The 101,278-nt window shown below is 50.1% G+C and carries 83 protein-coding genes and 4 pseudogenes; 49 read left to right on the top strand and 38 right to left on the bottom strand.

Translation table 11 applies throughout. The features are described 5' to 3' along the window. Positions 1-70: 70 nt before the first annotated feature. Positions 71-334 (bottom strand): 30S ribosomal protein S20, encoded by a 264-nt coding sequence (gene rpsT / locus ABUL11_RS00490; RefSeq protein ID WP_350281905.1) that lies wholly within the window; start codon positions 332-334, stop codon positions 71-73. Between the two features lie 285 nt (positions 335-619). On the opposite strand from rpsT, the gene acs reads away from it, so the two are divergent. Next, entirely contained in the window at positions 620-2,587 is a 1,968-nt protein-coding gene (acs, locus tag ABUL11_RS00495) for an acetate--CoA ligase (protein ID WP_350281906.1), read from the top strand. 17 nt (positions 2,588-2,604) lie between these two features. After that, positions 2,605-3,579, top strand: a complete 975-nt coding sequence (locus ABUL11_RS00500) for an MBL fold metallo-hydrolase (protein ID WP_350281907.1) — start codon at positions 2,605-2,607, stop codon at positions 3,577-3,579. A 56-nt stretch (positions 3,580-3,635) separates the two neighbouring features. Here ABUL11_RS00500 and ABUL11_RS00505 read toward each other — a convergent pair whose 3' ends face one another. From ABUL11_RS00505 to lysS, 3 genes are all read right to left on the bottom strand, one after another. Then, positions 3,636-4,889 (bottom strand): amidohydrolase family protein, encoded by a 1,254-nt coding sequence (locus ABUL11_RS00505; protein WP_350281908.1) that lies wholly within the window; start codon positions 4,887-4,889, stop codon positions 3,636-3,638. Between the two features lie 45 nt (positions 4,890-4,934). After that, positions 4,935-5,594 (bottom strand): hypothetical protein, encoded by a 660-nt coding sequence (locus ABUL11_RS00510; protein ID WP_350281909.1) that lies wholly within the window; start codon positions 5,592-5,594, stop codon positions 4,935-4,937. Positions 5,595-5,701: 107 nt separating this feature from the next. Beyond that, the gene (gene lysS / locus ABUL11_RS00515) at positions 5,702-7,210 is read right to left on the bottom strand and encodes a lysine--tRNA ligase (protein ID WP_350281910.1); all 1,509 of its coding nucleotides are present in this window, start codon (positions 7,208-7,210) and stop codon (positions 5,702-5,704) included. Between the two features lie 280 nt (positions 7,211-7,490). On the opposite strand from lysS, the gene ABUL11_RS00520 reads away from it, so the two are divergent. After that, positions 7,491-9,179: a glutamine--tRNA ligase/YqeY domain fusion protein gene (locus ABUL11_RS00520; protein WP_350281911.1), complete on the top strand. Its 1,689-nt coding sequence runs from the start codon at positions 7,491-7,493 to the stop codon at positions 9,177-9,179. 144 nt (positions 9,180-9,323) lie between these two features. Continuing rightward, entirely contained in the window at positions 9,324-9,848 is a 525-nt protein-coding gene (locus ABUL11_RS00525; protein WP_350281912.1) for an NlpC/P60 family protein, read from the top strand. Positions 9,849-9,877: 29 nt separating this feature from the next. On the opposite strand, the gene ABUL11_RS00530 is transcribed toward ABUL11_RS00525, so the two are convergent. The 3 genes from ABUL11_RS00530 to ABUL11_RS00540 all read right to left on the bottom strand — a co-directional run bounded on the left by ABUL11_RS00530 (position 9,878) and on the right by ABUL11_RS00540 (position 13,552). Continuing rightward, complete coding sequence (locus tag ABUL11_RS00530; RefSeq protein ID WP_350281913.1) at positions 9,878-10,705, bottom strand: pyruvate, water dikinase regulatory protein; 828 nt, start codon at positions 10,703-10,705, stop codon at positions 9,878-9,880. Further along, on the bottom strand, positions 10,705-13,077 hold the full coding sequence (ppsA, locus tag ABUL11_RS00535; RefSeq protein WP_350281914.1) for a phosphoenolpyruvate synthase: 2,373 nt from the start codon (positions 13,075-13,077) through the stop codon (positions 10,705-10,707). The genes ABUL11_RS00530 and ppsA overlap by 1 nt, the downstream gene beginning before the upstream one ends. Positions 13,078-13,168: 91 nt before the next feature. Further along, complete coding sequence (locus ABUL11_RS00540; RefSeq protein ID WP_350281915.1) at positions 13,169-13,552, bottom strand: Mth938-like domain-containing protein; 384 nt, start codon at positions 13,550-13,552, stop codon at positions 13,169-13,171. A 136-nt stretch (positions 13,553-13,688) separates the two neighbouring features. Here ABUL11_RS00540 and ABUL11_RS00545 point away from each other — a divergent pair, with 136 nt between their 5' ends. From ABUL11_RS00545 to odhB, 8 genes are all read left to right on the top strand, one after another. Then, a complete protein-coding gene (locus ABUL11_RS00545) occupies positions 13,689-14,915 on the top strand; it encodes a pyridoxal phosphate-dependent aminotransferase (RefSeq protein ID WP_350281990.1) in 1,227 nt (408 codons plus the stop codon). Positions 14,916-15,021: 106 nt separating this feature from the next. Next, positions 15,022-16,338: a homoserine dehydrogenase gene (locus ABUL11_RS00550; RefSeq protein WP_350281916.1), complete on the top strand. Its 1,317-nt coding sequence runs from the start codon at positions 15,022-15,024 to the stop codon at positions 16,336-16,338. Positions 16,339-16,460: 122 nt separating this feature from the next. Continuing rightward, complete coding sequence (thrC, locus tag ABUL11_RS00555; RefSeq protein WP_350281991.1) at positions 16,461-17,894, top strand: threonine synthase; 1,434 nt, start codon at positions 16,461-16,463, stop codon at positions 17,892-17,894. A gap of 123 nt (positions 17,895-18,017) precedes the next feature. Beyond that, entirely contained in the window at positions 18,018-18,713 is a 696-nt protein-coding gene (locus ABUL11_RS00560) for a succinate dehydrogenase iron-sulfur subunit (RefSeq protein WP_350281917.1), read from the top strand. Then, entirely contained in the window at positions 18,710-18,943 is a 234-nt protein-coding gene (locus ABUL11_RS00565) for an FAD assembly factor SdhE (protein WP_350281918.1), read from the top strand. The genes ABUL11_RS00560 and ABUL11_RS00565 overlap by 4 nt, the downstream gene beginning before the upstream one ends. A 57-nt stretch (positions 18,944-19,000) precedes the next feature. Further along, positions 19,001-20,284 (top strand): citrate synthase, encoded by a 1,284-nt coding sequence (gltA, locus tag ABUL11_RS00570; RefSeq protein WP_350281919.1) that lies wholly within the window; start codon positions 19,001-19,003, stop codon positions 20,282-20,284. 160 nt (positions 20,285-20,444) lie between these two features. Then, a complete protein-coding gene (locus tag ABUL11_RS00575) occupies positions 20,445-23,303 on the top strand; it encodes a 2-oxoglutarate dehydrogenase E1 component (RefSeq protein WP_350281920.1) in 2,859 nt (952 codons plus the stop codon). 21 nt (positions 23,304-23,324) lie between these two features. Next, the gene (gene odhB, locus ABUL11_RS00580) at positions 23,325-24,596 is read left to right on the top strand and encodes a 2-oxoglutarate dehydrogenase complex dihydrolipoyllysine-residue succinyltransferase (protein ID WP_350281921.1); all 1,272 of its coding nucleotides are present in this window, start codon (positions 23,325-23,327) and stop codon (positions 24,594-24,596) included. 190 nt (positions 24,597-24,786) lie between these two features. Here the strand turns inward: odhB and ABUL11_RS00585 are convergent, their stop codons facing one another. From ABUL11_RS00585 to ABUL11_RS00625, 9 genes are all read right to left on the bottom strand, one after another. Next, entirely contained in the window at positions 24,787-25,560 is a 774-nt protein-coding gene (locus ABUL11_RS00585) for a hypothetical protein (RefSeq protein ID WP_350281922.1), read from the bottom strand. Between the two features lie 607 nt (positions 25,561-26,167). Then, positions 26,168-26,419 carry a BolA family protein gene (locus tag ABUL11_RS00590; protein WP_350281923.1) on the bottom strand — a complete coding sequence of 84 codons (252 nt, stop codon included), beginning with the start codon at positions 26,417-26,419 and terminating at the stop codon, positions 26,168-26,170. 43 nt (positions 26,420-26,462) lie between these two features. After that, a complete protein-coding gene (locus ABUL11_RS00595; protein WP_350281924.1) occupies positions 26,463-27,218 on the bottom strand; it encodes an ABC transporter permease in 756 nt (251 codons plus the stop codon). Next, positions 27,215-28,129, bottom strand: a complete 915-nt coding sequence (locus tag ABUL11_RS00600; protein ID WP_350281925.1) for an ABC transporter ATP-binding protein — start codon at positions 28,127-28,129, stop codon at positions 27,215-27,217. Before ABUL11_RS00600 ends, ABUL11_RS00595 begins: the two co-directional genes overlap by 4 nt. Before the next feature lie 64 nt (positions 28,130-28,193). After that, the gene (locus tag ABUL11_RS00605) at positions 28,194-28,538 is read right to left on the bottom strand and encodes an STAS domain-containing protein (RefSeq protein WP_350281926.1); all 345 of its coding nucleotides are present in this window, start codon (positions 28,536-28,538) and stop codon (positions 28,194-28,196) included. Next, complete coding sequence (locus tag ABUL11_RS00610) at positions 28,516-29,133, bottom strand: MlaC/ttg2D family ABC transporter substrate-binding protein (protein WP_350281927.1); 618 nt, start codon at positions 29,131-29,133, stop codon at positions 28,516-28,518. Before ABUL11_RS00610 ends, ABUL11_RS00605 begins: the two co-directional genes overlap by 23 nt. 15 nt (positions 29,134-29,148) lie before the next feature. Next, entirely contained in the window at positions 29,149-29,628 is a 480-nt protein-coding gene (gene mlaD / locus ABUL11_RS00615; protein WP_350281928.1) for an outer membrane lipid asymmetry maintenance protein MlaD, read from the bottom strand. Beyond that, positions 29,628-30,425: a lipid asymmetry maintenance ABC transporter permease subunit MlaE gene (gene mlaE / locus ABUL11_RS00620; RefSeq protein ID WP_502890010.1), complete on the bottom strand. Its 798-nt coding sequence runs from the start codon at positions 30,423-30,425 to the stop codon at positions 29,628-29,630. Before mlaE ends, mlaD begins: the two co-directional genes overlap by 1 nt. A gap of 37 nt (positions 30,426-30,462) precedes the next feature. Beyond that, a complete protein-coding gene (locus tag ABUL11_RS00625; protein WP_350281930.1) occupies positions 30,463-31,275 on the bottom strand; it encodes an ABC transporter ATP-binding protein in 813 nt (270 codons plus the stop codon). A 126-nt stretch (positions 31,276-31,401) separates the two neighbouring features. Here ABUL11_RS00625 and ABUL11_RS00630 point away from each other — a divergent pair, with 126 nt between their 5' ends. Then, on the top strand, positions 31,402-32,277 hold the full coding sequence (locus ABUL11_RS00630) for a thermonuclease family protein (RefSeq protein WP_350281931.1): 876 nt from the start codon (positions 31,402-31,404) through the stop codon (positions 32,275-32,277). A gap of 95 nt (positions 32,278-32,372) precedes the next feature. On the opposite strand, the gene ABUL11_RS00635 is transcribed toward ABUL11_RS00630, so the two are convergent. Next, positions 32,373-33,059, bottom strand: coding sequence for a TIGR04211 family SH3 domain-containing protein (locus tag ABUL11_RS00635; protein ID WP_350281932.1), 687 nt, complete (start codon positions 33,057-33,059; stop codon positions 32,373-32,375). Between the two features lie 397 nt (positions 33,060-33,456). Between ABUL11_RS00635 and cutA the strand changes: the two genes are divergently transcribed. From cutA to ABUL11_RS00650, 3 genes are all read left to right on the top strand, one after another. Beyond that, positions 33,457-33,795 (top strand): divalent-cation tolerance protein CutA, encoded by a 339-nt coding sequence (gene cutA / locus ABUL11_RS00640; protein ID WP_350281933.1) that lies wholly within the window; start codon positions 33,457-33,459, stop codon positions 33,793-33,795. A gap of 12 nt (positions 33,796-33,807) precedes the next feature. After that, positions 33,808-35,748, top strand: a complete 1,941-nt coding sequence (gene dsbD / locus ABUL11_RS00645; protein WP_350281934.1) for a protein-disulfide reductase DsbD — start codon at positions 33,808-33,810, stop codon at positions 35,746-35,748. A gap of 106 nt (positions 35,749-35,854) precedes the next feature. Next, positions 35,855-36,400: a TlpA family protein disulfide reductase gene (locus tag ABUL11_RS00650; RefSeq protein WP_350281935.1), complete on the top strand. Its 546-nt coding sequence runs from the start codon at positions 35,855-35,857 to the stop codon at positions 36,398-36,400. A 766-nt stretch (positions 36,401-37,166) separates the two neighbouring features. Here the strand turns inward: ABUL11_RS00650 and ABUL11_RS00655 are convergent. The 3 genes from ABUL11_RS00655 to ovoA form a co-directional block, all read right to left on the bottom strand. Then, entirely contained in the window at positions 37,167-38,372 is a 1,206-nt protein-coding gene (locus ABUL11_RS00655) for a hypothetical protein (protein ID WP_350281936.1), read from the bottom strand. Positions 38,373-38,639: 267 nt separating this feature from the next. Beyond that, on the bottom strand, positions 38,640-39,821 hold the full coding sequence (locus ABUL11_RS00660; RefSeq protein ID WP_350281937.1) for a PatB family C-S lyase: 1,182 nt from the start codon (positions 39,819-39,821) through the stop codon (positions 38,640-38,642). After that, entirely contained in the window at positions 39,818-41,935 is a 2,118-nt protein-coding gene (gene ovoA, locus ABUL11_RS00665; RefSeq protein WP_350281938.1) for a 5-histidylcysteine sulfoxide synthase, read from the bottom strand. The genes ABUL11_RS00660 and ovoA overlap by 4 nt, the downstream gene beginning before the upstream one ends. Before the next feature lie 205 nt (positions 41,936-42,140). Between ovoA and clpB the strand changes: the two genes are divergently transcribed. The 3 genes from clpB to bamC all read left to right on the top strand — a co-directional run bounded on the left by clpB (position 42,141) and on the right by bamC (position 46,862). Further along, positions 42,141-44,732 carry an ATP-dependent chaperone ClpB gene (gene clpB / locus ABUL11_RS00670; RefSeq protein ID WP_350281939.1) on the top strand — a complete coding sequence of 864 codons (2,592 nt, stop codon included), beginning with the start codon at positions 42,141-42,143 and terminating at the stop codon, positions 44,730-44,732. Between the two features lie 87 nt (positions 44,733-44,819). Then, a complete protein-coding gene (gene dapA, locus ABUL11_RS00675; protein WP_350281940.1) occupies positions 44,820-45,698 on the top strand; it encodes a 4-hydroxy-tetrahydrodipicolinate synthase in 879 nt (292 codons plus the stop codon). A gap of 9 nt (positions 45,699-45,707) precedes the next feature. Next, positions 45,708-46,862, top strand: coding sequence for an NlpB/DapX family lipoprotein (bamC, locus tag ABUL11_RS00680; protein ID WP_350281941.1), 1,155 nt, complete (start codon positions 45,708-45,710; stop codon positions 46,860-46,862). Between the two features lie 188 nt (positions 46,863-47,050). Here bamC and ABUL11_RS00685 read toward each other — a convergent pair whose 3' ends face one another. The 5 genes from ABUL11_RS00685 to ABUL11_RS00705 all read right to left on the bottom strand — a co-directional run bounded on the left by ABUL11_RS00685 (position 47,051) and on the right by ABUL11_RS00705 (position 52,840). Continuing rightward, positions 47,051-47,278 (bottom strand): hypothetical protein, encoded by a 228-nt coding sequence (locus ABUL11_RS00685; protein ID WP_350281942.1) that lies wholly within the window; start codon positions 47,276-47,278, stop codon positions 47,051-47,053. A gap of 179 nt (positions 47,279-47,457) precedes the next feature. Next, positions 47,458-48,987, bottom strand: coding sequence for a murein biosynthesis integral membrane protein MurJ (gene murJ / locus ABUL11_RS00690; protein WP_350281943.1), 1,530 nt, complete (start codon positions 48,985-48,987; stop codon positions 47,458-47,460). A 276-nt stretch (positions 48,988-49,263) separates the two neighbouring features. After that, entirely contained in the window at positions 49,264-49,836 is a 573-nt protein-coding gene (flhC, locus tag ABUL11_RS00695) for a flagellar transcriptional regulator FlhC (RefSeq protein WP_350281944.1), read from the bottom strand. A 25-nt stretch (positions 49,837-49,861) separates the two neighbouring features. Then, positions 49,862-50,179 carry a flagellar transcriptional regulator FlhD gene (flhD, locus tag ABUL11_RS00700; RefSeq protein ID WP_350281945.1) on the bottom strand — a complete coding sequence of 106 codons (318 nt, stop codon included), beginning with the start codon at positions 50,177-50,179 and terminating at the stop codon, positions 49,862-49,864. Between the two features lie 261 nt (positions 50,180-50,440). Then, a complete protein-coding gene (locus ABUL11_RS00705) occupies positions 50,441-52,840 on the bottom strand; it encodes a DNA internalization-related competence protein ComEC/Rec2 (protein WP_350281946.1) in 2,400 nt (799 codons plus the stop codon). A gap of 265 nt (positions 52,841-53,105) precedes the next feature. On the opposite strand from ABUL11_RS00705, the gene dndC reads away from it, so the two are divergent. The 5 genes and pseudogenes from dndC (at position 53,106) to ABUL11_RS00730 (ending at position 59,045) form a co-directional block, all read left to right on the top strand. Beyond that, positions 53,106-54,401, top strand: a complete 1,296-nt coding sequence (gene dndC, locus ABUL11_RS00710) for a DNA phosphorothioation system sulfurtransferase DndC (protein ID WP_350281947.1) — start codon at positions 53,106-53,108, stop codon at positions 54,399-54,401. Further along, positions 54,394-56,457, top strand: a complete 2,064-nt coding sequence (locus ABUL11_RS00715; protein WP_350281948.1) for an AAA family ATPase — start codon at positions 54,394-54,396, stop codon at positions 56,455-56,457. Before dndC ends, ABUL11_RS00715 begins: the two co-directional genes overlap by 8 nt. Positions 56,458-56,468: 11 nt before the next feature. After that, a complete protein-coding gene (locus ABUL11_RS00720; protein WP_350281949.1) occupies positions 56,469-57,959 on the top strand; it encodes an ATP-binding protein in 1,491 nt (496 codons plus the stop codon). A gap of 114 nt (positions 57,960-58,073) precedes the next feature. Beyond that, positions 58,074-58,571, top strand: a pseudogene (locus ABUL11_RS00725) (transposase); the annotation flags it as partial. A 126-nt stretch (positions 58,572-58,697) separates the two neighbouring features. After that, a complete protein-coding gene (locus ABUL11_RS00730; protein ID WP_350281950.1) occupies positions 58,698-59,045 on the top strand; it encodes an MliC family protein in 348 nt (115 codons plus the stop codon). A gap of 37 nt (positions 59,046-59,082) precedes the next feature. Here ABUL11_RS00730 and ABUL11_RS00735 read toward each other — a convergent pair whose 3' ends face one another. From ABUL11_RS00735 to ABUL11_RS00770, 8 genes are all read right to left on the bottom strand, one after another. Next, positions 59,083-60,285 carry an acetyl-CoA C-acyltransferase gene (locus ABUL11_RS00735; RefSeq protein ID WP_350281951.1) on the bottom strand — a complete coding sequence of 401 codons (1,203 nt, stop codon included), beginning with the start codon at positions 60,283-60,285 and terminating at the stop codon, positions 59,083-59,085. 69 nt (positions 60,286-60,354) lie between these two features. After that, entirely contained in the window at positions 60,355-62,865 is a 2,511-nt protein-coding gene (locus ABUL11_RS00740) for a 3-hydroxyacyl-CoA dehydrogenase/enoyl-CoA hydratase family protein (RefSeq protein WP_350281952.1), read from the bottom strand. A 330-nt stretch (positions 62,866-63,195) separates the two neighbouring features. Next, on the bottom strand, positions 63,196-63,693 hold the full coding sequence (locus ABUL11_RS00745; protein ID WP_350281953.1) for a TlpA family protein disulfide reductase: 498 nt from the start codon (positions 63,691-63,693) through the stop codon (positions 63,196-63,198). Next, positions 63,690-64,928 (bottom strand): sialidase family protein, encoded by a 1,239-nt coding sequence (locus ABUL11_RS00750; protein WP_350281954.1) that lies wholly within the window; start codon positions 64,926-64,928, stop codon positions 63,690-63,692. Before ABUL11_RS00750 ends, ABUL11_RS00745 begins: the two co-directional genes overlap by 4 nt. A gap of 77 nt (positions 64,929-65,005) precedes the next feature. Beyond that, positions 65,006-67,117 (bottom strand): TonB-dependent receptor family protein, encoded by a 2,112-nt coding sequence (locus ABUL11_RS00755; RefSeq protein WP_350281955.1) that lies wholly within the window; start codon positions 67,115-67,117, stop codon positions 65,006-65,008. 195 nt (positions 67,118-67,312) lie between these two features. Beyond that, positions 67,313-68,623, bottom strand: coding sequence for a M18 family aminopeptidase (locus tag ABUL11_RS00760; protein ID WP_350281956.1), 1,311 nt, complete (start codon positions 68,621-68,623; stop codon positions 67,313-67,315). Between the two features lie 189 nt (positions 68,624-68,812). Beyond that, a complete protein-coding gene (locus ABUL11_RS00765; RefSeq protein WP_350281957.1) occupies positions 68,813-71,320 on the bottom strand; it encodes a TonB-dependent receptor in 2,508 nt (835 codons plus the stop codon). A gap of 122 nt (positions 71,321-71,442) precedes the next feature. Next, on the bottom strand, positions 71,443-72,684 hold the full coding sequence (locus ABUL11_RS00770) for a sialidase family protein (RefSeq protein WP_350281958.1): 1,242 nt from the start codon (positions 72,682-72,684) through the stop codon (positions 71,443-71,445). A gap of 220 nt (positions 72,685-72,904) precedes the next feature. Here ABUL11_RS00770 and ABUL11_RS00775 point away from each other — a divergent pair, with 220 nt between their 5' ends. From ABUL11_RS00775 to ABUL11_RS00805, 7 genes are all read left to right on the top strand, one after another. Next, the gene (locus tag ABUL11_RS00775; protein WP_350281959.1) at positions 72,905-74,224 is read left to right on the top strand and encodes a DUF2325 domain-containing protein; all 1,320 of its coding nucleotides are present in this window, start codon (positions 72,905-72,907) and stop codon (positions 74,222-74,224) included. Positions 74,225-74,301: 77 nt separating this feature from the next. Next, positions 74,302-76,017 carry a sirohydrochlorin chelatase gene (locus ABUL11_RS00780; RefSeq protein ID WP_350281960.1) on the top strand — a complete coding sequence of 572 codons (1,716 nt, stop codon included), beginning with the start codon at positions 74,302-74,304 and terminating at the stop codon, positions 76,015-76,017. A 109-nt stretch (positions 76,018-76,126) separates the two neighbouring features. Further along, complete coding sequence (locus ABUL11_RS00785) at positions 76,127-78,220, top strand: TonB-dependent hemoglobin/transferrin/lactoferrin family receptor (protein ID WP_350281961.1); 2,094 nt, start codon at positions 76,127-76,129, stop codon at positions 78,218-78,220. 118 nt (positions 78,221-78,338) lie between these two features. Further along, the gene (hemP, locus tag ABUL11_RS00790) at positions 78,339-78,536 is read left to right on the top strand and encodes a hemin uptake protein HemP (RefSeq protein ID WP_350281962.1); all 198 of its coding nucleotides are present in this window, start codon (positions 78,339-78,341) and stop codon (positions 78,534-78,536) included. 153 nt (positions 78,537-78,689) lie between these two features. Next, positions 78,690-79,433, top strand: a complete 744-nt coding sequence (locus tag ABUL11_RS00795; RefSeq protein WP_350281963.1) for a DUF2325 domain-containing protein — start codon at positions 78,690-78,692, stop codon at positions 79,431-79,433. Positions 79,434-79,650: 217 nt separating this feature from the next. Next, entirely contained in the window at positions 79,651-79,878 is a 228-nt protein-coding gene (locus tag ABUL11_RS00800; RefSeq protein ID WP_350281964.1) for a multicopper oxidase domain-containing protein, read from the top strand. After that, positions 79,820-80,143 carry a cupredoxin domain-containing protein gene (locus ABUL11_RS00805; RefSeq protein ID WP_350281965.1) on the top strand — a complete coding sequence of 108 codons (324 nt, stop codon included), beginning with the start codon at positions 79,820-79,822 and terminating at the stop codon, positions 80,141-80,143. Before ABUL11_RS00800 ends, ABUL11_RS00805 begins: the two co-directional genes overlap by 59 nt. Here the strand turns inward: ABUL11_RS00805 and ABUL11_RS00810 are convergent. Continuing rightward, positions 80,090-81,007, bottom strand: a complete 918-nt coding sequence (locus ABUL11_RS00810) for a LysR family transcriptional regulator (RefSeq protein WP_350281966.1) — start codon at positions 81,005-81,007, stop codon at positions 80,090-80,092. The genes ABUL11_RS00805 and ABUL11_RS00810 overlap by 54 nt on opposite strands. 130 nt (positions 81,008-81,137) lie before the next feature. Here ABUL11_RS00810 and ABUL11_RS00815 point away from each other — a divergent pair, with 130 nt between their 5' ends. The 11 genes and pseudogenes from ABUL11_RS00815 (at position 81,138) to ABUL11_RS00855 (ending at position 90,269) form a co-directional block, all read left to right on the top strand. Next, the gene (locus ABUL11_RS00815) at positions 81,138-82,004 is read left to right on the top strand and encodes a pirin family protein (RefSeq protein WP_350281967.1); all 867 of its coding nucleotides are present in this window, start codon (positions 81,138-81,140) and stop codon (positions 82,002-82,004) included. 29 nt (positions 82,005-82,033) lie between these two features. Then, positions 82,034-82,186 carry a hypothetical protein gene (locus ABUL11_RS00820; RefSeq protein ID WP_350281968.1) on the top strand — a complete coding sequence of 51 codons (153 nt, stop codon included), beginning with the start codon at positions 82,034-82,036 and terminating at the stop codon, positions 82,184-82,186. After that, the gene (locus ABUL11_RS00825; RefSeq protein WP_350281969.1) at positions 82,158-82,412 is read left to right on the top strand and encodes a DoxX family protein; all 255 of its coding nucleotides are present in this window, start codon (positions 82,158-82,160) and stop codon (positions 82,410-82,412) included. The genes ABUL11_RS00820 and ABUL11_RS00825 overlap by 29 nt, the downstream gene beginning before the upstream one ends. A gap of 344 nt (positions 82,413-82,756) precedes the next feature. Further along, positions 82,757-85,090 carry an acyl-CoA dehydrogenase gene (locus tag ABUL11_RS00830; RefSeq protein ID WP_350281970.1) on the top strand — a complete coding sequence of 778 codons (2,334 nt, stop codon included), beginning with the start codon at positions 82,757-82,759 and terminating at the stop codon, positions 85,088-85,090. Beyond that, a complete protein-coding gene (locus ABUL11_RS00835; RefSeq protein ID WP_350281971.1) occupies positions 85,087-86,925 on the top strand; it encodes an AMP-dependent synthetase/ligase in 1,839 nt (612 codons plus the stop codon). Before ABUL11_RS00830 ends, ABUL11_RS00835 begins: the two co-directional genes overlap by 4 nt. A 447-nt stretch (positions 86,926-87,372) precedes the next feature. Continuing rightward, a pseudogene (locus tag ABUL11_RS11275) lies at positions 87,373-87,486 on the top strand (avidin-fold protein); the annotation flags it as partial. Continuing rightward, positions 87,452-87,670, top strand: a complete 219-nt coding sequence (locus tag ABUL11_RS11280; protein WP_502890012.1) for an avidin-fold protein — start codon at positions 87,452-87,454, stop codon at positions 87,668-87,670. The pseudogene ABUL11_RS11275 and the gene ABUL11_RS11280, both read left to right, overlap by 35 nt. An 82-nt stretch (positions 87,671-87,752) precedes the next feature. Then, positions 87,753-88,157 carry a VOC family protein gene (locus ABUL11_RS00840; RefSeq protein WP_350281972.1) on the top strand — a complete coding sequence of 135 codons (405 nt, stop codon included), beginning with the start codon at positions 87,753-87,755 and terminating at the stop codon, positions 88,155-88,157. A gap of 105 nt (positions 88,158-88,262) precedes the next feature. Continuing rightward, positions 88,263-88,844: a peroxiredoxin gene (locus tag ABUL11_RS00845; protein WP_350281973.1), complete on the top strand. Its 582-nt coding sequence runs from the start codon at positions 88,263-88,265 to the stop codon at positions 88,842-88,844. 397 nt (positions 88,845-89,241) lie between these two features. After that, positions 89,242-89,631: a hypothetical protein gene (locus ABUL11_RS00850; RefSeq protein WP_350281974.1), complete on the top strand. Its 390-nt coding sequence runs from the start codon at positions 89,242-89,244 to the stop codon at positions 89,629-89,631. Positions 89,632-89,810: 179 nt separating this feature from the next. Next, entirely contained in the window at positions 89,811-90,269 is a 459-nt protein-coding gene (locus tag ABUL11_RS00855) for a DNA-deoxyinosine glycosylase (protein WP_350281992.1), read from the top strand. 233 nt (positions 90,270-90,502) lie between these two features. On the opposite strand, the pseudogene ABUL11_RS00860 reads toward ABUL11_RS00855, so the two are convergent. Beyond that, positions 90,503-91,378, bottom strand: a pseudogene (locus tag ABUL11_RS00860) (transposase). A 190-nt stretch (positions 91,379-91,568) separates the two neighbouring features. Here ABUL11_RS00860 and ABUL11_RS00870 point away from each other — a divergent pair. From ABUL11_RS00870 to ABUL11_RS00890, 5 genes are all read left to right on the top strand, one after another. Then, the gene (locus ABUL11_RS00870) at positions 91,569-91,820 is read left to right on the top strand and encodes a type II toxin-antitoxin system Phd/YefM family antitoxin (RefSeq protein ID WP_350281977.1); all 252 of its coding nucleotides are present in this window, start codon (positions 91,569-91,571) and stop codon (positions 91,818-91,820) included. Next, positions 91,810-92,100, top strand: a complete 291-nt coding sequence (locus tag ABUL11_RS00875; protein ID WP_350281978.1) for a type II toxin-antitoxin system RelE family toxin — start codon at positions 91,810-91,812, stop codon at positions 92,098-92,100. The genes ABUL11_RS00870 and ABUL11_RS00875 overlap by 11 nt, the downstream gene beginning before the upstream one ends. Positions 92,101-92,180: 80 nt before the next feature. Continuing rightward, the gene (locus tag ABUL11_RS00880; RefSeq protein ID WP_350281979.1) at positions 92,181-92,870 is read left to right on the top strand and encodes a Dph6-related ATP pyrophosphatase; all 690 of its coding nucleotides are present in this window, start codon (positions 92,181-92,183) and stop codon (positions 92,868-92,870) included. Between the two features lie 292 nt (positions 92,871-93,162). Continuing rightward, a complete protein-coding gene (locus ABUL11_RS00885; protein WP_350281980.1) occupies positions 93,163-94,476 on the top strand; it encodes a hypothetical protein in 1,314 nt (437 codons plus the stop codon). Position 94,477: 1 nt separating this feature from the next. Next, entirely contained in the window at positions 94,478-95,650 is a 1,173-nt protein-coding gene (locus tag ABUL11_RS00890) for a phospholipase D-like domain-containing protein (protein WP_350281981.1), read from the top strand. 92 nt (positions 95,651-95,742) lie between these two features. Here ABUL11_RS00890 and ABUL11_RS00895 read toward each other — a convergent pair whose 3' ends face one another. From ABUL11_RS00895 to ABUL11_RS00905, 3 genes are read right to left on the bottom strand one after another with little or no spacing between them, the layout of a single operon-like run. After that, entirely contained in the window at positions 95,743-96,579 is an 837-nt protein-coding gene (locus ABUL11_RS00895; RefSeq protein ID WP_350281982.1) for an SDR family oxidoreductase, read from the bottom strand. Continuing rightward, complete coding sequence (locus ABUL11_RS00900; protein WP_350281983.1) at positions 96,576-97,577, bottom strand: Gfo/Idh/MocA family protein; 1,002 nt, start codon at positions 97,575-97,577, stop codon at positions 96,576-96,578. Before ABUL11_RS00900 ends, ABUL11_RS00895 begins: the two co-directional genes overlap by 4 nt. Beyond that, positions 97,574-98,290, bottom strand: coding sequence for an acylneuraminate cytidylyltransferase family protein (locus ABUL11_RS00905; protein ID WP_350281984.1), 717 nt, complete (start codon positions 98,288-98,290; stop codon positions 97,574-97,576). The genes ABUL11_RS00900 and ABUL11_RS00905 overlap by 4 nt, the downstream gene beginning before the upstream one ends. Positions 98,291-98,674: 384 nt before the next feature. Here ABUL11_RS00905 and ABUL11_RS00910 point away from each other — a divergent pair, with 384 nt between their 5' ends. Continuing rightward, entirely contained in the window at positions 98,675-100,924 is a 2,250-nt protein-coding gene (locus ABUL11_RS00910) for an N-acetylneuraminate synthase family protein (RefSeq protein WP_350281985.1), read from the top strand. Positions 100,925-101,064: 140 nt separating this feature from the next. Beyond that, positions 101,065-101,278: pseudogene (locus ABUL11_RS00915) on the top strand (surface carbohydrate biosynthesis protein); the annotation flags it as partial.

A 101,278-nucleotide genomic window follows, 5' to 3' on the forward strand; every position in this document is an offset into this window, starting at 1 on the left:
ACAGAGCAATATTCCCCTCAGCCACTCCCCTAGTCTCATCTCTCTCCTCCGTAATATATGCGGGTCAGAATCAACCCATTGCCTTAACTGCACCGGAAAGACGGCTTTTATGCCTCGATGCCTTATTTTTGTGAATTATCCCTTTGCTTGCGATTGAATCGATGACACTCACTGTTTTTCTGAACACAGTTTCTGCCACATTCTTATCACCTGCCGCTATTGCCTTTCTGACACTTTTAATCGCAGTACGCAGCTTGGACCGCAACCCAAAGTTCCGCTCACGCTGCTTGGCGGTTTGTCTCACCCGCTTTTTAGCTTGTGCCGTATTTGCCATATTTCTCTAGTTCTCCGTTAAATTTAATATACTGCCCATTAATATTTCGAACCGCGCGATTTTACTTTCATTTCGTGCTTAATGCAAAAATCGATAATACGGCCTTGCCGGTGTCCTTTTCCATTAATCCCCTTTATCAGGAAGATTACACATGTTGAATCAAGTGCAGATCACTTTGATTCTGTACAGTTAACCTTCAAATCAGTGTTTGCATCGCTGGCTTCTTTTGCTGAATGATACAATTGCGAATCAACTAAAGCACTAATTCAGCCGAACGGGAGCAGCATGGCCACGATCGAATCAATTTTGCATGAAAACCGGGTATTTCCCCCTGCCAGTGAATTTATCAGGAACGCCAATCTATCCGGAAGGGAAGCCTATGAAACTCTGCGTCAGGAAGCCGAGCATGACTATACCGGCTTTTGGGCAAAACTCGCAAAACAGTACATTACCTGGCACAAACCTTTCACACGAGCTCTCAATGACGCCAATCCGCCCTTTTACAAATGGTTCGACGATGGCGAACTGAATATTTCGTGGAATTGTCTGGATCGACACCTGGCAACCCAAGCTGACAAAACTGCCATTATTTTTGAATCTGACGAAGGAGAGGTGAATCACTGCAGCTATCGTGAGTTACACCGCCAGGTCTGTCGTTTTGCCAACGGACTGAAATCACTTGGAATCCGTCAAGGTGACCGTATCGTCATCTATATGCCCATGCGGATTGAAGCTGTGGTTGCGATGCAGGCATGTGCACGCATTGGCGCCATCCATTCGGTAGTATTCGGCGGTTTTTCGGCAAAGAGCGTATGCGAGCGCATCATTGATGCCGGTGCATCTGCCGTAATCACCGCAGATGAACAGACCCGCGGAGGCAGGCACCATCCACTGAAAGCAACCGTAGACGAAGCTCTGGCGATGGGTAACACAGCCACGGTCCACAGTGTCATCGTTTTCCGGCACACGGGTACGGGGATTACCTGGCGGCCGGAACAGGACCACTGGTGGCATGAGCTTGTTGCCGGACAATCAGATGAATGCGAGCCGGCATGGATCAATGCCGAACACCCTCTGTTTACACTGTATACCTCAGGTTCGACCGGAAAACCAAAAGGCGTGCAACATTCCTCAGCTGGCTATCTGCTCGGGGCGGTAACCAGCATGCAGTGGATATTTGACTATCATGCAGACGATGTATTCTGGTGTACTGCAGATGTAGGCTGGGTTACCGGGCACAGCTATGTCGCCTATGGCCCGCTTGCCATCGGCGCAACTCAGGTGATTTTTGAAGGAACCCCGACTCATCCGCATGCCGGGAGGTTCTGGGAAATCATTCAGAAACACAGGATCACGACTTTTTATACTGCCCCCACTGCCATCCGCTCACTGATCAAACTGGGATCCGATCTGCCCGCAAAATATGATCTTTCTTCATTGCGCCTGCTTGGATCAGTAGGTGAGCCGATCAACCCGGAAGCATGGATGTGGTATTACACGGTCGTCGGCCAGTCACGCTGCCCGGTGGTCGATACCTGGTGGCAGACCGAAACTGGTTGTCACATGATCGCTCCTGCTCCCGGTGCCATATCGACCAAACCCGGCTCCTGCACTCTCCCGCTACCCGGCATCGATGCTGCAGTGGTAGATGAAACCGGCCACCCGGTAGAACAGGGGAAAGGCGGATTTCTGGTGATCAAGCGCCCCTTCCCTTCGATGTTACGTACCTTATGGAATGACCCTGAACGATTCAGAAAAACTTACTTTCCAACGGATATTGCCGGTGGTCGTTACTATCTTGCTGGCGATTCGGCTCATCGGGACCAGGATGGCTATTTCTGGATCATGGGACGGGTTGATGACGTTCTGAATGTCTCCGGCCATCGTCTGGGTACCATGGAAATCGAATCCGTACTGGTGGCACATCCTCTGGTTGCCGAAGCAGCTGTTGTAGGGAAACCGCACGAAATCAAGGGAGAAGTGGTCGTAGCGTTTGTCACACTGAGAGAAAAACTGCCTGATGACCAGCGAGCTGCTGAAATTGCTGCAACTTTACGTGAATGGGTCACCAGCGAGATCGGTGCAATTGCTCGCCCCGAAGAAATCCGATTTGGTGAAAATCTGCCCAAAACACGTTCCGGCAAAATTATGCGACGCCTCCTGCGCGCCCTGGCAAGAGGTGAAACCATTACCCAGGATGTCTCAACACTGGAAAATCCGGTAATCCTAGAACAACTCAGCCAAGCGGTATAACCGGAATCTGCCAACTTATGGAACAACTCCCTGCCATCATCGACCATCCGAACGGGATCAGCGTCATCGATGCCCGCTATCATCGTCCCGGACGTGCAGCCATTCACCTGATCACGGAAGGAGATAAAGCTGCTCTGGTAGATACCGGTACCCGTTTCTCCGTTCCGGGCACCTTGGCGGCACTGGCACACAAACAGATCACCCCCGAACAAATCGATTATATTTTTCTCACCCATATCCACCTCGATCATGCTGGCGGTGCCAGCGAATTCATGCGACAGTTGCCGAATGCCAAGCTGGTGGTACATCCGCGTGGCGCATCACACATGGCCAACCCTGTCAAGCTGATCGCCGGTGTCATGGCCGTATATGGTGAATCCGAATTCCGGCGCGTCTATGGCGAGATTCATCCAATTACAGCTGAACGTATCATCGAGGCACCTGATAATACGCTTGTCGAACTGAACGGCCGACCGCTGCATCTGCTGGATACGCCGGGACATGCACGACATCACTACTGCATACACGATGCACGCAGCAAATCCATCTTCACTGGCGATACCTTCGGTGTCTCCTATCGTGAATTCGATGTGGACGGGCTGGAATTCGTTTTTCCGACAACATCCCCCGTGCAGTTCGACCCTGAAGCTGCTCATGCTTCCATCGACCGGCTCATGGCATCGCACCCCGAGCAGGCATTTCTCACACATTATGGTCGCATTCGCAATCTTTCGCACCATGCATCGCAGATGCATGTGCTCATCGATACTTTCGTCGACATCGCACAGCAGACTATAGAAATTCAGGACCGGCAGCCCATCATCATAAAAGCACTGCAGGATCTGCTCCTGGAGCGACTGGCTGCCCATCGGTGTACTCTCACCCGGGATGCCGCCCTCTCGCTACTGCAGACCGACATCAAGCTCAATGCACAGGGGCTTGAAATCTGGCTGGAACAGACCCTCAAGCAATCAAGGCAGGCAGCAAGCTAAACACACACTCCCCCGCAGACTATCATCCGTTGCTGCCTGCATCATCAGGAGGCATGTTACGGTAATGAGCCAAAATGGTTGACGACGATATGTCCACCGGAAATTACGAGATCAGGATGCTCCAACCGTTTCAACTGTTGCTCAAGGTTACCCCGAATTGCGATCAGATCAGCCGGAGCACCAGGTTGTATCGTTCCCAGCAGGGGGATGCCCAGATACTGACCGGCTTTTGCCGTGGCTGCCCGCAATGCATCCGGCAGCTTCATTTTTGCCAGATGCATCAGATACATCAACTCTTGTGCATCGATCCCCCAGGGAATATCGGGGTGAGCAATTTCCGCTCCATACAGCAATTCACCATCGAGTTCTGCCCAGATCGCCGTATTGTGCGCAATCCCACTACATTTTGAGAGCGTATCGAGCGTGCTGATGATCGTGACATTCTGTGCCTTGGCCTGTTTCAACAACGACTCAGAAATCGGTTCACAAGGCATGTGCGCCCATTCATCGACTCCGGCATTCAACGCTACCTGTACACCCGATGACTCCGCCACATGAGCCGATACCTTACGCTGATGCCGGTAAGCTTCATCGACAATAGCCCTGACAATGGACTCTGACAACATGGGCCATGCCGACTGGTCATGCGAAGCGGTATGTGCAGCATCAGGGTATGCGTGATCATGATGTGAAGACCAGGGCGCACCTGCTTCCCTGCCAGGTTCAAATGCAATCTTGATGACCACTGCACCCTCACCAATCAGATGACGTACGGCTTCCCGTGCTTCTGCTTCGCTGGCAACAGGAATCGCCAAATCCTTGGCACCCATGGTAACGATCGGGTACCCGTGCGGCGCAGTGATAATCTGTCCCGAAGTAAGCACACGCAAACTGCCATCTCCCCCATAAGGTTGGTGCACAGGACCACCCACATCCCGCAATGTGGTCACCCCATGCCTCAACACGATATCTGCCGGTACCTTCTGGAAAGCCAAATGAGCATGCAATTCGATAAACCCTGGCAGCAAGGTTGCATCACCCAGATCGATATCGGTCGATGCATTACCTGTTTCAAACGAGTTACGTGGTGCAATTTTTACAATTTTTCCGTTTTTCACCAGCACCGACAAACCGCTGTGCATTTCATTCCCATCAAAAACCTGCGCAGCATGCAGTAATAGAGACGAAGAGCCGGTTTCCTGTGCATACACCTGCACAGAAAAAAATATCGCCATCGCCACGGCAACATGGAAACAGTGAACATGCTGCATGCAATCAGAAAAAATATCAGTAAAATTTTGTATCTTCATGCAAAAATGCCGCTGGTCAATTTGGAGATGGAAATGAAGATGGCGTTACCGTTGCATCGCCTCTGGATTTTGCATCACGCAATCAGCTTTCTCCAGAAGACCGGAGTGACCAAGCTTGACAGACTCTCCTGTCTGGAATTGCGGGGGGATTCGCTGCGTAATGACATAATAATTGCCGTCATCCGCCAATAAGCTGATTTTAAAATAAATCGGCTCCACGATATTCTTGTGAGTTGGAAAATATCCGCTGCTTCCGGCCACCGCTACATCAGCATAAAATAATTTCTCTCCATGCTGACCATATGGTATGGCTGCCATCCCCGAAATGAACGTACCTGCACTACCAGAATCGCCATGATATAGCTGCCTCACGAATTCGATATGATCAACAATTCCGCAACGGCCTGGTGCAAGCGACCGCGGCGGAGTAAAAGCTGCGGCCGCATCTGTGCTTCTGGTACGACGATAGGAAGGTTTCTTCAATCCGCTGTTATCCTGCCCGGCTTCCGTAGAAGAAAGTACGGCTGCCGGCCTAGATTTTCTCCGATCCCTGATTTCCTGATACCCGGTGGATGTATCCGCGTCGATTGCCTCTGCAACCTGCCGGGCATCCGAAACCGGAATATGTCCGGCTATACCTGTTCCAGTGAGTAATAGAAAAAGCATTGCCTTTTTACAAAAAATACGTGCCATGTACTCGGACATACTGACTCCAGAATGATCAGAGATGTAATGCAGCAGTATATCGGCGTCGATTCCCGCTATCTGAAGCTCCCTTGGAAATTAGTGCAAAGCGGCTTTTCAACAGCTGATCAATCTTCCTTGCGCAACTGCGGGAACAGAATCACATCACGAATACTTGGGGAATCGGTCAGCAACATCACCAGCCGATCGATTCCGATTCCTTCTCCTGCGGTTGGCGGCAGCCCATATTCCAATGCCTGAATATAATCAGCATCATAATGCATGGCTTCCAGATCACCGGCCTCTTTTGCCCTGGCCTGCTCGAGGAAGCGACTGGCCTGATCTTCAGGATCGTTCAATTCGGAAAATCCGTTCGCAATTTCCCGCCCGGCAATATAAAGTTCAAAACGATCGGTAATTTCCGGGTTGACATCATTACGACGTGCCAGCGGAGAAACCTCAGCCGGGTAATCAACAATAAATACGGGTTCAAACAGCAAATGTTCGGTCGTTTCATCGAAAAGAGCCAGTTGCAGCCCGCCGATTCCACTATCAGGATTGAAGGCAACTCCCTTTGTCTGCAAGGTTTTAGTTAGAAAGGTCCGATCACTGATTTGCGCTTCGGAATATTCAGGATGATGTTTCAGGATCGCCTGCGCGATGGTCAGCCGGCCAAAAGGTTGTGCCAGATCCATTTCGCGCTGTTGATAAACGATGCGGGTCGTTCCCGATACCTTCAGCGCGACTTCACGCAGCATGGATTCCGTCAGATCCATCAGGTAATTGTGGTCCTGATAAGCTTCATAAAACTCCAGCATAGTAAATTCAGGATTATGGCGGGTAGATATGCCCTCATTCCTGAAATTACGGTTGATTTCGAAAACCTTTTCCATGCCGCCCACCACCAGCCGCTTCAGATAAAGTTCCGGAGCAATGCGCAGATACAGCGCCATATCCAGGGCATTATGATGAGTCACAAAAGGGCGCGCAGTGGCACCGCCGGGAATGGAATGCATCATCGGCGTTTCAACTTCGAGATAATCCAGATCAACGAGGAACGCACGAATCGCCTGAATGATCTTCGAACGAATCGCAAACACCCTGCGTGTATCTTCATTCGTAATCAGATCGAGATACCGGCGCCGGTATTTCTGTTCCTGATCGGCCAGCCCATGGAATTTTTCCGGTAAGGGCCGCAACGATTTGGTCAGAAGACGAAGCTGTGTCACTCGCAGCGACAATTCATCCGTTCTGGTTTTAAACAAAATCCCTTCCGCCCCGAGAATATCCCCCAGATCATAATGCCTGAATGCTTCATGAACAGTTTCGCCGGTATGATCATTAGAAATATAGAGCTGTATCCGCCCGCTCATATCCTGAATCGTTGCAAAGCTCGCCTTCCCCATCACACGTTTGAACAACATGCGCCCGGCAACTTTTACCTTTATCTGACTGCTCTCCAGCTCCTCTCTGGAGCAGCCATCATATTTTTCATGCAGAATACGAGCCAGGCTATCCCGACGATAATCGTTCGGGAACACATTGCTGGCCTGGCGCAGTGCAGTCAGTTTCAAACGGCGTTCTGCAATAAGGCTGTTTTCATCCTGGGAAATACCGGATATCTCTTCCTGGGTCATATCTATTCCACGTTTTCCGTAATTTTTATTGGTATAAAATTTTTTGTTATTGTATTGGGCAGCATGGCTACCTTTGAGTCGCTGCTGCCTGCCCTATCAACGTGTATTATATAGTCACTTTGACCAACCCATTCTAACGGTCCAACGAAAAACCATCTGAGGGAAGGTCTGTGGCGTATGTAACAGGGCCCTCTGCCCAAGTGCACGTTCCAGCTTCATGTACAGCCGATCATTCCATCGTATCGATCAGCATCCCATTGAAATAAAACGAAAAATACTTGTGAATACACCTTCATCTCCAGCTCATTTCATTCGCAACATCATTGAGGAAGACAACCGTACCGGTAAATGGAATGGACAAGTGGAAACACGTTTTCCACCCGAACCGAACGGTTATCTGCATATCGGTCATGCAAAGAGTATTTGTCTGAATTTTGGACTTGCCCTTGAATATGGCGGCGTCTGCCATTTGCGATTCGATGATACAAACCCTGAAAAAGAAGCTCAGGAATATGTCGATGCCATTATCGAATCAATCCGCTGGCTGGGTTTTGACTGGAAGAAACATCTTTACTACGCTTCTGATTACTTTGATCAGTTATACGAATTTGCAGAATATCTGATCATACAAGGCAAAGCATACGTGGACAGCCTGCCGGCTGACGAAATCCGCAGATTGCGCGGAACCCTGACTGAAGCAGGTACCAACAGTCCTTATCGTGATCGCTCCGCAGAAGAAAATCTCGGTTTGTTCCGGCGCATGCGTGCAGGAGAATTTCCGGATGGAGCGCATGTGTTACGTGCAAAAATCGATATGACCTCACCCAATATCAATCTGCGCGATCCGGTCATCTATCGTATCCGCCACATCCACCACCAGCGCACTGGTAATAAATGGTGCATCTACCCAATGTACGATTACACCCATTGCATTTCCGATGCACTGGAGCGTATTACCCACTCGCTCTGCACGCTGGAGTTCGAAGATCATCGACCGCTATACGACTGGGTACTGAATCAGCTGGCAGAAAAAATTCCCTGCCATCCGCAGCAAATAGAATTTGCACGGCTGAATCTGACCTACAACGTGATGAGCAAACGCAAGCTGATCGAACTGGTAGAAAACAAGCTGGTAGATGGCTGGGACGATCCGCGTATGAATACACTGGCTGGTTTGCGTCGCCGCGGTTATACACCGGAATCGATCCGCCTGTTCGCGGAACGCATTGGCATCAGCAAGGCGGATTCCTGGATCGATATGACTATCCTCGAAGATTGCCTGCGTGAAGATCTCAATGAGCGCGCCCTGCGCCGCATTGCAGTGCTCGACCCGGTATCGCTGATCATCGATAATTTCCCGGATGGCCATGAAGAAACCTGCTACGCACCTAATCATCCGCAAAAACCCGAGCTTGGCACACGCGAACTGCGCCTGACGAAACAGCTTTATATCGAGCGCGAAGATTTCATGGAGGTACCGGAAAAAGGCTTTTTTCGCCTGGCACCCGGTGGAGAAGTACGATTACGCTATGCATTCATCGTAAAATGTACCCGTATCATCAAGGATGATCAGGGAGAAATTCTGGAAATCCACTGTGTTTATGACCCGGACACCAAAAGTGGCACTGCCGGAGCTGAAACTCGCAAGGTACGCGGTAATATTCACTGGTTGTCAGCCGCGTATGCCAGAGCCATTGAAATCAGATTGTATGACCGCCTGTTCATCGACTCGCACCCCGATACAGAAGGCAAGGATTTCAAAATTTCGCTGAATCCGAATTCCAAACAAGTCATTACCGGGTATGTCGAACCCTCGTTATGCGAAGCACAGCCGGAACAGCGATTCCAGTTCGAGCGCCACGGCTATTTCGTGGCAGATCTGGCAGATACCGGACCGGGGAAACCGATATTCAACCGTACTGCATCTCTGCGCAATACCTGGGAAAAAATCACAAAGAAATCAATTTAAAACGAATAGATCAGCAGCAGCATAAAGCACATCAGCATATTACGGATATTTTTATATATCTCCTGAAAATGGTTTTACTTATCCCACGGCCTGATTATTTTCTTGTTATACTCGATTTCTGTTTTAACAACACGAATTGAAAATATGTCCTTAAAACACATTGTCATTCTGTTGCTCGGTACTGGCATGGTGGTGGGATGCAGTTCTCTCCCGAAAGATTCAAATCAGGAAAAGATTTCACGTCATTGGCATAAACCCGCGTTTGTTACTCCCGATAAAACAACGGAAAACAATCCGTATTCGTACTTCGTGCGAGATCGTCTGTACAGCCAATATGAGGAGTGGCGTGGTGTTCGCTATCGATTGGGCGGGTCGGATCACTCGGGGATAGATTGTTCGGCATTTGTCAAAATTATCTACGAACAAGAGTTCGGCCTATCATTACCCAGAACTGCACTTTCGCAGGCAAACCTTGGTAGTGAAATCAACCAGAACAAACTGATGCCGGGTGATCTGGTATTTTTCAAAACAGGCAGATATTCACAACACGTGGGAATTTATCTCGACAGCAGACAATTCCTTCACGTCTCGACCCGTAAAGGCGTGACCATATCTCAACTGGATAATATCTACTGGAAATCCAAGTACTGGAAAGCCGTCAGGATCTGAGACCAGGTAGCAGTTAGAACGGCCCTCAATCAGGTTCCGTGCTGACGGCGTTCCAAATGAGCCTTGTTGATAATCGATGCACTGATTTCTTCTATGGACACATCGGTTGTGTTGATAGAAGGAATATCGAGCTGTTTATATAGTTCGTTCTGCCACTGCAGTTCGCGCTGGCATTCTGCAAACGAAGCGTAATGACTACCAGGATAACGCTCTTCACGTATGGACTGGAGTCGTGACGTGTTCAGAGTCAATCCAAACAGTTTTTTACGGAAAGGCTGCAATAATGATGGAAGTTGTATCGCCCCCATGTCTTCCGGTGTAAACGGATAATTGGCGGCGAGTACCCCGTACTGCAAAGCAAGATATACACAAACCGGGGTTTTACCCGTGCGTGAGACACCCACCACTATCACATCAGCATCGGCAAGCATTTTGGCATTGGCGCCGTCATCACTGTTGAGCGAATACTGAATCGCGGCGATACGCCGGAAATAGGAAGCGTCCTGTCTGAGAACATGAGAGCGTCCGGGTATACGGGCAGGGGACTGTTGCAATACTGCTTCCAGCGTACCCAGACAAGTCTCGAAAAAGTCGAAAAGCACACAATCTGCCCGCCGGATGGAAGCAAGCATGACCGGGTCGAGTAATGTACTGAATACCAGTGTAGGCCGCCCTTCCTGTTCTGCAACGGCATTGATCTGTTCAATGACCGCCTGTGCCTTGGTAGCACTATCCAGAAAAGAAGCATAATGCTTCTTCCACTCTATTCCATCGAATTGGGTCAGCAGGCTGTGGCCAAGGGTTTCAGCAGTAATACCCGTACGATCGGACAAGAAAAAAACACTCCGTTGCAGCATTACCGCCTCTCATCAGCGAGATACAGCCAGGTACTCACCACCGTATCCTGGTTGAGTGACAGGCTGCTGATACCCTGTTCAATCAGCCATCGGGCAAAATCCGGATAATCGGAAGGCGCCTGGCCACAAATACCGATATATTTTCCTTGCCGGTGACAGGCATCGATCGCCATCTTCAACAGCCGCTTAACAGCTGGATTGCGTTCATCGAACAAATGAGCAACCAGCCCCGAATCACGATCCAGCCCGAGCGTCAGTTGAGTCATATCATTCGATCCGATCGAAAACCCGTCGAAGTATTCAAGGAATTCCTCAGCCAGTACAGCATTGGAAGGAATCTCACACATCATGATCAGGCGCAGCCCGTTACTTCCGCGCTTCAACCCGTTAGCTGTCAGCAATTCTGTAATTTGCTGTGCTTCTTCCAGTGTGCGACAAAAGGGAACCATCACTTCGACATTGGTAAACCCCATATCATCACGTACCTTGTGCAAAGCTCGGCATTCCAGCTCAAAACAGGCACGGAAAGAATCGGCAAGATAACGCGAAGCACCCCGAAACCCGATCATCGGGTTTTCTTCCTGTGGCTCGAAACGATCTCCGGCAATCAGATTGGCATATTCATTGGATTTGAAATCAGACAAACGCACGATCACGGGGTGCGGATGAAAAGCCGCCGCCAGCGTGGCAACCCCTTCCCCCAGTTTCTCAACATAAAAAGACACTGGATCGGGGTAACCAGCCATTTGCTTCCTGATCGATGTTTGCAGATCGTCGGGCAATGTGTCGAATTCCAGCAATGCTCTGGGGTGAATACCGATGGCGTTATTAATGATGAATTCCAGGCGCGCCAGCCCTACCCCTTGATTGGGCAGACGCGAAAACGCAAATGCCTGGGCCGGATTTCCGATATTCAGCATCATCTTGACCGGCAACTCGGGCAGTGCGCCGATCTCTGAGCTCATACGCTGGAAAGAAAGCAATCCTTCATAAACGAAACCGGTATCCCCTTCGGCGCAGGATACGGTCACCGCATGGCCATTACTGATTTTCGCGGTTGCCTGCTCACACCCGACCACCGCAGGGATGCCCAGCTCCCGCGCAATGATCGCTGCATGACAGGTACGCCCACCACGATTGGTCACGATCGCTGCAGCACGTTTCATGATCGGTTCCCAGTCGGGGTCCGTCATATCCGTTACCAGAACATCCCCTGGCTGAACTTCCGACATTTGCCTGGCATCGAGAATAACTCGTGCCCTGCCCTGTCCAATTTTCTGGCCGATGGCGCGCCCTTGTATCAGCACCTGTCCGCGTTCATCCAGGCGAAACTGCTCGATCGATTGTTCAGCACGGCTTTTCACTGTTTCAGGACGAGCCTGGACAATATAAATCTGCCCATCGATTCCATCGAGCGCCCACTCGATATCCATCGGACGGTTATAGTGCTGTTCGATGATCACTGCTTGTCGCGCCAGTGATTCAATTTGTTCGTCCGACAGGCTGAAACGCTGGCTTCGATCAGGTGATACCGGCCGGATCTCGGTCGCCTGCCCCTGCTCATCGCTGTAAACCATCTCGATGGCCTTGGCTCCCGGGCGGCGTGAAAGGATCGCCGGCAACCCCGCTTCAAGATTGGGTTTGTAAACGATGAACTCATCCGGATTGACCGTCCCCTGCACAACGGTTTCACCCAGACCATAAGCGGAAGTAACGAACACCACTTCCCGGAAACCGGATTCGGTATCGAGCGTAAACATTACACCACTGGTTCCCCGGTCGCTGCGTACCATCCTTTGCACACCTGCAGACAAAAATACCTGATCATGCTGGAATCCATGATGAACCCGGTAAGCAATGGCCCGATCGTTATAAAGGGAGGCAAATACTTCTCTGATGGCATCGATCAGGTTTTCGAGTCCATATACATTCAGCAATGTCTCCTGCTGACCAGCGAAGGATGCATCTGCCAGATCCTCGGCTGTTGCCGATGAACGCACGGCTAAGGACACCTCTTCCCCCATATCGGAAACCAGCTTTTGATAAGCTCCGGTCACTGCTTTCAGCAAATTATCCGGCAATGGAGCAGCAAGCAGCCAGGAACGGATCGATTTACCCGTATCAGCCAACGCCGTCACATCATCCACTTCCAGATCCGATAATTTCTGACTGATACGATCACCCAGACCATCGATTTCGAGAAATTCCCGATAAGCATGCGTCGTCGTGGCAAATCCCCCAGGTACCTTCACACCGGCCCGGGCAAGATTGCCGATCATCTCCCCCAGCGAGGCATTTTTACCGCCCACGCTCGCGATATCATGCATACCCACCTGATCCAGCCACAAAATATAGTCAGGATGATCCGTCATAACTTACTCTCCATTGGAAAACAGGGTCGACACCATATAACTCGCATCTTTCCCGGTTATTGCCAAAGCCAAAATATACGGATACCGGGTACTACTCACCTGCGGATCGAACCAGTATCGCAGCCGCCACATGCCTGCCTTCCGACGACAGGATATTGTAGGTCCTGCAAGTAGCCTGCGTATCCATCACCTCAAACCCGATACCACGAGAAAGTATGGTTCTCATCAGCGAGGTATCGGGGAATTGCAACGATATCCCCGTCCCGAGCAGAATGATCTCAGGTTGCATGGCCAGCAATGCATCAAAATGTTCCATACCTAACCGGCTGATACTGTTCGCCTGCCAGTGCTCGATGATTCGGTTCGGCAGTACGATCATATTATCTGTGTATCGCACCTGATTGACGGCGACATAACCCTCTCCATAGCCGGAAAACACATTCAAACCGGAAGAATCCGAAAGATGCAGCTTCATGGAAACTCCTCATTACAAAATAGTCAGTTTTGATCTCAATCGGGTAATCCGGGCAGTTTGGCCGACCATTTTCACCCGAACGAAGACTAGCGTAACATGGTATGCTTTTTTTCGTATCGAACATCTCGTGACTCCCATGCAACCCATCAAGAAATCCAGCAAACTCGATAATGTCTGCTACGACATACGCGGCCCGGTTCTCGATCGCGCCAGACAAATGGAGGATGAAGGCCAGCGCGTTATCAAGCTCAACATTGGCAATCCTGCTTCCTTCGGATTCGAGGCGCCGGACGAGATTCTGCAGGATGTCATCCGCAATCTTTCTGCGGCATCGGGTTATTGCGATTCCAAAGGGTTGTTTGCTGCCCGCAAAGCCATCATGCATTACACGCAGGAAAAAAATATCGCCAACGTGCAGATGGATGACATTTATATCGGAAATGGTGTATCGGAACTGATCATGCTGGCCACGCAAGCGCTGCTGGAGAATGGCGATGAAATACTGGTTCCCTCGCCGGATTACCCACTGTGGACGGCAGCTATCTCACTTGCCGGCGGGGTTGCACGTCATTACACATGTGACGAACAATCCAGCTGGTTGCCCGATCCGGAAAACATAAAAGCCCGGATCAGCAGTAAAACCCGGGCCATCGTAATCATCAATCCAAACAACCCGACCGGTGCGCTGTACCCGGATGATCTGTTGCGCGAGATCATTGAAATTGCCCGACGTAACAATCTGATCATTTTTGCTGATGAGATCTACGACAAAATCCTTTACGACTCTGCCAGCCACATCTCGGCCGCCTCACTGGCCGATGATATTTTATTCGTTACATTCAATGGTCTGTCCAAGAATTACCGTGCAGCTGGCTTTCGCTCCGGCTGGGCCGTCGTTTCCGGCAACAAAGCTCATGCACGGGATTACATTACCGGGCTCAACATGTTGGCATCGATGCGCCTGTGCGCCAATGTCCCAGCACAATTCGGCATCCAGACTGCATTAGGCGGCTATCAGAGCATACATGACCTCACCATGCCTACCGGCCGGCTGAAACGGCAGCGTGACCTGGCCTGGAAACTACTGACCGACATCCCCGGCGTGACCTGCTTCAAGCCTCAGAGTGCACTGTACCTGTTCCCAAGGCTCGATCCCGTCTACTATCCAATTAAAGATGATGAACAGTTTGCCCTGGATCTGCTGCTGGAAGAGAAAGTGCTGGTGGTACAGGGAACCGGGTTCAACTGGTCGCAACCCGATCATTTTCGGATCGTGTTTCTACCCAACAGTGATGATCTGACAGAAGCAATCGGCCGGATCGCGAAGTTTCTCGACCGTTATCGCACCCGCCACGACAGTTGATCCCGTCCGCGCAAAAACGAGTAACTGAGCGGGCAACTGACTTGCCCCGCTTTATTCCGTATATAATCCGCAGTTTACTTTCATCGATGTACACACAAATTCTGTTATGAAGCCAATTTATGTAGGATTGCTCGGTGTCGGTACCGTTGGCGGCGGCACTTATACCGTTCTGAAACGCAACCAGCAGGAAATCACTCGCAGAACCGGGCGCAATATCGTCATCCGCATGATTGCCGATCTGGATCAGGAAAAAGTGCGTCGTCTGACAGCAGGTGATGATGTTATCGTAACTTCCGATGCACTTGAGGTTGCCCGACACCCCGAAATCGATATTGTCATCGAACTGATGGGAGGACAAACCATTGCCAAGCAGGCAATCCTTGAAGCTATCGCTCATAGCAAGCATGTCATTACCGCCAACAAGGCCCTGCTGGCAATCCATGGCAATGAAATCTTCGCAGCAGCACAACAGCGTAATGTCATCGTTGCGTTCGAAGCTGCCGTGGCAGGCGGCATTCCCATCATCAAAGCCTTGCGCGAAGGTCTGGCAGCCAACCATATCGAATGGATCGCCGGCATCATCAATGGAACCAGCAATTTCATCCTGTCTGAAATGCGTTCCAAAGGACTGGATTTCACTACTGTTCTGGCTGAAGCACAACAATTGGGCTATGCCGAAGCCGATCCGACCTATGACATCGAAGGCATCGATGCAGCACATAAAATCACCATCATGTCTGCTCTTGCTTTTGGCATTCCAGTCCGGTTCGACCAGACCTATGTCGAAGGAATTACAAAACTGGCCAATGACGATATCCGCTATGCGGAGGAACTAGGGTATCGTATCAAACTGCTGGGTATTACCAAGCGCACCACCAACGGAATCGAGCTGCGTGTCCATCCGGCACTGATCCCGGTCAAACGGCTGATCGCCAACGTTGAAGGGGTGATGAACGCAATCATCGTAAAGGGAGATGCCGTCGGGCCGACACTGTATTACGGTGCCGGAGCTGGTGCAGAACCTACTGCCAGTGCAGTTATTGCCGATCTGGTCGATGTGACACGTCTGCTCACTTCCAGCCCGGAACACCGGGTACCAGTGCTGGCATTTCTGCCGGAACTGCTGTCCAATACTCCTATCGTGCCAATGGAAGCGGTCGAAACAGCTTACTATCTGCGACTCCAGGTTCTGGACAAACCCGGTGTGCTGGCTGACATCACCCGTATCCTGGCAGACAATCATATTTCCATCAACGCCATGATCCAGAAAGAACATGCGGACAAGGAGGATAAAGTCAATATCATCATGCTGCTACACAAGACTTGGGAGAAGAACGTCAACACTGCCATTGAAAAAATTCAGAACCTCCCGGCCATGACTGCTAAAATCATCCGGATCCGGCTTGAAGAGCTCGGCAGTTAAGCTGCACGGGTTTTCCAGATTCGTTTTACCCAGAACCGATCCATTTCCTGCATTTTCACGGAATTGACACGCTTCCGCCGGGACACCGCCGGTTGTTCGTATCCCGCTCATCACAGGCTAATATGCGTTATCTTTCGACTCGTGGCGGCATGTCGCCCGGAACATTTACTGAAATACTGTTGACCGGCTTAGCACCCGATGGTGGGCTGGCCATACCGGAAACTTATCCTGAAATCAGCTCGGCAACGCTTGAATCCTGGCGATCACTCGACTATCCATCACTCGCGTTCGAAATTCTGTCACGTTTCATGGATGACATTCCTGACAATGATTTACGCACACTGATAGCACGCACTTATACCGCTGAGGTATTTGGCAGCCAGGACATTACACCCGTCCAGACGCTCGAACCCGATCTGCATCTGCTGCATCTCTCCAATGGACCCACGCTGGCATTTAAGGATATCGCCATGCAGTTCATGGGCAACCTGTTCGAATACGTTCTTGCAAAAAATAATGATGAGCTGAACATTCTGGGTGCAACATCCGGCGATACTGGCTCCAGTGCGGAATATGCCATGCGCGGGAAGCAGGGGATCCGCGTATTCATGCTGTCTCCCTATGGCAAAATGAGTGCTTTCCAAACAGCACAGATGTTTTCACTCCAGGATGAAAACATCTTCAACATCGCGATCGAGGGGGTGTTCGACGACTGCCAGGATATCGTCAAAACAGTCAGTAACGACCAGCCATTCAAGCAGAAATATCAGATCGGCGCCGTCAACTCGATCAACTGGGCTCGTATCGCTGCGCAGGTGGTTTACTATTTCAAGGCCTATTTTGCAGTCACCCGTTCCAGCGACGAAATGGTTTCATTTTCCGTCCCTTCCGGTAACTTCGGCAACATTTTTGCCGGCCATGTTGCTCGCATGATGGGTCTGCCTATCAGGAAACTGATCCTGGCGACCAACGAAAACGATGTACTGGATGAATTCTTCCGTACGGGTTTGTATCGTCCCCGTTCAACGGCCGAAACCAAGCAAACCAGCAGTCCTTCGATGGATATTTCCAAGGCATCGAATTTCGAACGATTCATCTTCGATCTGACCGGCCAGGACTCTGCACGAGTCAAAGAACTCTGGAAAGTGATCGATCAGGGAGGATCGTTCGATCTCTCCGGCACCGATCTGTGGGCAAAAATCGGAGATTTCGGTATTACATCAGGAACCAGTTGCCATACCGAGCGTATCGATACCATTCGAGAGATATACCGTAAATTTGATATCCTGGTCGATACACACACTGCAGATGGACTGAAAACAGGGATGGCATTACGCAAATCGGGTATTCCACTGATCTGCCTGGAAACGGCACTACCTATTAAATTTTCGGACAGCATCCGGGAAGCAGTTGGATTTGAACCGGAACGGCCGGGCGGATACGATAATCTGGAAAATCTCCCTCAGCGTTTCGACCGTATGGCAGCAGATGCCGAACGGGTAAAACAATTCATAGTCAGCCGGATCGATTCATCAGGCAAAGTAAACAACTCATAAAAAACCGGATGAAATCCTGATATATTGAACCTTCCTGTGAGAAACACTGTAAGAATACTGATTTTCCTCCCCGATTCGGGTGTTTTTCTGACTAAATCGCAACAAACGGAGAAGGAGTGCATCATGCTGTTTTCGATTAGCCGTTATGATCCGGACAAAGATGAAAAGCCGTACATGCAGGATTATAATGTTGAGCTCGAACCCACGGATAAAATGCTTCTGGATGCGCTGATACGCATCAAAATCATCGACGACAGTCTCAGCCTGAGGCGCTCATGCCGGGAAGGCGTCTGTGGTTCTGACGCCATGAATATCAATGGCCGCAACGGACTTGCCTGCATCACGCCACTGGCCGGCCTGCGCGAACCGGTGGAAATCCGTCCTTTACCGGGATTACCGATTATCCGGGATCTGATTGTCGATATGAGCCAGTTTTTCAAGCAATATCACTCGATCAAACCCTATCTGGTCAACAATGATCCGCCACCGGAAACAGAGCGGTTACAATCCCCGGAGGAACGTGCCCGACTGGATGGACTTTATGAGTGTATTCTATGTGCCTGCTGCACGACTTCCTGCCCTTCATTCTGGTGGAACCCCGATAAATTTGTCGGCCCGGCCGGATTATTGCAATCCTACCGCTTTCTGGCCGACAGCCGGGATCAAGCCACCTCGGAACGACTGGATGATTTGGAAGATCCTTACCGTTTATTCCGTTGTCACTCCATCATGAACTGTGTTGATGCCTGTCCCAAGGGATTAAACCCTACTGCCGCAATAGAAAGCATAAAAATCATGATGCTGAATAAAACGGTATGAATCATCAGGCCCGCATGCGCTGGCGTTGTCGTCGCGGCATGCTGGAACTGGATATCATCCTGCAACGTTTCATAGACAATCATTATGAGCAGTTGGATGAATACCAACTTGAACTGTTTGAAGTACTGCTGTCACTTCCCGATCATGACCTGTGGAACATAATTATTGGCAACACTAAAGTGCCCGATAATCAGTTTCAGCCTGTATTGAAACTTTTACAGGAAAATTGACCCGAAATTCGGGTATCCACAGAAACAATTTAGATTACAGGATAAATGGAGAAAACTATGCCCCCACAAAATGTAGCCACTTTGTCACTGGGTAAAGGCAAACAAGAGATTGAACTGCCCATTATGTCCGGTAATGAAGGCCCGGATGTCATTGATATTCGTTCTCTGTATGCCCAGAGCGACATGTTTACCTATGATCCCGGTTTTGTATCAACAGCCAGCTGCAAATCGGCCATCACGTTCATCGACGGCGACAAGGGTGTTCTGCTGTACCGTGGCTACCCGATCGAGCAACTGGCTACCCGCTGTGATTTCATGGAAGTCAGCTATCTTCTGCTGAATGGTGAATTGCCAACTCCTGATCAGAAAGCACAATTCGTCAATAACATCAAAAACCACACGATGCTGCACGAGCAACTGATCAAGTTTCTCAGCGGATTCCGCCGTGATGCACACCCCATGGCAGTCATGGTAGGTGTGGTTGGTGCATTGTCTGCCTTTTATCACGACGCCATGGATGTCTCTGACGCACAACATCGCGAGCAATCTGCATTCCGTCTGATCGCCAAGCTGCCGACGATCACGGCCATTGCCTATAAATACAATATCGGCCAGCCTTTCGTCTATCCGCACAACGATCTGGGATTTACAGAAAATTTCCTGCACATGATGTTCGCCACACCGACCGAGAAATATACTCCCAATCCGGTCATCATCAGAGCACTGGATCGTATCCTGATTCTGCATGCAGACCATGAACAGAATGCCTCCACTTCGACCGTCCGTCTGGCCGGTTCAAGCGGAGCCAATCCCTTTGCCTGTATCTCTGCCGGAATTACCTGCTTATGGGGTCCGGCACATGGGGGAGCGAATGAAGCCTGTCTCAACATGCTTGAACAAATCGGAGATGTTTCACGTATCAACGAATACATTGCCCGAGCCAAGGACAAGAACGATCCTTTCCGGCTGATGGGTTTTGGTCACCGAGTCTACAAAAATTTTGATCCGCGCGCCACATTGATGCGTGAAACCTGCCATGAGGTCCTGGATGAACTGGGATTACATAACGACCGGTTGTTCAAGCTGGCGCTAGAGCTGGAAAAAATCGCATTGGAGGATGACTACTTCATTACCAAGAAACTTTATCCCAATGTTGATTTCTATTCAGGCATCGTGCAGCGTGCACTGGGTATTCCGACTTCGATGTTCACTTCCATTTTTGCTACAGCCCGCACCGTTGGCTGGGTTGCTCAGTGGAACGAAATGATTTCCGATCCGGAACAAAAAATAGGCAGACCACGTCAATTATATATTGGTGCACCTCGTAGAGATGTGCCATGAAAACCGCGGCCCTGCCAAGGGAATACCAGACTTATAAATAAGTCTGGTACAGCTGATGAAAACCGGAAACAGTCGAGATCGTACACATCCATCGCGTATTTTCTCTCCCGGCAATCCGGAAAAAACGTTGCAGTGACTTCACAGGCTCCAGGTGGTTATCGTGACAAAACAACTCTTAGAAGATTCGAAACTGTTCGGCAACAATGCGGCATTTATCGAAATGCTCTACGAACGATATCTGGAAGATCCATCCGCAGTACCGGATCAATGGCATCAATATTTCGATTCACTACAACCAACAGAAACCATCTCTGCACGAGACATCCCTCATACTCCTGTCGTTGAGTCACTGGTACGGTCTGCAACCCAGCACACACCGCCTTCGTCCGAAACACCGTCGAAGCAGGCGACTGAACAGCCATCCAATATTGAAACACAAGAACGCAAGCAGGTTGCCGTTCTGCAATTAATCAACGCTTACCGGTTCCTGGGAGCACGCAAGGCCAGCCTCGACCCGCTCGGTCTGCAACAGAAACAAGATATCCCTGAACTCGATCCGGAATTTCACGGGCTTACCGACAGTGACATGGATAAAGTGTTCAATACCGGTTCTCTGGTCGGCTCCGAGCACGCCACTTTACGAGAGATTCTGCAGCGGCTGCAGCAAACCTACTGCGGCAGCATTGGTGCTGAATATATGTACATAGCAGATACCAAACAGAAACGCTGGATACAGAACCGGCTGGAATCCATCAATGCCCAACCTGGTTTTACTCCGGAATACAAACGCCATATCCTCGAGCGATTGACTGCTGCAGAAGGGCTGGAGAAATATCTGCACAATCGCTATGTCGGCCAGAAACGCTTTTCCGGCGAAGGTAATGAAAGCCTCACCCCAATGCTGGACAAGCTGCTGCAACATGCAGGCACCTCAGGCGTACAGGAAATCGTCATGGGAATGGCTCATCGCAGCCGCCTGAATGTACTGGTCAATACATTGGGAAAAATGCCTTCCGAGCTGTTTCAGGAATTTGAAGGCAAGCATCCACAAGCACTGACTTCGGGAGATGTCAAATATCACCAGGGATTTTCTTCTGCAGTCATGACACCAGGTGGCATCATGCACCTGGCACTTGCATTTAATCCGTCACACCTCGAAATCGTCAACCCGGTAGTGGAAGGTTCAGTACGTGCTCGCCAGCACCGCTTCGGTGATAAAAACGGAGATCAGGTCATCCCGGTGTTGATTCATGGCGATGCCGCCTTTGCCGGACAGGGCGTCGTGATGGAAACGCTGAATCTGTCACAAACACGTGGTTATGGCACGGGGGGAACGATTCATATCATCATTAACAACCAGATTGGTTTCACCACATCGGATCCGCGTGACAGCCGCTCCACGCTGTATTGCACCGATGTCGTCAAGATGATCGACGCACCGGTTTTTCATGTCAATGGAGATAATCCTGAGGCGGTAGTACTGGCTACAGAAATCGCATTTGATTTTCGAATGCAGTTCTATAGAGACATCGTGATCGATCTGGTCTGTTTCCGCAAGCAGGGGCATAACGAGCAAGATGAGCCGATGGTGACCCAGCCTTCTATGTACCGCGTTATCCACCAGCATCCGAGCACCCGTAAACTGTATGCCGATGGGCTCATCCGCCAGGGTATAATCGATGAAGCCGATGTGGAATATATGGTGCAATCCTATCAGGATGCCATGGATGAAGGACGTAACCCCAATACGACTATCTGCTATGACTACAAATCTCCCAATGCGGCCAACTGGGTACTCTTTCAGACTGCTGAGAAATGGAGTCAGCCAGTAACAACCGGTATGCCGATTGAAGATCTGAAATACCTGTCAGAACGTCTGACCACCATTCCAGCCACATTCAAGCTGCACCCCAGGGTCGAAAAAATTATCCGGGATCGCCGGAAAATGGGGGAAGGCAGCTTACCGCTGGATTGGGGAATGGCTGAGAACCTCGCCTACGCTGCTTTGTTGAAAGAAGGTTACCCCGTTCGTATTTCCGGGCAAGATTGTGGACGTGGCACTTTTTTTCATCGTCATGCCGTTCTGCATGACCAAAATCGTGAACAGGACCAGTGGGAGGATGGAACCTATATCCCTTTGCGCCATATCACACCCAGGCAGCCTGATTTTGTCGTCATAGACTCGATACTATCGGAAGAAGCTGTGCTAGGTTTCGAATACGGTTATGCCACCGCCCAGCCGAATGAACTCGTCATCTGGGAGGCACAGTTTGGTGATTTTGCCAACGGCGCTCAAGTAGTCATCGATCAGTTCATTGCTTCTGGGGAAGCCAAATGGGGGCGACTGTGCGGACTGGTCCTGCTACTACCGCATGGTTATGAAGGTCAGGGCCCGGAACATTCATCGGCCCGTCTTGAGCGATACCTGCAATTATGCGCTGAATACAACATTCAGGTATGTGTTCCTTCCACCCCGGCGCAGATATTCCACCTTCTACGTCGTCAGATCATCCGGCCGATACGTAAGCCGCTGATCGTCATGTCACCCAAAAGCATGCTGCGCCACAAGGAAGCAGTTTCATCCCTGGAAGAGCTGGCAAACGGCCGTTTTCAACCCATCATCCCCGAAACGGAAGCATTTGAGATCGAGAAAGTAAAACGGCTGATCATCTGTAGCGGAAAAATATACTACGAGTTGATCGCTTACCGGCGCGAACACCATATCACCAATATGGCAATTATCAGACTGGAACAGCTTTACCCGTTTCCTCACGAGGATTTTCAGGCAGAGATCAATCGATACGACCATGCTACGGAAATTATCTGGTGTCAGGAAGAACCAGGCAATCAGGGTGCCTGGCACCGTATCCAGCACTATCTGTTGCGGCACATGCGATCTGACCAGATACTCGGGTACGCACTCCGTCCCTCATCTGCTTCCCCCTCGGTCGGTTATCTGGCAATGGACAGATTCAGACAGAAAGAATTGATCGAGGCAGCGTTCCGCAACACAATCTGACAAAATCATGGAGAGTTCATCATGCTGATCGAAGTCAAAGTCCCCGCATTATCAGAATCAGTAGCGGAAGCCACATTAATCAGCTGGCATAAGCAGCAAGGTGAACATGTTGAACGGGGTGAGAACCTGATCGACATTGAAACCGATAAGGTCGTACTGGAGCTCCCTGCTCCGCAGTCTGGAACCCTTGCCGAAATTATCCAGAACGACGGCGCTACTGTCACCAGTGGAGAGATCATCGCCCGTATCGATACCGCTGCCACAGGTACAAAAACTGCTGTACAGCAACCTGTTCCGGTTGATTCCGGACACCTGGAAGCCACAGAATCCACGGCAGCATCCATGCGCCCGGCTCAGATACTCATGCCATCAGCCAAAAAAGCTGCCGAGGAAAATGGTCTCACTACGGAAGAAATTGCGGCAATTCACGGCACAGGCCGTGGCGGACGCATCACCAAGCAGGATGTGCTGACTCATGTCAAAAACAGTGCCGTTACCGATCAGCAGTCTGATTCCCGCACCGATCAATCTGCTGCTGGTATACCTCAGGCAGACGCTTCCCCGGTACCCGTCGATCAGACAGAAAAAACAAATCGGCTGGAAAAACGTGTGCCCATGACACGTTTACGCATGCGCATTGCTGAACGACTGGTGCAGTCCCAATCTACAGCAGCCATTCTGACTACGTTCAACGAAGTCAACATGCAGGCAATTATGGACTTGCGGGCCCGTTACAAGGACAGCTTTGAGAAAGAACATGGCATCAAACTCGGCTTTACTTCATTTTTTGTCAAAGCTGCGGTTGCCGCCCTCAAGAAATTTCCCATCATCAATGCATCGGTGGACGGAAATGACATCCTCTATCACGACTATTACGACATCGGCATAGCGGTGGCCAGTCCGCGCGGTCTGGTTGTGCCGATCATCCGGGATGCTGACAAACTCACCTTTGCCGGGATCGAAAAACAGATTGCTGACCTGGCCAAACGGGCACAGGATGGAAAACTCACGCTGGAAGAACTGACGGGAGGTACGTTCTCCATCACCAATGGAGGCGTATTTGGTTCGATGCTCTCGACACCGATCATCAACCCGCCCCAAAGCGCAATACTTGGCATCCATGCCACCAAACAGCGCCCGGTTGTCGAGAATGGGCAGATTGTAATCCGGCCGATCAACTATCTGGCACTTTCCTATGATCACCGTATCATCGACGGACGCGAAGCTGTCCTGTCTCTGGTTGCGATCAAGGAAGCACTGGAATATCCGGTCAGCCCATTATTCGAAGGCTGAAAACCGATAGGAGCGAAAGAATCGAAAAGGATGAAGGGATAATCCAACCCGGGAACGTCTGGTAAAAAAAGATCATTCGCAGATCCTGCTCACAGCCATTTACTCACCCTCCACTACCTGCTGACTGAGTGACCTTAAACGCTGTAAATATAAAAAACAGCCTGAGCAGAAGATGTGATCTCTCGTACTTTTATTTCAATTTCAGTGAGTGTTTCTTCCCTGTTTTGCCGGGCCAGATCTGCTTGCGCTCATAGACGATAGGCATATCACGGTTAATTTGTGCGGCAGAAGGTCTCACTGTTACATCTACACCCTGACCACACGATTCGGGTAATGGATTAGCAGTGAGGTTACGCGTGATCTTCAGTGGAGCAGGGCCATTATCTATGCTGCTGTCAAAAATCGTCCCCAGATCATTATGTGTCCACAGATTGACGACCCCTTCCGTTTGGAATCCAGAGGGATTTGTAATCTGACAAATATCCGCGATAGATACCTCGAAAGTGACACTTTTCGCACAGGAACCCGCCACGATATTGACTGCATTCAACCGGAAAGGTATATAAGCCACCATCCCTTCCGACATCCCCGGGCCGCCGGCTGCCCAAAACCCAACCACTTTTCCTGCAGCATCCTGCTTGGGTTGTACATGATCAAAGGCTGCCCGGCTGAGCAAAGGGCGAACGTTATCACTCCAGTTTGATACGAAATCACTCAATAACCCGCCCTGAGGTTGACCATCAACCAGAATGGTCGAATCAACTCCATCTGGAAACACGATGGAAGTCCCGATCACGGGAGTCGTTCCGCAAGGGTGCCCGATCACTACATTATTCGTGACTCTGACTCCCTCACCCACCGTGCCTGTCTCAAGACGGGTATGCGCTGATACCTCCAGCCCCGTTCCCAACAATACAGCTACTGCTAATGAAAACAATGTCAATTCCAATTTAACTTTATTCACGCAATCTACCCCTTTATTCTGTTAATACACATAAAGCAAGACGAAACTCATCTGCGGCCATACCGACACCCATCCCTTCAGCTATCCGCAAATGATGAAGATGGAAAACCTGCTGCGACCATTTATTCTTTTAAAAAATGGCTGGCAGCCGGAAAGAATTATCTGATCCGCATAAATAAATGACAATGCGACAAATTGTCGCGCCTGTTGCGAAGATGAGTGCTCACGGTCATGGCGGGACAAGCTAACCACATGACAAACAAATGAAATTCATTTACAACAGGAGGGATTTCTCTGCGACAACCATTACGCAAATGCGACAATTTGTCGCACTCGCGAAATGACTATCGTTCCGGGAATCAGTAACTGCGAACAACCGCCGCATAAAAATGGAAGGGACTAAACAACTACATTCCAGACTGGTCGGTTTGCACTGATCACATTGATCGCGGGAAGGCAGATATTGTTTTTCTAACCGGTGGAATTACCGAATAGCAATCGCTGGAAAGTTTGCCTGCCCTTGTCTTGTTTTTTCGCGATCCTATTTTCTGTTTTGCCGAGCTTCATGGCAGTATACTGCTCTGGCCGGCATGATCGAGATCAGGTATCAGTTCGAAGTTATGGCTGCGTCCCACTGCTCGGGAGTATAGGTTTTCATTGATAAAGCATGAATTTCCTCACGCATCCGCTCACCAAGTGCCTGGTAAACCAGTTGGTGCTGCTTGATGATACTTTTACCCTGAAACAATTCGCTGACGATCACGGCACTGAAATGATGGCCGTCATCTCCCTCTACTCTGATCCAGGTGCAGGGTAAAGCAGTTTTGATTGAATGCTCGATTGACTCTGCAGTAACCATGTCTTCTCCTTTATTTCTCAGATATAAAAATAAACTTACTCGCTCACGAGCGGATTTTGTAACCGCTTTTCAGCATCCATAATGCCCATGCCGAAATTGCCACGAGACAAAACGATACGACAATCATGCTGATGTAAGGTGAGACATCGGAAACACCGAAGAAACCGTAGCGAAAACCATCGATCATATAAAAAAAAGGATTCAAATGAGATAAGAACTGCCATACCGGCGGCAAAGAATGAATAGAATAAAACACTCCGGAAAGAAATGTCAGCGGGAGGATAATAAAATTCTGGAATGCCGCCAGTTGATCGAACTTATCCGACATGATCCCGGCAATGACACCCATCACCCCTAGCAGAGCACTGCCAAGCAATGCAAACAGCACGACCCAGAGCAGTGACTGCAGTGGCAGCGGATAAAACCAGGCAGCAACCATACATACACCCAAACCGACTATCAATCCGCGCAGTGTGGAGGCACTGACATAAGCCAGAAAAATTTCCAGATAAGAAAGTGGCGACAGCAGAGTGAATACCAGATTCCCGGTTATTTTCGACTGAATCAGGCTGGAAGATGAATTGGCGAAAGCGTTCTGCAAGACGGCCATTATCACCAGCCCGGGAACCAGGAAAACGGTATAGGGAATACTGCCATAGACTTCTACTCGTGCCGCAAGGACATGCGAGAAAATCAGCAGATAAAGCAGGCTGGATAATACCGGCGCAAGAACCGTCTGGAGACTGACTTTCCAGAAACGCAGCAGCTCCTTGTGAAACAGGGTATAAAATCCGGTCATGACATCCCCGCTGTGTCGGTTTCCATAATCTTCATGAACACAGTCTCCAGATCAGGCTGGAGTAATCGCATATCGAGCACCTCAATTCCGAATTGACGCAATATTGACAATACCGTTTCAATCTCGGTGTAATCCTTTATCTTCAGGTTGTGCAGGCAGCCATCATGCCCGCCTGGCCATACATCCAGTCCGGGTGGCAGTGTGTCGGTCGACAAACGCAACTCCAGCGTATAGTCCCTGGTACTGCGTACGAGATTATGCATACTGTCGAGTGCTGCGATTCTGCCTTGTTTGAGCACTGCCACACGGTTACACAAAGCTTCGGCTTCTTCCAGATAATGCGTGGTCAGTACGACTGTATGACCTTCGAGATTGAGCTGCCGGATGAACTGCCACAAACTCTGGCGCAAATCCACATCTACCCCCGCCGTGGGTTCGTCAAGAATGATCACCGGTGGTTTATGCACCAGCGCCTGCGCGATCAGCAAACGCCGTTTCATACCTCCCGACAGGGCACGCACATTCGTATGTGCCTTATCAGCAAGATCAAGATGCTGCAAAATTTCATCGATCCAGGCATTATTGCGTCTGATTCCGAAATAGCCCGATTGGATGACCAGCATCTCACGCACTGTAAAAAATGGGTCGTATACCAATTCCTGCGGAACCACTCCCAATCTTTTCCGGGCTTCACGATATCCGGACAGCACATCGTACCCCATTACTCTGGCAGTTCCCTGGCTTGCCCGGGTCAGGCCTGCCAGAATACTGATCAGCGTGGTTTTACCGGCTCCGTTGGGCCCCAGCAATGCGAAGAATTCCCCCGGTTGAACAACCAGATCGACATTATCCAGTGCAACCAGCTTGCCGTAGCGTTTGCTCAACTGCCGTACCTCGATCGCGGGGGTCATCTGGTAATGGAAAACATCAACGTATTACTGAAATGAAAGCAGGAAAATGGCAAAATCCGTCAGATCAGATAGATTCTGCCGGTTTGCCAGTTGGAAGCAGGCTGCCCACATCATACAGTTCTATAAGATCAGCCAGATTTGAGGGCAGATTGACGAATTCGGTTCTCCGGCCGTATGTCTGTGTGGTACGCATCCACTCGAGCAGCATGCTGACAGCCGAAGAATCTACCTGGGTAACTCCCGTCAGGTCGACCAGCATGTCATCTGCTTTGATTGCTGCCTCTCCCGCACGGGTCACCTCAACTACGTTGTCATAAGTTATGGGGCCACTGATAAAGAGGCAGTTTCCCTCCAGGTGAATACGGATATCCATTTCTCTGACCACACTACTTGCCTCGCATCGATGCATTCTTTTCTACAAGTGCCGTAATCAGCCCATCCACGCCACCTTCTCTGACCTGGCTGTTGAAAGTACCTCGATAGTTGGTAACCAGGCTGACTCCGGCAACTGTCACATCATATACTTTCCAAGTGCTATTGCTCTTTTCCATGGCGTAGTCTATCGGTACAGGCTGTTTCCCGCCACCCTGAACCACCAGCGTCTTGACTGTTGCTCTGGTATCCTGCGAACCGACATTTGTCGGACTGACCTTGATGACCTCATCGCGATAAGTGGTCAGTGAATTGGAGTAAGTTCGTACCAGCAGCGTACGAAACTCCTTCACTAGGGATTTCTTTTGCTCCGGACCTGCCAGAGACCAGTTCTTGCCCATCGCCAGCTGGGTCATACGCGTGAAATTGAAATGGGGCAATATTTTTTCCCGAATGAGATTTAATACCTTATCCTGATTACCCGTCTTAATACCACCGTCCTGTTTGAGTACGGCCACTACCTCATCGACTGTATTTCTGATCAGTGCATCCGGTGAGCTGTTCTGTGCCGATGCAGGCAATACAACAGCCAGTAATACCAGTAAAAGAAAGTTACCAATGCGTGTTTTCATGTTTTATCACCTATTTCAAATTTCCGGATCCGAATTTCTTTTCTCTGAGGCTTTATCGAACAGGAACCGCCCGATCATATCCTCGAGCACAATGGCCGAGTTGGTCTTCATGATCTTTTCACCATCCTTGAGCATCTTCTCATCACCTCCCGGTAACAGTCCGATGTATTGTTCGCCCAGCAGCCCGGATGTCAGAATGCTGGCAAAAGTGTCTTTTGGAAACTGATAGCGCGTATCCACTTTCATGGTGACTACTGCATCGTAAGTCTGCACACTGAACTGTATATCCGTCACGCGCCCCACCACTACACCTGCACTTTTTACCGGAGCTCTAACCTTTAAGCCACCGATATTCTCGAAATTACCTACTAGGACATAACTCCCTTCCGGCTGAAAATCGGCCAGATTACCCACTTTCAATCCAAGAATCAGCAGTGCGCCAATACCTGCCATGACGAACAAACCTACCCAGAAATCCATCATGGTACGTTGCATCAGCTTACTCCTCTGAACATAAATGCAGTCAAAACAAAATCCAACCCCAGAATCGCGAGCGAGGAAGTTACCACTGTACGGGTAGTTGCACCTGATACCCCTTCAGCTGTCGGCGGGGCATCAAACCCTTCAAACACAGCAATCGCCGTTATAACAACCCCGAAGAAACAACTTTTGATGACACCATTCACGATGTCATAACGGAAATCAACCGAACTCTGCATCTGTGACCAGAAAGATCCTTCATCCACACCAATGAAAACTACCGTCACCAGATATCCTCCAAATACCCCCATAACAGAGAACATCGCTGCCAGCAGCGGCATGGAAAAAACACCTCCCCAGAATCTTGGTGCAACGATACGTGCGACTGGATCCACCGCCATCATTCCCATGGCAGCCAGTTGTTCGGTTGCTTTCATCAAACCGATTTCAGCTGTCATGGCTGAACCAGCACGGCTGGCAAACAGCAACGCAGCGATGACAGGACCCAGCTCTCGCACAAGAGATAGCGCCACCAGTGTTCCCACTGCTGATTCAGAACCGAATTTCTGCAATGTTTCATACCCTTGCAGACCCAGCACCATACCAACAAACAGCCCGGATACCAGAATAATGATCAGTGACAGGACACCGGCGAAATATATCTCGCGTGTGATCAGGTGGAAACGCAGAAAGCCGGGCATAGATTTCAACAGTACCAGCAATACGAAACGGGTTGCACATCCCAGTCGCCAGATACTGCCGACCACTCTGTGCCCGATCGATTCAATAACGGTCTTGATACGTTTAGCCAAACTGATCATTCCTATCATTCATGCTGCCTGTGTCCGGTCACCTTTCCATGACACTTATACCCAGATCCTGCGAATAAGCCTGTGCCTGGTAATGAAACGGCACCGGACCATCTGTTTCACCATGGATGAACTGATGGACAAACGGCACTTTCGATTCGCGCACTTCATCAGGTGTTCCATGGGCAGCAATCACCCCATCTGCCAGAAAATAAATGTAATCGACTATCCGTAATGATTCCTGAACATCATGCGTCACCAGAATGGAAGTCATGCCAAGCGTATCGGTCAGACGACGGATCAGACCACCGATCACACTCAATGAAATCGGATCCAGGCCGGTAAACGGCTCATCAAACATCATCAGCATGGGATCCAGTGCGATAGAACGTGCCAGCGCCACACGCCGCGCCATCCCGCCGGAAAGCTGTGCCGGCATCAGGTGACACGCACCGCGCAAACCAACCGCATGCAGTTTCATTAAAACCAAATCCCGAATCATCGACTCAGGCAGATTCGTATGTTCACGCATTTGGAAAGCAACGTTATCGAATACCGACAAGTCCGTAAACAAAGCGCCAAACTGAAACAGCATGCCCATTTTGCGCCGCAGCCTGAATAATTCATTCCGGCCAAGTTCATGTATGACCTGCCCCGCTACGGTGACGGAACCTGCCGAGGGACTGACTTCACCTCCGATCAAGCGCAGCAGCGTAGTTTTCCCTGATCCGCTGCCGCCCATGATAGCAATCACCTGCCCCCGCGACATGCGCATATCGACCCCTTTCAGGATCGGCCGGGGGCCGTAGGAAAAATTGACTTTACTAAACTCGATCAATGCATCGTCAGCCATCAGCCGATCCGCCTCTCACCTTCCAAAATTTCAGTGGCATGCGTAATATCCCCGGTTTTGTGTCTTATCGCCGCTATTGGCTGTACAGGCCATTCAACCTGAATAATTCTGACTGGATTCAAAGTAATGTATTTTACCAGAGCACTCCGGATACAACTCACCCCATCGTTCTTTTTCAGGACGATTTATCCTCTTGCAGTTCTACTGATTCTCCTTCATGCCCACTCGGGTCTGGCCGAGACCATCTATCGCTCTACGGACTCTCATGGCCGCACACTTTATTCAGATATACCCACACCAGCAGCCAAACCCTTACAGCCAGCCACTCCACCGGCCCGCAGCAAATACCGAGTTACCCGAGTCATTGATGGCGACACCATCGTACTCGAGAATAACAAGCGGGTAAGGTTGCTGGGTATAAATGCACCTGAAATCGAAAGCCGATATCACCCAGGAGAACCAGGCGGAGCAGATGCAAAAAAGTGGCTGCAAGGAAAATTACAGGGACGCAGCGTATATCTGAAACAGGACCGGCAAACGCATGATCACTATAAAAGAATGCTGGCTCATTTGTATCTTCCGGGTGGAGAACATATCAATCTTTCCCTGGTAGAGAAGGGATTGGCCACAGTCAACCTGATCCCGCCCAACCTGCTTCACGCCAATACGCTCATCAGGGCACAGCAACGGGCAGAAGCCAAGAAACTCGGAATCTGGTCAATGCAATACTACCAGCCACGCCCGATAGTCAAATTGACCGAGAAGCCATTCGGCTGGCAACGCTATCGGGTCAAGGCCAAAGCACTCAAACGAAATCGCCGGTTCAGCCGGCTCATTATCAGTGACAACCTTGATCTGTCTTTCGCCCATCGGGATCTGGCCTTGTTCCCTCCCCTTGAAACCTATTTAAATAAACCGCTTGAAGTGCGTGGCTGGGTATCACGCCGGAAAAACCATTTTTCAATACGCATTCAACACCCTAGTGCACTGGTCCTGTATTAAATGTTTAACAAACTGCTGAAAAACATAGCAAGGACGATCAGAGCAACACCGCAGCTTAGCTCCAAGTAGTTTTTAAAACCTGCACCAAATCAATTTTAAAAATCGTTGTAGCGTGACCGTTTGCGCCATTGAATACGCGGAATGACCAGCCCCAGAAATAAACCGACAAACAGCACTAGTGCTCCGGCATAAAACCACTCGCGTTCAATCTGCCCGCTGAGCACATGATTCTCCTGTTCAAGTTCACCGAGTTTCATCTTCAGATCAGCTACCTGTTGCCGCATTTCCTGATTTTCACCATTCAATTGCACCGCGCTGGCAGACAACTGTCTGATTCTGGACAATTCAGCTTCCAGTCGTTTATTGTCTTTCTCAAGTATTTCCGTCCGCTTTTTCTGCGCCCCCAGTTCATGTCTGACAAGGTCAGCCTGTGCACGAATGTTATCCGGCCGGCTGGCCGATCCGGAGAAATCACTGCTCAATTTTTCAAGTAATTCACGTGCCGCAGGCTCTGCCATCAAATATCGGGACAGCACCCAGCCTTCTGTGCCTCCAGCAGTCCTGACTCTGGAATATCCCTTGTTCTGGTCACGTTCCAATACTTCCAGCGCCGCACCACTTTTCAGCATCCTTACGATCGCATGCTGCTGACTAGGGCCGGTTCGCATCAATACTTCCACCTGATCACTGGCGTAACTTTTCTCTGCCTGGGCGGCCAATGGCAACCCCAATAAGGAAACAAAAAACGTGGATACGGCGAAAAGATAAATAATTTTGTCCATTTTCAGTGGTATCCGGCTCCAGAAACAAGGTTGTACCATTGATACCGACATAAATCCGAAATGCCGGATTTTCATATCGAACGAAAACACTACTTATTTTCGAATCCGGATATGAAATACTTGATCAACAAGACCAGGAAGAAAGGAAAAGCGCTCAGTACCGTAACCAGATAGTGTTCATAGGTAAACTGATCACCCTCATCCATAATAATGTAAGTAAAAAAAATACTGACAGGAAAGATAGCTGTAATAGACTGGAGTAACACAAACAGATTTTTCATCATATCGTTCTACACCATCTTCTTGTTGATTGCTACGGGAAACCACATTTACTACAATAGGATACCATAGAAATCCAGAGTGCCCGCCGGGACGATAATTCTCAGCGCTCCATGAAATGACCGGATCATCGCAAATTCTGCTCGTTCTGACCAACTTCCCGAATGACGTAAGCGCCAGAGAGCTGGCAGAAGTGCTAATTGATCGTCGGTTAGCTGCCTGCATCAACATTCTACAGGGATGCACTTCCATTTACCGATGGCAAGGTCTGACTGAAATCACCAGTGAAGTTCCGGTTCTGATTAAAACTACTCGGCAACATTACGAAGCAGTAGAGCAGACAATCAAATCACTGCACCCCTATGAACTCCCCGAAATTATTGCTGTCCCTGTCGATAGCGGGTTACCTGCTTACTTACAGTGGATTACTCACGAAACGACCGAAACAGATACTTAACCGAGATAACCCATGCGCTGGATAAAAACCATTTTACTGTTACTGTGCCTGGTAAGCACCCATACTCTGGCCGAAGAAAGCTCATCAGGGGGATTGATGAGCTTTCTGCAGCGGCTAGGTGTCAGTTCCGAACAGACCGAGCAGGAATTGCTGCCACCGGATGAAGCTTTCAAGCTGTCGCTCGAAGTCCGGGATGACCGCACGCTGATTGCCCGCCTGACACCCGCCAAAGATTATTATCTCTATCGGGATAAAATTAACTTCGAATCGAAAAGCGCAGGTATCCATATTGATCGGATAACGCTCCCGCCGGGTAAGATGAAGCTGGACCCTGCCTTTGGTCAGACAGAAGTTTACTATCAGCCCCTGGAAGCTGTCATCTCACTACGCCGGGATGCATCTGCACCAGAGCAACTTTCCCTGTCTGCCACTTATCAAGGTTGCAATGAGCCCGTCGGTGTGTGCTATGCACCGATCAACAAAGTAAATGACCTCCTGCTGCCATCTGTCACGGCTGCAATTGACGCAGTTGCTGACACAGTCAGTGGAGATGCTCAGGCAGCCGAATCTGCCGGAACCGATGCTATAGCCGAATTATTCCAGGCAGACAATGCACCACTGTTTGAAACAGAGTCCTATAAAATAGAACGCTTGTTCGCCAGTGGCAATTTCTGGCTGATTCTAAGTGGTTTTTTTGGCATTGGCTTATTACTCGCCTTCACTCCCTGTGTATTTCCCATGTTCCCGATTCTGTCCGGAATCATTGCCAGCAAGGGGCAGCAAATGTCAAAACTGCGCGGTTTCATGCTGGCACTGGCCTATGTACTGGGCATGGCGATCACTTACGCTATCGCCGGCGCAGCAGCAGGTCTATCTGGCACCATGCTGTCTGCCGCGCTGCAAAATGCCTGGGTACTGGGAACATTTGCATTGATTTTTGTTGCACTGGCTTTCTCAATGTTTGGTTTCTACGAACTGCAGATGCCATCTTTTATACAAAACAGGCTGGTCGAAGAAACAGGTCATTTCAAAGGAGACCAGCTTACCGGTGTATTTGGAATGGGGGCACTATCTGCTTTGATCGTCAGCCCTTGCGTCGCTGCCCCGCTGGCTGGCGCGCTGATTTATATCAGCCAGACACGCGATGTTGTACTAGGCGGTTCCGCACTGTTCATCATGGCACTGGGAATGGGTATGCCATTGCTGCTGCTGGGCGTCTCGGCCGGTGCATTACTGCCCAAGTCCGGTGCCTGGATGAAATCCGTCCAGCAGTTTTTCGGAGTTCTACTGCTAGCCGTAGCAATCTGGCTGGTCTCGCCCGTCATCACAGAAGTTGTGCACATGCTGCTCTGGGCAACACTGCTGATCATCTCGGCAATCTACCTGCATGCGCTTGATCCACTCCCCGGCCATGCCTCTGGTCTCAACAAATTTCTCAAGGGAATCGGCGTCATCGCGCTGCTGGTTGGTATTGCCTTGCTCATTGGCGTGCTTTCCGGAAGCCGGGATATTCTGCAGCCTCTATCCAAGTTCACCCTGGCTGCTACCACATCCTTCGATCAGCTTGCCAAACCATCTGTGAGCACAAATGAATCTCTGCCATTCAAGCAGGTTAAAACAACTACTGAGCTGGATGAGCTTATTCAGCAGGCGAAGGGACGTTATGTCATGATCGACTTTTACGCAGACTGGTGTATTTCCTGTAAAGAAATGGAGCGTTTCACCTTCACCGATCCGCAGGTTCAGGCACGCTTGAAAAATGTCGAACTGGTACAGATCAATGTCACTGACGGTACACCGGATGATGCTGCTTTGCTCAAACGTTTCAAGCTCTTTGGCCCGCCCGGGATTCTGTTTTTTGACCGGCAGGGAGTCGAGATTCCCAACATCAAAATCATTGGCTACCTCGATAAAAGAGATTTCGTCACAGTACTGGATGCAATCCTGCTCTGATAATCGGCTGGTTACCGATCTGCCAGTGTAGAGAAACCCCTGATACTGATGTTTCTGGTATAAACCCGGTATCTCTACCACGTATAAACTTTCTCCGGAATTCTTTATGTCCAAGCCCAACAAGTTTTCGTTCTACGTTATCGTTGCAATTCTTTCACTGGCTGCTGGTTTTGTTTATAAATCCAGAGAAATGGGCATCACAGTCTCTTTGCCGAGTGCTGACAGAAAGGCCGGAGCCGATAAACTCTTCAATGCAACCTTGTCTGACCTGGATGGTACTCCTCAAGCCCTGTCTCAATGGCGGGGGAAAATCGTCGTCGTTAATTTCTGGGCAACCTGGTGCCTGCCTTGCCGTGATGAAATTCCGGAGTTGATCGAGACCTACACGGTACATCATCAAAAAGATCTGGTTATTCTTGGTATTGCCATTGACGATACTGAAAAAGTAGCTGCATTCAGCAAGGAATTTAATATCAATTATCCTGTGCTGGTCGGGGAATTCGATGCCTTCTCACTTGCAGAGGCCATGGGCAACCTGCAGGGTGCTCTGCCTTTTACCGTCACGATCGACCGCAACGGCATGATCGTCGATACCCATCTGGGGAGAATCAAGAAAAAACAGATCGAAGAAATCATCAAACCGATGCTGTAATAAACCTGCAAAATCCAATTGACCGCCATTCATGGTTCGATTCGCCCACTCTGCATGATTGCCTCCGATAGTCATCCCGAAATCCACTCAACCTACCGTCATCACCGGCTCAGCAGGTACTGGTGTGGGCATCCGGACTGTCGCAGTAGCAGTCAGACGCCTCGGAATACAACATTGCCCTTCCATCCTGCATCTCACATGGCGTTATATCGCTCCTGCTCTCTGACCTTCCGGCACATCTCACATACAATGCATTGACTCATGCGCGTTTAGCCTGGTGCAGGTAGACGACTTTAGTTGTCTGCACCCAAACTGCGCTAACCCACCTATTCCCAGTAGGTAATAGTTCGGTCCCGTTGTTCTTATTTCCCCCGGCAACCATGAGGTTGGCCCATAGGACGAAGCGCTTGCACCGGGTAAAAAGCGCAGTTACAAGTAATAAACGAGCATTTTGAGCCGCAATAATGACCACACAGATAGTTTGGCCAAGGATTTTTAGCAGATGTAAATACAGAAGAACATCATATTCCGATTAAAGCTTCGCACCTCTATCAAACCGGATAATCCCACCTCTTGGCAAGATCTAATGTCAGTTCAAATCTGAACTACTACAATTGAGTACATAAAAAATGTAATTTCCACATGATCCACACATGATCGGGGTCAGGCCTCGAATCAAGAAAATAAGTATAACAAGCGTTCTTGATGCTGGACTCTTTGACTTGAATTTGTCGTCCCCACTACTGAGATATGCCCGGATTGGTGCTCAGCGCTTACGTCGACGTGGAGGGGGTGCAGAAAAATTGCCCAAGTCGCCCAGCAAGTCATCCAGCATTTGCAATTCGTCAAACTCGTCGAATCCATTATCCACCTGATAGTGCCTGATAAAGGTAGCGAGCTGTTTAGCATCCTGGAAAGCGATGAGGTCGATATCAGCTTGCCGCAGATCCATTTCCAGCCGCGTGATTTCGGCATCCATTGCCTTGTCAACATGGCTCGGCCTGATCTTCTGTGTATACGGCACCAACTGCCGGTAGGGCATCAATAACGACGCAAGCTCCGTCTTGAGTTCCGCCAGTTGCTCACGCAGTACCTGAATGTAATGTTCAATGCGCTCGTCAGGCAGATTGGTGAGGTAATTGGTATCAATCTGTTCGATCTCGAGTTGGATATTCAGCAGCTCAAGCAAATCGCTCCGATCATAGGCCTGGTTGACGCGCTGCATCAGGATGGTTTTCTCATCTACTGTCAGAGCAGTGCTTGCGCGATCAGGATGCAAGCTGCTGGCCAGTTTGCGATAAATTTCACGCACAGACTGGCTGATTTCTTTTTTTGCCGCAGCACGTTTCTCCTCAGCAGCCGCCTGTTTGGCTGATTTGCGGCGGCGTGAGCCTGATCCGGCTTTATTCCTGGCCTCTTCTTCCTGTCGCTGGTGCATGGCTTTTGCCAGCATTTCCTCCATGCTGACATCCGCATTATCATTGTCCAGATGCACACCAAACAGCTCTTCAACTATATCCTGGGAGATTGCTTTATCAATATCGGCCTGATCGTCATAACTGAGATCACTATATTTGTCATACAGTGCCACGATTTCCTCATCGCGCTGCTCGAGCAGCAACTCATTCGCCAGGTTGAGAATGATATCGCACAACTTTGCGCGCTGTTGCTTGCCACCAATGACCTTGCGCTGATGAAATTGCGTGTCAAGCAGATGCAACATGGCGATGCGTTTTTCGCGCAGTTGCGCAAACAGAGGCATCAATTCACTGTCTACACGCTGATTGTAGCGCTCGCTGTAAGTGTGCCACTCCGCAACCTGGGCACGTTGCTCATCAATTTGCCGGATCAGGCGCTGGAAAGTTGCCTGTTGTTTGGTTTGCGGTTTTGCGTGCGTCAGAACATCTGTAACGGTAAGTTCGCTACTATCGACGGAATCGAATAATGATTCTTGCCGGTGGATACGAGACATGGCGAAAATTCCAGAATGTGAAAAACAAAAAAGTTAAGAAACCTCTGCAAGGTTATGTCGCTGCGAAAAAACCGCAGGCTCACATGACAATCATCCAGACCTTATCCTGCTGCTTTTGTTTCCGTTTATCTGCACTGCTCCAACCCTCATGGATTCCGCAAAGATGAGTGAGGTACTGTTCTTTCCGGCTACTGCTTCACCATGCTCACAGATGCAATCGTATTCATCTATTTACCAGCACTTCCCTAGGAAATCAATCAATCCTTCTCAGGAAGCGCTGTTTTTTCTTCGTTCAAATGCATTGTGAATACTGTCCAGCGCCTGCCTGATCCGGTGTCGGGGCGCACCGATGTTCATGCGCATGAAACCACTACCTTCCCTGCCATAGGAAATACCGGGGTTCATACCGATCCCCGCCTCAAAAATGAGGAACCGTTTGAGTTCGTCGTCACTCATGTCCAACTTGCGACAATCCAGCCACAACAGGTAAGTACCCTGTGAAGGAACCAGCTGAATTTCCGGCAGATATTCAGCCAGGTATTGTCGTACCATTTCTCGCGTGTCTGCGAGATAGGTCATCAGTGCATCCAGCCATTCTTTTCCTCCCCGGTATGCTGCTTCAAACGCCGCCACACTGAATGGATTGGCAGCACTGACATGTGTCATTTCCAGTTGATTCCGAATCGCTGTCCGATATTGTGGATTGGGAACAATCAAAGCAGATAAATTAAGTCCCGGAATGTTGAAAGTTTTGCTGGGTGCGACAGCAGTAATAATTGATTCTGGAGAATCAGCCAGGCTGGCAAGGATATAATGCTTATTTCCCGGATAAATCAGGTCAGCGTGAATTTCATCGGATACGATGATGAGTTGATGCTGTCTGGCAATATCCAGCAACCTTTCCAGTTCCGGTCTGCTCCACACCCGACCAACTGGATTATGCGGAGAACAAAATAACAGCATGCGCGCGGTGGCAGCCTGCTGTGCCAGATCGGCAAAATCCATGCCATAGCACCCTTGTTCTTGTTGCAATGCATTGTTCAGCAGCTTTCTGCCAGTTTTTTTGACCACCGAGAAGAACGGATAATATACCGGCGGCTGAACGATGACAGATTCATGTGGCTCGCTCAGTGCAAGAATTGCCGTACTCAATGAAGGGACTACTCCGGGACAGAGTATGATCCACTCCCGCTCTACTCTCCACCCATGATGTAATTTCAGCCAGTCGATCAACGCTTCATACAGACTGTCAGGAAAAAGTGTATAGCCATAAACAGGGTGGACAGCGCGTGCAGTCAGCGCTGCAGTCACCGCTGCCGGAGCGGCAAAATCCATATCGGCTACCCACAGTGGCATGACGTCCGAGTGATCGAACATTGCCTGGCGGCCGTCATATTTCGTACTGCATGTCCCGGTACGATCGATTTCGCGGTCGAAATCGCCACTCAAACGATTTTCTCCCAGATTGTTACTTCTGACAGTGTATGCTGAAACTTGTGCCGGGTTTCACGAATCACGAAAGGTACTTCACGTGGCGCTCCAATCAACCGGAAATGTTTACCCAATATTTCTTTCAGGCCGTCCAGCGTGGTGAAATTCTCACCATCCCGTTTGAAACCACCAATCCAGTATTCCCGTCGGGTGTGCTCCTCCAGCCAGGTATAAGGTGATGCAATCAGCAGCATTCCCCCTGGATTCAGTCGCTCATGCACCATGGTCAAGAATTTGGCAGGTTCATACAAACGGTCGATCAGGTTGACTGCCAGAATCAGATCGTAACCTGTCAGTATCGGTTTGAGATTACAAGCATCCCCCTGGAAAAACTCGACCTTGTGCCTGACACTCTCCAGATTCAGCCCTGCAAGCGTACGTTCCCGGTAGGAAACCAGTTCCCCCTCATCCACGAGCGTATAACGCAGGATACCATGTTCGGCCAGTGTTACGCCCTGGTTGATGAAACGCGCAGAAAAATCGACACCGGTGACATGGTCGAAATGTCGTGCCAGTTCAAACGTCGCACGCCCGGAAGCACACCCCAGATCGAGCGCTCTGCGTAGCGGATGAGTGCCCATCGCAGTAATAGCCAGCTCGGCCAGTGCCACCGGGAAATTGGCCACCCCGAAATAAGTATCGCCATAGTGGAACTCGGCGTACTCCGACAGCAGTTTATCGGTTTCATAGTGCGAACTGTGATGAGTGGCAGGCATATCGGAAATCACATAGCGGAATCCTGCATGCTGAAAAAAATGTCTGCGGAAAGCATAGCGTGATGCCCGGATGGATTCATTGCCGCACGCAATCCATGATCCTCCTTTGAGGAGATTGTGCCGATCGTCAAAGGTGGGAGTCGTAAAATCATCGTACAACGGATGTACTTCAAAACCGGTAAAAGGATAAATCGGTGTTTCCGTCCACTGCCAAACGTTACCTGTGATATCGAAGAACTCACCCTGCTGAAATTCATCCACCGGACAGCTGGAAGCATAATGATCAAGATGAATATTACCTTTTGCCGCTTCCATATGCGGGACATCGGCCAGCCCTGCGACATCATACAAACGGTACCACTCGTCTTCAGTAGGTAAACGTACCGGCTGCCCGGTTGTTTTCTGCTTCCAGTTACAGAATGCCTTGGCTTCGTGGTAATTGACTTCCACTGGCCAATTCCAAGGCATGGGTACTTCCTCCGTCATGAGGCGTAACCACCATTGATCGCCCTCCCGGACCCAGAAAGTCGGACAGGCCGTATCACTGAACTGCCGCCATGCCAACCCTTCTTCTTCCCAGTAATCATCCGTTTCATATCCTCCTGCTTCCACGAAACCAAGAAATTCCTGATTACTCACCAGATAACGACTGGCCTGAAAAGCGGAAAGTTCAGCCTCATGATGACCATATTCATTGTCCCATCCATAAACAGGATCTGTCTTGTCTTTGCCTAAAACCACCTTTCCTGCCGGAACCGGAACCATCTCGTTTTCCGGTGCATTTCCACTATTGCGACAGGGTGTCCAACCGGAATGAGATTGTACATATCTGAGTTTATGCTGACGGATCAGTACGGAAGAAGTTTCAAGATGGATACGTTCGTGCTCCACACCCATCACGATTGCCCACCATGGACTTTCCCATGAAATGGGCAATGTCAGCGGCAAGGAGCTGATAAGCGCATCCACCTTGTCACGCATGGCGCGGCGATAAGCCATAACTTCCTCAACCGTCGGCCAGTCATAGTGGGCCGTATTCAGATCATCCCAGCTCATTTCATCCACACCCACCGCAAATATGGATTCCAGTCTTGGATCGATGCGTTCCGTCAGTACTCCAGCCAACACCAATTTGTTGACAAAAAAAGTAGCGGTATGTCCCAGATAAAAAATCAGGGGATGACGCAATGACATCGGCCTGTCGTAATAAGCCTCTTCACTGCGCAAGGTCTCGAATAACTGCTCATATCTGTCCAGGGTAGTGTGAAAATATGCGCGCAGCTCTACACGTTTAGCTTCAATATCTTCGCCATTCAACCATGGCGTCCTTTGGAAAAGTTCAGGTTTGGAAGACATAAAACAACTCAAGATAATAATCTTGTTGTATTTGGAAAGGGCCGATTATACCGCCACTCACTGGCTGGATCATTCTGTTAAAGAAAACATACCATGCTGAACAAGAGCTTCTGATTACAAAATCAAATTCTACAAGCGGCTTGAAATTTCACGGTTACATCATATAGTAAGGTCATTCCCACCTATTTTATTCTCAGGAGATGACATGCGGTTTGACAAATTCACCACCAAGTTTCAGCAGGCACTCGTCGATGCGCAAAGCATGGCGTTGGGTCAGGATCATCCCTATATCGAACCGCAGCATCTGTTGCTCACCCTGATGCAGCAGGAAGACGGCAGTATTACTTCTCTGCTGCAACGTGCCGGTGTGAATGCCCAGCCATTGCGCCAAGCGCTGACACAAAGCCTGAAACTTCTGCCCAAAGTGGAAGGTACGGGCGGAGAAATCAATGTTTCCCGGGATCTGGCCAATCTGCTCAATCTAATGGACAAGGAAGCACAAAAAAGAGGGGATCAGTACATCGCCTCGGAAATGTTCCCGCTGGCAGCGCTGGAAGACAAAGGAGAAACCGGGCGATTGCTGAAACAATACGGAGCGACACGCGTTGCGCTGGAGCAAGCAATCGATTCCATACGCGGCGGAGAAAAGGTAACCGATGCCGAGGCGGAAGGCAGTCGCGAGGCATTGAAGAAATACACACTGGATCTGACTGAGCGCGCGCGTTCAGGCAAGCTTGATCCCGTAATCGGACGCGATGATGAAATCCGACGGACGATTCAGGTACTGCAGCGACGCACCAAAAACAACCCTGTCCTGATTGGCGAGCCCGGGGTCGGAAAAACAGCAATCGTGGAAGGACTGGCACAGCGCATCATCAACGGGGAAGTACCTGAAACACTGAAAAACAAACGGGTGCTGTCACTGGATATGGCTGCACTGCTGGCAGGTGCCAAATACCGCGGCGAATTCGAGGAACGGTTGAAAGCTGTGCTGAAAGAACTGGCGCAGGATGAAGGCCGCACCATCGTATTCATCGACGAACTGCATACGATGGTGGGAGCTGGCAAGGCAGAAGGTGCCATGGATGCGGGCAACATGCTCAAACCGGCGCTGGCACGCGGTGAGCTGCACTGCGTGGGTGCAACCACCTTGGATGAATACCGCAAGTATGTTGAAAAGGATGCAGCACTGGAACGCCGTTTCCAGAAAGTGCTGGTGGATGAACCCGGTGTTGAGGCAACGATTGCCATTCTGCGCGGCCTGCAGGAAAAATATGAATTACACCATGGCGTGGAAATCACTGATCCGGCCATCGTCGCAGCGGCTGAACTCTCCCACCGCTATATCACTGACCGTTTTCTGCCGGACAAAGCCATTGATCTGATCGACGAAGCTGCAGCACGCATTCGCATGGAGCAGGATTCTAAACCGGAAGTCATGGACAAGCTCGATCGGCGCCTGATTCAACTGAAAATCGAACGCGAGGCCGTCAAGAAAGAAAAGGATGAGGCTTCTAAAAAACGCCTGGCATTGCTTGAAGAAGAAATCAGCAAACTGGAGCGGGAGTATGCCGATCTGGACGAAATACTAAAAGCAGAGAAATCTCGTGCAAAAGGTTCACAGGAAATCAAGGAAGAACTGGATAAACTGCGCCGTGAAGAGGAAACCGCTCGACGCAAAGGGGATTTGCAAAAAGCTTCTGAGCTGCTGTACGGTCGCATTCCGCAGCTGGAAACACAGCTTGCCGAACAACTCCATCACGCCGAGTCAGCTGAGGAAGCTGTGCAACCAAAATTATTCCGTACCCAAGTAGGTGCCGAAGAAATCGCCGAAGTTGTTTCGCGCGCAACCGGCATTCCGGTTTCCAAAATGATGCAGGGTGAGCGTGAGAAACTGCTGTTCATGGAAGACAAGTTACACGAACGTGTCATTGGCCAGGATGAAGCCGTTAGACTGGTTTCCGATGCGATCCGTCGTTCCCGCTCCGGGCTTGCCGATCCCAATCGCCCTTATGGATCTTTTCTGTTTCTGGGACCGACCGGGGTGGGCAAGACCGAGCTGTGCAAGGCACTGGCAGGGTTTCTGTTCGATTCCGAAGAACATCTGATCCGGGTAGACATGTCCGAATTCATGGAGAAACATTCAGTCGCACGTCTGATCGGAGCGCCACCAGGATATGTTGGTTATGAGGAGGGCGGTTATCTGACCGAACAGGTGCGACGCAAGCCCTATTCCGTCATTTTACTCGATGAGGTGGAAAAAGCACATCCGGATGTGTTCAACGTCCTCCTGCAGGTGCTGGATGACGGACGGATGACGGATGGTCAGGGACGTACCGTGGATTTCAAGAACACGGTTATCGTCATGACCTCCAATCTGGGTTCACAAATGATCCAGCAAATGAGCGGAGATGATTACCAGGTCATCAAACTGGCAGTAATGGGAGAGGTCAAAACTTATTTCCGACCCGAATTCATCAATCGCATTGACGAAGTAGTCGTTTTCCATGCACTGGATGAAGCGCATATCAAATCGATTGCCCGGATCCAGCTGAGCAATCTGGGTAAAAGACTGGCACAAATGGAAATGAAGCTGGTAGTCTCGGAACAGACGTTGGCCAGGCTGGCCGAAGCCGGCTTCGATCCGTTATTCGGTGCGCGGCCACTGAAACGGGCTATCCAGACTCAGATCGAAAACCCGCTGGCAAAAGAGCTGCTGGAAGGCCGCTTTTCTGCCGGAGATACCATTCTGGTGGAATACAGTAACGGCCACATGCAGTTTACTACGCAACATTAAACTGCCTCATGAGCATTGCTGAAGTTGAATGAAGGCAGATCGTTTCAGGTAGAATAACGATCATTGTTTTCAGATGGATAATATGCCATGTTCAAAGGTAGCCTGGTAGCTATTGTCACACCCATGCTTGAAGACGGGGCACTGGACCTCGACAGGTTTTGTGCCCTGATCGATTTTCATATCGAACAGAAAACGGATGGCATCGTCGTAGTTGGCACTACAGGCGAATCCCCTACCGTAGATTTTGATGAGCATCACCTGTTGATCCGTACTGCAGTCACCCACGCAGCCGGACGCATTCCGGTCATTGCCGGTACTGGCGCCAATTCGACGCGCGAGGCAATCGAACTGACGGTATTTTCGAAAAATGCCGGCGCAGACGCTTGCTTATCCGTAGCCCCCTACTACAACAAACCCACCCAGGAAGGGTTGTACCAGCACTTCAAGGCAATTGCCGAAGCGGTGGACATCCCGATGATTCTGTACAACGTACCGGGGCGAACCGTGGCAGACATTGGCAACGATACTGCATTACGACTCGCACAGATTCCCGGTATCGTCGGTATTAAGGACGCTACCGGCAATATTGCACGGGGGTGTGATTTATTACAACGTACCCCGGCTGGTTTTGCGATCTACAGCGGAGATGATGTCACAGCACTGGCACTGCTGCTGCTCGGCGGTCATGGCACCATCTCGGTGACGGCCAATGTCGCCCCCCGGTTGATGCACGAGATGTGCACCGCTGCCTTTGCCGGTGATCTGGCCCGGGCGCGGGAAATCAACACCAGGCTATTCAGGCTGCATATTGATCTGTTCGTCGAAGCCAACCCGATTCCAGTCAAATGGGCCGTAGCAAGAATGGGATTGATCAACGACAGTCTGCGTCTGCCATTAACAATTTTATCCGACCAATATCACGAACTGATCAGGAAAGCCATGCTCCAGGCTGGCATTACGGTTTAAAGGTTTACCATGCGCAATAAGCATCTGGCAACGCTTCTGATTGCAAATATCACACTTGCGGCTCTCATTCCAGGTTGCAATCTATTACCTGAGAACAAAAAGATTGATTACAAATCGGCAGGTAAACTCCCGCCACTTGAAGTTCCGCCTGATCTGACCAGCCCCGAAACAAATGACCGGTTTGCCGTGCCGGATGTAGATGCATCCGGCAGTGCCACATTTTCAGACTACAGCAACGCACGCAACGGACAGCTGAGAGACCGACCAGGCTCACCCGTACTCTCTGCCACTGCTGTGCAGAATGGAATTCATATCGAACGCTCCGGTACACAACGCTGGTTGGTCATACCCCGTGAACCTGCCGCAGTATGGCCGATTATCAAGGAATTCTGGCAGGACATGGGTTTTCTGCTCAAACTGGAAGCACCTGACGTGGGAATCATGGAAACCGACTGGGCGGAAAATCGCGCCAAAATTCCTCAAGATATTATCCGAAGTGCATTATCGACTTTCCTGGATGGCCTTTATTCCACGGCTGAGCGCGATAAATTCCGAACTCGCCTGGAACAGGAGCAACCTGGCGTAACTGAGGTTTATATCAGCCACCGCGGCATGATTGAAGTACTGGCAGATCGCAACACCAGTCGTACCATCTGGCAACCGCGCAAATCCGATCCTGAGCTGGAAGCGGAAATGCTCAGTCGTCTGATGCAACGCTTTGGTATAGATGAAGAACGTGCAACTGCCGAAGTTGCCGCCAGCAGCATAGTCGAGGAACGAGCATTCCTGGACAAAACCCGTAAAGGCGTGTTGATCATAAAGGAACCGTTTGATCGTGCATGGCGACGAGTAGGAAACGAACTCGATCGGATCGGCTTTACCGTGGAAGACCGGGATCGTTCGAGTGGGATCTATTTTGTCCGTTATATCAGCCCCGATGAAGAAACCCGCAGAGCGGCTGAAGGTAAAGGTTTACTCTCCAAGCTAGCTTTCTGGTCAAGTGATACTGATGATAATAAGGATTCTTCAGCGGAGAAATATCAGATCAAAATAAGCGAGGTCGGTTTGAATAGTGAAGTCAGCGTGCTCAATGCGAATGGCGTTGCCGAAGGTTCAGAAACTGCTCAACGCATACTTAACCTGCTACGCGAACAACTCAAGTAAGCATAGGAACAGTATTATTTAACGGGCCATGCACTATCTCCTGAAAGGTATCCGGCAAGCTCATCAATATAAGGCTTAACCCAGTTTCTACGTCCAGCTACCTGCTCAAACAGTAACTGTGACTGGTTCACCCATAAAAAAACCGCCTTTCAGGCGGTTTTATTTTTGAAGCTTTTATAGCTTAGTGCTTAATGCCCTTCCGGAATACCAGTTTCACCTTCTTTCAAGCACTTACCATTTCCGTCAATGCCGTGCGGGCATTCTATTTTTTGACCGGATATGATTTTCTCGTAATTCTCTTTTTCTGATTCAGGAAGTGCCTGATTAGGACGTCCACATGCTACCAGCAGAAATGCGGTGGCGATAACAGCTGCGTAAGCAAATTTCATTATAAAAGTTCCTTTAAAAAATTTCATAAAATCTTGCTGCGGCCGGCAGTATATAACAAAAATATCTCTCGGCTCAAGCTTGGAGAAGCGATCCTGATTTTATCCATGCCGGGAAAAATAAAACCAGCATCCGACACATTGAGACATCTCCTGATGCAGGACTGGACAAATATGCAAAATGAATCTGCGGTACACAGCGAAAAAGGTTAATGCCGCGCAAAATCACGCAACCTAAACCCCAGCATCCAGAGACACGCAAAATAGCCAATCCCTCCCAGCATGACTACCAGCCCCAGTTTTATCGCGCGTTCGGTAGCTGTCAAAACAAACCATTCAGTGCTATTTCCGGCTGCCAACCACAACCCGGCCCCCATTACAATCAACGCGATCAGAATCTTGAATACAAAGCTTCCCCAGCCAGGCTGAGGCTGATAAATCCCTTGTGAACGCAATTTGGAGTAAAGTACCCACGCATTGAGACAAGCACCCAACCCGATGGCCAGTGCCAGACCGGCATGCTTCAGAGGGATTATGAATGCGAGATTCATAAGTTGAGTCGCTACCAATGTCAGAATTGCAACCTTGACCGGGGTTCTGATATTCTGCCGGGCGTAAAAGCCGGGTGCCAGCACTTTCACCAGTATCAACCCAAGCAACCCGACACTGTAGGCAATCAGTGCCTCACGGGTCATCCACACGTCTTCCACCGTAAAGGCACCATAATAGAACAGTGTCGTAATGAGAGGGGTGGCCAGCAATGCCAGTGCTACTGCAGCAGGCAGCGTCAGCAGAAAAGTCAGGCGCAACCCCCAATCCAGCAAACGTGAAAATTCCTCCGTACTGTTCTGCGTATAGTGGCGTGACAGCGACGGCAGAATCACGGTACCCAGCGCCACCCCCAGCATACCCGCCGGAAATTCCATCAGCCGGTCAGCATAATACAGCCAGGAAACACTGCCGGTGATCAGCAGTGATGCAAAAATAGTATTGATTAACAGACTGATCTGCCCGATCGAGACTCCAAATACTGCTGGTCCCATGAGTTTGAGCACGCGCCACGCCGCGCTGCCACGGAATCCAAAACGTAAACGTGGCATTCTTTTCAGGCGCAGCAGAAAAGGTATCTGAAAAGCCAGTTGCAGTATACCGCCAATGAACACAGCCCAGGCCAGTGCCAGAACAGGCGGATCCATCAGTGGCGCCAGCCATAATGCACAACCGATAAAGGAGAGGTTCAGCAAAACCGGGGTCAGGGCAGGCACTGAAAAATGGCCGTAGGTATTCAATATTCCACCTGCGAGCGCCACCAGTGAAATGAAAAAAATATAAGGAAAAGTGATCTGAAGTAACGCGATGGTCAGCTCGAATTTATCCGGCACACTGGCAAAACCCGGAGCACTGATATAGATAATCAATGGTGCTGCCAGGATACCTACCAGTGTAACGATAAATAATGCAATACCCAGTAAGGTTGTCACGTGATCAATGAGCTCCCGGGTCTGCTCATCCGTACGGCTATTTTTATATTCTGCCAGAACAGGAACGAATGCCTGGGAAAAAGCACCTTCCGCAAACAGGCGTCTCAACAGGTTTGGAACACGGAATGCTACGAAAAAAGCGTCGGTCGCCACCCCTGCACCAAATATCCTTGCAATGATCAGATCTCGTATAAAACCAAGGATACGCGAAACCAGTGTCATACTGCTGACAGTGGCCAGTGCTTTGAGCAGATTCAATTATCGGAATATTTTTCGGGATTGGCGAAGCTGGCAGGCTTCAGGATCTTCTGAAATATCCTCGTGCCAGCCGGAAAGAATTAATTCTGGCCGATTATCCCGGATTTCATGACTAAGTGCCAGAACCTGCCGACACATGTATGAGGAATATTTACACCCCTTCTATTTTTCTGAGGCGGATTTTTGGAATGAAGCACCTGGTAGTCATTTCCAAACCAGGTGCTTATTATCGGGAATAAATCGGTGAAAATGAAACAAAGTAGATATCATTAAGAATCAAATCACACACAACTCTCTAACCTCGATTTTCTGCTCCTCCCTAACCACCTGTGTCGCACGTTTGGTTTTGCCGGCACGTGAAGGAACATGGCAGAGTCCGCAGACATGATTAGACTGAATATCCAGACTGTGCACCAGAAAATTACCGGTACATTTGACACAAGACGTAACGGATAACACCTTGCTCTCTACGAAACGCACTAGCGTCCATGCACGCGTAAAACTCAAGATACGCTGCAAATGATTAGCCTCGATATGTTCCAGATACAGTTGATAGCTCTTGATGATCGCATCGATATCGCGAACCTTTGTGTATCGAGTAATGTAATTGTAGATATTGATGAACAATGATGCATGCATGTTGGGCTGCCATCCTGTAAACCAATCCTCCGAATAAGGAAGCATACCTTTGGGAGGAGAGACACCCTTGACTTCTTTATACAGTTTCACGAGTCGTTCCCGGCTGAGTGTGGTGGATGCTTCAAGCACCTGCAATCTTGCTCCCAGACGAACCAGCTCGGTAGCAAGCTGAATCTGTTTACCTTCGGATAAAATACTTTTCCCTTTCATGATTTTTCCTCCTTTGTGCGGGTACTTAGGAAATTTTCTCAGCAGGCAAACCTGCCATGAGTATTGCGGCGTGGGATTGTGTCAGTGCACGATCCTGTTTATGACTGGTAAGTATTTCTGCAATCAGGCTATCATCAAAACGGAATCGACACAGCAGCATGTTGGACCCGGCCATTTTGAGCAACTGGCTGTTGGTCAGTTTGACCAGGATATCAGCTATATCCTCGTCTATACCCAAACGGTACATGGCAGCAACTCTGTCTTCACGCAGCATCTGTTGAGCCAGCAGCAAATAACTGAGATTAACTTCCCTGATTTCATCCAGAATCTGATTTGTCTCCATTTCCACTGCTCCTTTTGATATATACAAATTGAACCGGATTACTCCAAAAATGATGTGTGCATTTTTAACCCGGGAGCAGATACCGTAAAGCGGGCTACCACTATATCTTCAGTAAGAATTTGGCTGGAAAGCTTGTAGGAATTTTTCCTACAGACGAGAAAGATGTTCTCTGCTACTCTTGCATCACCGATACATACGTCATATATATCGGGCATATCAGCGAAAGAACCTGCCACATACTCTGCAGACCCAGGAAGAGATTCAATCCCTCTTGGCTGCTGAAGGCCATTCGTCATGCCAGAAACGGCGATTGAGACTTCTCCACGTATCGGCTGTAATGTTACCTCTGGCAAAGCGCAACAGTACTGCCCCGTCATGATCACTACGATACAGGCGACTGCCGTGCTCAAGATACCGTTCGACTATTTCTGCATGCGGATGCCCGAATCGGCTGCGATACCCCACTGTAAAGATGGCATGATCAGGATCGACCTGCCGCACAAATGCCTCTGACGACGATGACCGGCTGCCATGATGTGGCACGATCAACACGCTGGACGTAAGCTCATGGGCATAGCGTCGCAGCAAATCTTCTTCCGTTATCCGGCCGATATCGCCCGGCAACAATACACTGCCGTGTGAAGTTGTTACTTTGAGTACACAGCTCAATTCGTTGGTTTTACGTTTATGAATCAAGGTATCGGGTTTGATCGGATGCAGAATCTCGAAATGTACTCCATCCCACCACCACGCATCGCCTGCAAGGCAATGACGATTATCGGAAACAGACTGACGAATCGGATGATTATCTTCAATCGAAGTCAGCAATACATCTGTCTTTATTCTCTTCAGTACCGACAATGCCCCACCACTGTGGTCCGAATCAACATGGGAGACAATCATCATATCAAGCGCCTGCACACCCTCTCCCCGCAAGAACGGCAAAATTACATATTTTCCACTGTCATTTTCACCATACCCCGGCCCGGTATCGTAAAGTAAAGCATGATCCCGGGTACGCATCACCACTGATAATCCCTGCCCCACATCCAGTACTGTCAGCCAGAGTTCTCCCTCGGCTGGTTTTTCAGGGGAAACCAGAAATAATGGCACCCCTGCCAGAATTCCCAGCCAGCGTGCAGGAAAACCCGCCGACACACCCAGCCCCGGCCCACCCGGCAGTAACAGCCATATCACACCGAGGGTGGCTGCAATCACACTCCACAAAGGAGGCATCTGCTGCTGCCATGTTGCCAGAGGAAGCTCTCCCAGCCATTCCAACGCCAACATCGTAATCTGAAGAACGGGATAGGCAATCAGCAACAGGAATTCCAGCCCGGGGATAGTCGCCAGCAGTGCCAGCGGTACGATGATGAAGCTAATCACAGGAATCGCCACAGCATTGGCGATGGGCGATATCAGTGAAATCTGCTGAAACAGAATCAACAGCAGCGGAAACAAACCAAGCGTAATCGCCCACTGGATGCGTATCCAGCCAGCTACCGCCCCCGGCCGGCCAACCCTACCTGATACAACCAGACAAATCAGCGCAACCGCCGCAAAAGACAGCCAGAAACCCGGCGCAATCACCGACCAGGGATCCAGCACCACAACCAGTAACAACACCCATCCCAACACTGGCAACGTGCGCACACGCTGATTTCTCCAGAATGCCACCACGATGATCGCCATCATGAACAGTGCGCGCCTCACAGGCACAGCAAAACCAGCCAGCAGCGCATAGCCGATTGCGACACTCAACCCGCATACCAGCGCGAACTTACGGGCAGGCAGCCATAACGCCAGACCAGCATATCGCCAGGCCCGGTACGCCAGCAGAAATACCATCCCGGCCAGCAACGTAATGTGCGAACCGGAAATCGCCATGAGGTGGCTGGTACCGGTACGGGTAAAAATCTCCCATTGTTCCGACGGAATAGCCTGCTGATCGCCCACTGTCAGCGCAATCAGCACTCCTGCATACGGATAATCCGCCAGATAACGTTGAAACTGGCTGCGAATTTCATCTCGTTTGCGCTCGAACAAATAAGCCGGGTGAATCTCCTGAACATTGAGTCGCCTGTTACTCTCCCCTGCCCGCACATATCCTGTTGCGCGCACATTCCGTTCAAGCAACCTGGCTTCATAATCCGCAACATGCGGATTGGCACTGCCATGCGGACGCTTCAACCGGACAGTCAACTGCCAACGCTCACCCGCCGTGATTTGAGGCAAATTCCCTCCATCACGCCTGCCATCGCGATACCAGGAAAGCTGAACATGGGCAGGCACCGCAGCATCCGGCATCAATACCCGTTCGACTTCGAACCGGAAACGCATACTCTGCCGGGTAAGTTGCGGCATTTCCGTAACCACCCCGACCACCACAATATCCTGCCCTTCCCAGATAGAAGGAAGATCATCCGCCAGCCTGACCTGTGCCCATAGCGCCGCCCAGAAAAAACCAGCACCCAGCATGACAGCAAACAGGAGACATCTACCTGCCAGAATGGAAAAACGTGTCTGAAACTGACAAAGTACCAGCACCGCCAACGCTGCCGGCACCAATCCGAATGCCCAATAAAATTCCGGCAGAACCGGTTGCTGCAACAACCAAAGCGCACCGAATACAAATGCAAGACTGTAGATCCCGATTAACACTGATTTGATACCAACAAATAACCGCCCGGCAAGCCCCGACTCAAGTATCAGCCAGCCTGGAGAATAAAAATACTTACAGTGTTAACGTCAGGATGAATAACATCCAATAAAAAAGTATTCTTATATTTATTCAATTTAACTAAGAATGAACCGTTGACTTAATAACGCCAGCTCTTATAAAAATAACCTAATAGAACTTGATACTACATAAACCATACTTCTTTTGTATGATGATTGAATTTGAACTATCCCAATACTACAAACAATGATTCAAGATATTCTAGACAACCTCCTCCATCTTTATTCTATAGACACTAGGCCGTGGATAGTCGGATACAGTGGCGGCAAAGACAGTACCATGATCGCCTCATTAGTTTTTGAGGCGGTTATAACTCTACCGCCAGATCTACGTAAAAAAGAAATTTGCATAGTTTGTACTGACACGCGCGTCGAAATTCCAGCTATTGTTAACCGAGTTCAAAACGAGCTAGATCATATGAACATCTGCTCTAAAGAGCATTGCTTAAATATAACCGCGCATTTATTGAAACCACCGGCACAGCAATCTTTTTGGGTCAATATTATCGGTCGCGGTTACCCGCCACCTAACCGCAATTTTCGATGGTGTACTCAGCGTCTCAAAATTGACCCAGTAAGTGAATTTATTCGAAATAAACTTGGTCATTGGGGAGAGGCCATTATTATATTGGGTGCGCGGCGTAATGAAAGTGGTTCACGAGCTCAGACATTAGATGCTCGTGCTAAAAATGAATTTGGTCTACGCCGTCACGACGATCTACCACGTTGTTGGATCTCCACACCTATCGAGCATCTATCTACATTTGATGTATGGGATTACCTTATAGAACGCCCTTGTCCGTGGGGTGGAGATAATCTAACTCTGTTTCAGCTTTATAAAAAAGCCTCTGGGGGTGAATGCCCATTGGTTGTAGACCAATCTACTCCATCCTGCGGTAACAGCCGATTCGGGTGCTGGACCTGTACTGTAGTGGAGCGGGATAAGGCGAGCGAGGGGCTTCTAGCCACCGGGGATCAACGAATGGAAGCACTGCTCCACTTCCGAGACACCCTGATGCATTATCGCGACCCTGAGAATGGCTTCCGGGATATGGTTCGAAAGAACGGGCAGGAGGGCCCCGGTCCATTAAAAATAGAGGCTCGCAAAGAACTCCTATCGAAGTTATTAGCTTTGCAAGAGGAATCAGACCTACCCGTCATCAGCGAGGAAGAACTCCACTGGATTCAGACTTATTGGAATAGTGCGCGTAACCCGGATGACGGCACGGGAGTCGTAAACATCATCTTTCAACAGAAGGGAGACACCATGCCGGATAGTAGAGACGATGCGGAACTGAGAGATATCGAGCAAAGAGTAGCCAGTGAAAAAGAAATTTCCCTAGAAACGTTGCGACGCCTGATTGCCAAAGTTGAGGAATACGGTGAGAGCCATCGCGCCGTCGGCCTACCCGATGAGCTGCTACAGATTTTACAAGATGATTTGAGGGAGCGTCAGATAGAAAAGGGCGAAGTGTATGCCTGAGGTATACATCGACTCCCTCACTATCAACAATTTCGGGCCGTACTATGGTGAGCATACTTTCGAATTCGGGACCGAAGGACGTCGTCATGCCACGCTGATTGGCGGTAAGAACGGCACAGGCAAGACTCACTTGCTCCGAGCACTCTACTTAGCTACAGTCGGCGAAAGTGGTGCCATTGACCTGAAGAAGGTTGAATCCGGTTCGGATGCTACCCGATTCGAATTGGCAGAATCGCTCAATAGACGTGCCAAGTCCGAAGGCCAGGATAGCTGTTTGATGACGCTCAAGCTAAGCCAGCGCGACGATACCGGCAGCATCGGCCGTACCTTGACCCTAGTCCGCCAAATTCGCTGGCGAACCAACTCGCCACCAGTCTTCACCTCCAAGGCTAATTTATCCGGGGATTCCCAATGGATTGAAGACGAAGACAAGGTTAAGAAACTGCGCGATGCCTTTCTTCCGCGACATCTGACACGATTTTTCTTCTTCGACGCCGAACGTAGCCAGAGCATCCAATTAAACGAACGTGAAATCACCGAAGGCATCAGCCGGGTTCTAGGGCTCTATGCCTACTCGGAGCTTGAAGAGGATTTACGCCAACTCACTGCCAACAAGATACCGAAAGTTTATGGGATTGGTTCTGAAGCAGAACGCCGTCTAAACGACATCACAGCCGACATTCTTCGTTCAGAATCCAATCTGAAGACGCTAACCCTGGATGAATCCGATCGGAATCAGGAACTCCAAGACTCATCTTCCGAGCTGGACGAGGTTGAAGATCAACTTAAGACTATTGGTGCTGTTGACCCGGAAGAATTAGCCAAAATCAGAAAGAAGCGGGAAGACATTAAATCTATTAAGGATAAGTTAGAAGCCAATCTCGGGTCTGCCTGGGAATCCACACTTCCAGTATCGCTGCTAGGAAAGTTTCGGACCGAATTGCACGACTACCTAATCCAAGAAGAGCGCCGCCGAGAATTTGAAAACCGTAAAGCCAGCGTTGAGCCAAAGATTCCCCAAGTAAAACGCGCTGTCTTCGAGAATGTCCCGCCCAATCTAGCCCTGGACAATCTCCACCGCATGTTCTACGAACGCCAAATTGATAAGGCCCTCCAGAGCCTGTTCAATCCTCCACCAGAAGGCATGTCTGAGAAGATTTTTGTAGTGCCAGAACGAAACGAACTCAGCATCCAGATTCGAACCAGGCTCTGTACCCAGTCAGCAGTAATCCAAGGACTAGCTAACATTTGCCGGGATCTGGAGCGCAAGACCTCCGATCTCCGAGAACTCGACCAAGCATTGAAAAACCTCACATCTGACAGTACCGCCATCGCGCTCGGTAATGAACTCCGTGAGAAACGCGGATTTCTCCTCAAGCATAAGGAACAAATCGAAGCTAAACGGGCTTCTATCCAAGCCGAGCGGGTTCAGATTGATCGAAAACTCCAAGAGCTGCGCAAAGAAGAAACCATTCTCTCTGAACAGGTACAGAAAGTGCAGAAGGGTCGCGATCTCAACAGCCTGGCCCATCGCTACCGTGAAGCCGTCAGTCTCATCAAATCCAGTGCAGCTGTATCGCTCCGGGGAAAGATTGCAGCTATCGTCGGCGAGCTCTGGCTCGACATCACCGATCGTGGCCTAGAATACGTCGGCATGGAATTCGACCAACACTGGAACTGCTTCCTCAAGAAGCAGGACGGTAGCAGGGTATCTTGGGAGACGGCCAACACTTCCGCCGGCCAGCGTCAGGTACGTATCCTGGCTTTTACCGAAGCCCTGCGCCGCCTGGGCCGATTCGTGACACCGCTAGTAGTCGATACACCACTCGGCCGCCTAGACAAGGAAGTACGTGAAAACGTCCTGAAGCGGCTCTATCTATCGGGCCATCAGAGCATCATTCTGACCACCAACGCGGAAATTGATCCAAAGAGCGACCTTTTTGACCGGATAGCCTCGCACCTATCCAGAGTCTACACCCTGAATCCTGAAGGTGATCCGGAATCAAACACCTACCAGGTTCGGGTTACCAATGATTATTTCAAGCGCGTGCTGTAAGGGCAAAAACTATGAGAATAAAAACCAGTGCAGTAGTAGGCAATTTCCTGGAAGCTACCTGGAGCCGGGTACACGCCCCCAATAAGGCCGTCCTTGGCCGTGCCGGGATGTTCTTGGCATTAGGGGAAGGAGTGCCCACGGGTTTCAAGGTTGCCGACTCTCACGGCATCGAACTGGCCGAAGAGACCATCCTCGGGGAGGACCTTGCACCAGTTGTCCGGGCGTCCCTGAATTACCGCTACGGCTCCACTCTGGACGAAAACGGCTACAAACAAGCCTTCCGCCTCTACTTCGAATATGGCTGCCACCGCCTCATACACATCTGGGATGAGTACAACAGTGACCCCATAATGTTCACTTCGGAACTTATTAAAATGGCCAAGGCCGGTCCGGAGCTCGTCAGTGGCGATAGCTCAACCACCCAGCCCCTAGCTATCGTAGATCATCCGGTGCGCGTCAAGCTACTTGCTGATATGGATCCCTGGATCATTAACACCGCCGGCGGCAACTGTCTCACCGTCATTTCCGGTAGGCCGGGCTCAGGGAAGAGTCAGCTCGCCCTGGATCTGTTAGCTCAAATATCGCGCCAGGGCGTCCGTTTCCTCTTCTTCGACCTTAAGGGCGAACTGGAGGAGGATTCGTCCAATTCGCAGCAGACCCAGACCAGGAACAACTTCCTTCAGATTACCGGAGCCAAGTACATCCGTCTAATTTCAGAAGGGCTACCTATCAACCCACTATTTCGCGGACGAACTGACGCCGAGAATGCACAGATTGCCTCCGAGATCGCTTCTCTGGTTGGTGCTTTCGCGCCGCAGCTCGGAGCTAACCAGGAGCGGGCTATCCGTGAGGCTTTTGAAAGCCTTGAGGCGCCGGATTTTCAGGGGTTGGCCAATGAGCTGAAGCAACGCAGCGAAGAAGGGGTGGCACTGTCCGTCATCGACAAAATTTCAAGGTTCAACCTCTTCGCTCGTGCTGATGCAGCACAACCGATGGAACGCTGGCTCAGCTCTTCGCAGATCATCGATTTCAAGCCGCTGGGAAACGACAATGACACCAAGGTCCTTGCCGTTGCCTTTATCCTGAACTGCATCATGCGTCAATTGAATCGCACCCTGGCTATCAAGAACGGTATCCAACCGTTGCAAATGATCCTATTTGTCGATGAAGCGCACCTGCTGCTGCCAAAGGAAGGCAAGTCCGGTCTACTCGGCTCTCTGGCACGCCAAGGTCGCTCCTGGGGATTCCCAGTATGGCTTGCCTCGCAAGACGCGGATGCCTTTCTCACCAGGGGTACGAACGCTACTGACTTCTCTGAACTAGCTGAGTGTGGGATCCACTTTTCACCTCAAACACTTACCGAAAATGAACAAAAACGCATTCTTGGACAAGTATTATACAAACCTCTACAGAAGGGGGAAGCCATACTTCGATTGTCTGGCAAGATCTATACGAGCACTGCTCGACAACTCTGGAAAGATAACGGAAGCCTGCCAAAATAGACTTTCAATAGATCTTAGTCTGGATCTTGGAAGCTAAAGCACTAAATATATTAAATGGAAGTCAAATAAAATCAACATAGTGCATATAAGCTTATTGTAACCTCAGTTCGGGAGAGTTTATCGGAGTTGATGACCTTAACTGTTTTGTTCCATCGATTGCGATTTCGCCAGTTCAAGAGTTTTTACCTGGCTTACGTATGCCGTCACTTGCAGGCTGAGTTTCCGAAGTTGCCGAGCTATCAACGATGTGTGGAACTCCTGCCCCGCTGTGTAGCTCCTCTGGCAGCCTTGTTCGAGATGCTCAAAGGCCAGTGTGACGGGATTTCCATTGCTGATGCTACCGCGATCGCCGTTTGCGATAACCGGCGTATCGCCCGCCATCGCGTCTTTGCCGACAGCGCCAGACGCGGCAAGACTTCTATCGATATATTGGAAGCCGCCTGTACCGAGTTAGTCGAGACATCATCCCAAGGACAGGACTGCAGCTATATTCGACCAGGCTATCGCCGTCGCCACGTTGAACGCCATATTGTTTACTACCGAATAGAGCCTTTCGGTGTGGCCATCATCCGTATTCTGCACTATCGGCAGGATGTTCTCAGGCATCTGTAATTCCATTTCTAAATCAAAACTAACTTTGTCGGCTTTGCCGGTACGTTAATTCCCCTCAGACACTCTCGGGCTGAAGGCAAGATTATCATTGGGTAAGCTACTCACTGTAATCAGTCAAATCACAACATGAAATCGTTTCTCAACCCACTCATCTTTATCTTTCCCACGCTTCTCGCCACCATCGTATCCTGCACCCTGTTATCAACACCCAACCCCGCGGTTTCAGTCATCAGTTCAGTGGTCTTTGTTTCCGATTCCGGGAAGGTAGTACAGGCGATTTATCGGAATGATGACACGGTTACACTCACCTTCCCGGATGACAGGACAGAAATTCTCAATCTTGCGGTTTCCGCCTCAGGTGCACGTTATGTTTCAGGAACGAATGAGTGGTGGGAACACCAGGGAGAAGCCACCTATTCTGTCAATGATGAGCGGGTGTTCACAGGTAGGCTGCAGTACCAACCTGCTAATTGAAGGGAAACCGGGCGAGCGCCCGGTTTTGAAGAGTGTATTACAGCGCTTCAAACACACCGGCAGCCCCCATTCCGCCGCCGACACACATGGTAACCATCCCATATTTGAGTTTGTGACGGCGCAGGCCATTAAGTAGAGTAGCCACGCGAATGGCACCGGTTGCGCCCAGCGGATGCCCCAGCGCAATTGCCCCTCCCAGTGGGTTGACTTTCGCCCGATCCAATCCAAGATCGTTGATTACCGCCAGGCTTTGGGCAGCAAATGCTTCGTTCAATTCGATCCAGTCGAGTGTATCCTGTTGGATCCCGGTCTGTTCCAGCACTTTGGGAATCGCCTTAAGGGGACCTATTCCCATAATTTCCGGCGGCACACCCGCCACTGTATAACCAATGAATCGCCCGATCGGCGTCAGATTGAAGCGCTGCAATGCTGCCTCGCTCACCACTACCACCGCGCCTGCTCCATCTGACATCTGTGAACTGTTGCCGGCAGTTACAGATCCCCGAGCGGCAAATACCGGGCGTAATCGGGCAAGTGCTTCTGCGCTGGTATCTGCCCGAGGGCCTTCGTCGGTATCCCGAACGATAGCTGTATCGTGGATTTCATGCGTATTCAGATCCGGCCGGTTTTCCTGAACGGGGTAAGGTGAAATCTCATCTCTGAATTCACCCTGCTCGATGGCGCGAATTGCGCGGTGATGGCTTTCCAAGGCGAATGCATCCTGTTCCTCCCGGCTGACTTTCCATTGTTCCGCCACTTTCTCCGCAGTAATTCCCATGCCGTAGGCAATGGCCACCTGCTCACTGCCAGGTTTGAACAGCGCCGGATTCATCGCGACCTTGTTACCCATCATCGGCACCATACTCATGCTTTCGGTCCCGCCGGCAATAATGACATCCGCTTCTCCCAGCCGGATCCGGTCGGCCGCCATCGCAACTGCCTGCAGGCCAGAAGCACAAAACCGGTTGATCGTCACCCCCGGCACATTGACTGGCAAACCGGCCAGCAACAACGCCACACGTGCAACATTGATCCCCTGCTCCGCTTCCGGCATGGCACAACCGACGATCACATCCTCGATTGCCGCGGGATCGAGCTCCTCACACTGTTTCAACACTGCCTGCAGCACATGCACCAGCAAATCATCCGGCCGCACATTCTTGAACATGCCCCGTGGCGCCTTGCCTACCGGAGAACGTGTGGCAGCTACGATATAAGCATCCTGCACTTGTCTGGTCATGAGCTTCTCCTTCCATCTTTGAATTTTTGTTTCATTGCGTCCATCTTCCGCGATTCCTAATCATTCCACTCAGTTCCGCAGCGGTTTGCCGGTTTTCAAAGTATGCGCAATACGATCCTGGGTTTTCTCGGTTGCCAGCAATTCAATGAAGGCGGTCCGCTCCAGTTTCAGCAGCCATTCCTCATCCACCCGGCTCCCAGCAACAATATCGCCACCGCACATGACATGCGCAATCTTGCTGCCAATCAGATAATCATGTTCGGAAATAAATCCACCTTCCAGCATATTGACCAGTGTACTTTTGATTGTCGCGATTCCCGTAGCGCCTGCCGCCACAATCTCACGCAGACGCAACGGGGGACGGTAACCTGCCTCAGCCAGTGCAAGCGCCTGGACCTTGGCAACATACAGCAATTCGAGACGATTCATGACAATCACATCAGCAGGTTTCAGATAGTGCAATTCCTTTGCCTGTTCCGCACTCTTCGCCATTTGCGCCATTGCCACCGTCTGAAAATAATGTTTCAGATAAGGAAAAGGATCACCATCAACGGCATTACGCGCAGCACGCAAAGCAAACTCCTTGCATCCTCCCCCGGCCGGCAGCAATCCTACCCCCGCCTCAACCAGACCAATATAACTTTCCATCGTCGTCACCGCACGATCACTGTGCATGACAAACTCACATCCGCCCCCCAACGCCAGTCCATCGACAGCAGCAACGGTGGGTATCAGGCTGTAGCGGAGATTTTGTGAAACCTGCTGAAAATGCGCAATCATCCCCTCCACTTCAGCCAACTTGCTGGCCATCAGCATATCGGCCACATCCAGACTGCGAGCTGCCTGCAGAATGGCCGACTGAGTAGCCCCTCTGATCTGTTTAATGAATTTCTCGAATGCTGAAGGAGGAGCAGGTGGTGCTGGTGGTGCTTCAGTTTTGGGCCGCTCGGTTGCCTTTTTCAGGTTGGCACCCAGTGAAAACGGCGATTCGGTCTGCCAGATCACCAGTGCACGAAAATGGTGTTCAGCTTCGGTAATGGCCTGCTGCATTCCTTGCAGCACCATATTGTCAATCGTGTGTTTTCTGGTTTTGAAACTGACGATAGCGACCTGATCACCGGTATGCCACATGCGTAATGCATCCGTTTCAAAAACCGTTTCACCATAAACGATTTCCTCACCCACCAGTCTGTCGGGAAAAAGCTGACGCCGGTACACTGGCAACTGCGAGCGCGGTTGCCAGCTTTCCGTCACCGGAGCATAAGAACCTTCCTGCGCATGTACTCCCTGAACAACGCCTTGGCCGACTGTCTGCACCCAAGCTGGCAAGGGTATTTCAGCCATGGCCTTGCCGGCAGCGATATCCGCCTCTATCCAGGCGGTAACCGTATTCCACCCTGCTGCCTGCCATATCTCGAAAGGCCCCCGTTCCCAGCCGAATCCCCAGCGTATCGCCAGGTCGAGATCACGCGCATTATCGGCGATCGCTGCAAGATGTACCGCACAGTAATGAAACAGATCCCGGTGAATCGCCCACAGGAATTGAGCCTGTGGGTGCGGGTGGTCATGCAACGCAGTAAACCAGGCTACAGGATCTTTCTGTTTCAGCAGTGCCTCGATTTCACTGTCTACTTCACTCTGTGCTGGCTCATAGGTATCTGTGGCCGGATTCAATACATGGATATCCTTACCCTGTTTCTGATATACCCCTTTGCTACTCTTCTGCCCGAGCGCACCGCGATCGATCAGTTTCTGCAGCCAGTCGGGAATGGCATAGTAAGCATGCCAGGGATCCTCTGTCAGGCCGTTCTGCATGGTTTGCACGACATGCGCCAACACATCCAGCCCGACCAGGTCAGCAGTACGGAATGTTGCACTTTTCGGCCGACCGATCAGTACACCGGTGAGTTTATCCACCAGATCGAACGCCAGGCCGAATTGCCGGGCATGATGCATGGTCGCCAGCATAGAAAAAACCCCGATCCGGTTGGCGATAAAATTGGGGGTATCTTTGGCGCGAATGACTCCTTTACCCAGACTGGTCACCAGAAAGCTCTCCAGTGCATCGAGTACAGTCGCATCGCTTTGCACGCTCGGGATCAGCTCCACCAGATACATGTAACGAGGTGGATTGAAAAAATGGATACCGCAGAAACGCGGTTGCAAAGCTTCAGGGATGGCCGAGGCCAGCTGATTGATGGAAAGGCCGGAAGTATTGCTGGCTAGAACCGCCTGCTCATGCAGATAGGTAGCAATTTTCTCGTACAGCTCCGATTTCAGCTCCAGCCGTTCGGCAATCGCTTCGATCACAAGATCACAATCCCTCAGTTTTTCCAGATGCTGCTCGTAATTAGCCGGTTCGATACAGTTTGCCCGATCGATCACCGATAAGGGTGCAGGTTCCTGCTTCTTCAGTTTCTCGATCGCCTTCTGTACATTAGCATCGGGATTTCCAGATTCAGCCGGCAGTTCAAACAATAAAGTCTCTATGCCGGCATTGACCAGATGCGCGGCAATTTGCGCACCCATGACTCCCGCCCCCAGTACTGCAGCCTTTCTTACGATGAATGGATTGCTCAAGACACCTCCCGCATGATCAGATTTCAGGGCAAATACCACCTGCTCGCAACAAGAGCAGGATCGATCCTGTTAAAAAGATTACAAGCATGAACCCTAAAGAGCAAGCTGTTACTGCCGGGGCTGATCATTCGGCTCGACCATGCCTCACGGGTTGCTCATATGTTCCTGTGCACTAGCAAACAGATATAATTTTTTGCCTGATAGAAAAAGATAAGCCAGCCGCAGACATTCTTTATCTACCGGCCGAGTGAAGGCAGATCAGTTTGAACGAGTGTTCGATCTGCCTGAATAAATATGGAAACAAGTTATTCTCAGAGGAAATCTGGAGGGTCACTTGCTTGCGGATGAAGCATTCACACCAACACGCGCCAGCCAGCTCTTGACATATTCCTGGCCGACCAGACCGGTCTTGGCCTCACGCTGATGGCTCTGGTCATAAAAATAGGTACGCGGCACCTCGCCATACCAGCGCCGATCGATCTCGAAACGCAGGCGTTCCGGCATATCCTCGGCAAACACCCATCGCTCGGTCTTGTTCAACCCATAGTCCGCCAGATGAGAAACGATCTCTGGCTCATCATCCGGCGTATCTGCCGCAATCAGCACCAGATTCAGATCAGGATGCTGCTGCTTGAATTCACCCAGCATTTTCAGTTCAGTTGGACAGTAAGTACATGTCAACGACCAGAGGAACAATACAAACGGCTTGCCTGCATGCTCTTCCTGAATCTGCGCCATACTTCCAAGTACAAACGGACGCACGCCTTCAGTCGCCGATGCAACACCGGCTATCGTCAACAACCAGATAAACAGTAAACGACGCATCATAAATCCCCTTCTGCATTAAAGAAGCGCACTCCATCTCTGGCACTGTTCCACACGACGAGTGGTTTCTGTGCACCGACTACAAATACTGGCAGATCGGCTGCACCACCGGTCGCTGCCACAGCACGAGCCGCTGACCAGGTATCGCCACGATCAGCCGAAACGGAGGCCATCAATTGATAATTATTGCCATCAAATTCGCGCCAGACTAGATAAACCTTCTTTCCGTGCGCAAATACAGCCGGGTAACCCGGCTGAAAATCAAGGTCACCAAATGCGTGCGGTGCGGTCATATTCTCACCGTCGGCACGCCGGTAAAACAATCCGGGATTCTGCGGATTCCCGGTAAACCACGCCAGATGGCGGCTACCGGCTTCATCCACTGCAATGTCGCCGCCATGATGAGGACAGGCATTGATTTCCCAACCATCCTCACTGGCCCGCAACACCCTGGGTTGCGAATCCAGCCGTGCCAGCGCGAAATCACGCATGCTGCCCTCGAACACATGCCGCCAGAACACAACCGGTACCTTATCCGGATCGAGTGTCATGCCGATTCTGCAGCATTCACAGGCATGATCGGCCAGTTTACGATTCGCAGAAAAACTCGCCCCGCCATCTTCCGACACTCCATAGAAAACCGTGGTACCAACATACTTCTGCCCAGCCTTATCAGCTGCATCACGTTCACGTCCATCGAACCAGGCCAGTGTCACCCGGCCATCATCACCCAGTGTCAATGCGCTGAACCCGTGGCTGATTTCGCCCTGATCATCGTTCACAGTTACCGGCTCGGAAAAAGTACGACCACCATCAACAGAACGGGCAAAACGAATATTCCCGGCAAATACCTTCGGCAGCGCCTGTACCCAGGTTACTGCGATCACTCCGTTGCGCACCGCGATCTTCGGCCGGTTCTGGTTTTCTGCAAGAATCGCTTCAGGTTGCAGGTTTACCGTTACACCTTCAGAAAAATGCTTGCCGCCATCTTCCGAATGACTCACCTGGATATGGCCATCCTGCATACGTACCAGCCACAATTTCCCTTTTTCATCAGCCGCTACGGAAACAGCCATGCCGACTGCTTTTGTGCGCATTTCCGCCCACATTTTATTCATATCATGGCCGGACTTTGCTGATTTAGCATCATGCGCATGTTGTTCAGCAGTCACGGTCAGGGGAATCACTGTGGAAACCACAGCAAGTGAAACAGCTGTAATGAAATGTTTTACTGACATCGTCGATCCCTTGAAGTTAATCGCCAATCAAACCTGAAGATGGCTTGTTTATGAACTCATCACTCCCATCATTATTTCTACATCCGATATTCGAGACCCGCGAAGAAAGAGCGCCCATCTCCCGGCAGGAATTGTGCCTGATCGATACCTCTGGCATTATCAATCACCCCCGTAGTGGCTGCGTACTTGCGATTGGTCAGGTTGCGTGCTTCGGCAAACCAGGCAAATCCACTTTTGCTCCGTTTGCCGATTTTGAAACCCAGCAGCGCATAGGAATTGGCATATACCGTATTGGCATGGTCCACATAATATTTCTGTGGTGACCATTCTACATTCGGACCAGCGTAGTAGCCATCAGCATGACGGTAAGTCAGTTCCGCTTTGTAGAAATGACGTGGAATGCCGGCTAACTGATTATTACCGAAAGAAGCATCCCCATCGAATTTGAAATCATTGAACAGATACATCTGGCGCAGATAAAACATCTTTGCCAATTCTACATCTAGACCCAGTTCAACCCCCTGATGCACTGTTTTATCCGCATTGACCGTACCCAGTGGAGAACTGGTGATAGGATCCACCCGGGCAAGCAACTCATTACGTACATGCGCCCGATACAGCGCCACATCCCATTCGGCTATACCGAAGTGACCCCGGCTGCCAACTTCAAATGTGATCGCACGCTGAGCTTTGGCAAATACCGGTGCTTGCACCGGCCCGGCAGTCAGTTCGGAAAAACTGGGAGGCTCAAAACTGGTACTGACATTACTGAAGAACTGAATATGCGGATTCAACTCATAAATCAATCCTGCTTTGGGAATGAAGCGCTGGTAGTTCTTGCTTCTATCTTGGGCGCCTGCCCCAAACAGATCCTTTTGTTTACGTGTCGTATAACTGTACTGCGCACCCACAACCAGTGAGAGTTCTGGCAATACGTACAGCTGATCTTCCGCATAAACGTCATAAGTGCTGGCACTCTGATCAAACTTGGCTGTACGTGCACCCGCTCTGCCACCAATATTGACGAAACGGTTATCCATGACAGTGCCCCAGCTCGGCTCGAAACCAACTACAAAACGGTTGCGCCAGCCAGCAATCGGCATCTCATTTATATAGCGCAACCCCAGGCCATAATCATGCGATGGCTGATCCAGCACCTGAAAGATCGGATGCCACAACTTCTTGTGTGAATAGAATGCGGAGAATTCCAGTTGCTGGCTATTTCCCAGCTTAAGCACAGTGCGGTTAGCCACCCGGATCAGATCAAAATCCCGCTTCTGCCGACCAGCCAGACTAACCGCATTCGCTTGTTTGGGATTGGCTCTCAACTGTGCCTTAGTCAGGTTACCCGGCAATTGTGAATCAGTTTTGGTATAAGTGAGATAAAAACGGGTTTCCAGATCGGAGTTAACGCGATAACCCACATTACTGAACATGCGCCAGTTTTCCTGCTCTGACCAGTCACGAAACCCATCCTGGCTGTAGCGGGACACACTGGCAAAATAATCCAGCGAGCCATGCACTCCGCCGGAAGAAAGCATCAGACGGTTATAGCCGAAACTACCCGCTTCGCCACGTGCCCGGAAACGCTCGGCATCGTAACCGGTAGGCGTCACATAATTGATTGCTCCGCCCAGTGTGGTCGATCCGAACTGCAACGCATTGCCACCTCGATAAACCTCAATATAGCGTGCTGCCAGCGGCTCGATTGCCTGAAAATCCGCACCACCATCAGCCAGATTCAGACGAGAACCATCCTGCAACAGCTTGATACCACGCATATGGAAAGTACGCTGAATACCGGAACCACGAATCGACAGGCGTGCTTCTTCAGCACCAAAACGAGGCTGAACGAACACCCCCGGTGAATAACCCAATGCATCCTGCAACGTCGAGGCACGACCGGTGGCATAAGATTCGCTGTCAATCACGTTAGCACCACCCGGAATCTGGCGCATTTTCTGTTGCACTTCCGGCAGACTCGGCACGGTAAGGGGTAAATCATCCTTAGATGTAGTCACTTTTATTGTTTCAAGCTGTACTGGTTCATCAACCTCATGAGCTTGCACCAATGGCGTTGCCATAGCTGCCAACATACCTGCCAGTACAATGACAAGCGGCTTCCGGGCGGTGATTTCCCCACCCGATGAGTCATAAAGCCCAGCTTGTTTAACCCTTTTTCCCTTCATTTTCTTTCCTCTGGAATTATTAGTATTGGCAATTACTGTAAACTGCCAATCTTAAGCCCGGCAGAATGACATCACAATGCGACAAATTGTCGCACCTGGAAGCGGAAAAGACGGATAACGGGTTAATTCAGCGTTATGTTCCGCAAATAGAAATCGGAAACGAAAGAGTTTTTGGTTTACCGTTGTACTTCAGATTTAAACAGGTGTGCTAAAAAACTGCTTCAGTACTTTGATGATATATTCATGATCCTGGACACCGGCACTTTCCCGGATACTGTGCATCGCCCACATCGGGCAACCGACATCGATACTGCGTATACCGAGCTTTGCCGAAGCAATCGGCCCGATAGTACTGCCGCAAGGCAGATCACAGCGGTGTGAATAACGCTGGTAAGGTACGTCAGCTGCTTCACACCAGCGCATAAAATGCGCGGCAGAAATACTTTCTGAGCTATAGCGGTGATTTGCGTTGAATTTGATGACCGGACCCTGATTTACGAAGACTTTATGATCCGCATCGTAGGATGAAGGAAAATTGGGATGATAGGCATGTGCCATATCAGCACTGATCAGGAAGCTCCGAGCCAGGGCGCGTGCAGCGTTCTCGGTATCCGATGAGGTTGCAAAGCTGATCCGCTGCAGTACATCGGACAGGAAACTGCCTCCAGCACCAATATGACTTCCGCTGCCGATTTCTTCATGGTCGAAGAATGCACATACCAACGTACTTTCAGCATGGTTCAGAATGGCATCGTCCAGCACCGCCTGCAGCCCGGCATGGCAACTGGCCAGGTTATCAATCTGACTGTTGGCGTAAAATGCCTGATCAGCTCCCCAGAATACTCCTTTCTGAGTATCGTAGACCGCCAGATCCCAGGACAGGATTTGGGAAGCGTTGATACCGGCCACCTGTTCCAGCAGTGTCAGAAAATAAAGCTGTGGCAACTGATCGTCGGCCAGTTGTGCAAACAACAGCGGTAATTCGTTCTGTTTATGCAGTTTCAGCCCATTTTCATTGACACCCCGATTCATGTGAATCGCCAGATTCGGCAAACGCAGCAGGGGCTGGTCAAAGCGCACCAACCTGTGTACAAGCTGCCCACAATCATCAATATAACTGATTCGCCCGGCCAGACTCAGATCACGGTCGGTAAAAGTCGCAAGAATGGGGCCACCATAAACCTCTACCCCGAGCCGGACAATCCCATCACTTGCAGTTGCTGCATTTGGCTTGATCCGCAACCCGGGTGAATCAGTATGCGCCCCGATAATCCTGAAACCTGATTCGGCGAGCGCCTTGCTTCCTAGGACAAACAAAATGATGGATGAATCATCCCGTACCACATAGTATCGGCCACCCGCCTGCAATACCCACTTATCTGTTTCTTCCAGCCGGATAAACTGAAATTCCCTGAGTGCTGTTTCGATCGAAGCCACCACATGCCACGGACTGGGACTCTGGTCGATAAAATCCAGTAAATTCTGTACCTGCTGCCGTGCTGTCATGATTGATATCTTTGAATGTTATTCACACCGGGAACCGGCACTTGCCTGAAACCAGACAGACCGAGGTATTTTGCTTCAATACCTATTTTAGCAGGCTGTTCTGTTACTTCGGCTTAACACGAGCAGATAGAATGACAGCAAAGTCCGCACCATCAATCAATGATGGCCGGACTTCTGACTGTTTACACTTCAATAACTGAACGCAGCTTCGAGCAGATAGGTACGCTGCGGATAGGGGTGGAATACCCAGGCCTTGTCGTTGTTGAGATTGCTGATACCGAATGAAAACCGGCTTTTCAGCCCGTTATTGAACCGGTATCGGTAGCTGGTCTTGAAATCCATGAAGAAGAAATCGCTCTGGGCACCAAATACGTTGTTCTTATAATCCCTGTTATCAGGATCGTTATAGGAATCGCTGGTATAACGGCCGGACAGGGAGACATCCCAGGCATCCGTCACATGGTAAGTACCAAAAAAGTTGGCGCGCCAGTGTGGCAGGCGAATGACCTGTTTTCCAGTCAGACTGTAGTTGGCGGGCACACCGGTCGACTCAGTAAAGGCGACAACCGGTCCATCATCCACTTTCGAATCCATCCACGTTCCATTGAACATGAAATCGAATCGTGAACCCAGAATGTTCCTCTGTTCAAAAACCAGTTCCACTCCGGTCGTACCAACCTCACCGATATTCTGGAACGCGCTGGTAGAAACGACACCCGAAGCAGAGGTAATTTGCCGGATGGCATCCTTGATATCATCCCGGAATACGTTGACACGCACGTAACCTTTCGGCAGCCCGTACTCCATCATGAAGTTATGATGCACGCCGTTCTCCGGCTTGAGCATCGCATTCGCCGTCAGAATGCTGGTAGGTGTCCCGAGCGATTGATAGAGCTCTGCAATCACCGGGAAACGGTGCGCACGCCCGAAGGAATAGCGGAATTTCCACTGGCCAGGCTCATATCCCAGTGAAACCTTGGGAGAAGTAGCTGTTTCGGTGCGATCCGGTACCGCCACATTGGAGGCAACCCCTTTGCTTGCCTCCCACCATTCCTGGCGCAGACCGGCAGTAATATCCCAGTCAGGCAGGAACCGGAACATGGATTGAGCAAAAACCGCATGGGTCGATGTGCGGCCATCATTGTTGCGGTTAGCCTGCAATGCGCCTCGGGTCAGATCTTCATAATTGGTCAGGCTATATTGCCTGAAGCTGAGGTTATACTGGTCAAAATGGTATCCGGCCAGGAACGATAACTTGTCGTAACCCAACAGCGTCGGTGTGCTCAGCTTGAGATCGTAATTCCACCAGTTGAATTTGCGGAAATCCTGCAATTGTCCGGCACCGGTATTGCCAGGATCAGCATGATTGAAAAACGCTGTCGCACGAATATCCTTCAACACATCGAAATAGCTGAGCGTAGTATCGACATCCCAGCCAGGTGTCAGCGTACCGCGCAGCGACAAACCCAGATTCAGTGTCTCCCGCTTATCGCGACTATCACCAAAGCCACTGCGCACTACATCGAAACGCGTACCATCCAGAGAAGCATTACCTGGATTTGAACAGGTAGCAACCGAGTTGCAGGCAGGTGAACTTCCTCCCCAGAAATAATCCCCGTTCGCTGTGTACAGATAGTTACTCGGATGATTCTGGTTACGCGTACGTTCTTCATATGCCACCGTAAATAGCGTCTGCAGATCAGAAGTAATGTCATATCCGAACTTACCCTTGAACAGATGGGTATTCACTTTCTCAGGACCGGTATCACCATAAATGATGCTGGGTGTTCCACGTGTATCGGGCGTCCTGATACCGCCTATCACTGGCGTTCCTCCGGGCACATCGAACAATCCCGTGTTATCAATGAAATACATTTGTGGCTGGCTCTGAGCTTCCAGACGATTGTAAGCCAGGAATACGGTAAATTTGTCCTGAATCCTGTTGCCGTAGGAAAAATACTGCCGATCACCAATAAACGTTCCTTTATCCTCCCCGTAATTCTTGTAGGGTTGAATGAACAGGCTTCCTTCGAAGTAAAACTCCTGCTTGTGCGGCATACGCGTTCTGATATTGGCGACTCCCCCTATCGAATTGCCACTGTATTCGGCTGAGAAAGGACCATAAACGACATCTACCGAATCGATTTCGTTGGGGCCGACCAACGACCAGCGCGGTGCACCATTGAAGGAAGCCTGCAGAAAATTGTGCAACGGCAGCCCATCGGCATAAACCATGCTGCGCGCAGTTGAAAACATATCGGCTCCACGGATGCCCAGCACACCATTCGGATCGCCCACGTAGCGCTGGCGTATTTGCAGACTGGGCATGTATTTGAGCACTTCTTCCGTAGTTTGCGCATTCTGCTGTTCGATCTGTGTCCGGGTTACACGCATCGAAGGCGAAGTAAAGTGCGAATCCCGCTCTATTTCACCTGTCACCACCATTTCCCTGAAAACGGTTTCATTCCGGACAGCCGGCTCACTGCTTTTCTTTTCTTTCTGTTCGTCAGCCGCTTGTGCCAACTGCTTTCCTGTGTGCTCCCCGTGTGCGCCGGATAACCGGATTCCATTTGAACTGCTGTCTGTCTGCGTTGAAAGATTTTTGCGGGAAAACTGTTTCTGTTGCTCAATATCTTGAGCTGTCCAGGCTGATGTAGCACAAAGCAGGCCAATCAGTACCAGAGGAAATTGTTTCATGGTTCTGAACCATCCTTTCAATTTTTATTGGTAATTAGATTGCAGCAATACCTGGTGTCATATATTTTTTGCAACACATGGCATAAGTTGTCTGCTGCTTATTGTTGTTTTGAAGATGGCTTTCAACTGTCAGATCGGTTGATTACTCTTTCAACGGGCAAAATGCGTAAACCTTCATTTTCGGTATTCCATACAATCAAAGCTTTATCGCTGCTGATCAGTGGCATCGGATAATCGTTTGCGCCAGCGGACAACATCAGACGCCACGGCTCACTCCAGGTTTCGCCACCATCATTTGAAAACATCATCTTTGCAGAATAGACATTCCCGTCAAATTCACGCCAGGTAAGGATGACAGTTTCACCGTATGCAACCACTGCAGCATGGTTGGGTTGCGCATCCATGTCACCCAGTGCCATGGGTTTCGATTCCAGGGTGCCACTGATGCGTTTATAAAACTGGCCCTGGCCGGCGGTACCATTGGTAAACCAGGTCAGATGCAGTCGATCCTTGCCATCTGTTGCAAGACTGCCACCATTGTGAGGACAGGCATCGATCTGCCACTCGTCGCGGGTAACTCTTCTGATGCCTGCTTCCAATTTATCCAAGCTGGGTACAGCAAAATCACGGGTATTAGTGTCGAAAATATTCCGCAGCAGCACGACCGGTCCCTCGCTGGTCCAGGCCAGCGCAGTCCGGCAGCATTCACAGGTATGCTGGTGAATTTGCCGGTTTCGCTCGAAGTGCGCGCCATTGTCGAACGACTGACTGCTGTAGAGTGAGACACCCTTGAATTCTTCACCTTTTTCCCGTGCTGCATCGCGATCTCTTGCATCCAGCCAGGCAACCACCACTCTTCCCTCTCCGTCGATCGCCAGGGAATCGAAACGGTGACTGGTCACACGACCATCATCGTTCAGGATGATCGGTTCCGAAAACGACCGACCTGAATCAATCGAACGCGAGAACTTTATATTCCCGGCATATTTTTCCGCCAGCAGTTCCGTCCAGGTGATCAACACAGTGCCATCACGTGCCACCCGGATCTTGGGACGATTTTCGCCATCACCACCTATATTTTCCGGCACAGGAGTCACCACTACGGATTCGGAAAAATGCTTGCCATCATCTTCTGATCTGGAAACCAGCAAGCGCTGATCAACTACTCTTGCCAGCCATAATCGCCCTTCCTGATCCAGCGTCACCCCTATTGCAAGTACAGTCCGGGGAGGGATTGAGGCCTGCATGACAGACGATTGCTGAGTTAAGCCATCCGCACCTGACCCGGCTGCGATCGCAACCGCAGAGGCAAATACAAGAAAAAATCCAGTCAGCACAAAGAGAGAAAACGTCGACTTCTTCATGGTTTACGCCAAAATTTAGAGAATAGCCGATTCCAAAAAGGATGAAAATGCGACAAATTGTCGCATCTCGATGTGCATGGGAAGTTCCGCATGATTCATGCAGAATCGACTGCAATACACAACACAATTGATTACATTAATGATAATTGTTATCATTAATGATAAATTTGAGCTATTTTGTCTGATCCGGACTGATATTTTCACCACAAGGAGATACCGTATGCATGCACCTGCCATTCTGCGACAGCCGGGAATCGATGCTTTATCACCAGAAAACGCGTCACCCGGGGTCATGGTAATCGATTCCTCTTCTCCCCCGGTAAAACGCTCAAAAATCTGGGAATTGAGCAGAACCTATCACTGTCCTATCGTCGGTCTTTGTTTGCCCGCTTCGGATCTCGAACGTTTTGCCAGACGCTTTCATTTCAAGGCTTCGATAAATAATGCGCACGATCTGCACGTTGAAGCAGTCTGCCGGGTAGCTTCCAGAAACACTGTATCGGAAACGATTCATAAACATCTGGACCGGTTGTATGAAAACCATATCAAACAGTTCGACACAGTCAAAACCGATAGTGAGGTGCTGGCACTGTGGGAAACTTGTTTTACCAGCGGAAAAGTAGCCGGCCCGCTATGGGCAGCACTCACCCACAAACGGATCAGCTCCGAAAGTAGAGAACAGATCCATGACAAGGTTCACATGCACATGCATGAAGCAGTTGCCGAACTGGCAGCCACACAACACCGGCTAAACCAGACAGAGCAAATGCTGAAGGAACTGGCCGGGCAACTGGAACAAATCAGGGAAAAGCACGTACAGACTGAATTACGTCTGCGCCAGCAACTGCAGCAGGCTACTGCTGAAATCAAGCAGTTGCAACAATCCCGACGAGAAAGTGAGGCCGCCCGCCAACGGCTGGAAACACTGGAATCGGGCCAGGTCATATTGCAAATGGGTCAGCGCCTGATGCGACTGACGGTGGAAAACGAACAACTGCAGATCAAAGCAGCACAGACCGACGATCTCAAGCAATCGCTCAAAAATGCCTGCCACAACCTGACCGAACTCTATCACGAGCGCGATACGCTTCGTGCCGAACGAGATACATTGGAAAACCTTCTGCTGACCCTCAATTCCGATAGTACCGCGGATACGGAAACAGAGAATACCGCCGAAACAAAAGCTGCTTCTTACGAGTGCATTCTGTGTGTAGGCGGCCGATCCACGCTGCTGCCGCAATATCGCACACTCGCCAGACAGCTTGGCCTCAAATTATCACACCACGACGGCGGCCAGGAAGATGCACTTTCGCGGCTGCCGGAAATGATATACGGCGCTGCAGCAGTCATCTGCCCGACTGATTACGTCAGTCACGCCGCTTACTATCAGGTCAAAAGACTTTGCCGATTGGGGCACAAACCCTGTCTGCTGTTCAAGGGCACAGGCGTTTCCAGCTTTGCAGCTGCCCTGACAAAAATCGCGTCAGGTCAGGCCAGTATCAACAGTTCTCCCACCAACACGGTTGAAACTACGACATAAAACTATGGCACAGTCCGCCTGCATGACGATCAAATCTCATTCACAACACATTTTACGATTCATAACCCGGAGGAAATATGCTTTTCTGGATTAAAACAATCCAAACCGCTATATGGTTTTATTTATTGATGTTTACTTTGCTGAATGCAGGATCGTTATACGCAGTCGAATCGAAACCGGCCGATCAAACCGGTTTTCTGGTAGTTGCAGCCGACCGGGGATTTGTCGGCAATGAAGAAATTCGTGATGCCTTTGCCTCGTTCTCAGCCAGTCACCCAGCTGCACTGGTGTTTGTTACTGACGAGCGCACCCGGCAAACGCTGCAATCCGGTCTCGCCAGCTTATACCAGCAAAATATCAGTCGGATCGTCGTATTGCCATTATTCATTTCTACTGCAGAACCGCGCTATCAACTCATCCGCACCCTGATCACGGAAGAAAATCAGACGATCCCTGTAACTTTTACGAAGCCTTACGGAGAAAGCTATTTTGCTGTCGAAGCACTCGCCACCCGCTTGCGCGACATGCAGCACACTGCTCAGCAACATCTACTGGTAGTAGGTTACGGGGCGCAGAATGACATTCACCGCCGGGCGATGTATGACGATTGGATGCGTATTGTCAAGCAGGCATCGCAGGGAATTCATTTTCGTTCGATCAACTCACTGATTCTTTTGGAAGCACAAAAAGACGAAGAACCGGAAAATTATGTCAATAAGTCGAAACAGCAGCTTGCCACTGCGCTGACAGCTTTGGGTCCGGTCGCCAAAAACAGTAAAAATCAGGTAATTGCGTTCGCGCTTGCTCCCAAATATGACAGCATGATGTCATTCGAATCTCGGCTGGCACGACTCTTGCCTGGGAATGCAGCACTCAATCACTTCGAGATCGAACCACAACACATGGCTATGTGGATGGAACGCGAAGCTAACCGTAATCTGCCGCTGACCGAAGAAGATACCGGTGTCATCCTGTTTGCCCACGGTTCCGACTTTCACTGGAATGAAAACCTGCGCCTGGCAGTAGAGCCATTGATGCAACGCTACAAAATCGAGTTCGCCTTTTCCATGGCGGATCCATACACGATCGAACGTGCCCTGCGCAAACTGGAACAACGCGGCGCAAAAGCAGCCATCGTCGTCAGTGCCTTTGCCAGCCGCAGTTCCTATCGCAATGAAATCGGTTACCTGACTGGCCTGGATATCGAGAATCCAGACGATCACACCCACGACAACAACAGCGGGCACGGCGGCCATGGAGGACACGCAAAATCCAGTACCCCGGTTCCCAGAATCCTGACATCTCTGCCGGTTATCTGGACAGGTGGTTACGAAGACAATCCCCTGTTTGCCAGTGCATTATTCGATCGCGTACTGGCACTCTCCAAAGATCCCGCCAGAGAAACGATCATTCTGACCGCACACGGTACTCAGGATGATCGGAAAAATGATGAATGGCTGGAAAAACTCAACAGCATTGCCAACCAGATGCGTAATCAGGGAGGCCAGAAATTCAAGGAATTCAAGGTAGCCACCTGGCGCGAGGATTGGCCGGACAAACGAGCACCCTGGGTCAAAAAAGTAAGAGCCATGGTCACCGAGGCAAGTAAACAGGGTGACAGAGTCATCATCATCCCCGCCCGCACCACCTCCGTCGGGCCGGAAAAGCGGTTCCTTTCCGGACTGAAGTTTGAATTGGGTGAAGGTTTTGCACCTCACCCTTTATTTACTCAATGGGTAGATGAACAGATTCACCAGGGACTCAAACTGCACGAAGATGCACTTGCCCGTTAAGCCTTACCTGAAATCCGATAAAAACCCAGGTTGATTGAAGACCTGTTCTAACCAGCCAGCCAGCATTGAGCCAGCCAGCCGGAAATAATTTATTTTCTGGGGGAATGTTATGTTTTCAAGGTTCAAACGTTGTCCGGCCGGCTGGAAGATTTATCTTGCCACCACCGTCACTTTTTTGCTGTTTATCCATCCCGTCCGTGCAGAAACCGCATCGGCCGATACTGAGCCTGCCGATAAACTCATTGCCGCTACCAATCTGCAGGAAGTCACTGTTACTGCTACCCGTACCAGCCGGAAAGTCAGTGAAATACCGGAATCAGTTAGTGTGGTCGATACCGAACAGATACGAACCCGTCAGGCTGCGGATATAGGAGACATAATGCGCTATCTGCCTAATGTAGAACTGGGCGGTGGACCGCGGAATCTCGGTTTGAGTCCTGTCATACGTGGCATGGGAGATGAACGCATCCTGTTCCTGTTGGATGGAGCCAGACAGGATTTCAACCGGGGACACAACGCCCGTATCTTCACCGATCCTAGCCTGCTCAAGCGGGTAGATGTTATGCGCGGCCCAGCTTCAACGGTATGGGGAAGTGGTGCGCTCGGTGGTGTTATTTCCTTCACCACGCTGGATGCAACCGACCTGCTGCGTCCTGGGGAACGCTCCGGGATCAAGGTCAGGGGAGGATTCCAGAGTATGAATGAACAATATATTCCCGGAGTCAGCGTTTACGGTCTGGCTGGAGAAGAGTTCGACTATCTGCTGGATTTTTCTTACCGCAATGCAGCCGATGATATCCGCCACGGTGACGGTTCCAAACTGCAAAACTCTCAGTTTCAATCCTATGCCGGTCTGGCCAAATTCAACTGGACACCGGGTCATCACCAGTTCATGTTTTCTACTCAAACATTTGACCAGGCCGGAAAGGTCCCCTCCAATTCACAAACCGCTTCCACTCCGGATACCCTGGTAGATCGGGATACCGAACAACGCAACTACACGTTGCGTTATCGCTACGAGAATCCTGACAATTCCTGGTTGAATCCGGAAATGCTGGTTTACCACAATACGACTTACAGCCTTGAGAAACGATTGTTTGACGGGAGACGTGACGAGACTGATTTTTCCACCACGGGTATCAACGCACGCAACAGCTCACGTCTCGACCTGAGCAGCTTCGCCACCCAATTGATTACTTACGGAGTCGATTATTTCCACAATGAGGCCAAGGGTAGACGTAACAGTGCCAAACGGCCGGAATTCCCTCAAGGTAATGCAGATGTGGTAGGTGTATTCCTGCAGGATGAAATTACGCTGTGGGATCGATTATCGCTGATTCCCGGCGTACGCTGGGACTATTTCCGCAGTGAAGCCGAAGGCATGGCTACCAATGCCAACAAAAATGACCGTGTTAACTTCAAAATCGGCGGACTGTTCAAGGTTACCGAATGGTTTTCACTCATCGGTAATTACAGTGAAGCATTCCGCGCTCCGACATTGAGTGAACTGTTTACCACTGGTACCCACTTCACTTGTGGCCCGGGTTGCGCCAATCTGTTCGTACCCAACCCCAATCTTAAGCCGGAAACAGCGTTCAACAAAGAAGTGGGAGCACGCATACAAAAATCGAACCTGCTGTATGAGAATGATCGCCTGGCTATTCGGGGAGCCTATTTTCATAACAAGGTCAAAGATTTCGTTGATCTAATGGTCGACTTCGTTTTTTTCCCGGTTCCCGGTAACCCCGGCAGAGGAGGTGTCACGACTAGTGACAATGTGCGGGATGCCGTACTGGAAGGATTCGAAATAGAAGCCAACTATGCAGCCAAATACGGCTATACCGGCTTCTCCTATTCCCAGACGCGCGGCTACAACCGGACAGATGGAGGAGTATTGTCCAATGTCCAGCCGGATAAGTGGATTGTAATGGCCGGTCTGAACTGGCCGACCTACGACCTTTCCCTCGGCTGGCGCAGCAGCATCGTCGAAGCCCAGAATCGTGTACCGACAGGTGGAACCCCTACTCCTGGTTATACGCTACATGACGTTACACTGAGCTGGTTGCCGCAGAATGGCTCATTAAAAGGGGTACGGCTGGATTTCGGCATCGACAATCTGACCGATAAGGATTACCGGCGCCACCTCAACGTATTGAGAGATCCGGGCCGCAACTACAAACTTGCCGTTTCATATCAGTTCTGATCGAAGGTCTGTTGTCATGGGATATTTCTCAAAAAATATTTTCATAAAAAGCTTGCATAAATTATTTTTCTCACTATAATGATAATCATTCTCATTCATAGTTTAGATGGAGTGAAATATGAACTCAGTCGATATCAAATATCACGCAGATCCTGGGCTAAACAGTGAGTTGGTTTCACCATTTGCACAGTTTCCCATTAAACTGATCAGCAGCGAAAATCTGTTTGGAACAGGCAAGGAAGTACTCATCCAGCATCGAGGAGAACAGTATCACTTGCGTCTGACGCGTAATGACAAGCTGATACTGACGAAATAACGCCTAGGTTTGCATGCTATATCTTCCACGCTGATAAACATCAACTTTCCTGGAAATCACTGGCAGTTCTCTCTCCTCTTCCAGTGATTTGTGACGGCAAGCCAGCCCCCTCCTCCCGGGCAAGCCAGCCTTTTTTCTGATACGGAATCGATCATGAAATTCTTGCAAAGAACGGTATTGGAACCGGCATATCAGGGAGCACAACTTCATCCCGGTAAATTGTCCGGAATCTATCAAGATGAACCAACCTGCAGTACACTTTTCCACCACTACAAACAACGCACACTGAAACTGGGGCGAGAACTGGAATTGCGGCTGAAGCACCTTTATCACCTGATCCGTATGGCCTTGCCTGGTACTGTTTCCACGGATACAACCCGGCGTTCACCTGCACACTCTATTCATACTGAAGTTCAGATCGACAGTCGTCCTGACATATACCTTCCCAGAGTTCCTGATGATGAGGATTTACGCTGGATCAAAACAGGCCTGCCACATCAATATCATGCCTATCTGGCCATCAATCGCCTGAAAAATGATCATCATCTGGCGGGCCAGTCTGTCCTGTGTATTGGTGGGCGTGCTGCACTCTATCCGAATTATCATCAGTTGATCGAAGCTGCTGGCGGACATTTCATGGTGTTTCGCGGTGGCACACAGGACAACAGCGAATGCCTGCTTGCCTTGCTCGCTTGTGTAGATAGCATCATTTGCCCGGTTGACTGTATCAATCATGAGGATTTTTTCACTGTCAGACGCTATTGTCAGCGTACCGGCAAAAACTGCGTCATGCTGGAGCGTTCTGATCTGATCACTTTCGGCAAGGCAGTGGAAACTCTTGCCCGGGGTAATTGCCACAACTCCCGAACTGACTTTCTCAACCAGTCTGCAGCCTGATCATCGCAGACTGGGCCCGCCTTTGGCAGACAGATTCTTTAATCATAGTTGAATCGCTCGTATTCTGATTATGATTATCAAAAATTCGATTTAGAGAACCAATTCATACGCACGAGAGACGGTAACCATTTTTATATTCGTGCCCGACTCTGTTTATCCTGATTTCCCTGCTCCTGTCATCTTCTCTGGTGTAAGCCTACCCCCTGGCTCACACGAAATGATGGGAATTGTGTGCCCCACGATCCGTGCCGCAGTAGGCAGGCGATACCATCAGATCCATTTTCTGAACAAGATCGATATGCCACTTTCCATGCATCCTCACAGCATAATGTATGACAAGAACAACGAAGGTGCAGATGGCAGTAAAGGGGGCAGTATTCCGCCGGGTGAGCGCTACACTTTTACCTGCATCGCCGGCCGGGGTGCTGGAGCCCGGCTCGGGTGAGTCTTCATCCATCGTCTGGTTTTATCACTCGCATATCATGGCCGAAGACGAAATCAACCTGGGATTGATCGGAACCATCATTGTTACTGCTGCCAGCAAGACATGTTTGAGTGAAAACCCCATTCCGCGTGATATCGATCAGGAATTCGCACTGTACATGATCTTCAACGAAGAAAACGATGAGGAGAGCGACCTGAAACATACGAAATCCTTATTGATTCAGACACGCATCCCAGTAAGGTATCCCTTCAAACCGTTGGCTTAGAAAATCGACAAATGCCCGAACCCGCTGCGAGAGGTGGCGGGTTTGCGGGTAAATGGCGTAAGCAGCCAATTGAGCGTAGTGGTATCCGGTCAATATTGGGATCAATGCGCCGCGCTCAATTTCCCGGTAAACAATAAAAGTTGGCAGCAATACGATACCCAGACCATCGATGGCGGCATCACGGAGAAATTCTCCGTTACTGGCCTTGAGATAGGGAATGATCCGGGTTTTGATCAACTCTCCCGTGGTGTCATAAACATTCCAGTTATCGCTGTGACTGATCAGGTTATAAACCAGACAGCGATGCTGGATGAGTTCTTCTGGCGCTTGCGGCGTGCCCATGCGCTCAAGGTACGCCGGGCTTGCACACATGACAGCTTGAATGCGTGCAAGACGGCGTGCGATCAGGCTGGAATCAGGCAGGCTTGCGATGCGAATGGCAAGATCAAAACCTTCTGCCAGCAAATCAACCTGCCGATCATTGAAATCCAGATCAAATTCAATATCCGGGTGGGTTTGCAGAAAAGTGGAAATGGCAGCCCCCAGATGCATCAAGCCAAAGCTGAGCGGAACCGCCACTTTCAAATGACCTTTCAGCGTGCCGTGATATTGCGACGTGGCATGCTCGGCTTCGAGAACATCAGCGAGAATGCGCACGGATTGCTGATAAAAAGCACGCCCACTATCGGTGAGATTCATTTGCCGCGTAGTGCGGTGAAACAATTCAACACCCAGATGTTCCTCAAGCTCCTTCAAACGCCGGCTGACAACGGATTTGGCTACATCCATGCGATCTGCAGCCGCGCTGATACTGCCCGCTTCCACAACCCGCACAAACGCATTCATATTTTCGAATCGATCCATAGCATCTCCCCATTGTTGCCAATACAGGAACAATCATTTCCATAAAACGATGTTTATTCCTGTTAAAGCAACGATGATAATGCTTCCTGCAAGCAGAACCTGTCAATGCATCACAGAAAAGGAGAAAACGATGAATACATCAATGAATGCTGTACGAATCATTCCCGCAATGGCGGTACCCGAAGGTGCCGGCGTGATCGTACATCGCACGATTGGCACACCGGTGCTGCGCAACTATGATCCTTTCCTGTTACTGGATCACATCGGCAGCGATAATCCGAATGATTACATCGCCGGTTTTCCACCGCATCCACACCGCGGGTTCATCACCTTCACTTATATGCTGGACGGTCATATGCAGCATCAGGACAGCATGGGCAATACCGGTGATCTCGGGCCGGGCTCGGCGCAATGGATGAAAGCAGCCAGCGGCGTGATTCATTCGGAAATGCCGAAACAGGAGAACGGCTTGTTGCGTGGATTTCAACTGTGGATCAACCTGCCGTCAGCCAACAAGATGGATCACCCGGAGTACCAGGAATTTCCCGCAGCCGCTTTTCCGGTGGTGGAAACCATGGACTACCGGCTGAAAGTGTTGATTGGCCGTTTCGGCGATACCGTTGCGCCGATCCGGGATGATCTGACGCAAGTGACTTATTTCGATGTGCAGTTACAGCCCGGGCGGCATTTTCAACACCGGCTGCCAGCACAGAACACGAGTTTCATCTATCTATTCGAGGGAAACGGGCAGTTTAACGGTCAGGACGTCGGACGCCATTCCCTGATTGCAGCTGGCACTGATGGCGGCACTTTTGACTTTGTCGCAGGGAAAGAAGGCGCACGTTTTATCGTGGTCAGCGGTAAACCACTGCATGAATCGGTCGCGCAGCATGGCCCTTTTGTCATGAATACCCGCGAACAGATCGATCAGGCATTGAAAGATTTTCAATCCAATCAATTTGTGCGTGACCGGGCGTGGGTCAAACCGAATCAATAAAAATGACCATTCATTTCAAGGAGACAAGAATGGAAAAAATCAGTCAATTCGTAGCACGGCTCTTTCTGGGACAAATATTCCTGCTCGCAGGCATCTCCAATCAGCAGCTACGCTGGCACGCAAGGTTATATGGATGCGATGGGCGTACCGGGCATGCTATTACCACTGGTGATCGCACTTGAGATCGGTGGGGGTCTGGCAATCATTGCAGGATGGCAAACCCGGCTGGCATCCATCGCGCTGGCGATATTTACGCTGGCAGCTGCGGCAATTTTTCACAACAATCTTGCCGATCAGACACAAATGATTATGTTCATGAAAAATATTGCCATTGCAGGCGGTTTCATTCTGCTGGCCGTGCATGGTGCAGACGGCTACAGCCTGGGTAATCGCTGCGCCCGGCCTTGATGAAATCACGGATTATCCGTGACGATTATTAACCCGGTTGCATGCAACCGGGTTTTTCACGAATGGATGATTGCTTGTAATTCAGGATGTAAACAAAGCAAAGCTTGACAGCCGTTCATTCTCCGGTAGTGTAGCAATAAAGGAACCTCTGATCAGATCCTCCATGAGCCGCAACCCCTTGGGGCGCTGGTTTTGCAGACGGACTACAACGTTGAACTCGTTGTGAAGGCCAACCATTCACTGCCTCACTCGCCTTACGTTCCATCCGCAAAATCCAGTGTGCGGTCATGTGGGATCTGATCAGAGGTTCCTGAACAACCACTCAAAAAACTCGGGGAGGAATCATGTTTGAATTTCTTGTTGTACTTATCCTGTTGATCGTGGCGGGTGTGGCGCTGTTCACAGTGCCGTTCCTGCGCATTAACATCGTTTCCAGTCTTGTTTTAAAAATCTTTCGCAAGCTGCTGCCCCAGATTTCACAAACGGAACAGGAAGCACTCGATGCCGGCACGGTATGGTGGGAAGGAGCGCTGTTCAGCGGCAAACCCGACTGGAATCAGCTGCTAGCCTACCCAAAACCAGAGCTGACGCCGGAAGAGAAAGCCTTTCTCAACGGGCCGGTTGAACAATTATGTGCCATGCTCGATGAATGGCATATCACCCATGAGCGCCATGATCTGCCTCCCCATGTCTGGCAGTTCATCCGGGAAAACCGCTTCTTCTCGCTGATCATCCCCAAGGAATACGGCGGACTGGGTTTTTCTGCGCTGGCACATTCGGAAGTGGTCATGAAAATCAGTTCGCGCAGCAATACGGCGGCAGTAACTGTAATGGTGCCCAATTCACTCGGCCCGGCTGAACTATTACTGCATTACGGAACGGAAGAACAAAAAGATCACTATTTGCCGCGACTGGCAAATGGCACCGAAATCCCCTGTTTTGCGCTGACCGGGCCGGATGCCGGTTCAGATGCGGGGTCGATTCCTGACACTGGTATCGTATGCCGGGGAGTATTCGATGGTCAGCCCGATGTACTGGGTATTCGCATCAACTGGGAGAAGCGCTACATTACGCTGGGACCAGTTGCCACACTACTGGGGCTTGCTTTCAGGCTGTACGACCCGGATGGGTTACTCGGAAACAAAAAAGAAATCGGCATCACGCTCGCGTTGATTCCAACCAGCACATTGGGTATCCAGATCGGCCGCAGGCATTATCCCCTGAATGGCGTTTTCCAGAACGGGCCCAATTCCGGCAAGGATGTCTTCATCCCCATGGACTGGGTCATCGGCGGGCAGGATAAAGTGGGACAAGGCTGGCGCATGCTGATGAACAGCCTCTCCGTCGGCCGGTCGATTTCGCTGCCGGCCACCAGTGTCGGTGCAGCCAAGCTGTCAGCCTGGAGCAGCGGGGCCTATGGCCGAGTGCGTGTACAGTTCAAATTACCGATCGGCTATTTCGAAGGTGTGGAAGAAGCACTTGCCCGGATCGCCGGCAACACCTACATGATGGATGCAGCACGTGTCATGACTGCTGGCGCAGTCGATCTGGGCGAAGAACCTTCCGTCATTTCTGCAATCGTCAAATATCATCTGACCGAGCGCAGCCGGCAGATCATCAATGACGCCATGGATATTCACGGTGGTAAGGGTATCTGCCTGGGCCCTTCCAATTACCTGGCGAGAACCTACCAACAGACACCCGTGGGTATCACGGTGGAAGGCGCGAACATCCTGACGCGCAATCTGATCATCTTCGGCCAAGGCGCCATCCGTGCTCATCCTTTCACACTGCGGGAAATCAATGCTGCCTGGGATCCGGATAAAAAACGAGGATTACGGGTATTTGACGAGGCGCTGACCGGGCATATCGTCTTCACCTTCAGGAATACGTTCCACAGTCTGATCTATGGACTCAGTATACGACTGGTCAGAGATATACCGCAAAACGTAACGCACGAAACAGTGAATTACTACCGACAATTGACACGCTTCTCCGCGGCATTCGCACTGTTGACCGATATCGCCATGCTGAAGCTGGGTGGCGCACTCAAACGGCGTGAACGTCTTTCTGCACGCCTTGGTGACATTCTCAGCATGATGTACCTGTGCTCGGCCACCCTCAAGCGTTTTGAGGATGATGGCCGCCCTGCTGCAGATCTGCCTCTGTTGCACTGGTCGGTACAGGATGCGCTTTATCGTATCCAGCAGGCATTCCATGAGTTTCTGCTCAATTTCCCCGTAAGCAGAATCACGCGAGGACTGCTGCGGTTCATCGTTTTTCCGCGAGGAATGCGTTGCCTGCCCCCTGCCGATTCACTCTCTCATGAAGTCGCACGGCTTATTCTGGCCCCCGGAGAAGTACGTGATCGCCTGACGGCAGGCATCTACCTGCCCGAGCAGGATAATGAACCACTGGCTCTGCTCAAAAAAGCCCTGGCCTGTACTATCGACTGCGAACCCATCGAGGCCAGATTGCGGCAGGCCGTCAAAGATAAAGCGATCACCGCCCACGAGCATGAGCAGATCAACCAGGCGCTGGCACAAGGTATCATTACCAGTAAAGAATCTGCCTCGCTTGAGCAGATGAAAACCCTGCGGCGCCGGGTCATCATGGTAGATGATTTTTCCGCTGATCTTCGCCAGATAGAAAATCCACACGGAGAAGCTCCGCTATGAACCCGATGACCCACACCCAGCCTCCTCACAATCTGGACATGATTCCGGTCGAAACGGCCCGGACACTTGATGGTCTGTTCAGAGAACGTGCCAGACGTTCCCCTCGTGCTACAGCCTATCGCGATTACGATGTCAGCGAAGAAATCTGGCGGGATTACACATGGGACGACATAGCGAATGCCGTCAAACGCTGGCAGACGGCACTCTCACAGGAAAATCTCTCTCCCGGTGACCGGGTAGCAGTCATGGCACGCAACTGCCCGCAGTGGGTGATATTCGAACAGGCTGCACTGGGATTGGGGCTGGTGGTCGTCCCGCTCTATACCGAAGATCGAGCAGAGAACGCTGCCTGGTGTCTGGACAATGCGGAGACCACGTTACTGCTGCTGGAAAATATGACGCGATGGGAAGCCATGAACGAGTCCATTGCCGGACTTCAGCAACTGAAACGTATCATCATTCTGGATGCTTCCCCGGAAAACGTTCACCAAACAGGTGACAAGCGCGCCATCGCACTGCAGGCCTGGCTGCCGGAAACACCAGGCGATATCCCTTCTGTACAAAACGACCCTCATGCACTGGCCACCATCATTTACACGTCAGGGACGACCGGCCGCCCGAAAGGGGTCATGCTGAGCCACAATAATATTCTGTCCAATGCCTACAGCAGCGCACAGATTGTCACTGTCAGACCGGATGATGTACTGCTGTCTTTCCTGCCGTTGTCACATACGTTCGAACGCACTGCCGGCTATTACGTGCCCATGCTGTGCGGCGCTACGGTGGTCTATGCCCGATCCATCCGCCAATTGCAGGAAGATCTGCAGATCATCCGGCCGACTATCCTGATTTCGGTTCCCAGAATTTATGAGAGAGTCTATGCCGGAATACAGGCCAAACTGGCGGAAGGCCCTGCGCTTTCCAGACTGCTATTCAAACTGGCGGTCGATATAGGATACAGCCGGTTTGAACGACAACAGAAGCGAGCCGGCTGGCAGGTTTCACACTTGCTGTGGCCACTGCTCGATAAACTGGTTGCGCGCAAGGTCATGGAAAAGCTGGGAGGCCGTTTGTGGCAGGTCATGAGTGGTGGCGCGGCACTGTCACCGGAAATATCACGTGTCTTCATCGGCTTGGGATTGCCCATCCTGCAAGGTTATGGCCTGACTGAAACGAGCCCGGTCGTCTGTGCCAACCGGCTGGATGACAATCTCCCGTCAAGCGTCGGCCGCCCCGCTCCCGATGTGGAAGTCAGACTGGGGGAACTCAATGCCCTGCTAATTCGCGGACCTAACGTCATGCTCGGCTACTGGAACAATCCGGAAGCCACTCATGCCATTCTATCCGAAGATGGATGGCTCAATTCCGGAGATACCGCCAGTATCGATGCACAAGGCAGAGTCACCATCACCGGCCGGCTGAAAGACATCATCGTTACTTCTACCGGTGAAAAAATCCCGCCCGCCGATATGGAGGCAGCTATTCTGCGTGACCCGATCTTCGAACAAGTCATGATCGTTGGTGAAGGCCGCTCCTATCTGAGTGCGCTGACAGTGCTAAGCAAGCGCGGATGGGAAGTTGTCGCCACCCACTGTAATGCGAAAAATGATCCCCATGCACTGGCATGCGACGAGTATGCGGAAGAAATCATTCTGGAGAAAATTGCACACCAGATCAGCGGATTCCCCGGCTATGCCAAGGTTCATCGTGCATTACTGATTTCCGAACCCTGGACAGTAGAGAATGAAATGCTCACCCCAACTCTTAAACTGAAGCGGAAAAAGATTTATGAGCACTACCAAAGTGAAATCGACCAGCTTTATGCCAGCCGTTAGGGACGCCGTATAACTTCTGGAAGAATGATACCGGCCCAGCAGCGCTTTCGATCGGTACAAATATCGCATTTTCCAGTAAGAACTGGAATACTCCATAAATTTATTTATTAATAATCATATAATTATATATATTTAAAAAAAAACCAGATTATCGGATACCCAGTGTCGTATATATTGTGTTGGGGGGACATGGACAGTCGTCTCGCCCGTTTAATTTTCGGCTACCCAGCCAGACTTCCACAGGCAAAGTAGACTTCAACTTCGGAGAGCACGGCAAGATTGTTGACTTTGACGCATTGTGCCCACTGGTTTTTCTGGTCAAAACCGTTGGAATGTTGAAATTTGAGCTGACACCACCACAGATTAATTCAAACGTCAGACATTACAGCGAGACTTGCAAGATGAAATACAACCTCGAAGGTAAAATTTTCAGATCAACAAAAAAATACAGCCAACGGTGAAGCTGGAGCAGAAACCATCTTTCACTATCATCAGGTTGATGATGTAGTTTGGGCCGAATACGCTGGTGGCAACAATCATAAGAAGACACTTGATCGCTAATATACTGGCATCAGGCCAGTTAGATATGCGATATCACCATATAAATCGACAAGGACAAATCACGATTGGCCTATGCACATCTACACCAGAAGTTACTGGTAGCGGTAAACTCAAGTTAAAAGAAGAGTGGCAATGGCTGTCTGGCGATATGTCATCTGGCCGTTCTGAAATTATCGAGCAGTAGATGCCAGACCTGCTGTGCAGTTTACCATCGTCTAAATTTAGGGCATTAGGCTTTGTCGTACCAACCTCAAAGGAGAAATCCCATGAAAAGCAATCAAAGCAATCCCGTCGTCTGGTTTGAAATTTATGTTCAAGACATGGAACGTGCTAAAACGTTCTATGAAGCGGTACTCGCAGTCAAATTGGAAAAGATGCCTGCTCCTACTGCTGAGTGCGAGGATATGGAAATGTGGAGCTTTCCCTCAGACAAGGATACTGCCCAAACCACCTATGGTGCGTGTGGAATGCTGGTAAAAATGGCTGGAGTTCCTTCTGGGTGTGGTGGAACGTTAATATATTTTGCGTGTGAGGACTGTGCAGTGCAGGCTACCCGCGCTGCTGAGAATGGCGGCAGTATCTTCAAAGAAAAATTCTCGATTGGTGAACATGGGTTTATTGCTCTTGCTTATGATACTGAGGGCAATATGATTGGCTTTCATTCCATGTAACTCTTGGAGATTATGATAAACATTCAATGCCTACCCAAATGCTCCAGTGGATTCTACTAACGCTCCGCCATTGAGCTATTTGGGTTAGGCTTTTTAGATAATCCAATGCAAAATATTCAACCTCCACCAGATGTAATTTTTTCCATTCCTGTAGATTTGCCAATTCCGTTGGATGATGGGGCGTGTGAACATCTGGAAAACATGTTACTGCCTGATGTTTCTTTATGGTCAACCAATGATCAAGAAATCAATCTATCCGGTTTGTCTGATTGGAACGTAATTTTCTGTTATCCAATGACAGGTCGTCCCGGGGTTCCCATCCCAGAAGGCTGGGTTCAAATTCCCGGTGCCGCTGGATGTACGCCTCAAGCATGTTCATATCGTGACAATCACACTGTACTCAAACGCAGTAGCGTAGGCGTTTACGGCATAAGCACTCAAATGTCAGAGGCACAAAAAGAAGCCTCTAATCGTTTAGGATTGCCTTATCCGCTTTTGAGCGACGCTAATCATTCTTTTTCCTCAGCTTTAAAATTGCCTCTGCTTGAAGTCGAAGGGTTAAAATTGCTCAAAAGATTGACGCTCATTACGCAGGGCAGAATGATTAAAAAATGTTTTTACCCGGTCTTTCCACCAGATAAAAATGTTATTGAGGTGATGGCCTGGCTCTCCGAAAATCAGGCCTGACACTGCATTCGAGAGGGACAAGCCAGAAGTAACCTGCTTCTCAATTTTACGTTGGAGCTTTCATAGCTTACCACTCGAACTGTCCATAATATTGTTGCCAGATGGATAGCAACCTATCAAAGAAATTACTTTCCCTGCGTAGCAAGCTAGAAATAGCCTGGGGTGCTGACACAAGTACTGATCCACAGGGATGGAATACTGCAAGTGACGCGTCCGTTACTCTTGACGTTAGCCTCCTTATGAACATCCCGTTAGACCCGCAAATTACTGGCAATACCGGCCTGTACTCCGGCCAATTGGCTCTGATCGCACTGAATATCAGGAGGCATAGGAGCGGATCGATCATGGCTAAAGAGCCCGACAACTCATTCAAGCATTACACATTAAGGGTGATTCAGTGCTCAAACCAGTAGTACAGGAAGAAACCACCGGGTGCGGAATCGCATCGGTTGCCAATATTCTTGGGAGAACTTACTCGGAGATGAAAGCCATAGCCAACGCCATGGGTATCCACGCTTCGGATCAATTGCTGTGGTCGGATACTCGATACGTCCGACGTATGCTGTCTGGTGCTGGTGTTGAAACTTCCGAAGACGAAGTTCCGTTCGAATCCTGGGATGCATTGCCCGATCTGGCGTTGTTGTCCATTAAACATCATCAGGAAAAAGGCAAGGATTTCTGGCACTGGGTTGTGTTCAAGCGTGTGGATGATCAATCGTTCGTGGCTGGATTCAGCCAGCTACCTGCCTTCCAATATCCGCCAGGATTTCGACGCTATGCAGCCTAAATGGTTTATTAAAATCAAAAATGCGTAACAATGCGCTCAACATCGCTCATTTCGTTCGCCGGACAGCAAAAATCTACGCTTTTGTCTGCCTGTTAACTTAATTGTTAAGCGCGACGATGCATTGCCATAGCTTTCCTCCGATTGCGAGCCCAGGCTCATGGGTGTTGATTCTTGGCACGATGCCCGGGAAAGTTTCACTTCGCGAACAGCAGTATTACGCTCACCCGCAAAATCTCTTCTGGAAAATCACTGCGGAGATTCTCGGTTTCGATGCCACAAGCGCATATCCTCTACGTGTATCTTCGTTAAAGGATCGTGGCATTGCGCTCTGGGATGTGCTGCAGTCATGTACGCGCGAAAGCAGTCTGGATGCTGATATTGTGGCGCATACGATCGTGCCAAACGACTTCGATCACTTTTTCACGGCCTATCCTGACATCCGACGGGTGTGCTTTAACGGTGCGAAGGCAGCAGCGCTTTATGCCCGACATGTCAAACCGTTCTTACAAAACGCTCCCATAGTCGAGTATGTGCAACTCCCCTCCACGAGTCCAGCAAATGCAGCTATTCCGCGAGCCGAGAAGTTTCGCGCGTGGAGTGTTATTAAGCATGGCGCTGATCTATCACCTGCTCGGTAGCAAATGCGTGCTCATGGGCCAGAAGATCTGAAACTCACATCCCTGTAACAAAGCTGCCACCTGATAATTCGCCCAAGCTGATGCCGCCTTGCAGGGTGACTTAATTCGAGTGTGACTTGGTTGCTGCATACATAGTCGTCCCTGAAAAACACCCGTTGTTGATTGTCATTTTGAGAGTGCGTTGAGTTTTTCTGTTACTCACACAGATCAATCAGTGAGAATGGAGGTTTTCATCATGAAATGAGGGTGATCTGTGTGTTTTTCCCATGGAAAAACCGCCAAAAAATGGCCGGAAGCCATTGTTTCAGATTCCAGGCGCAAGCAGCCATCAGAAGGTTGATGTGGTCACCGATTGCGCCTTTCAGGTAATTTTTTGCCATTCGGTAATCTGATTTTAAATGGCCAATGATGGGTTCAATTGCTGCCCGTCTTTTGCACTGCTTGCGCTTTTTGTCTCTCTGGTAGCGATTATCCTGTTTGAGTGCCCGTTTGGCCTTGGCTCGTTTGGAGGCATGACGGAAATGGCGAATGGCCAGGCGCAGTGTTTTGACTTCCCTGACATAGGTACGTCGCTGTTGAATGCCATGCACTTTTGCTACTTTGTTTAACCGGTTGATGATTTTGATGGCCAGTTTGCTGTCAGTGGGATAAGTGATGTGTTTCTCCTGCACCGTCGTATCCACATGAATGGTGTCCTCCAGTGCCGCCGCACCGTGTAAATCAACACTTATTTTAAAAATCCGGTCAACGCCTTTCACGCCAATACGCTTGCGAAAGTGCACCAGTTCAGTGCTGTGGCAGGGCGGCTTGCGACAAAACTCCTTCATGCCACAAAATGCCTGGTAGTACGGATTACGCTTCCATTGTACAACCAGTGCCTCATCACTCAGATTCTCCAACTATTTGAGAATCAGCAACCCAACCATCAACCGAATCGGTTTGCCCGGCGCACCTGTTCCCTTCGTGTAATGAATCGAGAATGCTTCCTCAAACTCGTGCCAGGGTATGGCATTGGCAAGTTGCAACAAAGGATCAGCAGAATCAAGCTGCCATAAAAGATCTGTTTCAAACAGGTTGGGTTGATGAAAAGTTCTACCGGGCGTGAGCATCGTTAATCACCATTTCGACCGGAAAATAACCGTAATTTTATCATTCCCGGTCGATTTGATCGAAAGAAATGACAATATAACCAATAATAATCAGTTGGTTATTATGTTTTTCAGGGGCGACTACATTGTCTTACACACTCTTAATAAGATGCTAATATAAGTGCTTTATTTGGCACTCATTGGAGTATTTATGCAACAAATACTGGCTTCGTTTAGCGCAAGCATTTCTGAGTTAAAGAAAAACCCAACAGCTTTATTAAAAAAAGCTGAAGGGGAAACTATCGCTATTCTTAACCATAACCTGCCAACTGCTTATCTTGTTCCAGCCGAGGTATACGAATTATTGATGGAAAAATTGGAAGATTATGAATTAGGTGAAATTGTTAAGGCCAGGCAGGCAGAAAAGCATTTGGCAATTGAAGTATCACTTGATGACTTATAAATTAAAATTTTTGCCAAGCGCAAAAAAAGAGTGGGATAAACTGGACAGCAGCATCAAAACCCAGTTTAAGAACAAATTAAAAAAGTGTCTGGAAAATCCTCATATTCAATCCAATAAGCTACGTGGTTTTGATAACGCTTATAAAATCAAACTCTGCTCTGCAGGTTATCGGCTTGTTTATGAAATCAATAATCAGGAAATCGTTGTTTTCGTTATCGCTGTAGGCAAAAGGGAAAATAATAAGATTTACGATAAAGCAATCAACAGAACCAAAACTTAACGCTTGCCCCGCTCACTATCCGGCTCCTGTAAACCAGATTTCCAATATCAATAGGTATCGATTCCACAAAGGCCAGTTTATTGCGCAGAAGAACTTTTCTTTCCTGGAGTAGTGGCAAAGACAGTGCATGGGCGCTTCATGTCCTGCGGCAAGATCCGCATGTTGACGTGATTGGGCTATTTTGCACAGTAAACAAAGCGTTTAATCGCGTTGTCATGCATGGTGTAAGGGTGGCGCTGCTGCGGCAACAAGCAGAAAATGCCGGTCTGCCGCTACACATCATCGAGATTCCCTATCCTTGCAGCAATGACGAATATGCATCCGCCATGTCAGCATTTGTTGATTCCGCCAGGAAGGAAAACATTGAGTGCTTTGCCTTTGGTGATTTCCTGCTCGAAGATGTACGACGGTATCGGGAAGACTGTCTGAGTGGAACCGGGATAGCACCCATATTTCCGCTTTGGGGCATTCCAACAAGAACCTTCTCCCGGGAGATGGTAACTGGTGGATTAAAAGCCGTGGTCACCTGCATTGACCCGAAACGCATGCCGGAGAGTTTCGCGGGGAGGGAATACAACGATTCTTTTTTAGACGATATTCCGGATAGCATCGATCCTTGCGGTGAATATGGTGAGTTCCACACCTTTTCATTCGATGGACCCATGTTTCAGAATCCGATAGACGTAGTGTCGGGAGAAACTGTCTATCGAGATGGTTTTGTATTTACTGATCTGCTGCCACTCACATCTAACAGCGAGCCGACCCATTAGTTTCCACTCGCTCTCCGCTATTACCACAAATGAATTTCTCAATGTTTTCGACAGCTTTTCACGATTCGGGATACCTTCCGATTATCGCCTGAGAATTGGCAATACCATCACAAGCTGGCAAAATCTGCAATTTTCCGGGTCTGGCCTCATTGTATGCTTATGCCATATAAATCTGGCATAGTAGACTTAAAGCATGATCCAATTTCCAGCCTCTATTTACTTGTCAAATAATCTCGCCTGCCGGGCAAGGCACTGAACCATGCCAGCGCCGGCAGCCACAATCGTTCTCACTATGAAAGCTTTATTTTTTCTGCGCCATTACAACGATATCGATCACATCACGCCGGTAATTTCAAAATGGTCAGAATCTGGTCACGAAAGTCTCGTAGTTTTATTGGGTCGTCCTAAATTTCTCAAGGATTACCGCATCAAGTTCCTGGACACGCTTGACCGCGTTCGTATCGTCCCTATCCGGCGTTTGCTGTCGCCGCTGAAGTTTATGCAATGGCGCTTGCAGACGCTTCTCCTGAACAGAAGCGTGAAGCGCCTTTTTTTGATCGGCAGACTTATCGAAAAGCTCGCCCGAAAATATGATGCTCAAAAGCGTACAGCAGTCTGGCAGAGTACTGCCGGACGGTTGCTGGAGCATGGCTTCAGAAACGAAAATGAAGGTGGTGTAGTTGTGTTCGACTGGATTACCAGCGATTCGCCTGTCCCGATCGAATGGGTTGAGGTCATTGTAACCATGGCAAGAACCATGGGTCTCGGTGCGGTATCTCTGCCACATGGTGACAGCCCGCATGCCAGTCAACTGATACGCCATCATGAATGGGTTCTGAAACCGGATGCCCTGTACTCGGCTGCAAAGATATTCGACAAGCTCGTCGTCCCTAACGAATTATGCGCAACCCGTTTCCGGCCATTTCTGAACAATGAAGCGATTGCCGTTCTGGGTTCGCCACGCTACTGTGACGAATGGCTGAATAAACTTGCCACACTGTCGCCGGTTCCTCAGTTAAAAACCAGCCCGGACACTCGGCTCAGAATCGTCATGTTTCTGAGAAAAAGCGAATTCACCACATTCTGGGAAGAAGTCAGCGAGGTCATTGGCATGATTGCTGCATTTCCGGGAGTGGAACTGGTGATCAAACCCCATACACGGGGAGGCTGGAGACAGCCTCTGACTGGTAACGCTTCTCTGCGGAAACTTCCGAACGTGAGTGTGGCGGAAGATAATGTTCATTCGATTTCTCTGATGAACTGGGCCGATGTCATCATCGATCTGGCTACCTCAGTGGTATTTGAGGCTGTCAAGGCAAAAAAGCCGGTGATGGCAGCCGATTATCTTCACGCTGGCCGATCGGCCATGGCTCATTTCATGCCTGAAACGGAACTGAAATGCCGGGATGACGTGTACAGGATGATCGACAGATTTTTAACCGCGGGATACGATTCCTACTATGTGGAGGCGCATCGTCAGCGCTTCATCGATGAAATGCTGCATGTCGATGGTGCTGATGTCCTCCCGCGTTATGTAGCTCTCCTGGAAGAGCAGGCAACGCGTAAAAAATCGGATCAGGCAGACACTACCAATATCTCTGAATAATATGGTTTCCGACAAAGCAAATACACGCCTGGTCTGCACCAGCCGGCAACCAATCCACCCCATTACGCTCTGGTACCGTTATGCGAGTTTCATTGAGTGGAATACCGGTTTTTCACAAATGAGGAAAACTCCACCTCCGGAAGTTCATTTTGGCAGCCCCGGTCAGACACCCGGTCACCTGCGCGACATCCTGGCAGAACAGATCGCAGCCGTACCTGCTGGAGGCACTATCGATTGGGTAACCTATTATTTCCGTGACCTCTGTCTTGCCAAAGCACTCGTTCAGGCGCACAAACGGGGTGTGCGCGTTACGCTGACCCTCGAAGGCAGACCGCGTATTCCATACGCCAATGATGCGGTGATCGCTTTGCTCTCAGGGCCTGACGGGCTGGGTGATGCATTGCGCATCGTTACTCTTCTCGGTGTACCGTCACCCGCAACAAAATCATGGAAACCCCAGCTACACGAGAAACTCTACTGTTTCTCGCACCCCGAACCCGTTGCCTTCATCGGCTCCTTCAATCCATCAGGCAATGGCCCGGGAGATGATCCCGAGATCATCCGGGAGATTGGTGACCAGGATCACGGCTACAACGCTCTGATCGGTCTCAAGGATCCGGTACTGGTCGAGAAGCTTGCAGAACATGCACGACAGCTGCACCAGTCACCCCCCGGGCTTTTCTACCGGTTCACCACCGATACGAACAATGCTATCCATGGTACAGATACCGATATCTATTTCTGGCCACGGACAGATACACATCCTGTCGTACAATTTTTGCGCAAAACCGGCAGCAGCGCACGTGTCCGCATCGCGGCCTCGCACATCCGGATGGAAAGTGCAGTCGACATCATGACCAGTCTTGCAAGACGCGGGGTCGATCTGGAAATCCTGGCTGAATCCACTCTCAGGCGTGTCACCCCCAAGGTAGAACAGCGCCTGATCAACGCCGGAATCCGGTTCAGGCGCATCCGGCCTTCCGGCTCTCTACCCATGCATCTCAAATTTGTACTGATCGAAGAGGACAATCGTGCCTGGTCGATCTTCGGAAGCTTCAACTGGACCAAACCCTCATTCTGGCTGAATCATGAAATCGCGGCAATTTCCAGTAACCCTGTCATTTTCGAGTCCCTTGCACGCTGTTGGGATATGCTTAAGAACGAAAGCAACTGATCAGGGAAATCTTTACCGGCTCTGGTACCAGAATTTCTGCAGATAAGAAAATAAAATTTTCTTTTGACTGAAATGGATACGCAGAAGAACACCTACAACGCTGTCCATCCCCCATCGATGACCAGATTTGCACCTGTCATATAACTGGATGCATCCGAAAGCAGAAAGAGGATGGCTCCCCGGTACTCCTCTTTTTCTGACATACGCCCCAGAATGGTTCGTGACGAATAGTGACCGGTAAACTCGGAATCGTGTTTATTCCAGACACCGCTGGGCGTGAGCAGATTGGTACGAATGGATGTATTCATGTAATAGGCGGCCAGGAATTTGGTGAGTCCCAGCAACCCTGCTTTACATACCGAATACACCGCGGGTTTATAGGTCTGCGTCTCTTGTCCGGCCTTTCTATAGATGCGTTGATCCGGCCCCACGAGACCATAATTGGATCCAAGGAAAACGATGGATCCCTTGCCGGATTTCTCCATTATTCTGCAGGCGGCCTGAGCGAGCTGGAATGCACCGGTCAGGTTGACATCCAGCGAAGTCTGCCAAAGCGCCAAAGGAAATTCAGTAAATCTTGAGAAGCGGGAAGTATCTGAGCCTTGCTCAAATTTCGGATCGATCGCAGCGCTGTGGACCACCCCATCGATCCGGCCAAACCGATCCTCACATAATTGTGCGATGGATTGGCATGAATCCGCACGGGTAACATCCAGAACCTGAATCAGAACGTGTACATCCGGACAGGAAGCAATTATTTCATTTTTCAATAGTTCCAGCCGGTCACCATCCAGATCACCCAGTATCATATCTGCACCGGCTGAAGCGGCTGCAAGAGCGAATTCCGTACCGAGAAGACCCGTTGCCCCACTGATGAGAACAGCTCGCCCGCTAAGATCAAAAGGTGTTCCTTTATAGGGTTGATTCATAATCTGACCTGTCGTCCGGTTTGAAGAGATTGTTTGGCCGCAAGTGCTGTATTCAGCACATCTATGCCCTCCTGCAAAGTAACGCGCGGAATCGATCCGCCGGGAATACCTTCGATGAACTCTTTCATCATGGACAGAAAAAGTTCATTCCGATCCCAGGAAGGTGCCAGGACGATTTCGTCCAGGAGGTGCCCATTCTGCTGCAGCGTAGTGAGACGCGAAGGATAATCCCAATCGACGATGGCCTTTTCAGCAACGATATTCATGTGCCGAACCGGTGGTTTGCGCCAGTAATCCATACGAAGCTGAACACAGATCCCCTGCTCCGTTTCGAATGAAATGAGCGCCGTATCTTCTGCCGTGATTTCCAGCGAGGTTCGATGCCCTCCGATGGCAAAAACATTCTTGGGTTTGCCGAAAAGCCAGTACAGATAATCCAGTTCATGGATCAGGGTGAGTATGACACCGCCTCCCTGATCGGCCCGTGCCGCATAACTCTGACGGTAATCCTCCCATGGATGCCAATCAGGCAGATATTCACCCAGATCGACCTGTACGGAATAGATTTTTCCCATTCTGCCCTGCTGCATCCATTCTTCGATTTTCCGTAATCCCGGATGCATCCTGAGCTGGCAGCCAACCAGTACACGAGGCCCGCGCGGATCCACACAGCGCATCAATTCGGACAGATGTCGTTTATCATGTGCGATAGGTTTTTCCACATAGACATAACACCCTGCCTTGAGCGCTTCGATAAGTGTTTTCAGGTGTAATGAAGTCGGGTTGGCCACCACCACCAGATCAAAGTTTTGTTTGAGTGCGTGATCGAGGTTCTGAAACAGCTGTACATCTTCCGGAATGATCTGGGCGGGAGGTGGCAGATTGCGGGTACGCACTGCACCCAATTCCCGAACCCCAAGTGCATGCAGATTATTGAGATGCCTGACTCCGATAGAGCCCAGTCCGACTACCACAGCCTTCAAAGCTGAAGTATTCAACGGACGACTCCTCGTTTTTCCATCAGAAACTCAGCCAGTTGAAATGAAAATTCATCGTCGATATCAATCGAATCTCTACCCTCGATTTTCAGGGGCAGTATGCGCGTGCCCGTGAGTGATTTTTTCTCCAGAATCGTCCGGGTACGTATCAGATCCAGATAACCAACCTGCCAGTAGACCGCAGGCAAACTTTGTCTGGGCTCGTTAAAGGGTTCTGGAATACCAGGAATATTCAGCAAAGCTCGCAGGAAACCATTGTCATCGATAGTCCACATCTTGTATGGATTCTGCGCCGGCTCGGTCACTCCACGCACAGAATCGGCATCCGGATGTTTTTTCAGGACTTCAACCGCTTCCTCTATTTTTTCAACACGCCGCGCAGGAGAAGTGGGACGGAACTGGAAAACAGCATCGGGAAGAGGCACATGGTTTTGCTCCAACCAGCTCAGGAAATGCTGAAACACCGGCAGATCGCGCGTATCATCCTGCGCCAGATCAGCCGGCCTCAGAAAAGGCACCTCTGCACCGGCATTTCTCGCTACTTCTGCAATCTTCTCCGAATCGGTACTGACAAAAGTTCTCTGAATGGAAGGCGATTGGAGCGAAATTTCAATTGAATGGGCAATCAGGGGCTTACCACATAACAGCCGGATATTTTTATGTGGCACGCCTTTTGATCCTCCCCGCGCGGGGATGAGAGAATAAATCAACATTGGCCGGGATTTATCTAATCAGATTCCGAATAAACAATATGTGAGTGAAGTCAAATTCTGGCGATTTTGCAAACCGGTCACCAGCCTTCCGACCGATACATGCTAAAAATGACAGGCAATTCTACTGTTTAAGCATGCCGGATGCACATAAACCCTACAAACTGTTTACAATTCAGCACGCTTATCCAAAGAAGGGTTACCGCAATCAGGACATAAGCAAAAATCTACCGAGGTAACAAAACAATGGTATAAGGCATGGGCATTCATTCTGTAAGCACACACCACACAAACCTCAGGCAACATTGACACATTCCAGGGTATGAATTTTTATATTCCTGTCATATATACCCGGCAATGATCACCTCTATCAAATAGAATTGCAGCATGCGCATTGAAAAAAAGATCAAGGACCATCTGGTTTTTTCCGGAGACAGTATCCTCGATGCTCTGAAACGCATCAACGACAACCAGTCCCGCATCGTTTTCGTTGTGCAGGATAACGGGGTATTGATCGGGGCAGTCAGCGATGGCGATGTACGACGCTGGATGACTCAGGCAACCGAATTCAACCTGAATCTGCCGATCGATCACGTGATGAACCGTAATTTCATTGCTCGGCCGGTTACTGAATCCCAACATCAGATTGCCGATTATTTTGATCACAAACGCGACATTATCCCGCTGATCGACGAACAGGGACGTTTTATCGCCCTGGCACGAAAATCAGCCACGGGGCTGCAGATCGGAGACTTCCTGATTACCGACCAGAATCCCGCATTTGTCATTGCCGAGATCGGTAACAACCACAACGGCGATATCGGCCTCGCGAAAGAACTGGTGAATCTGGCAGTGGAAGCTGGAGCGGATTGTGTCAAATTCCAGATGCGGGATCTTTCCTCCTTGTATTCAAATCAAGGCAGGAATGCAGAAGCGGGTTATGACCTCGGATCACAATACACGCTGGATCTGCTCAATAAATTCCAGCTGAACCATGACGAACTTTGTCAGGTATTCGATTACTGCAGGCAGCAGGATATTCTGCCCCTATGCACGCCTTGGGATCTGGTAAGTGCCCGTGTACTGGATGAATATGGACTGGAAGCCTTTAAAGTGGCTTCGGCTGATTTCACTAACTACGAAATGCTGGAAACTCTGGCGAAAACGGGCAAACCGCTACTCTGCTCAACCGGGATGAGTTCAGAAGCAGAAATCAAAGGTTCAGTAGGCTTATTGCGCCGGCTGGGCGCTCCCTTTGCCTTGTTGCACTGTAACTCGACCTACCCTGCTCCCTTCAAGGATGTAAACCTCAACTACCTGCCGCACTTGAAACAACTGGGAGGTACCGTAGTAGGATATTCCGGTCACGAACGTGGATTCTCAGTACCTTTGGCTGCCGTTGCCCTTGGAGCCCGCATTGTGGAAAAACATTTCACTGTCAACCGCAGTATGGAAGGCAACGACCACAAAGTCAGTCTGCTGCCAGAAGAATTTGCAGAAATGGTGCGGCAGATTCGTAACATCGAGGATGCCATGGGACAAGGCGGTGAACGGGTGCTTACTCAGGGGGAAATGATCAATCGTGAAAATCTGGCCAAAAGCCTGGTGATCAATTGCGATCTTTCGCAAGGGCAGCTTATCAAACGCAGCATGATCACAATGAAAAGCCCCGGGCAGGGCCTGCAACCCAACCGTATCGATGAACTGGTGGGCAAGATGGCGCAGCGCGATTTCAAGGCCGGAGATTTGTTCTTTGAAACCGATATCACCCCGAAATCAGCCAAAAAACAGCACTATATCTTTTCACGCCCTTACGGAATTCCGGCACGCTATCACGATTACCGTGCGCTGATCGAGGGAATGAAAATCGACTTTGTCGAGTTTCATCTGAGCTACCACGATCTGGACGTGAGGCTATCCGACTATTTCTCTGATCCGCTGTCGATCGGTTATGCCGTGCACAGCCCCGAATTGTTCGCTGGCGATCATATTCTCGATCTGGCAAGCAATGACGCAGATTATCAGGCGCATTCCATCGCTGAATTGAAACGCACGGTGGCTGTAGCCGCCGAGTTGCGCCAGTATTTCCCGGCGACACCGGAGCCAGTACTGGTACTCAATGCCGGAGGCTGGACACCACAGAATTTCCTGCCGGTTGAAATGCGCACAAAACTTTATGCCAGAGTAGCCAAAGCGCTGGATAAAATCGACTTGAGTACTGTGCAACTGGCCATTCAGACCATGCCTCCTTTTCCCTGGCACTTCGGGGGGCAGAGTCACCATAACCTCTTTGTCGATCCGGATGAAATCGCGGCATTCTGCGAAAAAACCGGCCATCGTATCTGTCTCGATGTTTCACATTCCATGATGGCCTGCAACTATTACCAGTGGGATTTCAATACATTTCTCAAGAAGGTACTGCCGCATACCATCCATCTGCATATAGTAGATGCCAAGGGAGTGGATGGTGAAGGGGCACAGATCGGCTATGGCGATGTAGACTTCACCCTGCTGCGCGATCAGTTGAACCAATTTGCTCGCGGAGTGCAGTTCATACCTGAAATCTGGCAGGGTCACAAAAACAAGGGAGAAGGATTCTGGTCGGCATTGGCATTTCTTGAAAAAACGGGCCTCTAGACGGATTTAAAGCAGGTCCAGGACTGGCAATAATTGTTCCCTTTGACTCCCGAATATTTAATAATGGCGCAATTCCCCAAGTAAATCGCCTGCTGGTTTCCCAGGCTCCTTACTGCCAACTTATTCCGATCTGACCGAACATGGCCGCTACTTCTGCTTCAACCCTGATCATCCCCGTCGAGAACCAGGTACGTGAGCTGGATGCAAAGCTCCTGCTGGCTTGCGTAGCGGCTGAACGCGGGTTTCCGGTGATCATCGGCTCACGTGCCTTTGTTCATTTTGAAATCGCATCACTACCACGCGGCATCTATCTGGCAAAAAGTATGCGCAGCCTGAGTAATTCCATGTTCAGGA

The sequence above is a fragment of the Nitrosomonas sp. genome (genome assembly GCF_040256045.1).
Taxonomy (GTDB): domain Bacteria; phylum Pseudomonadota; class Gammaproteobacteria; order Burkholderiales; family Nitrosomonadaceae; genus Nitrosomonas.

What these genes read in the sequence shown, in the direction of transcription:
- cutA (WP_350281933.1), top strand. Translation starts at nt 33,457, where the DNA reads ATGACCGGATCATCGCAAATTCTGCTCGTTCTGACCAACTTCCCGAAT.
- hemP (WP_350281962.1), top strand. Translation starts at nt 78,339, where the DNA reads ATGAACTCAGTCGATATCAAATATCACGCAGATCCTGGGCTAAACAGT.
- ABUL11_RS00750 (WP_350281954.1), bottom strand. Translation starts at nt 64,928, where the DNA reads ATGTCAGTAAAACATTTCATTACAGCTGTTTCACTTGCTGTGGTTTCC.
- ABUL11_RS00735 (WP_350281951.1), bottom strand. Translation starts at nt 60,285, where the DNA reads ATGACCAGACAAGTGCAGGATGCTTATATCGTAGCTGCCACACGTTCT.
- ABUL11_RS00650 (WP_350281935.1), top strand. Translation starts at nt 35,855, where the DNA reads ATGTCCAAGCCCAACAAGTTTTCGTTCTACGTTATCGTTGCAATTCTT.
- ABUL11_RS00795 (WP_350281963.1), top strand. Translation starts at nt 78,690, where the DNA reads ATGAAATTCTTGCAAAGAACGGTATTGGAACCGGCATATCAGGGAGCA.
- mlaD (WP_350281928.1), bottom strand. Translation starts at nt 29,628, where the DNA reads ATGCAACGTACCATGATGGATTTCTGGGTAGGTTTGTTCGTCATGGCA.
- acs (WP_350281906.1), top strand. Translation starts at nt 620, where the DNA reads ATGGCCACGATCGAATCAATTTTGCATGAAAACCGGGTATTTCCCCCT.
- lysS (WP_350281910.1), bottom strand. Translation starts at nt 7,210, where the DNA reads ATGACCCAGGAAGAGATATCCGGTATTTCCCAGGATGAAAACAGCCTT.
- ABUL11_RS00830 (WP_350281970.1), top strand. Translation starts at nt 82,757, where the DNA reads ATGTTTGAATTTCTTGTTGTACTTATCCTGTTGATCGTGGCGGGTGTG.
- ABUL11_RS00595 (WP_350281924.1), bottom strand. Translation starts at nt 27,218, where the DNA reads ATGACCGGATTTTATACCCTGTTTCACAAGGAGCTGCTGCGTTTCTGG.
- ABUL11_RS00565 (WP_350281918.1), top strand. Translation starts at nt 18,710, where the DNA reads ATGAATCATCAGGCCCGCATGCGCTGGCGTTGTCGTCGCGGCATGCTG.
- thrC (WP_350281991.1), top strand. Translation starts at nt 16,461, where the DNA reads ATGCGTTATCTTTCGACTCGTGGCGGCATGTCGCCCGGAACATTTACT.
- ABUL11_RS00625 (WP_350281930.1), bottom strand. Translation starts at nt 31,275, where the DNA reads ATGGCTGACGATGCATTGATCGAGTTTAGTAAAGTCAATTTTTCCTAC.
- clpB (WP_350281939.1), top strand. Translation starts at nt 42,141, where the DNA reads ATGCGGTTTGACAAATTCACCACCAAGTTTCAGCAGGCACTCGTCGAT.
- ABUL11_RS00545 (WP_350281990.1), top strand. Translation starts at nt 13,689, where the DNA reads ATGCAACCCATCAAGAAATCCAGCAAACTCGATAATGTCTGCTACGAC.
- bamC (WP_350281941.1), top strand. Translation starts at nt 45,708, where the DNA reads ATGCGCAATAAGCATCTGGCAACGCTTCTGATTGCAAATATCACACTT.
- ABUL11_RS00780 (WP_350281960.1), top strand. Translation starts at nt 74,302, where the DNA reads ATGCTTTTCTGGATTAAAACAATCCAAACCGCTATATGGTTTTATTTA.
- ABUL11_RS00550 (WP_350281916.1), top strand. Translation starts at nt 15,022, where the DNA reads ATGAAGCCAATTTATGTAGGATTGCTCGGTGTCGGTACCGTTGGCGGC.
- dapA (WP_350281940.1), top strand. Translation starts at nt 44,820, where the DNA reads ATGTTCAAAGGTAGCCTGGTAGCTATTGTCACACCCATGCTTGAAGAC.
- ABUL11_RS00770 (WP_350281958.1), bottom strand. Translation starts at nt 72,684, where the DNA reads ATGAAGAAGTCGACGTTTTCTCTCTTTGTGCTGACTGGATTTTTTCTT.
- ABUL11_RS00635 (WP_350281932.1), bottom strand. Translation starts at nt 33,059, where the DNA reads ATGGACAAAATTATTTATCTTTTCGCCGTATCCACGTTTTTTGTTTCC.
- ABUL11_RS00600 (WP_350281925.1), bottom strand. Translation starts at nt 28,129, where the DNA reads ATGACCCCCGCGATCGAGGTACGGCAGTTGAGCAAACGCTACGGCAAG.
- ABUL11_RS00855 (WP_350281992.1), top strand. Translation starts at nt 89,811, where the DNA reads ATGCCCGGGAAAGTTTCACTTCGCGAACAGCAGTATTACGCTCACCCG.
- ABUL11_RS00820 (WP_350281968.1), top strand. Translation starts at nt 82,034, where the DNA reads ATGGAAAAAATCAGTCAATTCGTAGCACGGCTCTTTCTGGGACAAATA.
- rpsT (WP_350281905.1), bottom strand. Translation starts at nt 334, where the DNA reads ATGGCAAATACGGCACAAGCTAAAAAGCGGGTGAGACAAACCGCCAAG.
- ABUL11_RS00605 (WP_350281926.1), bottom strand. Translation starts at nt 28,538, where the DNA reads ATGCATCGATGCGAGGCAAGTAGTGTGGTCAGAGAAATGGATATCCGT.
- ABUL11_RS00755 (WP_350281955.1), bottom strand. Translation starts at nt 67,117, where the DNA reads ATGAAGGGAAAAAGGGTTAAACAAGCTGGGCTTTATGACTCATCGGGT.
- ABUL11_RS00720 (WP_350281949.1), top strand. Translation starts at nt 56,469, where the DNA reads ATGAGAATAAAAACCAGTGCAGTAGTAGGCAATTTCCTGGAAGCTACC.
- ABUL11_RS00610 (WP_350281927.1), bottom strand. Translation starts at nt 29,133, where the DNA reads ATGAAAACACGCATTGGTAACTTTCTTTTACTGGTATTACTGGCTGTT.
- ABUL11_RS00760 (WP_350281956.1), bottom strand. Translation starts at nt 68,623, where the DNA reads ATGACAGCACGGCAGCAGGTACAGAATTTACTGGATTTTATCGACCAG.
- ABUL11_RS00835 (WP_350281971.1), top strand. Translation starts at nt 85,087, where the DNA reads ATGAACCCGATGACCCACACCCAGCCTCCTCACAATCTGGACATGATT.
- ABUL11_RS00870 (WP_350281977.1), top strand. Translation starts at nt 91,569, where the DNA reads ATGCAACAAATACTGGCTTCGTTTAGCGCAAGCATTTCTGAGTTAAAG.
- ABUL11_RS00525 (WP_350281912.1), top strand. Translation starts at nt 9,324, where the DNA reads ATGTCCTTAAAACACATTGTCATTCTGTTGCTCGGTACTGGCATGGTG.
- ABUL11_RS00825 (WP_350281969.1), top strand. Translation starts at nt 82,158, where the DNA reads ATGCTATTACCACTGGTGATCGCACTTGAGATCGGTGGGGGTCTGGCA.
- ABUL11_RS00540 (WP_350281915.1), bottom strand. Translation starts at nt 13,552, where the DNA reads ATGAAGCTGCATCTTTCGGATTCTTCCGGTTTGAATGTGTTTTCCGGC.
- ABUL11_RS00785 (WP_350281961.1), top strand. Translation starts at nt 76,127, where the DNA reads ATGTTTTCAAGGTTCAAACGTTGTCCGGCCGGCTGGAAGATTTATCTT.
- ABUL11_RS00655 (WP_350281936.1), bottom strand. Translation starts at nt 38,372, where the DNA reads ATGTCTCGTATCCACCGGCAAGAATCATTATTCGATTCCGTCGATAGT.
- flhC (WP_350281944.1), bottom strand. Translation starts at nt 49,836, where the DNA reads ATGAAAGGGAAAAGTATTTTATCCGAAGGTAAACAGATTCAGCTTGCT.
- ppsA (WP_350281914.1), bottom strand. Translation starts at nt 13,077, where the DNA reads ATGACGGATCATCCTGACTATATTTTGTGGCTGGATCAGGTGGGTATG.
- ABUL11_RS00510 (WP_350281909.1), bottom strand. Translation starts at nt 5,594, where the DNA reads ATGTCCGAGTACATGGCACGTATTTTTTGTAAAAAGGCAATGCTTTTT.
- dndC (WP_350281947.1), top strand. Translation starts at nt 53,106, where the DNA reads ATGATTCAAGATATTCTAGACAACCTCCTCCATCTTTATTCTATAGAC.
- ABUL11_RS00885 (WP_350281980.1), top strand. Translation starts at nt 93,163, where the DNA reads ATGAAAGCTTTATTTTTTCTGCGCCATTACAACGATATCGATCACATC.
- ABUL11_RS00500 (WP_350281907.1), top strand. Translation starts at nt 2,605, where the DNA reads ATGGAACAACTCCCTGCCATCATCGACCATCCGAACGGGATCAGCGTC.
- ABUL11_RS00875 (WP_350281978.1), top strand. Translation starts at nt 91,810, where the DNA reads ATGACTTATAAATTAAAATTTTTGCCAAGCGCAAAAAAAGAGTGGGAT.
- ABUL11_RS00745 (WP_350281953.1), bottom strand. Translation starts at nt 63,693, where the DNA reads ATGATGCGTCGTTTACTGTTTATCTGGTTGTTGACGATAGCCGGTGTT.
- dsbD (WP_350281934.1), top strand. Translation starts at nt 33,808, where the DNA reads ATGCGCTGGATAAAAACCATTTTACTGTTACTGTGCCTGGTAAGCACC.
- ABUL11_RS00685 (WP_350281942.1), bottom strand. Translation starts at nt 47,278, where the DNA reads ATGAAATTTTTTAAAGGAACTTTTATAATGAAATTTGCTTACGCAGCT.
- ovoA (WP_350281938.1), bottom strand. Translation starts at nt 41,935, where the DNA reads ATGTCTTCCAAACCTGAACTTTTCCAAAGGACGCCATGGTTGAATGGC.
- ABUL11_RS00505 (WP_350281908.1), bottom strand. Translation starts at nt 4,889, where the DNA reads ATGAAGATACAAAATTTTACTGATATTTTTTCTGATTGCATGCAGCAT.
- gltA (WP_350281919.1), top strand. Translation starts at nt 19,001, where the DNA reads ATGCCCCCACAAAATGTAGCCACTTTGTCACTGGGTAAAGGCAAACAA.
- ABUL11_RS00840 (WP_350281972.1), top strand. Translation starts at nt 87,753, where the DNA reads ATGAAAAGCAATCAAAGCAATCCCGTCGTCTGGTTTGAAATTTATGTT.
- ABUL11_RS00765 (WP_350281957.1), bottom strand. Translation starts at nt 71,320, where the DNA reads ATGAAACAATTTCCTCTGGTACTGATTGGCCTGCTTTGTGCTACATCA.
- ABUL11_RS00905 (WP_350281984.1), bottom strand. Translation starts at nt 98,290, where the DNA reads ATGTTGATTTATTCTCTCATCCCCGCGCGGGGAGGATCAAAAGGCGTG.
- ABUL11_RS00800 (WP_350281964.1), top strand. Translation starts at nt 79,651, where the DNA reads ATGATGGGAATTGTGTGCCCCACGATCCGTGCCGCAGTAGGCAGGCGA.
- ABUL11_RS00845 (WP_350281973.1), top strand. Translation starts at nt 88,263, where the DNA reads ATGCAAAATATTCAACCTCCACCAGATGTAATTTTTTCCATTCCTGTA.
- ABUL11_RS00530 (WP_350281913.1), bottom strand. Translation starts at nt 10,705, where the DNA reads ATGCTGCAACGGAGTGTTTTTTTCTTGTCCGATCGTACGGGTATTACT.
- flhD (WP_350281945.1), bottom strand. Translation starts at nt 50,179, where the DNA reads ATGGAGACAAATCAGATTCTGGATGAAATCAGGGAAGTTAATCTCAGT.
- ABUL11_RS00730 (WP_350281950.1), top strand. Translation starts at nt 58,698, where the DNA reads ATGAAATCGTTTCTCAACCCACTCATCTTTATCTTTCCCACGCTTCTC.
- ABUL11_RS00910 (WP_350281985.1), top strand. Translation starts at nt 98,675, where the DNA reads ATGCGCATTGAAAAAAAGATCAAGGACCATCTGGTTTTTTCCGGAGAC.
- odhB (WP_350281921.1), top strand. Translation starts at nt 23,325, where the DNA reads ATGCTGATCGAAGTCAAAGTCCCCGCATTATCAGAATCAGTAGCGGAA.
- ABUL11_RS00715 (WP_350281948.1), top strand. Translation starts at nt 54,394, where the DNA reads ATGCCTGAGGTATACATCGACTCCCTCACTATCAACAATTTCGGGCCG.
- ABUL11_RS00895 (WP_350281982.1), bottom strand. Translation starts at nt 96,579, where the DNA reads ATGAATCAACCCTATAAAGGAACACCTTTTGATCTTAGCGGGCGAGCT.
- ABUL11_RS00815 (WP_350281967.1), top strand. Translation starts at nt 81,138, where the DNA reads ATGAATACATCAATGAATGCTGTACGAATCATTCCCGCAATGGCGGTA.
- ABUL11_RS00560 (WP_350281917.1), top strand. Translation starts at nt 18,018, where the DNA reads ATGCTGTTTTCGATTAGCCGTTATGATCCGGACAAAGATGAAAAGCCG.
- ABUL11_RS00775 (WP_350281959.1), top strand. Translation starts at nt 72,905, where the DNA reads ATGCATGCACCTGCCATTCTGCGACAGCCGGGAATCGATGCTTTATCA.
- ABUL11_RS00890 (WP_350281981.1), top strand. Translation starts at nt 94,478, where the DNA reads ATGGTTTCCGACAAAGCAAATACACGCCTGGTCTGCACCAGCCGGCAA.
- ABUL11_RS00810 (WP_350281966.1), bottom strand. Translation starts at nt 81,007, where the DNA reads ATGGATCGATTCGAAAATATGAATGCGTTTGTGCGGGTTGTGGAAGCG.
- ABUL11_RS00630 (WP_350281931.1), top strand. Translation starts at nt 31,402, where the DNA reads ATGTATTTTACCAGAGCACTCCGGATACAACTCACCCCATCGTTCTTT.
- ABUL11_RS00590 (WP_350281923.1), bottom strand. Translation starts at nt 26,419, where the DNA reads ATGGTTACTGCAGAGTCAATCGAGCATTCAATCAAAACTGCTTTACCC.